Below are 115343 nucleotides of genomic sequence, written 5' to 3'. Positions count from 1 at the left end.
TAAATAATGCAAATAACGAATAAATAAAAGCCTTGTAGTCTCTCCCAAAACTACAAGGCTTAGCGGCTGTAAGTTTCCTCTTTATTCCTTACATTCCTGTAAGTTCGCAGTCTCTCGACTTTAAATTGTTATTATTATGCGATTTTACTCAGCAATCCTTGCTGAACTCTTTATGCGTTCATCATCTCAAAAACTGCACAGAAGCTCTATGCGCTAATATCTCGAATTCATGTAAGCAATTTCGTACAATATTAATATTAGCTTAATAAAGGATTATGGATATTAATTTTCCTTACCAATCCACTCTTTCTAGATGTTGCAACGGTCAATGAATGTGCAAAAGCACCTTGATCGACCAAAAGGCTCACTACAAATTTTGCTCGCGTGATTGCGGTATAAATTAGCTCCTGACTGAGTAATTTTGTTGCAGCTTGATCAAACACCACTGCTGTATGAGTAAATTCTGAACCCTGCGATTTATGAATTGTCAGTGCAAATGCAGTCTGAATGGATTTTGGCAAACGTGTTGCAGCTACCCATTTATCTAGACTTGGGAAAAAAATTTCAAACTGATCTTTTTGCTGCCGATGTTTAAAACACAGTCCAATATCTCCATTGGACAATCCTAGCTGATAATCATTGTAGGTCATCATCACTGGACGTCCCACGTACCAATCACCGACTTTTGCTAAAAAAGGAATCGCTTCAAATATGGCTTTCTCCATTTCTCTGTTAAGACTTTCCAGTCCAAATATCCCATGGTGAATTGCCGTTAAAATCCGATAGTGGTCAAATGCTTGTGTAACCGCTTTAATTTGTTCAGCTGAATGATCACTGTTTAAATAATTTTTTAAGCTTTGATAATAATCCTGAAAACCCCAACTGAGTTTTTGGTAATACTGTGTTCGTTCAGCCTGTGGAATTTGGGCAGGTAAATATTCAAGCTGAATCACATCTTGCATATTTTTTTGCAGCGGAATCATTTTCAATTCTGTTGATGGAGCAACCTGTTGTTCAAATGCTGCTAATAAAGTGGATGAATCCTGTTCTTGCTTTTCTTGCTTCTGTACCTGAATAAACTGTGCCATTTTTCCAATGAGTGCATCATCTTTAAAACGGCGACTGGTCTGCAAATTTACTCGATTCGGCTGTAAAGCCTGAACTTGCTGTAAATCTGCCAATACTGAACCGACATCGACAGAAGCCAACTGATTGGCATCACCGAGCAGAATGAGGCGGCAATGATCAGGTACAGCTTCAAACAATTGTGTCGCCAGACTTAAATCGAGCATGGAGGCTTCATCAATGACAATCACATCGTAAGGCAGTGGTTGTCTTAAATTAAAACGTGGCACTTGTTGTGTACCCAAACCCAGTAAACGATGCAGCGTTACAGGATTTAAAGTATCGGTATTAAGATTAAAAGGCTGTAACTTTGGATCACTCAATGAATTCTGTAAAGCTTCGCCCATTCGCTGTGCAGCCTTGCCCGTCGGTGCTGCCATTGCAATACGAATGTTGGGAATAGACTGATTCAGCACTGCAATAATACGTGCCAATGTGTAGGTTTTTCCTGTCCCTGGCCCACCCGTGATGATATTAAAGGCATTTCCCGCCACCATTTTTAAAGCATCTTTCTGATGAATATCTTCAAGTAAATCTACGAATGGCGTGATATCGACTACTGTAATATTTTGCTGTTTTAGCCGAACCACTTGGGTTGCGAGCCGTTGTTCGAGCTTCCAATAACGGTATAAATACAGTGCCTCATCATCATAAACAAAAGGTGCAACTGTATTTTCCGCGAGCAGATGGTCGATTGCCACTTTACCTAATGCACTGACTTTTTGTGATTTTTCAGCATCATTATTTACATCATCCTCAGCAACATCCTTTAAATCGCTCAAAGTAACACAACTGTCACCCTGCAAAGTCGCAAGTAATACTTGTTGCATCAATTCAAGTGAGTCTTCATGTAATTTTGAAGCTGAATCTGAGCCTGTGGAATACTGCTGTAAAATGTATTTAGACCAGTCCGCAATCCATTGTGGAATATGACTTTCTAATTTCTGTTTATTTTCCACACAGTTATCCTCAGAGTTATCCATAAGGTTTTCAACAGAGTTATCCACATTGTTTTTCACAAGATAACCTGATGTTTTTACGTAACATTCATTCATTTTCAAAAAAATTAAGCAGATTTATCCACCAATGCATCCTCAGAAAAATAACCAAGAATTGCATCTAATCGTAGAATAAATTCCGTCTTAGGACGCCAATAAAAATAGCCCTGTTCCGCCTGACCATTCATGCCACGTAGATATAAATAGCTTGCACCGCCTAAATCGTTTTCAATATCATAGCCCTGCAACGTCACTTTTAAATAACGATGTAAAGCAACAAGATAAAGTGAAGCCTGCAACCAATAACTGGCATGTGACATACTTTCTTTTACAGCATCTGCATGATAGTTTTGCTGATATGCACCAAGGAAATTACTTTTATAATCGGCAATGTGGTACTGCTGACCATCAAAAAACACCAAGTCAATTTCACCTTTTAAATAGCGAGCGGAGTTGGCTTCCTTAAACTCAGGCATGGCAATACCATACTCGGCAAACAATTGGTGAATCCGTTGAATTGCCAATACTCGATCTGACAACGCAAGATAGAATGGAAATTCTGCCAAATGTTCATGCGGCAAAAGTGTACCAAGTTTAAATTGTTGATGAATCGGTGTATTCAACACATCTCGCAACCAATCTGACATCCATGCAATTAAGGTTTCTTCAGGTAACTCATCCATAGGAAAAGCAGTCTGATACTTCTCCAATAATTCTGTTCGAAGCATTGCATAGTCATTTTTAAAGCGACGATGAATTTCCAAATGCCACCATTCAGAATCTTTAAAATCGATATGTTCAAAAATTTCATGCAGGAAATTTCCTGCCACTGTTCCCATTGGAAAGTTGGATTTGATCCACATAATTGGTTCAGATGGAGCATCATCCTCATTTAAAATATGCGTTGCGGATGGTTGCAGTATTGTCTGAATTTCATCTTCTGCACGATCTATATCTTGTTCTGCTACTGCCAAAGCATCCTGAATTTGTTTGCGGCTTAAATGCTGCGCCAAAGCACTAAAACTTGTTTTTCCTCTTGGATAAAACCGCTGCTGAGGAAATTCCTCTGCATTTAAAGGAAATAATTTTTCAGTTCTTTCTACTTCAAAATACATTGGTCTTTCAGTCAATAATGGCTCAATCACACTGCCTACATGTTGAAAAACATTCATCCCATGACCACGCCAGAATGCCAGGCCTGTTGTTGATTTTTCCTTTTCATCGGACAACATGGCATAAACCCGATAACTCGCACGGGTCAGCGCGACATACCAAAGCCGATGATGCTCCGCCAAAGCTCGTTCATCATGCTGATCTATTGCACTTTGTTCGAGAATATTTTTATCATTAACAGCCACCACTCGCTGTGTTTCCATCTGCCCAGTTTGACTATTCATCTGTTCAAGCGTGGAAAAATTTAGGGTTTTATTCATCTCTTTAAAGTCTTTATCTGCCCCCAGTAAAAAGACAAATTTAAACTCTAAACCTTTAGATTGATGAATGGTCATGAATTGCACACCTGCCTCATTCGACAGCTTGCGCTCCATTTCCCACTCACGTTGCATGGGTGAGGTCAGTTGTTTTAAATACCAGTGGAACAGATTCTGTGCACCCTGATAATCTTCACTATGCTGACTGAGCAATTCGGTCAGATGACGTAAATTGACCACCACTCGTTCATTGTCACGGCTCTGTTTATTCACCAGTTTTTTCCATACATCAAACTGTGTCAGCACATATTGCCAAGCGGTCAGGAATCCTTGGTTCAACCATATTTCCCGAATTTGATCGAACTGTTCAATATAGCCACTCAAACCATCGGTATGTTGTTCTAGTTGCATTAACTGTTGTAGGTTAAAACCGAGCATTCGACTGAGCAATGCCCGTTTGATTTTCGCTTCATCATAAGGGTGTAAAATTGCAGTGAGCAATGCGCCAACATCTTTGGCAATCTGACTTTCAAAGACACTTTTTTTCGATGGTCGACTGGTACGAACACCTAAAAATTCGAGTGCTGACTGTACCTTATCTAGTCCATCGTGGTTTTTAGACAGAATGGCAATATCATTTTCATCAATAAAACGAGCGCCAGTTTTTTCTTCAAAATACAAAGTTTTATGGATACCCTGATTAAGCAGATCACGGATTTTCCATGACACTTGTTCCGCTTCGGTATTTTTATCCAAAAGTTGAATCCACCTTAAAGGTTGTGGATTGGTAATGCCTTTATCAATAAGTTGTGGATGTGGGCGATCACCTGCCTGAACAGGGGTATAAATCACCTGTTCTCCAAAATCAGGTTGTCGCTGAAATAGGGCATCAACTACTTCGACCAACGGTTTTACAGAACGATGATTTTGAATGAGATTGTAAGCTTTACCTTCTTGCCCAAACACATCCTGATGCGCCTTTAAGAAGGTCAGCATATCGCCACCACGGAAGCCGTAAATTGCCTGTTTACGGTCACCAACCATGATCATACAGCCCTGTTTGACCCGACATGGATGTCGCCAAATCTGCGCCAACATATCATCCTGATCCTGATTGGTATCCTGAAATTCATCAACCAAAATTAAGGGATAACGAGCATGTACATAGGCTGCAAAACGCTGCCCTTGCTCACCTTGTAAAGCTTCCGCTAGTGTGCGAATTTGCTGTGCAAACGTAGTTTCACCTTTTTGCTGTAAGACTTGTGGTAAACGCTTTTTGACTTCACTCGCCAAATGAAATTGCAAATAACTATCCAAAATATCCAAGTCGATGGTTAGCATTTGCATGGATTCAATAAATTGACGCAAGGACTTGATCAGTGGATGATTTTCAAAGCCTGCCAAAACATCTTCCGCACATTTATTCATGACTTTTTTAGTGCTTAATTCAGTCAGTAGTTTTAATGTCGATGCATGTTGTGAAGCGAATAATGCGTATGCACCTTGTTGCTGCACGGCTTGAATAAATGCTGGCAAAGTTTCTGTGAGCAAGCGTTGCATTTTTCCATCATCACGCCACTTTTTCGCCACAACAGCATTGTATTGACCTTCGGGCAAATAGTATTCTGACAATGTACTAATTTGAGTTAAATCCAACTGTACTAAAGCTTCGATTTCTGTGGAGAATTGTGCAAAATCAATCTCAGGCTGTGGAATGGCTTGAAACTTTGCCGATGCGAAATTTAGGCTATTTTCCACCACGCCGACATAGGCATCCTGCGATTTGAGTTTTTTATTTAGTAATAAATAATCAATAATGTTCTGCGGTTGCTGCTGAATCCATTCACGCAAAACATCGTGAATCAGTTGATAGCTATAACTTTTTGCATCATCGGTAATTTCAGCACGTTCAATTTTACCACTTTCAAAGGCAAATTCACGCAAGAGCTTCTGACTAAAGCTGTCCAAAGTCCCAACAAAAAGTTCATCAAGCTGATCAATCACCAATTTTAAACGCTCACAGGCATAGGCAATTTGTGTCGCAAAGGTTTTTAAAACTTTAGCAAACAAAGGATCGGCTTCTACATCTGCTTTGGCTAAAACTTCCTGCTCGGTCAGACTTCTGCAGCTATCAAAATAACGATGTGTTTCGACCAGTCGCGCACGAATTCGGCTTTTCAGTTCAGCTGATGCTTTGCGAGTAAATGTAGTCGCAATTACCTGATTAGGTAAATATTTTTCTAAAAAAATGCGTACCATCAAACTCGACAGCGTATAGGTTTTTCCTGTACCTGCCGAAGCTTCAATCCAATGTAAACCATGAAACTGCATATCTGCAATCGGTTGAATAGACACCTGTTTTGTAGACGCTGTCGGAAGAGAGATAATAGAATCACCCATAATTATTCCTCCACCGCATATTGATACTGATAAATGGGTTGATACAGTTCATGGGCAAATCTGTCACAGGCATCTTTCAGTAAAGCTTTTGCATCCTGTTCTTGCAAAATAAATTGCCAATCCCGATGATATTTGGTCGCTTCATTCTCTTCCACAGAAAAAGACGACATAAATCGTGCAGAGTCTGCATTCCATTCTTTTAAAACATCTGAAAAATTGGCAATGGTTTTATGTCCAAACTCATCACTTTCCCACTCTAGCGCTTTGCCTTTTTCTGCAAGCTGTAACAACAATGCCGCAGGTAAAACTAAAGGCTGCTGCTGAGCATGCGTATACGCTTTAAACCATGACAATAAATAGTCCTGCGCCTGCGTTGAAGTTACACCCGTACAAAGAATAGTGTGATCACTAAACACTGCAATACGACGCAATTTTACCGATTGCTCATCGTCTAGTTTGCGATAACTCAACCACAGTAAATATTCGAGCCAGACTTTGGCTCTGCGTTTAGCACGTCCACTTGAAGCATCTAGACTGACCCAATCGCTCACTTCATTTTTTGGCACAGTCAGATTCATCGTTAAATCGGGCTGTATGCGCCATTGCTGTTGTGTCGTCCCAGTCACTTCAGGTGCATACAACTTTAAACGGCTCTTTAAATTCTGTTGTTCCGCCAAACTCATTTGCCATGCACTGTGCTGTACTTTGCCGACAGGTAATTGATCCTGCAAAAGTTCTGCATCCAATTCAATTGTAGTCGCACTTAAATCTGTCGATGTCGGTTGATACTGTTTTTGTAAAAAATCACGAATAGCATAACGCCCTAAACCATCTAAAATTAACGGTTCCTCATTGGCAGGAATATCTTCGGCACGTAAATTTTCCACACCTAATGTTTTTAAATAGAGTCGTGCAGGGAAAGTCACATCCTGAATCCATTGTCCAGAATCGAGGATGGTGACAGTATCCTGTTCCCGCTGATAAGGGACATTTGCCCACGCTTCACGCTCAGACTGACCATCTACCTGACGAATCTGCTGTGCAACCTTAAACCACTGATCCTGATAGCGAATAATATTCGTAGATTCAAAACCAATCGGATCAAACGGTTGCAAACTATGCACATAATACAGCGATTGAATTTGTTCAGGGACTTCAATGCCCTGTAACGAAATTAAAGCATCTGCCTCACTTAATGTTGATTCAGAAGCTGTATATGGATGTTCATCTTGTCCATCAATATTTTGAAAATTTGGATGCGTTGTTTTACTGATCAGTGCAATATGCGTTATCAACTCTTGTAACACACTTGAAGGTTCACGAACTTCGCCATCGCTGACATCAAAACCATTATAAAACAGCCACAGATTTTCCTGAGCCAACAATAGCGCATCCAAAAATGCACCCTGATCATCTTCAAGACGGGAACGATCACCCAGTTGTGGACGTAAGAGTTGCATCAGATCAAAAGGCAACGTACCACTCCGATTTGGAAATTTACCACTATCCAAACTCAGCATCACAATCAACTTATACGGCAAAGGACGAATCTGCCCAATCTGACTAAATGTGATCTGCCCTGTTGGCAATGCCGAATCAATCTGACTGTCGAGCGTACCCTGAATTTCATTAAGCAAATAAGGCAACGGCAGACGAATATTACGCAGCATTTTTAAGGTTGGGTCATCTGCATCATCATAGAAATTGGCAAGGGTTAGCATTCGTTCCTGCTTTTTAACAATTTCACGTACGCTTTTTAATGACTCCACACCTGCCTGTTCAAACTCGCCGATGTCTTTGAGTAAGCGATTCAGCCACGTTTCAGCATTCAGATTGTGCTGTTCATTATTGTTCTGAAGATTGTGTCGATTACTGTGTGAATTGTTGACCGAGGATGTTGATTGTTCATGCGCAATCATCCAGTCACGGCGTAAAGCAAAATCCTGATAAATCTGAATTAAAGTGCTGATCAGTTCAAAATCGGCAGGCAAAACCTGTGCATAGCTCAGTGTTCCATCAAACAAGGCATGTTCAGGAATGGCGATCCCTAAAGCCAGTCGATCCAGTGCAAACTTCAGACTAAAACGGTAATCATCATCACCCTGACTTAAACTACGCTGTAAATGTGCTGCATCTAGCCCACGCTTAAAACCTGCCTGAACAAGCAAGAGAATGATGCGTTCCGTACTATTAAAATCCAACCCATAACGAATCTGAGTTGCATTCAAACTCAGCCAATCAGCAAAGTCTTCAACCGTAAAACGCCCTTGTACAAAGTTGATGCGACCAACTACTGCACGCCATGCGTTGGCAGCATCTAACTGCGTCACCCCTGCAATTTTTACAGGCAAATATACGCCATCCTGATTAGGTGCATGTGGAAAAACGCTGCGAATGAGCGGTTCGACTTCGCTTAAACTGGGCACTAAAACCAATACATCACTCGGACGATGCGGATTGTTTGACTTACTTTGCGAAAGCCAATGTATTAACTGCTCTTTAAGCACTTCCAGTTGTCTGAGCGTGGAATGGCAGACATGAACCTGAATAGAATCATCATTCTGATCAATCGGATAAGCATGAACTTCAGGCTCAACCAAATAGAGAATATCAGACTGTAACTTGGTTAATAAATTGCTCGGCTCTTCATCGACAAAAGCATCGACCCATTGTCCTTCTTCACCTGAAGATAAACTGGATAAAATAGAAAAATGATCACGTGCCTGCTTACCAAAGCGAGTTAATAAAGGATGACGAGACTCACGAACTTCTGCATTAAAATTTAAAGTAAAGGCATCAAAAAATCCTTGAATATCGTCATCAGAAGCTTTTGGATTTTTGGCAATAAAGCGCTCTTTCACCCTTAAATCGTATTGTTTTTTCCAGTTTGGATCGACACTGTCTGCCCAATATTCCTGTGATGGATTGTAATGTAAGATCACCACATCCAAATATTGTCCTAAACGTCTTAAAAACTGTAATTGACTAGGTGGCAAGTCGAGCAAAGTAAAAACGATGAGCTTTGACGGTAGTTTTTTTAAAGCTTCTACACGTTTGACATCATCATCCATGATTTGCCAAAAATCATCATCAATACTTTGCATTTCAATAAAATCGGCGTGAAATGTTTCCTGCCACAACCATCTTTGCCATGCCTCCAATTGCTGTGCTTGTGTCAGATTGAATTCTGAAACCTGTTGCCCTGTCTTAAAAAATTGCTGTTCAATATCCAGTTCACGTCCCTGCCCCCATTGACTGAGCCAGTTGCCCTGACACGTACAGTCACCCTCACAACCACGAGTACAATCACCACGATAAAGCATATAGTTACTGAATAATTTCGAGACTTGTTCAGACACCCAATACAACATACTTTGCTTTTTAAGTTGTTTTTCCAGACCATTTTCTAGCTGTGAAGCCGCATCGTAAATACGCTGAATAATCGAATGTAAGGGATGTTCTAGATTTAAATTATTTTCATCTGCTTCGATAAAACCTTTTAAAGTCTGATAAATCCGCCATTTCATAATTAAACGCGGAATATTGGCTTTACGAACTTTATCTTTATTGTCCAAAATTTGTTGATAGGCAAACCATTGAAAACCACGAATCCGATGATGAAATTGGCTGTTGGCACTAATACCCTGTTGCTCAGCAATTTTTTGGGTCAGCCATTCCTGTACCGCAGGACTGGGCACAATAAAATGTTGGGTCTTTAAAACCGCTAGAGGATGGGGGGATGGCTTGATGGTATTTTGTAGTACGCCCTGCACCAGCACATCAATGCGCTGGCTTTGAATCACATGAATCGCCATATTCCCTCTACTCTTTTTTCAGCTTTTGAATTCCGTACTTAGATTCATTTTTTCATATTGTCGGATATACAATTAAATTTTGAAAAAATGCACAAAAACACAAACATTCAGCACTATACATCTTAATCCGAGTGTGGCATTTTTAGATTATACATCAACAAAAACTTTCGAAAAAACAAGCTTTGTCATGCTTTATCTAGAATAAATCCCAAATGCTTGTTATCCGCAACTTTTCAGGTAACTTTTTATGAAAATTGATAAAATTCCAGAGTCGATTGACCCCAATTTAAATTTAGAACAAATTCGTGAAGACTGCCTAGAACTTGTCAAAAAGCGCTCTTATGTTTCGGCAGGTGCGGCAGTGGTTCCAGTGCCTTTTTTTGATGTCGTGATTGACGTGGGCATGTTGTCATTTTTAATTCCTGAAATTAGTGCTCGTTTTGGTTTAGCGCCTGAACAGATTACTGTGTATGACCCTGAAACCAAAAAAATCCATTGGAATGAACTGCGTAAACGTGGTTTTGAGTTTTCAGGCTTAGTGGTTGCCCGTACTGCTGTCAAATCATCTTTAAATAATATTGCAGCCAAAGTCATTACCAAACAAGTCATTAAATTTATCCCACTTGGTGGGTCAATTATTGCTGCAAGTTTAGGCTACATTGTGATGAAAAAAGTCTCAGAAGCGCATGTAGAAGAATGCTATAAACTGGCAAAAAATATTCATCAAAAACAACAAGCAAGTGTGGTCAAATATTCTTAAATTGAATATTTGAGAAAAGCGGATTTTAAATCCGCTTTTTCATGCCCGAACCATAAAGCTATTTCATCAATGACTTTTTGAACACTATTCATTTGAGAATCACCCCGTCCTTTTAACGGATGAGCGATAAAGTTCTGCAAGAGAGAGTTTCTATTGAAACGTCCCCTCGTCCACTTACGAAATATATTTCTCATTCTTGAATCATATTTGGTATAAAAAAAGGGACTTAAAAGCGCAAATTAAATGACTCATGGCATCAATATTTTTAATTCCATCAATCCACTTTTAACTGCTTTAAAATCGCTTTAAGCACTTGAATCCGTGCCGAATATTTATCGTTGGTTGCCACAATATGCCATGGCGCATAATTGGTATTAGTACGTTCAAACATATCTGCGGCAGCATTTAAATATTCATCCCAATGCCCTCGATTGCGCCAATCATCTGCTGTAATTTTAAAACGCTTATGGGGTGTCTGCTCACGCGCTTTAAAACGTGCTTCCTGTTCATCTTTGCTAATCGCAAGCCAGAACTTAATTAATACAGTTTGATTATCAGTTAAGTCTTTTTCAAAACGATTAATTTCATCATAAGCACGTTGCCACTCCAGTGGCTTGGCAAAACCTTCAATTCGTTCCACTAAAACACGCCCATACCAAGTACGGTCAAAAATCGTGATTTCATGTGTTTCGGTGAGTTTTGTCCAAAAACGCCACAAATATGGACGACGTAGTTCAAATTGCTCAGGTGCAGCAATGGTATGAATTTCATACTCACGTGGGTCGAGTTTTTTCACAATACGTTTAATCGCACCGCCCTTACCCGCCGCATCCATTCCTTCAAAAGTGATGATGATATTGCGAGAATCATTACGCAGGGCATCCGAAACTTTTTTAGTCAGTTTTTTTAATTCCGCTTTGTAATCATCTTCGTCCAACACTTCTGTCGATGGATTCAGTAATGCTTCTGGAACCGCTGCCTGTTTCCACTTTGTCCGCACAGCAGTTTTATGTCTTGGCAGTTGCTTCAATGCTTCCAGAATATGTTGTGCAAATTGCTGATCACGCAGCGCTTTATCTTCACAATCAATGACAAACCAATCATCTGTAAAGCGCTGACGTAGTTTTTGTATCGTGTCGTATTGCTTTTTATTGCGCCAATCCAATCCAAAAAGTTTATGCCAACGCTGTTCTAAACCATCAATATCATCCAAACGCTTTTGCAGATTTTTCCACGGTAAATCAAACCAAACTTTAATCACATCAACATGATTATTTTTTAAATCCTGTTCAAACGCGCGCATGTTTTCAATATAAGCATCGAACAAAGTATCATCTAATGGTTTGGACACATGCATCGCTGTCGCCAACAGATCACTATACCAATTACCAAAAAACACCTGAATCTGTCCTTCGGCAGGTATAAACCGTGAATAAGGCTGCCAAAAGGTCTGCTTTTCGGTAAATAAGTGTGCAGGATCAGCTTTAACCCTTAAATAACGTGGATCAACCCATTCACGCAGTTGCTTAACAGCTTCACCTTTGCCAGCTAATTCTATGCCACTGACCAAGATCACCAGACTTTTGCCATTGGTTTTATCCCGGCTATTTTTTAGCGCATACTGTGCTTCAATCAGGTCAACTGAAAGTTCTTCTTCATCTCTTAAAGCGAATTGTAATTCTTGTGTAATCATCTGCTTCACATAGGCTCAGGTTTTCATTGAGTATACGCATTTCAATTTGAGCAACGATATCTTTTCTGTACAAAATGAGTTGGCTTGTTCCATTATTTACAGCCTCCTTGTATTCTTCTTCATAGACATAAAAAAGAAACTTTATGAAAGAAGTTGCTGTTTTTTCACTAAATAAAAAATTAAACTGACCATTATTTATGATTGTTTTTATATTTTTGTCATAGAGATACCGTTAAACTCTCTTTATGCTTTTAAAAAATAGATTTTCCGAGTCTTTATATGTCTAAACTTGCCGCATTAGATCAACTTTTAGAACAATATCAGCAATTAAGCTATCACACAGATCCTGTTTTAAAAAACAAATTGCATGAAGCACAGGACTGGCTAAAAACCCGTATTCAAAAGACCCACGAAGAATCATTTAGCCAAAAAGAAAATGTGCTGATGGCAAAGTATTTCATGAATCGTCTTTATGGTGGGCCAGAGTTTGATGATCTGGCATTGCAAATTGAACGTTTACTGAAGTATGCCCATAAAGCCGAAAAAATCATTCCTGAAAATGCGATTAAAACTGGCTTGAAATCAGTTGGATTGGCTGTTTTAGCCATGCAACTTGATGAACAGGTTGCTGCACAGTTGCTTCAAGACTTCCCCGTGACGCAAAAAATTGATAATGACATAATGTGTCAGACGCTGATCAAGCTTGATCAGCAACAATTACGATTAGAGCAACTGGGACTATTGGATGACTTAGGCGGTGCATTGGATAAATATATGCGTTCATTCATCATGCACACAGCATTTAAAATGTGCAGAGGAACAGCTGCTAAATATCATTTTGAACTGATGTACGACTTTATTGGCGAAGGCTTTGTGGCAATGAAACCTATGAAATCTGCAGCAAAATTTATTCACGAATTTACTGCCAAAGAACGGATAATTGTAGAAAATGTGCATTCAGGAAAAATAAATCCATTTGAAATATGATAATGTCGATAACGTGTTAGCAATCCGCTCATATTATTTTCCGTATATTATTCATTACAATTGCATGATGATGACTGCAAAAATTCGTAGAATCTGTCATCATGCAACGCACTACAAGATTTCTAATTTTTGTGTTCAGGAGTGACTCAAATGTCGAATGAAAACCAACAGCCTACCGCACCTACTGAGTCGGCAACCAATACAGACAAAGTGAGTCCATTCTTAACAGAACCTTTACCTCAGGGCACACCTCAAGGTCAGCAACAATCATTACAACAACCGCAGACCGATACTCCAGTTTCAAGTACAGTGCCAAAATATAATCTGCCACGCGGTGCCAATACAGGTAACGTCGGTGCAACTACACACTTCGGCTATCAAACCATTAGCAGTGATGATAAAGCACAGAAAGTTGCCGAAGTATTCCACTCGGTTGCAAGCAAATACGACATCATGAATGATTTGATGTCCTTTGGTATTCACCGTTTATGGAAACGCTTTGCAATTAACATGTCAGGTGTACGCCGTGGTCAGCATGTGCTTGATATTGCAGGCGGTACAGGTGATTTAGCCAAAGTATTTAGTCGTGAAGTCGGGCCTACAGGTCATGTTGTATTATCCGATATTAATGAATCGATGCTGAACGTCGGTCGTGATCGTTTACTCGATGCGGGCTGTACCAATGTCGATTTCGTCCTTGCAAATGCGGAAACTTTAGAACCATTTGCAGACAACAGTTTTGATCTTTTAACCATCAGCTTTGGTTTACGTAACGTGACTGATAAAGATGCAGCACTGGCGGCAATGTACCGTGTACTTAAGCCGGGTGGTCGTTTACTTATTTTAGAATTTTCAAAACCTATATTTGAACCATTCTCAAAACTCTATGACTTTTATTCATTTACCGCTTTACCTTTCATGGGTAAAATTGTTGCAAATGACTCAGAAAGTTATAAATATTTAGCTGAATCAATTCGTATGCATCCAGATCAGCGTACGCTCAAAGGCATGATGGAAAACGCGGGTTTCCAAAATACGGATTACCACAATTTAACAGGTGGTATTGTTGCAGTTCATCGTGGCTTTAAACTGTAACCCGTGTTTTTAAAATCTAATTTTTCACGACAACAGAGCATATAGGCTGAATTATGTGGTCAATTCTTGCGCTAGGTGCAGTTGAAAAAATCATCCATCATTTCATTAATCTGGATGCGATTACTCGCATTCAGTTCAATGCATTACAAGGCAAAATGCTGCGTGTAGTGATTGATACACCGCAATTGTCGGTTGATGTTTATTTCGATGAAAATAAAGTCCGCTTAGAACCAACGGTCACAGGTAAAAGTGAAACAGCTTCTATTTTTGAACAGCGTCCTTTCGATCAGCAAACAGCAATTTCAGAAGCAACAGCGACATTACACGTAACAAATGTGATTGAGCTGATTAAACTTTTAGTCAGTGATGATATTGGTAATATTCCTTTGCAGGGTGATTATCACCTGTTGCAGGATATTCAACGTATCATCCAACAGACTGAACCTGATTTAGCGTCACAGCTCAGTCCGTGGATTGGACCTACTTTGGCACATGAGATTGCAAAAATTCAACTTGCGCCGAAGCATTTGAAACGTTCATTACAAAGTCATCTATTTTTTGCCGAAGATTTTCTAAAAGAAGATACAGGCTTATTCGCCCCACGTTGGCAAATGGATGATCTGCAACAGGACACCCGTCAATTGAATCAAAATATTGACCGTCTTGAAGCCAAAGTCCAGCAATTACAATCTAAGCTAAACTCTGACAAAAAAAGCTCAGACGTCATCAGCTCCAATTCCCAAGATCAACATCAGGTATAACCATTTATGATTCCGCACATTACCCGTTTATTCGAACTTTGGGGCATTGCCGCTCACTATAGACTCGACACACTGGTTCCTGCGGAAGAGTTACCTGAAAAAGCCCGTCATGCCATGGCTTTGATTCGTCTACACCCGAAAGCATGGTCGAGCAAAGAACGGAAAAACCCACTTAAGCTCAAAGAAGCTTTAGAGGAAATGGGGCCTTTGGCAATTAAGCTCGGTCAGTTGCTTTCAACTCGTCGTGATTTAATTCCACCTGAGCTTTTACAGCAACTTGTACTATTACAAGATCGGGTAAAACCTTTTGATTCAGATGTTGCCAAGACACGTATTGAACAATCGCTGAAAGCCAATATTTCTACATTGTTTGCTCGTTTTGATGATACGCCTTTAGCAGCAGCATCTATTGCACAGGTGCACACGGCTGCTCTGCATGATGGTCGTGAAGTAGTGGTTAAAGTCACTCGTCCAGATATTCGTAGTCAGATTTTGCAGGATTTTGAAATTCTGCAATGGCTTGGGGCGAGTCTTGAAAAACGCCTTGAAGCAGCACGTGCGCTGCATCTGTCTGAAATTATTCAGAGCTACCGTCAAGTCATTTTAAATGAACTGGATCTGACGCTAGAAGCAGACAACACCCGCCGTATGCGCCATTACTTCACAGGCTCAAGCATGATGTACGTGCCTGAAATGTATATGGACAGCAAAGATGTTCTGGTGGCAGAACGCATTACTGGCGTACCCATTTCAGATATTGAGACTTTTGAAAGACTTGGCATGAACCGTCAAGATCTTGCCGAAAAAGGTTTAATCATCTTCTTTACACAAGTGTTCCGTGACAACTTCTTCCATGCAGATATGCACCCTGGAAATGTCTTTGTTGAAACGCTAAATCCGACAAAGCCACGTTATATTGCACTTGACTGCGCCATTATGGGCGAGCTATCTAAGCAAGATCAGATGACCGTTGCTCGTATGTTATTGGCTGTGATGAATAGCGATTTCATGCAACTGATTCAAATTGTGCATCAAGCTAATTGGATTGCACCGGGAACAGATCAAGATGCTTTAGCTCGTGAAATGCGTCGCACAGTTGGGCCAATGGTCTCTAAACCAATGCATGAATTGGACTTTGCAGGGATCTTAATTCAAGTGATGGATATCGCCCGCCGCTTCCATCTCGAAATTCCACCACAATTAATGTTGTTATTAAAAACATTGGTGCATGTAGAAGGTTTAGGAACTGATTTATACCCTGAACTGGATATTTGGAAACTGGCTAAACCGATTCTAAGTGAATGGGTCAAAGCACAGATGAACCCGCAGAAAAACCTAAAAGAACTCGGACAAAAAATTCCAGATTTACTACTCGGTGCGCAGGACTTTCCTACGCTGATGATTGACAGTTTAAATGGTCTGAAAAACCAGTCTACATGGCATGCCAAACAATTACATGAATTACAAATGATGCGTTTAGAAGTTGAACATCAACAAAAACGTAGTTGGATGTTTGGTAGCATTATGGCAATTTTATTGTCAATTGCCATTATTGCACCGTGGTATGTGTCTATTGTACTGATTATATTGGCAAGTATTTTAGCAGTTTGGCGGATTGCCAAATAACGTGAAATTAAATAAAGCTATTAGCGATCTCGACGGTGACAACAATGTCGCCGTGGAGCGTTCTTACTCAGCACAGAGCTTTTAAATTATTAAACTGATGTTACGCAGTAATATCTAAATTTACTTGCTAAACTGACTTAATTTGTTAAATTTACAACAATTAAAAATATCCATTCCAATAAATGAAAAAAAATCATTCACCTCACTTCGCCATTATCGGTGCAGGAACAGCAGGACTCGCAGCCGCAATCCTACTCGCACGACAAAACATCCACGTCACAATATTTGAAAAAGTACACCAACTCGATCCTGTTGGCGCAGGCTTACTCTTACAACCTTCTGGCTTAGCTGTATTTGAACACTTAGGCGTATTAGAAGACGCACTGAAACTCGGTGCAGTCGTCACAGGACTGGAAGGACAACTGCCAAGTGGGCAGCTGCTAGTCAATAGCCACTACCATCAAGCACACCCCGATTTTTACGGTATCGGCATACACCGAGCTACACTGTGCCATGTCCTTGAAAAAAAATGCCGTGAATACCCTGAACATATCACATGGCGAATGCACACGGATATTCAACGACTTGAAGAATCGAGCAATGAAATTCGAGTCTCTGGCACTGAAAATACCCAAAATCATCAACAAGCTTTTGATACTGTTTTGAATGCTTCTTTTGATGATAGTTTTGATGCTGTGATCATTGCCAATGGAGCGCGCAGCACACTTCGACCACCGCAATGGGTTAAGGTAGATAAAGCCTACCCATGGGGTGCAAAATGGACCATTGTTCCCGAATGTCTTGAACTAGAAAGCAAAATTTTGCATCAATTTCATGATCGCTCTAAAATTATGATGGGTATTCTGCCTACAGGTGCTGTACCAACGGCTCCCAACCAAAGACTTTCAAGTGTATTCTGGAGTTTACCAAGTCATCAGCTTGATCATTTTTTACAGGACAATACATCACGTTCAGACTGGCTCAAAGACATTGCAAAACGATGGAAGCCTGCTGCTGACTGGCTTGAACAGGTGATTGCTGAACCTGAAGATAAGCAACAATGGCTGACAGCACATTACCGTGATGTGGTGATGTCGAAATTTGGCGAAGGTCGAATTGGTGTCATTGGAGATGCCGCACATGCCATGAGTCCACAATTGGGGCAAGGCGCAAATATGGCACTATTGGATGCTTGGGCACTCAGTCAGGCGGTTGAATCTGCTCGAAGCTCTCATTTACAAAATAATGAATCGTTGGATTATGCTCAACTTTGGCAGAACTACCATCAGCATCGCCAAAGTTCGACGGCATTTTATCAATTTCTAAGCCGTTTACTCACACCGCTATATCAGTCCGATTTATGGTGGGCAGGTGCTTTTCGTGACCTGACTTTTTCATGGATGTACCGTATTCCCTACTTCCGCAAGGAAATGGCAATTACTGTTTCAGGTTTGAAATCGGGTATGTTTAGTCAAATGGACTATGAAAATATTGCAAAAAATAATAAAAAAACACATCTTTAAATAGCGATTTTCAACGTGGAATTTAAAATAAATATACGATTTAAAATGGATTGATGAACGGATTTTAGGATGGAAAAATGAACTGATAAGAAAATAATAAGCAATAAATACAATGTAACCTTGCCCAAACTTCCTTCAAATCACGTAAACTATAATCCGCGACTATTTCAACGTAGCGCTCTATCAATTAACTACTGTGGTGAAATCCAATGAACAATATGCAATGGCTCGATGAAGTAAAATTTAACGAACAAGGACTTATTCCTGCTATTGCACAACATCATCAAACTGGACGTGTTTTGATGGTGGCCTGGATGAACCGTGAAGCATTACAACTGACTGCTGAAAAAAATCGTGGTGTTTATTTCTCACGTTCACGCAATAAACTATGGTTTAAAGGCGAAGAATCTGGACATTTTCAAACTGTTCATGAAATTCGTTTAGACTGCGATGCAGACGTAATTGTATTGCAAATCGAACAACATGGCGGCATCGCTTGTCACACAGGTCGTGAGTCTTGTTTCTACCGTAAACTCACAGCAAACGGTTGGGAAATTGTCGATGCTCAGCTCAAAAATCCAGATTCGATTTATGCTGATAAATCTGCTGAAAAAGCATCAACCAACCCACATACATTGGCAATGAATGCATCCACGGCCCAATCTGAACAAGTTGAAGTCCTGAATTATTTAGGCAAGATGATGGCGGAGCGTAAAGCGGCAAATCCTGATTCTTCTTATATCGCAAAGCTTTATCACAAAGGCTTAAACAAAATTTTGGAAAAAATTGCTGAAGAAAGTTTTGAAACCGTAATTGCAGCAAAAGACTTTAAAACTGAAGCCAATGCAGAAAATAAGAATGACTTAATCTATGAAGTTGCCGACTTATGGTTTCATACCATTGTTATGCTTGGTTATTTTGATCTAGATGTGCAATTGGTATTGAATGAACTGGCACGCCGTCAAGGGCTTTCAGGCTTAGTAGAAAAAGCCAATCGTGATCATTGATTCAAATAAATAGAACTAAAAAACCATGCATATGCATGGTTTTTTAACGATAGCACTGAAATAATCAGCCTGAAAATTATTTTTTCTCAATTGATGGTGCAATCGGGTCAGCCGTAATATAACCGACTGCTGCTGCAAATTTATTGTTGTAGTTGGTATTAATCGCTTTATCAAGATCTGCAAGTAAACTGGTACTTAAACCACTACGTGAGCCATCTGCATTATCTTTATAGAAACGATTCCATTCATCACCAGGGTGTTGGAAGTTGCTCATAATATACGTCCAGCCATTCACTTCATCGACAGCATGTAAGCCAGTAGATTCCGCACCTGCTGGAGCAGATAAAACTCGCTCTAACTTCTTGGTGTCTACATTATAAGCCCATAAATAGTTATTCAAATGGTTGCCCGAATCTTCACCAATAAACAATGAGCGCAGTTTTTCAGAATACTTTAAATTATCAGGACTGGCGATTTTAGTCGGATCAGCCGTATTTCCGAAACTGTCAAAACTAATATCGACACCTTTTAACAGTAAGCTTGATTCACTTGGAACCCAGTCACTGTTCATTGCAACATTTGTACTATCTTTCTGACCGCCTGTTAATTTATGTTCTAAAATACCGCCTGCAGTAATTTTAGGAAATTTGACATTATGTTCAGCCAAATAACCACTACCGCCTTCAACCATAGAATCGACAATGTTTGCCAATGCAGAATATGCTTTTTTATCTGCAATATTAACGGTCGTTCCTTCATTCTTGGTCAACGCCATTGATGCACCCACAAATGCTGCATAACGGTGTGTTTCAAGGAATGCAGCAGCAAGTTTTGTCTTATCGCTGTTGTCTTTTAACTTAAGATAAACACCTATTTTGCTTAGATACGTAAATTTGAAACCTTGCGCTTCTAAATCTGCTTTTTGTGCCGCTTGCTGAGTTTTCAAACGTGCTTTTGCAGCATCAGCTAAGGTTTTTTGTTCAGTTGTTGGACTCGTCGCATCAATCGCTTGCTTCTCATTTGCAATTGCATCCGTTGGGTATTTACTGATTTGTAATATTGAGTTGAAAATATCAGTGCCTTTAATCCCACTTTTAATTAAATTCTCAATTTCCGCACTGGTTGCATGACCCAAATAGATCCAAGAAATTTTACCAGCTGTGGTATCGGTTAATTGCGTTGTAAATTTAGCAACGTACAAAGTACCTGCGGATAAATCCTTTTCTTTATCTGCAATGAACATGAATAAACCACCATTGGTATAGTCATCGCCCATCAAAACCGTGCGATTGTCTGGGAAAACTTGTACCAATTCATGTGAAATACGACCTAAACAATAGTGCTTTTTAACCGAACCAGTACCATCGGCTTTGACTGTAATTTCAGGTAAATGTCCGTAATTATATGGGTTTGCTGAAGTTTCATCACCATAAATATTTTTACTAAATGCTTTCAGTGTTGCAGCTGTTTGACCTAGTTTTTGGTCAAATGCATCTGGCTCATATTCTTCACTGGAAAGATGCGTTCCCCACGGTGAAAGACTTGCACCACAAGTAATCCAAAGTCCATGTGCGCTTGAAGTATCTACATTATGATATTTGATTAATGTTAAATGACCTGTTTTAGGATCTTGATCTAAAGTCAGTACCGCAATTGGTGATGATAATTTACCGTAAGTATCACCGCCTGCTTGGTCTTTAGAAAGATACTCAAACTGCACCACATGGAAAACTGGATTACCTGTTACACCCAATGCTTTCTTATCAGCATCGGTAAAATCTTTTCCTGTAGCTTGTTTAAAACTAATTAAAGAGCTGCCGTCTGGGCAATCTGAGAAAAATTGACGTTCTTTACCTGCAACTGATCGATCTATAATCGGTTTATTATTAATATCATAGTAACCACCCGCAATAATTTTTCCGCCTTTGCCATCTGGAACATCCGTTCCTGTTAGAAAGAATGACTTATAACCCAATTGGTAATCTGTTTTACTACCATCATCCCAATTGATTGATAACTTAGAAGTACATGCTGTAGTCGCCATTAAGGCAACCGTTGTTGGCGCATCCATAGAGGTAAATGTTGCAGATTTTAATTTGATAGGATTTATAGGTGGCTGAACAACCGTATCATTATTACTATCATTACAACCTGCTAATGTTGCTGAAGTTGCCATTGCCCCAAGTGGCAGAAAAGGAATGCTGGCTAACCATTTAATAACTTCACGGCGTGTGTGTTGGTTGGCTGAATTTGTCATGTAGATTTTCCAATTTAATTTTAGAATTTTTCCCTACACGAGTTTAAAAACATGCCATGACAATTAGATTTCACTTTTAAGTCATTTTAAAGTCAAAAACTTAAAAAATTCATATGATGATAAAAATTATACAGATACCCCATCGCTTATTCTCATATTCATGTTTCAAACAATAACGAGTCAGATTTCACCCTAGCACTGAACAAATGTTGCTATACTCAGCGTCATATTAAATTTTCAACTTATAAGATTTCATAACGCTGTGCCTTATTCTTTTACACCGACCATAGAACAAAGTTTTGCAATTGCAGAAGCAGAAAAAGGGCAATCTTTTAAAGTGATTGCCTATGCTGGCACAGGTAAAACCACAACTTTACAGTTGATTAGCGATGCAATGCCGAATCGCCGTGGGATGTATTTGGCTTTTAATAAGGCAATTGCTACTGAAGCACAGAATAAATTTCATCAAAATGTAGACTGTCGCACCTTCCACTCGCTGGCATTTCGCAGCGTTCAAAGAGGTGTGACCGATAAATTACGCTTACCTCGTTTAAGCCCAAGTTTTATTGCCAAAGAGTATCGATTAGAACCGATTACGCTCAGACGATTAATGGGTGGTCGTTATGAAAAATATCTGCTCATGCCAAGCCGTTTGGCGAGTTTAGTAGCAAATGCGGTCAGTTATTTTTGTTCTACCAGCTCACAATACCCTGCTCCACGTCATATTCAAGCACCGAGTTGGTTGCATCCAGACGATGTTGATTCATTACAAAAACACCTTTACCCTGCGGTAGAAAGACGCTGGTTAGAATCAATTGATCAGAATCATCAAGCAGGTATTGGACATGATATTTACCTGAAACTCTGGGCATTATCGGAGCCTCACATTCCTGCGGATTATGTGCTTTTTGATGAGGCGCAAGATGCTGACCCATTAATGTTAGGAATTTTATTACGTCAACGCAGCACCCAAGTGATCTATGTGGGTGATGCACATCAACAAATTTACGCATGGCGTGGTGCGGTAAATGCCATGCAACAAATGCCTTTACCAGAATCTCGCCTAACGACTTCATTCCGTTTTGGTGATGCAATTGCAGATGTCGCCAATCATCTACTCGGTGCACTAGACGAAACCGTTCCACTATTGGGCAATCCAGACATGAAGTCCAGCGTGGTAAATAAACCTCATACTAAAATGCGTGATGCGATTTTATGTCGTACCAATGCTCGAGCGATGGAACTCCTACTCTCTGGATTGGTTCAAGGTGATAAAGTGAGTTTGCAAGCCGATCATGTCAAACTCAACCGCTTTGTCGATGCAGCAAGTTTACTCAAACAGGGCAAACGTGTGGTCGATGTACCTGAATTAGCATGGTTTAATTCATGGCATGATGTACATGAATATTGTGAAACCAATGATGGTAGTGACATCAAACCCTTAGTAAAATTGGTCGATGATCACGGTACAGAACCACTGAAAAGAGCACTCGCTAAAATCACCCCGATAGAACAAGCGGATTATGTTATTTCCACAGCCCATAAAGCCAAAGGTTTAGAGTGGAATCGTGTCCATATAGAAGATGATTATCAATTTAAAATTAATGGTTTAGAACATAAAATAAGTGATGAAGAATTAAGACTTTTATATGTTGCATGTACTCGTGCTAAAATGAGCTTAAATATCCACCATATCTATGATTTGGTACAACAACTTAAACTAAAAACGCCATTTAAAAATAAAGCGACTGCATAACACTGTAGTTTTCTTTGCAGGTGTCCTATGAAACTACAATCCATCCATTTTCGCCATACTTACCATTTTGCCGATTTAAAAATTAACTTTGATGAAAAAAAGCCAATCACCCTATTTATTGGTGATCAAGCATCTGGCAAGACTGCGATTATTAAAAATATTTACCAAGCTTTAACTTGGTTTCCAGCACGTCTAAAAGATTTACGCACGCCTGGTGTGGTCATGCTTGATCAAGATATTATGATCGACCGTGTTCAATCCAAAATTGATGTTCAGGTAACTATTCCTATCGATATTGGCAGATTACCTGAAAGTGCTGCACCCGCTGAAACAGATCTACAAAGTTGTAGTTGGCAATTATTTAAAACTTTAAATGCAAGCGGTGTGGGCATTAGCAAAATTGAATTACAACAATTAGAACAATTAACCACGCTATATAATCAAGTTCTTAAAAATGATCCGATGCAAGGTCTACCCTTACTTGCTTACTACCCAGCTGAACGTTTTGTTAATGACATCAACATTCTCAGTAAAAATAATCCTTTAGTTTTACAAGCGCATAATGCTTATGAATTGGCAACAATTTCCTACACCACTTTTACACGTTTTTTTGAATGGTTGAGAGAAATTTGCGATATTGAAAATGCCCAAACAGCACAACTTTTTCAGAAAATTTTACAGCATAAAGATCTCGCTAATCGAACTGCACCCGACCTACAAAGTATATTTTCCCAAGCACATTCACAATTACATGCACCCAGTTTACAGGCGTTAAAAACTACGCTTAAAATCGTTATTCCCGAAGTTTCTGATCTTTATTTAGAATATCAACCTCGGCTACAACTGATGGTGACTTATAAAAACCAAACACTGAGCTATCAGCAACTGTCCAATACACTAAAAAATTGGATTGGGTTAGTCGGTGATATTGTCCGGCGTATGTGTCTACTTAACCCGATGAGTTTATATCCATGTACAGAGGGCGATGGAATTTTGCTGATTGATCAAATTGATGCAGGTTTAGACCAACACTCCATTCTGATGATATTAGACCGTATGCGAACGGCATTTCCTCGCTTACAAATTATTGCATCGAGTAGCCACACAGAACTACTTGAACAAGCCGATGAATATCAATGTTTTCAGTTAGAAAATAAACAATTACATGAAATTAAAATCAATTCTGCTTGGCAAGAATATCAACATATTTACGAAAATTTATTGAAAAATTTACCTGAGACAACTGAACAAGAGTTACTTGAACCCAACATTCAGCAAAACAATGCACAGCAAATGTTTCAGCAATTTCAACACTTGACCGAAGAACAACAAATGGAATTAAAACGCTTAATTCAATCGGGTGATGATTTATCATCCCATGAACCGCTATTGTAAAGATCTCAACAGATCAAATGAGTAAAATAGATAGCAGCGATACAAGTGTTTTTTATAAATGATCTATGAAGCGATTCTTAGAATTTGCCTACTTTTCGCTGACAAGTAATTGAATATTTATTTTTAAGCAGACCTCTTTATAGCGGTCTTTTTATTTACTTACATTTGCCGTCTGATCGCTCACTCAACATTAGAAAAACATTACATTTCTTACATGAAGATAAATTAGAAAATTGGAACAATAATATGAATAAACGATTCCACTACACTATTTAACCCAAGTGGTAGTCATCCTATTTATGTCATATACATAATGTATAACTTTCAAACGCCCCAATGGGTAAATGCAGCGTATAATCTTGGAAAAGTTGCGTTATTTAGCAAAAAACGTTGATGTTATTCTGATCATGTAATAAGATGAAAAAACTGGTTTTGATTCGATTTTATCAATCCAAATTGATTTTTTGATCGTTTTCTCAAGTTGCGCAACACAACTTATTCTTTTTTAAAAATTTAATTCGGCTTTCAAGATTTAACTCATTGGATGTCTCTTTGCTATCCTCAGATCCTTGAAAGAAAAACTCACCGATAGGTTGCTATAACCTATTCAAGACAATGGATACACGTGTGCTTCCGATTATTGTATTACTACCATTAATACTTGGCACAACCCTTGTCCTGTGGCTGAAGAAATTCTCGCGCGGGGTAACAGCTTTAGGGGCGATTGGGGTCAGTTTAAGCAGCTTTATTTTGTTACTGACTCAAGCTAAAACAGTATTTAATGATCAATCCGTCTTAGAACAATGGCAATGGCTACCACAGGTAGGCATTGATTTTAGCTTCCGTTTAGATGCGCTCAGCCTTATATTCTCATTGCTCATTACTGGGATTGGTACATTAATTTATATCTATGCCTATTATTATTTAAATCCAAAAAATTCTCTCAGTAAGTTATATGCCCTGCTCATGTTGTTCATGACAGCCATGTTAGGTATTTCATTATCCAATAACTTGATTATTTTATTGGTTTTCTGGGAACTTACCAGTATTTCCTCTTTTCTTTTAGTGGGTTACTGGAGCAATTACGACGCAGCACAACGTGGTTCACGTATGGCACTCACTATCACAGGGATGGGTGGGCTAGCGATGCTGGGTGGATTCATTCTATTAGGTCAAATTGCAGGAACCTATCAAATTGACCAATTAACAGGAATGGCACAGCAAATCCAAAGCAGCAGCTTATTCGTACCTGCATTATTATTAATATTATTGGGTGCATTCACCAAAAGTGCGCAATTCCCTTTCCACTTTTGGTTGCCAAATGCCATGGCTGCGCCAACGCCTGTGTCTGCATATCTACATTCTGCAACCATGGTAAAAGCTGGAATTTTCTTAGTTGCACGTTTATTACCTATCTTTGTGGGTTCTGCACTGTTCCATAATCTTGTGACAACCATTGGTTTATTCACATTGTGTATGGCAGCATTCTTTGCCATCTTCAAAGAAGATTTAAAAGGTTTATTGGCCTATTCAACCATTAGTCATCTTGGCTTAATCATGTGTTTATTGGGGATCGGTTCTCCTCTCGCTGTTGCTGCGGCAATGTTCCACATTATTAACCATGCAACATTCAAAGCTGCATTGTTTATGATTGCGGGAATCATTGACCATGAATCTGGCACTCGTGATTTAAGAAAACTCAGCGGACTTTGGCAACTTCTCCCTTTCACAGCAACATTAACCATGATTACAGCTGCTGCAATGGCAGGCGTACCTTTCACCAATGGTTTCTTGTCTAAAGAAATGTTCTTTACCGAGCTATTGGCGAATTTATCTGGTGGGTATGTTGTCCTTGCTGCATGTGTTGCGACTCTGGCAGGTTTATTTGCGGTTGCCTATTCGGTACGCTTAGTTCATGGCGTATTTTTTGACGGTGCTATTGGCAAAGATGTTCCAAATAAAAATGCACATGAACCACACATTGGTATGCGCGCACCTGCAATTCTATTAGCAATATTATGTATTTTAGTCGGTTTAATTCCTGCACTTTTGGTTGAAAATATTGTCAATGCAGGTACACGTGCCAGTACTCAAGTCAATTCATTTGAAGGCGTTCATTTAGCCATTTGGCATGGATTTAATTTACCATTATTAATGAGTGCTATTGCACTGATTGGTGGGGTCACCTTCTACTTCGCACTTGCCAAAGGCAGAAAAATTCGCAAGATTGATTTAGACCTAATCTTAGGTCGCTTACAAGGCAAATTACTGTTTGAAGATTTCTTAAAAAATTTACTGAAAATTTCACGAAAAATTAAGCGCAAAACTGAAACAGGTTCATTACAGAATTATCTACTTTTAATTGTCGTTTTTAGCATCGTTGTTGTGGCTGTACCTTTGTTAGGACAGAATATTACCACTGGAACACGTGAATTAACCTATGCACCATTTACTGCAATTGTGCTGTGGCTACTCCTATTCTCTGCGTGTTGGATGATGCTATGGTTCCATCATGAGCGGATTAAGGCAGTATTGATCAGCGGAGCTATCGGCTTAGTCGTCACCATGGTTTTTATCACCATGTCTGCACCCGATTTAGCTTTGACTCAAATTTCAGTCGATGTGGTGACCACCGTATTATTGTTAATGAGTTTATCGCTCCTACCGCAACTCACTCCCTATGAATCGAGTCGTACTCGTCGTTGGCGTGATGCCATCGTCGCTATTGGCGGTGGATTAGGCATTGGTTGGATAGCATGGCTCATTCTAACCCGTGACCACAGTTCAATTTCGTGGTTCTTTATACAACAATCCTTACCTTTAGGTGGTGGTTCAAACGTCGTCAATGTCATCTTGGTAGATTTCCGTGGTTTCGATACCTTTGGGGAAATTACTGTACTTGGCATCGCTGCCATTGGTGCACTGTGTATGATGGATGGTATGCGCGCGCATGGAGCATCAATCACTCAAGGGCTTACCTATCGCTTTAATCCTTCTCCATTGATGTTTCGTATGACAGCATCATGGGTTTTACCTATCGCACTTGTAGTGAGCTTATACATTTTCCTACGTGGACATAACTATCCTGGGGGTGGCTTCATTGCAGGTCTAATCACGTCAATGGCATTGGTCATTCAGTATATTGCTTTAGGGCAGGATCAAGCAGAACACATGTTAAAAGCCAAATCTGGACGTTTATATGAAGTTTGGATCGGTTTAGGTTTACTTATTGCAGGTTTAACGGGTGTCGCAGCATGGTTCTGGAATCGTCCATTCCTCACCAGTGCGCATGTTTATGTAGAATCTGACATTTTTGACACGTTCCATTTTGCTTCCGCAGCAGGGTTTGATTTAGGGGTTTATGCCACAGTCGTTGGCGCAACCATGTTATTAATTTCAGTGCTTGGTGACTCACGACATTCAAATATGTCGGGTCCAGTGTCTCGGGGGGAATGATGATCAGTTTAGAATTTTTACTTGCTTCTGCGATTGGATTACTCACCGCAACAGGCATTTACCTCATCCTCCGTGCGCGTACATTTCCAGTAGTTTTAGGTCTGGCAATGATTGGCTATGCAGTGAATTTATTCCTGTTTGCAATGGGACGCATACAAATTAGCTCACCTGCAATTTTAACTGAAGCAAGTAATGTAACCGACCCATTGCCACAAGCTTTAGTGCTAACAGCCATTGTCATTGGTTTTGCAACCACCGCTTTTATTATTCAACTCGCTTTGCGTAGTCGTTATGAAACGGGTACAGATCATGTCGATTCAAAAGAAGATCCTGATAGTTTCGATCCACGTGAGGATCAACCATGATCAGTCTTTTCGATTTTTGGCACATACATACGCCTATTTTAAGTATTCTAATCCCTGCTTTTACCGCTTTTATATTGGTGCTATTAGGTAATCCTGGATCTAGCGAATTAGCACAAGATTGGCGTCAACCATGGCGTCGTAGCATCAGCTTAATTTCAGTTGTACTCGGTTTAATCACGGCGATTTCCTATCTGATCCAAGCGCATACTGGAAAAATATTTATTTACCAACTGGGTGAATGGGCTGCACCTTTCGGTATCGTATTGGTACTCGATCGTTTATCTGCATTAATGCTCGTTTTGACCTATGGTCTTGCAACACCATTGTTGTGGTTTGCCAGTAAAGAATGGGATGAGCGTGGACGATATTTTCACACCATGTTCCATTTTTTATTGATGGGATTAAGCGGTGCATTCCTCACAGGAGACTTATTTAACCTCTTTGTCTTCTTTGAAATTCTGCTCATGGCATCTTATGTTTTACTGCTACATGGGCAAGGTAAAGTTCGTTTCCAACTCGGCATTCACTATGTCACCATTAACCTCGCAGCTTCTGCACTTTTCCTGATTGGATTAGGCATGATTTATGGCAGTGTGGGTAGTTTGAATATGGTCGATGTCGCACGCTTATTACCAACATTAGAACATGATCAACATCGTCTTGCCATTGCAGGCGGATTACTGTTATTTGTCGTATTCGGTATTAAAGCTGCGATGTTACCCGTAGGATTTTGGCTACCCAAAACCTATGCGGTTGCCACAACGCCCGTTGCTGCGATCTTTACCATCATGACCAAAGTGGGTATTTATGCAATTTTAAGGGTCAATGGTACTGTTTTTAATGACGAACTCGGTCGAGAGTTACTGCAAAATTGGTTATTACCGATTGGGCTTATCACATCATTATATGGCGTGATTGGTGCATTAGGCGCAGATCGCTTACGCCGTTTTGTCGGCTTTATGATTTTATCTTCAATCGGTACAATTTTAATTGCGATTTCATTATTCAATACAGCAGCATGGTCAGCAGCTTTATATTACTTAGTCCATAGTACTGTGGTTGCAGCTTCATTTTATTTACTTTGTGGATGGATCACCTCACAACGTGGTGAATTTAAAGATCACCTTAAAGTCGCACCGAAAATGAAGCAAGAAAAAGCGATTGCGGCAAGTTTCTTTATTATTGCTTTAATCATGGCAGGCTTACCACCATTTAGTGGCTTCTTAGGTAAAGTTTTACTGTTACAAGCGACCGCGCACCAAGCATATCAAGGTTGGATTATTGCAATCGTATTGATCGTGAGTTTACTCAGTATTATTGCATTTACCCGTGTTGGCTTTATTCTATTTTGGCGTGCAACTGTGCCAGAACAAGATCAGAAAGAAGAAGCTTTTACGACATATCAAGCATTGCCAAATCATGCCCCTGCACGTAATGATAAAACGATTTATCTGATGCTTCTTGCATTAATTCTTTATGTCATTTGTGCAAAGCCAATTTTGCAATATGTTGAACAAACTGCACAGCAAATCAGTGATGCTGCTTTATATCAGCAAGCGGTTTTAAAAACAGATACTGAAAATAATGTCATTAGTGTTGAACCTTTTGATTCTAAATATATTCCAGAAACCAAATATGGTGGCGAGTCAGAAGATTCCAATGCACTCTATATTCCGTATGTAATTTCGGAAAATACACTGAAAGGTGGGCACATTTCGGAATATAAACAACGTCAAATTCAGCAACAAGTCGAACAGCAAAATCATGTGCCAGATGATGCTCAGCTTAAACCGATGGAGCAATAAATGAAGATATCTTCTTTACTTGATCGTTGCTTACCTCACCCATTTGTTTCGGTGCTGGTCGCTTTAAGTTGGCTGATGCTTGGCCATAGTGCTGAACTTTTTGATATTGTTGTGGCGATTATTCTAGGCTTAATTATTCCTAAATTGATTCAGCCTTTTATAGTCAGAACACCTAATATTCATTGGATTTTGGCCATTAAATTATTCTTCGTCATATTATGGGACATCGTTGTTTCAAATATTCGCGTTGCAAAACAAGTGCTCGGGCCAACAAAAAATTTACACCCAAAATGGTACCGCGTACCTTTAGATACCGACCATGAGCATGTCAATACCTTATTGGCGATGATCATTACCACAACCCCAGGTACAGTCAGTGCAGGAATAGACCAAGAGCGTGGTGATATTTTAGTTCATGCGCTCAATTCTGATGATCCAGATGCAGAAATTTTAGAGATTAAAGAACGCTATGAAGCCCCTTTAATGGCAATTTTTAATGTCAAACAAGGAGAAAGTGAATGACCATTTTGCCTTATGCGCTTGGAATTTGTTTACTTGGCGTGACTATTTCAATGTTGCTATGTTTAGTGCGTTTAGTCATAGGTCCTTCTATTGTAGATCGCCTTTTAGCTTTAGACACCTTATTTTTAAATGCGACGTGCCTCATTGTCGTCCTTGGCATTTATTGGGCAAGTACTTCGATGTTTGAAGGTGCATTATTGGTTGCCATGCTCGGTTTTGTATCAACGGCTGCTTTAGCACGATACTTTACAACAGGTCATGTGGTGGATTAGGAGAAAATGATGGAAAATAATATGCAATTATTGATGGAAATCATTGTTTCATTCTTTCTAATTGTCGGTGCTTTTTTTACATTAGTCGGTGGGATTGGTATGGTCAAATTACCTGACTTATTCATGCGCCTACACGCACCCACCAAATCAAGCACATTGGGTTTAGGTAGTTTTCTAATTGCCGCGATGATCTACGCAGCTTTTCATAGCCGTTTAGGTTTTTCCGAATTACTTATTTCTTTACTCGCATTTATCACAGCACCTGTATCTGCAAATTTAATTGCACAAGCTGCAATTCATTTACGTTTACGCTCTACATCGGGAGATGTTCCAGAAGCCTTGGAGCGACCTCTACCGTGGCAACGCCAACGCGAAGTTAAGCAATTTAAAGATAAAATATGATGCTAAATTGAACCTAATATCATCATTAGGTTCAATTCTGCTATTCCATTTAAAGACATTAGCCATACCCCATACATTTACGTAAAAAAGCCAATGATAACATTGGCTTTTTTAATCTTGTAAGAATTAGCTATAGAGTTGTGGCAAATCTTCTTCACGGAAGCTTTCCATACCATACTCATCTGCCAACTTGTCTTTCCAATGCGCAACAATTTTGCTGTAATCAATTTCAGAAGGATGAAAGTCCGCTTTGAAATATGATAAGTATTCGGGAATTAATGAAATCAACATTTTAGAAATCATATACACACCATAAGCATTCTGAGTCACCTTTGGCACACTCTTACGCCAGTCTTGCATAAATAAACGTGTTGCAGAGTAGAATGTTAAACTTGCAAAACCAGTGGTTACATTACGCATGACAATACGACGCGTACGATCATCTTTGTAAACAGCTTGATATACATCAAAAGCCACCGCACGATGTTCAATTTCCTCTATCGCATGCCATGCCCACAGTTTAATCGCATCTTCATCCAGTGTGCTCAAAACTTCAGGATGACGCAGAACATATCCGCCAAGCAATGCGGTGAAATGTTCAAAAGCACAAGTCACGGCAAGCTGAAATTTAGGATGTACACTTTTAATAAATGCATCACGGCGACCTAACCATGCTTGGAAACCGTCTAAATTGTAATCATCACGGCGCCATGCATCATTAAATTCTGCATGTGCCTTAGAGTGCATCGCTTCTTGACCAATAAATGCAGCGATTTGAGCTTGTAGTTTTTCATCTTGCACTTTGTCACGTACATTACGCACACTGTGTACAAAAAACTGTTCACCAATTGGGAATGTTGATGACAATGCCGTCAATAAATGCGACATCACAGGAGAGTTTGCAAAAAAATGCCTACGAATTTTACTTGGGTTAAAGCTAAGTTTACGGACTTTAATACCAATAGCTTTAGGGCGATTCAAATACGTTTTTTCTGTTGTCACTTGAACTGTTGACATAGGTGCAATCCGACATTTGTCTGTATTTATCTATATTGGCATAATCTCATTTTTTGTATATTGCGAAATAAATCACAGAATGGCAGAAATGCTCACATTGTCAAAAAAGCCAAATGCTAATTTTTAATTACATCATCATTAACATTATTTAATGATTATTTATTAATACCTTAATGTTATTTCTGAGATTTTAATTGAATTTATATTTTGTCACAAAAACCAATATTAATCAGATAAAACAAAACCCGCATTGTGCGGGTTTTGAATATTTCACTGATATTCAGTTTATGACTTAGATATCAAGATAATCTAAAATACCTGCCGCTGCTTCACGACCTTCCCAAATTGCAGTCACAACAAGATCAGAACCGCGAACCATATCACCACCTGCAAAGATTTTCGGATTTGATGTTTGGAACTTATACTCTTGTTTCTCAGCTGCAATTACACGACCAGAACCATCTAAACCAATATTTACACCTGCAAACCAATCTGCTGGAGAGGTACGGAAACCAAAAGCAAGTAATACTGCATCTGCTGGCAATACTTCTTCAGAACCTGGAATTGGCTCAGGGCTTCGGCGACCACGAATATCAGGCTGACTCAATTGAGTCGTAATAAACTTAACACCTGTGACTTTTCCATTTTCGCCAACAATTTCGATCGGTTGACGATTGAATTGAAAGTCCACACCTTCTTCACGTGCATTTTTAACTTCACGACGTGAACCAGGCATATTTTCTTCATCACGGCGATATGCACAAACAACAGACTCTGCACCTTGACGAATTGAAGTACGGTTACAGTCCATTGCGGTATCACCACCACCAAGGACAATCACTTTTTTGCCTTCAACACTAATGTATTCAGCAGGATCTTTTTCCCAACCTTGCGTACGATTCACATTGGCAATCAGGAAATCAAGCGCATCAACAACACCATCAAGCTCTTCGCCTACGAAGCCACCTTTCATGTAGGTATATGTTCCCATACCCATAAACACTGCATCGTAGTCTGCAAGAAGCTGATCAATCGTTACATCTGTACCAATTTCAATATTTAAGCGGAACTCAACACCCATACCTGTGAAAATTTCACGGCGGCGCTTCATCACGTCTTTTTCCATCTTAAATTCTGGAATACCAAAAGTCAGTAATCCACCAATTTCAGGACGTTTATCAAATACAACGGGTTTAACACCATTACGCACAAGGATATCTGCACAGCCTAAACCTGCAGGGCCTGCACCAATGATAGCAACTTTTTTGTCTGTCCATTTTACAGAAGACATATCTGGACGCCAGCCAAGAGCAAAGGCTGTATCGTTAATATATTTTTCTGCATTACCAATCGTGACCGCACCAAAACCATCATTGAGGGTACAAGCCCCTTCACATAAACGGTCTTGTGGACACACTCGACCACACACTTCAGGGAGTGTATTGGTCTGATGGCAAAGTTCTGCCGCTTGGAAAATACGACCTTCCGCAATCAGTTTTAACCAGTTTGGAATATAGTTATGTACTGGACATTTCCATTCACAATACGGGTTACCACACCCTAAACAACGGTGGGTCTGGTTCGCAGCCACTTCCGCAGTAAAAGGTTTATAAATTTCCACAAACTCTGCTTTGCGGACATTAATATCTTTTTTTTCTGGATCTTGGCGTGCTACATCCAGAAACTGAAAGTCATTATTTAGGCGCTCTGCCATGTCTCTCTCCGTGGGTCAGAGTGAATAACTTCGTTCTCTTGTGTATATCTTCGAAGTTATCCACACCTACCTAAAATTTGAGTAGTGGAATTATTGTGGATCTGCTTGAGTTGTTTTCAAAAGCGTTTGCAAATTAGCCGCTTTTGGTTTCACAAGCCAGAATTTACGACTATAGAAATCAAACTCATTGCGGATTTTATACGCCCAAGCACTACCTGTTTCAGCAATATGCTCATCTAAGATACGAAGTAAGAATTCTTTGTGTTCTTCCATCGCTTCTGTAGAAATACGGTTTAATTCAATCAATTCATGATTATAGTAATCGACAAAATCATTATCTAAGTCAAGTACATAAGCAAAACCACCAGTCATGCCTGCACCGAAGTTGTGTCCAACTTTACCAAGTACAGTCACAATACCGCCAGTCATATATTCACAACAATGGTCGCCTGCACCCTCAATGACGGCAAATGCGCCAGAGTTACGAACAGCAAAACGTTCACCCGCTGTACCCGCTGCGTATAATCTGCCACCAGTTGCGCCATACAAACAGGTATTACCAATGATTGCAGTTTCTTGCGTTTGGAATGGCGAACCTTTTGGTGGGAAGATCGATACACGACCGCCTGCCATACCTTTACCAACATAATCGTTGGCGTCACCCTCAAGGCTAATATGTAAACCGCCTGCATTCCAAACACCGAGTGATTGACCCGCTGTACCTGTTAAATTCATTTTAACAGGGTGCGCTTCCATACTGAGGTTACCATAGCGTTTCGCAATTTCACCTGACAAACGAGCACCAATTGATCGGTCACAGTTACCCACTGCAAAATGGAACTCACCACCTGTATTTGCTTCAATTGCAGGTAACATTTCAGCCACCATTTTTTCTGCAAGTACACCTTTATCAAAAGGCTCATTTCCTTGTACTTGGCAATACTGCGCCTTACCTTCAGCAGAAGGATGTGACTCTAACAATGCACTTAAATCAATGTTTGCGTGCTTATCTGTTTCACCAGGTAACATTTCAAGTAAATCTGTACGGCCAATCAAATCTTTAAGACTTGATACACCTAGTGCTGCTAACCATTCACGTGTTTCTTCTGCAATAAAGTGGAAGAAGTTAATCAGCATCTCTGGCTCGCCAATATAATGCTCTTGACGTAAATGATCTTGTTGAGTCGCAACACCTGTTGCACAGTTATTTAAGTGACAAATACGTAAGTATTTACAACCCAATGCAATCATTGGTGTGGAACCAAAACCAAAACTTTCCGCACCAAGAATGGCTGCTTTAACCACATCTAGACCTGTTTTCAAACCACCATCAGTTTGTACACGAACCTTTCCACGAAGGTCATTTACACGAAGTGCCTGATGTGCTTCTGAAAGACCCAATTCCCAAGGCGAACCTGCATGGTGAATTGAAGAAAGTGGTGAAGCTGCTGTACCACCGTCATAACCTGAAATGGTAATGAAGTCGGCATAAGCTTTCGCTACGCCCGCAGCAATTGTCCCTACACCTGGTTCAGATACAAGTTTCACAGAAACCATGGCTTTTGGATTGACTTGTTTCAAGTCAAAGATCAATTGTGATAAATCTTCAATTGAATAAATATCATGATGTGGTGGCGGTGAAATCAAAGTCACACCCGGGACTGAATAACGTAAACGAGCAATTAAGCCATTCACTTTACCACCAGGTAGCTGACCACCCTCACCCGGTTTTGCACCTTGTGCAACTTTGATTTGTAGAACTTCCGCAGACATTAAGTACGCAGGCGTTACACCAAAACGACCCGATGCAATTTGTTTGATTTTCGAGTTACGGATTGTGCCATAGCGTGCAGGGTCTTCGCCGCCCTCACCAGAGTTTGAACGACCACCAATGGTATTCATGGCAATTGCAATTGCTTCATGCGCTTCTGGTGATAATGCACCTAAAGACATTCCTGCCGAATCAAAGCGTGGCAAGATGTCTGCAACTGATTCAACTGCCTCTAAAGCAATAGGATGATCAGTTTTCAGTTTCAGTAAATCACGAATTGTCGCAATTGGGCGTGTATTTACAAGTTCTGCATATTCTTTAAAGTCAGCATAATTCCCTGAACGTACCGATTTATGCAAAGCATTAATTACGTCTGGGTTAAATGCATGATATTCCTTATCGAATACGAATTTCAGCAAACCGCCTTGCTCGATTGGTTTACGTGCTTTCCACGCAAGATCTGCTAATTTTTTCAAATCATTTTCAAGGTCTACAAAGGTTGCACCCTTGATACGACTTGGCACACCTACGAAGCATTTACCCACAACTTCTTCAGATAAACCAACCGCTTCAAATAACTGTCCACCACGATAAGATGCGACTGTAGAGATACCCATTTTCGAAAGAACTTTGAGCAAACCTTTATCGATACCTTTGCGGAAGTTCGCTTGTGCATGAATTGGATCACCCAATAATTCACCTTTTGCAATCAAATCATTGATCACATCATAAGCAAGATATGGATAAATCGCTGTCGCACCGAAACCTAAAAGTACTGCAAACTGATGTGCATCACGTGCTAAAGCAGTTTCGACAATGATGTTTGCATCGGTACGTAAACCAACATTCATTAAATAATGATGGATCGCACCTGTAACCATTGCTGCATTGGCAGGTAAGAAACCTTGGCGAATTTTACGATCTGAAATGACCAGTAAAGTTTTACCATCACGAATCGCTTGTGCAGCTTCTTCACAAATACGTGAAATTGCCGCTTCAAGACCTTCTGTTTCAGCATAGTTCAAATCGATATCTGCAATTTCGTAACCTTTACGACCACTGGTACGAATTTGATGCATTTTAGAATTTGAAAGCACTGGGCTTGATATAATTAAACGATCTGCATGCTCTGGGCTTTGCTCAAAAACATTTTGCTCACGACCAAAACACGTTTCCAAAGACATTACGATTGATTCACGTAATGGGTCGATTGGTGGATTAGTCACTTGGGCAAATTGTTGACGGAAATAATCACTCACATGGCGTACTTGGCGAGACAATACTGCCATTGGCGTATCATCACCCATTGAACCTACCGCTTCTTGACCGCTTTCAGCGATTGGACGAAGCAGTTGATCACGCTCTTCAAATGTCACCATAAACATTTTTTGAGAAGCTTTGAGGTCATCACCTTTTAAGCCTTGATCACACAAATATTCTTCAAGTTCTGGGCTACCTTGAACACGTACAGAATTTGCACGTAACCATTCACGGTATGGACGCATTTTTTTCAGGTGATTGCTGACATCTTTAGTATCGAGCATCTTACCTGTGAATGTATCAATCACAAGAATTTGACCTGGACCCACACGCCCTTTCGATATGACATCTTCAGGCTTATAGCCCCACACACCAATTTCTGATGCAAGTGTGATGTAACCATTTTTCGTGATCACCCAACGTGCAGGACGTAAACCATTACGGTCAAGCATACAAATTGCATGGCGACCATCTTGAATCACTAAACCTGCTGGGCCATCCCAAGCTTCCATATGCTTAGAGTTAAACTCATAGAATGCACGTAAGTCTGCATCTAAAGTCTCTACATTCTGCCAAGCCGGCGGAACAAGCATGCGTAATGCACGGAATAAGTCCATTCCACCACCAACCAGAATTTCAAGCATATTATCCATACTTGAAGAGTCCGAACCAGTGCGGTTTACAATTGGATTGAGCTCTGTTAAACCAGGTAATAATGGGTTTTCAAATTTAGGCGCGCGTGCAACAGCCCAGTTACGATTTGCTGTAATGGTGTTAATTTCACCATTATGAGCAAGATAACGGAATGGTTGTGCCAAAGGCCAGCGTGGTAATGTATTGGTAGAAAAACGTTGATGGAATACCACAATATGTGATGCTAAACGCTCATCTGCAAGGTCTGTATAGAAGTCTGCAATATAAGCAGGCATCATCAAACCTTTATAAGTGATCACTGTAGAGCACAGTGTGGTCACATAAAAGTATGCATCATTGGTAATTTTTTGTTCTGCACGACGACGCGCCATAAATAATTTACGGTTGAATTCAACCTCTGTCACACCCATTGGGCAATTGACAAAAATTTGCTCAAATGCAGGTAAAGACTGCATGGCGATAGAGCCTAAAGCATCGTTATTGGTTGGAACAACACGCCAACCAATGACACGACATCCTTCTTCTTCAATTTCTTTGGTCAATATCTGTTTTGCATGAGCAGCAAGCGCAGGATCTAAGTTTAAAAATACGGTTCCGACAGCAAAAACTTCGCTCAGGGTAATATCACTAATTTTTTTTGCTTCTTCACGGAAAAAAGCTTTAGGCATAGCCAATAACAATCCGCAACCATCACCGGTCTTACCATCTGCAGCAATACCACCACGGTGCGTCATGCAACTTAGACTATGAATTGCGGTCTTGACTAAGTCGTGACTTTGATCACCTTGCATATGGGCGATCAAACCGAAACCACAGTTATCTTTAAACTCGTCAGGTTGGTATAAACCTTGAGCGGGAGCTACAGTATTAGGCGATGGCATGTGCATAGCGTACCCTTCTTCTACATAGGCCCATATGGGCGAAAAACCTTCAAACTCTAAATTTCGACTTTCAAGTTCAATCCTATCCTCAAGTAAAGCACTGAGTCACGATTTAACTCCAGTCCGTTCTCACTTTAATTGCAAAAATTTTTTACAGCTTTCGCACTGAATTAAAGCATCAACTTAAACCTAGATCGCACACTAATTGAATTGTTTCGCGCTAAAACAGTGACAATTAACTCAACTAGCTCGACAATAAAGCAAAAAATATGCCAATTAATATTTCCATTCACCAAACAACTCAAATATATTGAAATAAAAGCCTTATTAAAAATTTAGACAAATTTATCACTTAAAATATCGCACTAATATTGTGCGAATTATTATTTTTATACACTAAACCGCTCTATTTTAGAACCACTTTAATTAAAGGGATCACTGACTTGATGTTCAACTGCTTTTTTATCTGTAGAACCTGCAGATGATTCTTTATTTTTGCTCGAAGATTGTGCAACCGAGGATTGTGATTTTTCAACATCAACAACATTACCCGATTCATCACGACGAGTAATGGTTGTTTTCGTTGTTGCTGCCGACCCTGTTACCGCAGCAAGTACAGATTTGGCTTGAGCCAATAATGTTTCATCAATCACAGGCAGTGGTGCAGATTTTAATTTGACTTCGTACAGTTTGTTACCGCCAGCCATTTCATCGGATCCCAAATCATTCACAGCATCCATATATTTTTCAAATTGGACAGCTTGAGGATGAATTGTATTGGGTAATTTTATATTTAATTGTTTGAGTTGAGTTTTCGCTTGATCATCCGTTTTAAACACACCATAAGCTAAAACATATTGTTCAGCCTGATCTTCACCACTTAAACGGAAATAAATAAAATTTTTACGATCAATTTGTTTTTTTAGAAAACTTCGAATGATATCTTCATCTGTCACTTTAAAAAGCTCAATTGTCCAAGCTTTCTTGTTTTCTTGAAAAAATTTAGTACCTCGAAATTCTGGATCGTGACTACCTAGTGTCGCCGTCACACGAGTCGTCATTTCTATAGGACGAACTTCATCCATTAAGCTCCCCAGATGTGTAGAGGCAGCAACCTTTTCAGGTTGAATTTGAACTTGAGTTTCTTCTATAGGATTAGTCACTGTGACTAAATCCTTGTTATCCGTCACTATCCAAAAAATAAAGGCAGCAATAAGGCACAACACTCCACCAATTAACCAAATATATTGTCGAATATTTTGCCAATTTGAACGAATTGTTGCCATGTGAAACTAACCTTTTCTATATCTGATTCGCTAAGATCGCTTGTTTCATCAACTCTACGTCAAAGTCTTTAGTAATGACTGCTTGACCGAGTTGCTTGATCAGTATTAAACGAAGTTGTCCGTTTAATACTTTTTTGTCGTGCGACATATAAGCTAAAAATTCATCAAGTGGAATTTTAGGACATGCTACAGGTAATTGAGCACGTTGTATGATTTTTTTTGTACGTTCAAGATCATTCTGTGAAATCCATCCCATTCTCTGTGAGAGATCTGCTGCCATCACCATACCTGTTGCAACAGCTTCACCGTGTAGCCAAACACCATAACCTAAGTAAGATTCAATAGCATGACCAAAGGTGTGCCCCAGATTTAGTAAAGCTCTTTCACCTTGTTCTTTTTCATCATTAGCAACAATGCGGGCTTTATGCGCACATGAACGATAAACAGCTTCAGCTAATAATTCTGGATCTTGCGCAATTAATCCTTCCATATTCACTTCTAGCCAAGTGAGAAACTCCTCATCACAAAGTAGCGCATATTTAATCACTTCGGCTAATCCTGCTGAAAGCTCTCGTGCAGATAATGTCTTCAATTGAGCCATGTCAGCCAAAACCACTTGGGGCTGTTGGAATGCACCAATCATGTTTTTACCGAGTGGATGATTAATACCTGTTTTCCCACCGACACTTGAATCAACTTGAGACAATAAAGTTGTTGGCACTTGAATAAAATAAACCCCACGTTGGAAACAAGCAGAGGCAAAACCTGCCATATCCCCAATAACACCACCGCCTAGAGCCAATACGGTACAATCGCGATTAAAACCAGCCCCAAGCAGTGCATCAAAAATTAGATTTAAATGTTCTATATTTTTATATTTTTCACCATCAGGCAATATACAGGTCGCAACTTGCTTACCCAATTGCGTAATCGCTTCAGCGTAATGCGAGAGGTATAAAGGTTGAACCGTTGTATTGGTCACGATCATCACTTGACGACCATCAATATAAGGTTCAAGTAATTCTTGCGGATTTAAATGACTACCAATAAAAATTGGATAACGACGTTCGCCCAGTTCTACATGTAAAGTTTGCATGACTCTGCCAAATAACAATTAACTATAATTGATTAATGAATTTCTTGCGAAACAATAAGCTGCAATATTTTATGCGCTAAATCTCGTGCCGCACCTTGGTTGGTTTCAATAATATAATGCGCAACATCACGATAAAGTGGATCCCGTATTTTGAGTAAATCTCTTAACTTTTGTTCAGGATGTTCTACTTGTAATAAAGGACGATTTTTATCTCGATGTGTACGTAATAATTGAATTTCAACAGGCGTATATAAATAAATCACAATTCCACGACGCTTAAGATACTCACGATTCATTGCTTGGGTCACTGCGCCGCCGCCAGTTGCAACCACCAAATCTTTCATTAAGGTCAAATCATCGATCACGAGCGTTTCTCTTGTACGGAAACCTTGCTCACCTTCTTTTTCAAAAATCCAAGGAATTGAAGCCCCTGTTTTTCTTTCTATTTCATGATCGCTGTCTAAAAACTCTCGACCCAACAATTCCGCCAAATGCCGACCAACTGTTGTCTTCCCTGCTCCCATGGGCCCTACCAAATAAATATTTGGCAGGGTTTCAAACTCTTTGCTTGGCAAGGAGTCACCTATCGAATTGCTTTCATTGAAAGTATATTAATGATTTCTAGTACGGCTGTCATTAACAATTCTTGGCGTTACAAAGATTAGCAATTCACGTTTGTTTTCCGTTTTTGCATCTTTACGAAATAATCGCCCTAAATAAGGTATATCCCCGAAGAAAGGTACTTTAGTTTGAGTATTCGACGTTTCTTGTTCGAAAATCCCACCTAAAACAACAGTTTCCCCATTATCCACCAACACATTGGTATTGATTTCATTTTTATTCAGGATAACTTCACCATTCGGTGCAACCCCACCACGTGAGTCACTGGTAATATTCAACTGCATTTGCACCTTACCATCAGGTGTAATACTTGGTGTCACATCTAAACTGAGTAAAGCATCTTTAAATTCAGTTGTTGCAGTCGATGCTCCACCTGCTGTTGATGTTGTTTGATAAGGAATTTGTTGTCCTGAAGAAACTTTGGCTTTTTGCTTATCCGCTGTCAAAACTTTTGGTGTTGAAATCACCTCACCATAACCATCGGCTTGTAGTGCAGATAACTCTAAATCCAACATAAAATCAGACAGGCTGATTAATCCAAATGCTATTTTACTTGCGCCAGCAGTCGTTACGCCAAGATCTACGTTAAGATTATCTGGTCGATTAATGGTGTATTTCCCATCATCATCCGGATCTCTTAAATCCCATAACGTTTGATCACTACCACCAACAAGCAAGTCGTTATTGCGTGTAACTCCCTGAGAGAGAATTCCCCACTTAACACCCATTTCTTTGGTAAAATCTGTTGTTGCACGTACAATGCGCGCTTCAACCATTACTTGTTTAACTGAAACGTCCAATAAATCAATCATTTTACGAATTTGATCAATTTTTTGTGAAGTATCATTAATAATTAAAGTATTAGTCCGAGGATCCGTCGAAATTGTTCCACGAGGACTCAGTAAAGAACCAACACTATCACCTAATGTATCTACACCACCGCTCGCAGACCCACCAGAAGATGTATTACTATTCTTACCTTGTACAATAAGTTTTTCAATATCTGTCGCTTTTGCATAATTCAACTGAACGTATTCTGTTTGCAAAGGTGACAATTTCACACTTTGTGCTAAAGCCTTTGCTTCATCTTCTTCAGATTTAATCAACTCTGTAACGGGTGCAATCCAAATAACACTACCATTACGACGTTTATCTAAATTCTTCGTTTTCAAGATAATATCTAAAGCTTGATCCCAAGGAACATCTTTTAAACGTAAAGTGATATTTCCTTGTACCGTGTCTGCCGCCACCATATTGATGCCAGTAAAATCTGCAAGCAATTGCAATACACGACGCACTTCAATATCTTGGAAATCTAAGGAGATTTTTTTACCTGTATATGATTGACTTGCTCCAGGGCGTACAAGTTTATTTTCTGCAGGACGCTTTAAACTGACAGTCAATTTATTTTCTGCTTGATACGCCATATACTCATAGCTCCCTGCAGACTGAATGGTAATCACACCGTTACTTCCATCATTATAAGCATCAACAGATGAAACAGGTGTTGCGAAATCATTCACATTTAAACGACGAATCAAATGTGTAGGAATTTTATTTCCTAACGTACGAATAACAACTTTACTACCTTGCTGCTGCACATCTACAGGCGTATTTGCACCAGTTAAACTTACAAATACTTGCCCTTCTCCTGCATTTCCACGCTGAAAACCAATATCAGCAATTCCCTGAGATTGTTTTGACGTATTTGAAGTGCTTAAGTTTGGTAATGCCGCAGCTTGACTGGCATTATTGATTTTTAAAATAAATGTATTGCCTTCAACACGTGTTGTAAAAGCACCACTATCCTTCAAATTCACAGTTACACGTGAACGTTGATTATCCGCAGCGACCTCGACTGTTGATGCTTCATCACTTGCTACAGGAATACTGGTTTGGCTTAAATTCTGTTTAGCATTATCAAAATCTAAAATTAATCGTGATGGATTTTCTAATTGATAAGCCTGCGGTTGTGGTGGCAAACCATTAAACATCACACGAATTTCTGTACCTTGCCCTGGAATTTTCATTGGGACAATATTCGTCATTGTTGTTTGTGCTACAGCGACTTGCATGATCGCAATAGAAACAGCCGCCATAGTAAATTGACGAAGGTGACTATTCATAAACTTACCATCCCCACTAAAGATACATTTCAAACTATTTTTCATTTTTATTCCTTAATTTAGTTTCAATCCACTGGACCTACTAGAACTAAACTCCGTGGTCTTTCTATATAACCGTCACGACCATCTGGAACGATTTCCAATAAATCTATACGAGTCGGTGTAATCTCAACAATTCGTCCCTGATTCATCCCCATATAATTACCTTGCTGAACACGTTCAATTTCACCATCAGGTGTTTGAATCAATCCAACAATTTGCCCCGCATTCCCCTTCATACTGCCTTTCAGTGTCAACGACTCTAAAGGATAGCTTTCTAGCGGTTGCGTCTGTCTTGAAAAATTAGGATAAACGCGTTTACCTGACATTATTTTTAATTCATTGGCCAACGAGTTTGGTAAAAAAGGACTCCGCAATTGTTGTGCGGAATAACTAAAACTCGGAACAGGCGTAAATACAGGTGCTGGCTCAATCGGCAATGGCTGCTCATTTCGAATATTTGCCATTTGTTGATTGACAGCATCTATACGAGAATCACATCCGACCAAAAGCATCGCAAATGAGACTCCACAAATCATGTGACTTAGTTTTTTCATTGTGGCTTCCCTCCTTGCGGCGCTGTTGCTGTACCTGAAGCGGTAGCTGATTTCTCTGCATTTTGCTCATCAGCACCGATATAACGATAGGTTTTTGCTTTAATTGTATAATCTACAATAGGTACATCTGATTTTTTATCTTGGCTTGGCGTACCTGTAATAGTGAAGTCATGTAGCGTTACTATTCGAGGTAAGACAGCAATACTACTCACAAAACTACCAAATGAATGATAATCACCTGTCGCATCAATCGAAATTGGCTGTTCGATAAAAAATTCTTGTCTTACTTCAGGTTCTAATTTGATATTTTTAAATTTCAAACCAGAGCTGACCCCAGTGACGTTAATATCTTCAACCAAACTTGGAATTTCAGTTTCTTTTGGAAGCTGCTCTAACTGTTGATTAAAATTCATTTCCATTTGCTGCAATTGAGCTTGATATTGCTGCAAATTTCTTAATTTTGAATCTTTTTCTTTAAACTCATTCAGCAAATTTTGCTCAACAGTCCGCGCTTGATCAATCGCATCTAATTTAGGTTTAATTGCTAAAAAATAACCAATTGCACACACTACAAAGAATAAAAATAACCAACACGTTAGTTTGACTGATAATGGCCAACTACCATAATTATTCATATCTAAGGTATTGAACTGTTGGAAAAACTTATCAACAGACATTTTGTTTTTCTTTGGTGCATCTTTTATGGATGAATCAATTTTCTCGAAATCTTCACGACTCATTTTGCACCCCCAGCAGCTGGAACTTGTACAGCTTTTTTAGCAGCATTTTCATCTGGTACAGCAGATGCAATTTCTCCAATATCTACAGTGACTACAAAACTTCCATAAGACTCTTCTACGCGAGGAATTATAGAACTTTGCCCTTTATTTTTATTTTCTTCCGCAGCCAAGAATGAATTCATAAATGCATTACGATACCATTCGGAAGCCTCTAAACCACGTAGTAATTCAGCCACAGTATTTGGGCTTTCAGCCTTGCCTTCGATGGTAAATTTATCACCAACTCGGCTAAATTTCGTAATATACATTTGAGTTGGCGTTACACGTACAAGCTCATCAACTAAACGTACAATAACAGGACGCTGACCCTGTAAACCTTGGATCAACTTCATACGTTCAATAATCGCATTACGACGCTCTTGCAAGCCATCTAATGTTTTCAATTGAGTATCTAGATTTTGATTGGTACTGGTCACCAATTGATTGGCTTGCTCTTGGTCTTCCAATTGCTGGTTAAAGAAAAACCATGTGAGTAGTACCGTTAATAAACCAATCAGTGCAACACCAACACATATTGCAACGAATTGTTTTTTTCGCTGTTCTCTTAGCTCATCGCGCCAAGGGAGTAGGTTAATCTTTGCCATTAATCAAAACTCCTCAAAGCTAAGCCACACGCAACCATCAGTGACGGTGCATCATTCTCTATTTTTTTCAAGTCAATTTGTGGTGAGAACCCCATTTGCAAGAAAGGATTTGCAATAGTGACGCGATAGCCCAGTTTTTGTTGTAATAATTTTGCCAAACCAGGGATATTCGCATTTCCCCCAGCCAATAAAATATGATCGATTTCATTAAATTGAGAAGATGAAAAGAAGAATTGTAGTGAACGTGCCGCCTGTTGAACAACAGCTTCAAGAAATGGCATCAATACTTCTGTTTCAAAATCATCAGGTAATGTACGATCTTTTTTTGCACGACCTGCTTCTTCATAAGACAGACCATATCTATTTTGTACATCTTGAGTCAGCTGCTTTCCGCCAAAGACTTGTTCACGCGTATAGATAATTTTGCCTTTCTGTACAACAGATAGCGTCGTCATCGTATGACCGATGTCTAAAACACCAACCATATTTACGCCAATCGGTAAAGTATCAGAAAATACGTCAAAAGCACGCTCTAGCGCATAACTTTCAACATCAGCGATTTTGGGTGATAACCCTGCGATTTCTAAGACTTCAACACGAGATTCAATGTTTTCAAAACGCGTAGCAACCAATAAAACATTGACACGATTTGCCATTGCCAACTTATCATTAAGCACTTCAAAATCTAAACTGACTTCATCAAGTGGAAAAGGAATATATTGTTCCGCATCCATTCGAATCTGAACTTCCCGCTCTTCCTCAGTCATATCAGCATCCATCTCGATGACTTTGTGGATCACCATAGATGTTGGTACTGCAACAGCAACGTTTTGCGATTGGGGATTAGCAATATTCACTGCTCTTTCCAACGCATCTGCAACTGCTTCTGGATTCAGAATGTTTTTTTCTACAACACTCCCCTCAAGCAAAGGACTTAATCCATAGCTTTCAACCCAGTAACGACCGTTTTTAACAGAGAGTTCTAAAATTTTTACAGAAGTAGAACTAATATCTACTCCTATCAACCCCTTATTTGGCTTACGATATAGTCTAAGCACGATGATTTCCTATTATTTTTTTATCCCCAAGTAATAACACAAACCGACTGCTATTGGTCTTAATTTTTAACAGATACAATATCGCATCTAACAATCTGTTAAATGAAAAGTTATACTGACCAACAATTAGTTTGCCATTAGCTATTATTAAAACTTACTTGTTATGAAAAAGCTATCTTGTTCCGGTTATATTCATCCCTTTTTTTTGCTGATTATTATTGTCTTAGTCGCAATTCCGATGGGCTTTTATGGCATGTATCTATATATTGCCCCATCCCTACCAGAAATGAGCTCTTTAAAAAAGGCGCCATTGCTTAAACCGTTGCAAGTTTACACTGCTGATAATCAGTTAATTGCAGAGTATGGTGGTAAACTTTCTGTTCCAGTTGAATACGAGCAGATCCCACCACATCTTATTCATGCATTTCTAGCAGCAGAAGACTCTTCGTTTTTTGAGCACAGTGGTGTCAGCTTTAAAGGCTTAGGTCGTGCTGTCAGTGAAACCGTGACAGGTGGTGCGCAAACAGGTGGTTCAACCATCACCATGCAAGTCGCGAAAAACTACTATTTATCACCTGAACGCACATTAAAGCGCAAACTTACAGAAGTTTTCTTAGCACGTAAAATAGAACAAAGCTTATCAAAAGAAGACATTTTATCTTTATATGTGAATAAAATATTTTTAGGTAAAAATGCTTACGGTATTGCTGCTGCTGCAAAGATTTATTATGACAAAAGTTTAGATCAGCTCAGTATTGCTCAAATGGCAATGATTGCAGGCTTACCTAAAGCACCCTCTAAATACAATCCTGTGGTCAATCCAGAACGTGCTTTAGAACGCCGTAATTGGATTTTAGGTCGTATGCTGCAATTAGGTTATCTAAATCAAGCTGAATACCAAAAAGGCGTTGCTGAACCCATCAATTTAAGTATGCCTGACCGAGGAATTAATAATAAATTTCCCTATGTAGGTGAAATGGTTCGTTCTGAACTGGTCGAAAAATTTGGTGAGCAAGCGACAGATTCTGGTTATAAAGTTTATACGACGGTGGATAGTAAACGTCAGCAATATGCAGAAGAAGCAGTACAAAAAGGCTTAGAAGATTATGATCGTCGTCATGGTTGGCGAGGTGCAGAAGCGCATGATAAGCCTTTAAAAGATTTCATTCCGTATGCAAATACCTATCCTGCTGAAGTAATTAAAGTGAGTAATAATAGCTTTGATGCCAAGATGCAAGATGGCTCGACCGTCACCGTTCCATGGTCAGGCATGTCTTGGGCAAGAAAATATATTAATGCCAATGCCGTGGGTGGTGCACCAAGTCGTGCTTCTCAAATTGTCACAGTCAAAGATATTATTCGTTTAAGACCCAATGAAAATAAAACAGCTTGGTCACTGGTACAAACCCCAAAAGCACAAGGTCAATTGATTGCGATTAATCCGAATGATGGTGCAATTGAAGCCGTTGTCGGTGGTTATAATTTTTATCAATCTAAATTTAACCGTGCAACTCAAGGTTGGCGTCAACCGGGTTCAACCATTAAACCGTTTATATATGCTTTGGCGCTTGAACGAGGCATGACCCCCTACTCTATGGTGAATGATAGTCCAATCACTATAGGGCGATGGTCACCAAGAAACTCAGACGGTCGTTATTTGGGAATGATTCCTTTACGCCGTGCATTATACTTATCTCGAAATACTGTGTCGGTGCGTTTATTACAGAGTGTTGGCATTGAACGAGCGCGTCAATTATTGATGGATTTTGGCTTACAAGACGACCAAATACCACGTAACTTCACCATTGCATTGGGTACGCCACAAGTGTTACCTGTTCAAATGGCAACAGGTTATGCGACTATCGCCAATGGTGGTTATCGTGTTCAACCGCACTTCATCACTCGTATTGAAGATGCCTACGGTAAAGTCATTTACGAAGCCAATCCTGAGTATGCATGTATTCCATGTATTAATCAAAAAGACACCCCTGCTGATACTGCATCGATCACTCCTGATGATGAAGTGATTGATGGCGCAACACTTAACACGATTGAACCTCAAATAGCACTCAGCAAAGAAGAGCAAAGTAAATACAAACAAGCACAGCGTATTTTAAAATCGCAATCTGCTTTTGATATGGCCAATATTCTTCGCGATGTAATCCTACACGGTACAGGTCGTGCAGCATTGAAAATTGGTCGTGATGATATCGGTGGTAAAACAGGAACAACCAATGATGCAAAAGATGCTTGGTTTGCTGGTTTTAATGGCAAATTAGTGACGATTGCTTGGGTCGGTTTTGACCAACCATCTACATTAGGTCGTCGTGAATATGGTGGTATTGCCGCACTTCCAGTGTGGACAAGTTTCATGGATCAAGCCTTAAAAGGTACACCATCGGCTTGGGTTCATTTTGATAAAGATGCCAAAGCACCTGTTTCCCGTGAACAACGTAGCCTAGACCCTGAACAAAACAATGAGGATTATCGCAGCTCACCACCGCTAGCACGTCCGATTTATAGACCTGCGCCAACATCACCAACACGCAACTCTTCAAATGACTTTGAAGATCTGCCTGATGATAATCCGGAACAGACTCTTAAACCCAATACATCAACGCCACCGACAATGAATCATGCGACGACGCCAAAACGTGAAAATGACTCAATGGAAAAACTCATTAATGAGGTGCAGTAATTTAAAGTCTAATTTTTAGATTTAAAAGCTGCTTCTCAAATAAAAAACAAAACGCCATCAATTTGATGGCGTTTTGTTTTCAATGACTCAGGAGTTGAGAGAATCACTTTTTCTGAAAAAGATAAATTTGGAATGCAGCCTTTAATTGTGTACTTCCCTGCTCTTCCAAAGCCTGCCTTTTCTCAGGTTTCGCCTTATAAGCATACGGTGTCATCGCAATCAGGTTCTTTAATTGTTGTTGATCTAAAGTAAATTCTGACTCAACGATGGGCTGTTCGATCAGCTCAAATGCATCTTGTAATTGTTCAACGAATTTATGCGGATCATGCTCATTCACTTCATCAAATAAAGCTTCACGCATTGCAAATAAATGTGCAGGTGCAGGGGTTACTACAATCAAATAAGCCTGTGGCTTTAACACTCGAAGAATTTCTTCTTTCGGGATTGGACTAAACAAGCTTGTACATAAATCAATAGAATGATCTAAAACAGGAAGCGTTGCCCCTGTTCCCACCACCCAAGTAATATTTTTATTTAATTTTGCTGCTACTTGCACCGCATTTTTGGCAATATCCACCCCCATACATTGCATCACTTCCGCTTGCATTGCATCTGTGTAATAACCCTCACCACAGCCAATATCCAATAAATTTTCTATCCGCAATTCACGAATTTTTTCGACAAGAGCGTGCTGTAAAGGTGCATAAAACCCTGCACTTAAAAATGCACGGCGTGCTTGTACTGACTCAGATGTATCCCCTGGGTTTTTACTATGTTTATGCTGCACCACGTGTAAATTAACATAGCCTTGTTTTGCCACATCATAGCTATGATTGTTTAAACAGCGCCATGTGCGATCGGTTAAGCTGAGTGCTTCACGACATACTGGACACATCAACAAATTCATAACATTCTCCAAACTCATTTTAAAGCCATAAAAAAAGTCGACAGATGCCGACTTTCTCAAACAACTTTTGCTTAACGCAATTTTAAAGTCATTAGACCTAAAACTACCAGCATAATTGTAATAATCCAAAAACGAATGACGACTTGAGTTTCACGCCAGCCTTTTTTCTCATAATGATGATGCAACGGCGCCATGAGGAAGACACGTTTATTCCGCATACGCAGTGAACCAATTTGTAAGAATACTGATATCGCCTCTATTACAAATACGCCGCCCATAATAGCAAATACGATTTCTTGGCGAACCATTACCGCAATTGTACCGAGCATCGCACCCAACGATAATGCACCCACATCACCCATAAAAATTTGTGCAGGATGTGCGTTATACCAAAGGAAAGCCAAGCCTGCACCAATCATTGCTGCGCAGACAATCACCAATTCAGAGGTATATTTTACATAAGGAATATGTAGATAGTTGGCAAAACGAATATCACCCGCTAAATAAGCAAATACACCCAAACCTGCAGCAACCAAGACGATTGGCATGATTGCCAAACCATCTAAACCATCGGTTAAATTCACAGCATTTGAGCCACCATTAATCACCAAATAAGTGAAAATAATGAAGCCAATACCCAAAGGAATAGATGACAATGGAATGCTGAGATTTTTAAAGACAGGAATCAACAGATCCAACATATTCGCTGTATGTACAGGGTTTTCTTGTTGTGTTGCAATAACATACAACGCAATACCGGCACCTAATGAGCCAATAGACGTCCAGAAAAATTTCTTCTTGGCAGGTAAACCAGCATTGTCTTTATAACGAACTTTAATCCAGTCATCCGCCCAACCTACAGCACCAAAGATCACCATAACAGCTAAGACAATCCATACATATGGGTTAGATAAATCTGCCCACAACAAGGTACTGATACCAATCGAGAGTAAGATTAAAATCCCACCCATAGTTGGTGTACCCATTTTTTTTGCATGGTTTTCTGGCGCAAATGAGCTGACCGCTTGCCCATATTTTAAAGCTTGCAGCTTACGAATCATCACAGGCCCTAAAGCCCAACCAATCGCAAGTGAGGTCAGTACACTGAGCAATGCTCGTAACGATAAGTATCGAACAACTTGGAATGAGTTCTCGTAACCTGCCAAGTGTTGAAATAACCAAAACAGCATTAAACTTTCTCCATCAAATCAGCCATCAACGTTTCCATATGGGTATAACGAGAACCTTTGAACAGGAAACTCATGGACTGTGGTTGATGTGTCTCAATTAAACTTAACAATAAAGGTAAAGCTTGTTCTTGGCTAAGAAAAGCTTGTAATTTTTTACCGTACTGAGTGCTTCGAGCACCTTCTTGCGTTGCAGGTGAAAATTCACCAACTGCAACAACAAAGTTAATTCCTTTAACAGAAACTAAATCACGCCCTAACATATAATGTTGTTGGGCTGCGGTATTTCCTAATTCACCAATATCACCAATCACCATGACGTTAATGCTTTCTTGCTGCGCTAAAACCTCAGCAGCGGCACGCATGGAAGTCGGATTGGCGTTATAGGTATCATCAATAAATAAATAATGGTTTTTTTGAATGAAATTCAAGCGACCTTTCGCACCTTGTGCTGTTTCCAGGCCTGCAACAATATCATCCAAATGAACGCCAATTGCCAAAGCAAATGCTGTTGCAGCTTCTGCATTATGCACATTATGCTCACCTGCAAAAGGCAAATGCACAACACGACTGCCTTGTGGTGTATTGATGGTGAATGTTGCAGATTGCGCTTGTAGCTCTATTTCAGTTGCGAAAACATCACCACCATTGCCAAAACTTAAAACATTTTTAGTCTGTACAGCTTGACGAATGGCGTCAGTAAAATCATCTTGCGCAGGGATAATCGACGTTCCTGATTTATTAATATGCGCATAAATTTCAGATTTGGCACGACAAATACCATCACGCCCACCAAACTCACCTAAATGCGCAGTCCCAATATTAAGAATACCTGCTACATGAGGCTGCACCAAGTTGGACGTATAGTCAATTTCACCTTGATGGCTTGCACCCAACTCCATCACTGCATATTGATGCTCAGCTCGAAGCTCCAATAACATCATAGGTACACCAAGATCATTGTTCAAATTACCACGTGTAATCAGAGTCGGTGCTAAATGTGAAAGGATGCTGCCTAACATTTCTTTAGTGGTGGTTTTACCACTACTTCCTGTCAAAGCAATCACTTTAAGCTGTGAATGCTTTGCACGGCGATACGCACCTAAATACCCCAACGCTAAACGTGTATCTGCAACAACAAGTTGGCAAATATCTGCGTCTACAGGATGGCTCACAATCGCAATCTGACAACCACTTTCTGCAACTGGTGCAATAAAATCATGTGCATCAAAGCGCTCACCTTTGAGTGCTAAGAATGCATCACCAGATTCAGCATGGCGTGAATCTGTCAAAATACGCTTAATATCACCCTGCGGCGCTTTATCTAAATACCAATAACCTTGAGTCGCTTCAGCAAGTTGCTCTGCTGACCATGGCTCCAAAGGCACAGTACTGGTGGTAGATGTATGCATCTATTATTCCTACTGAGCTGGATAAGCTGAATTTGGTTTATGGTGCTGTGCATCAATCGCAGATTGCACTTCCACCACATCATCAAACCAATGGCGTACACCATCAATTTCCTGATAGTTTTCATGCCCCTTACCTGCAATCACCACAATATCTCCAGACTGGGCATTTTTTACCGCATATTTAATCGCTTCACGACGATCATGAATTTCATGTACATCATGCTGACTAAAATTAACGTCACGCTTCATATCTGCAAAAATTTGTTGCGAATCTTCAGTCCGAGGATTATCTGACGTAATCACAATTGGATTGGCTTGTTCTAAAGCTGCTTTAGTCATAAGAGGACGCTTACCGCGATCACGGTCACCACCACAACCAAACACTGCCCAAAGCTGATGTTCGACATGACGTTTTAAGGTTTTTAATACCTGCGTCAGCGCATCTGGCGTATGTGCATAATCGACGACAAATAAGCGATCTTCATCTCGAATCACTTGCATGCGCCCAGGCGCACCTTGCAATTGCGGTACAACAGCAATCAATTGTCTTAAATCAAAGCCTGCTTGTTCTGCCACAATCAAACTCGCCACTAGATTTTCAATATTAAAATGTCCCAAGAGTGGGCTTTGAACCGTAAACTCACCTTGTTCTGTTTTAAGATGGAATGTCGCACCATTCAAACTGTATTGAATCCCAAATACTTGGTAATCAGCGGCTTTAGACGTTGAATAGGTCAATACTTTAGGATGCGCTTGATTACTACTCGCAGCATCCAACATGATATTGGCATGTGCATCATCAATATTGATCACTGCAACTTTTAATGTTGGGAATTTAAATAAACGTGATTTTGCTTCTGCATAAGCTTCAAGTGTGCCGTGGTAATCCAAATGATCACGACTCAAATTACTATATGCAGCAATTTCAATATCACAACCATTTAAACGGCCTTGCTCTAAACCATGTGAACTGGCTTCCAAAGAAACAAATTCTGCACCTTGCTGAGCAAAGTCATGCAGTAAATTCTGCAAATGCAAAGCATCTAATGTCGTATGTGAAGAAGATTCAAGGTTGGGTAAAATACCATTCCCAGTCGTTCCCATCACCGCACATTTTTTGCCTTGTAACATTAACAATTCAGCCACTAAGCGTGAAATTGTAGTTTTACCATTGGTACCCGTCACTGCAAGTATTCGAGCAGCGTTGATAGGATTAGTTGCTTGTAAATATTGTTTTTGCCATGTACCCATCAAATGACGTACATCTGTGCAAACTAAAGCAGATTCCAAACCTAGATCAGTTTCACTAATGATTGCCAATGCACCTTTGTCTAATGCTGATTGTGCAAACTGAACGGTTTTTTCAGGCTGTGAATAACTGTTCAATGCAATAAAAATTTGACCAGATTGCACATAACGGCTATCTAGACTAAACCCTTGAAAAGGCTCAGCCATCCAAGGTTGTTTGGTTTCGACATCAAAAACATCTTGAAAACGAAGGGTCATGTTTCACCTATTTAGAAGCTTTTGCTGTTTCGAGTGGTTTGTCTAAAGGAACATTCATTAAACGTAACGATTCTTGCATAATACGTGCAAATACTGGCGCTGCAACAAGACCACCATAATATTGACCACGTGGGTTTTCCACCACAACAATAATCGCTAAACGTGGATCACTGATCGGTGCAACACCTGCAAATAAGGCACGATATTCGGTATTGGAATAACCACGATGATCTGGACGAAGCTTATGTGCTGTACCCGTTTTACCGCCAACACGATAACCTGGAATATTGGCTTGTTTAGCAGTACCACCTGGCATAGTGACCTGCTCTAACATCAATAACACCTCATCGGCTATTTTAGGTTCTAAAACCTGTTTGCCTTTGGGCTTATCATCCAACTTATACAGACTTAAAGGATATTCGACACCATGATTTGCCAACATGGCATAACCTTGAGCCAATTGTAAAATTGTCGCATTCAAGCCATAACCATAGGCCATAGTACCAATTTGCGATGAATTTAATTTTTCTGGTGAAACCACTAAACCGCCACTTTCGCCAGGGAACTTCACTGCTGAACGCTGACCAAAGCCTACCTTTCGAAAGAAACTCGGCAAAGTCTCTTTCGGAAGCGACAACGCAATTTTTGCTGAACCCACGTTGGATGATTTCACAATCACCCCAGTCACGGTTAACGAGCCATAGTTATGCGTATCTCGGATCGTGTGTGAGCCTAAAAGCATAGAACCAGGACTGGTATTAACCACTGAATTTGGTGTGTATTTCCCACTTTCCAGACCAGCAGCAATGGTGAATGGCTTCATGGTTGAACCTGGTTCAAACATATCAATTGCACCACGGTTACGCATTGCATCTTTATTATTTAAGCCATCCTTATCATTTGGATTATAAGAAGGCCAACTCGCCATTGCTAAAATTTCACCTGTTTTCACATCTACAGTGATTGCAGATGCAGATCGCGCATTATTGGCAACACCGACAGCTGTTAATTCGCGATACATAATATATTGCAGGCGAGAATCGATACTAAGTGTAATGTTTTCACCCGTCTTCACTTCTTTAACAACTTCAGGCGTGCTAATACGATTACCATGCTTATCACGAGAAATTTTTTGCTCACCATCTTCACCCGCAAGACGAGTATTGAGCTGCATTTCTAACCCCTCAATCCCCGAGCCTTCACTATTGGTTAAGCCAATAATCTGTGCATTGGGTTGAGGCTGCGGGTAATAACGCTTATAGGTTTTTTCTGCATACACTCCTGCAAATTTACGCTGTGTAATTAAATCTGCTTGAGGAGGCGGTACTTCTTTTTTGAGCACCAAATAACGAGAACGTGGACGATCCAATAATTTCTTTTTTAAATCAGAACGGTCAATACCCACAGCATCAGCCAACTCATCTAAATTTAAATTTTCATCGGGCAATTGACGCTTTAATTTACGACTATTCGGTGTTTTCTTTAATTCTGCAGTAATATTTTCAAATTGTTCTTTGGTTTCAAAATATTCACGCGGATCAATCACTACTTTCATAATCGGAGAGCTGATCGCTAAAGGTACGCCATGACGATCACCAATGACACCACGCATTGCCTTTAATTTTTCAGAACGCAAAATATTGGCATTGGCTTTATTCTGTAAAAAGTCTTTATTAATCACCTGCACATAGAATGCCCGACCAACCAGTCCAACAAAGCACAGCAGAACCACACCCCACATTAAATAAAAACGCCACATATCGACAGATACGGTGTTCTTCACTGTAATTGACGGTTGTTTTTTACGTGGTTGACGTGTTGGTTTATTTTGCTTATCGACCATACAGATGCCTTACTTTTTTTGCTCTGGTTCAGGTGGTAATGAAATGACAACTGTTTGTGCAGCTGGCGGCGAATACATTCTCAGTTGTGTCACTGCACGCGTACCAATTTGTGCGGTTGCTCCAAAGGTTTGTTGCTCAATCAGCAAACGCCCCCATTCCGCATTAATATCTTCACGCTCACGCATATAAGAATTTAAATCGCGAAAATCATGGCGATATGTAAATACTTGCAATACCACCATAAAAGCACTGGTCATGACAGCAACAACCAACACACCGTAGACAATCGCTTTTTTTATTGCCAACTTATTGCTTGATTCTTCTACAATGTTTTCTTTCATTGTTCGCCTTTTTGTTCTAAGCGTTCTGCAACCCGGAGCCAAGCACTGCGTGAACGATAATTTTCTTTAATCTCCGCCTCACTTGCACGAATTCGATCAATTTTTTTCAGTTTACGCGTATCTTTAACTTTATGCGGTAAGCCCCAACCATCATCTTCTGCTAATGTTGATTCTTTTTGAATAAATTGTTTAATAATTCGATCTTCAAGTGAATGAAAACTAATTACCGCCAAACGTGCATTAGATTTTAACAAATTTACAGCTTGAGGCAAAAAAGTATGCACATCTTCTAATTCTTTATTAATTTCAATACGAATTGCTTGGAACGTACGTGTTGCAGCATGTTTATTTTTTTCCCATTTTGGATGGGCAACTTTAATAATTTCTGCCAATTTTGCAGTGGTCTCAATATAACCTGCATTTTTAATGGCTTTGGCAATACGACGACTATAACGCTCCTCTCCATACTGGAAAATAACATTAGCAAGATCAACCTCATCCACGGCAACCAACCAATCTGCGGCAGTTAAACCTTGCGAATTATCCATTCGCATATCCAAAGGGCCATCTTTCATAAAACTAAAACCACGATCTGCCTGATCCAACTGCGGTGATGACACGCCTAAATCCGCCATAACTCCATCAACTTGATAAATATCAAGTTTATTCATTTCCCGCTGTAAATCAGCAAAACTGGCATGAATAATTTTAAAACGTGGATCTTCTTTTTCTAATTGATACGCAACCTCTAAAGCTTGAGGGTCTTTATCAAATGCATAAACACGTGCATTTTCATCTAATTTTGAAAGCAATAAACGAGTATGCCCACCACGACCAAAAGTCCCATCGATGTAAATTCCTGTATTGCGATCTGCAAGTAAAGCATCGACAGTTTCATGTAGTAATACAGAAATATGAGACATAAGTATAGTTTCAGTTCAATCAAAAAAGTAACTGCACATTATTACCTTGTTTTGTCAAAGCTCCAAACGACTTTTTGTAGGGAAATATTAATTTTTATAGGGAAAACCATTTTCGGTACGATCTCTGATTCAATTTAACCACTATTTATAAAATATTGACTCCAATAAAACACTTGAACACATTCAAAAAGGAGCAATAGCTAAACTCATATTATGCAAACCGCCTTTTTTCCATTCTGACATCACCATGCACCACATCGCCTACTTGCTGCCAACCTTGACGTTGATAAAAAGTAAATGCTCTGCTGCTTTTTGCCGTTTCCAACCAAATAACTGAATGCTTTTTAAATAAAATACTTTCTACACGCTGCATCAATGCCTGACCCAGTCCCTGTCCCATGCATTCATCACGGACAAATGCTGCAAATACACAGGCTTCTTGTAAATCTACCATTGCAAAACCTTCAACCTGATTCGCAATTTCTACAACCCAGACAGCATCACTCTGTTCGATCAACATACTCACTGCTTGAGGTGTAATTCCTAACTCCTCAAGTTGTATCATCGATAAATGATTCTCTTTCACTCCAGTCCGAATTTCAAAAATTCGAGTAAGATCTTTAATTGTGGCAGCCCTAATTTTCATTCATTTCCCAAATCAACAATCTACAGATCCAAATATAAACAAAACCCGTCTTACGACAGGCTTCTTTTTATAGCACAAATTTAAAAATTAACGTTTTGAATTATACATTTGATCAAACACACCGCCATTTACAAAGTGAGTTTGTTGCGCTTTTGCCCAACCACCAAAGACTTCATCAATGGTAAATGTTTTTAAAGGCGGGAATTGTTTTGAATACTTCGCTAACACTTTTTCACTACGTGGACGATAGAAATGACGTGCTGCCATATCCTGACCCAACGGAGAGTATAAATAGTTAATATAGCCAGTTGCTAACCATTTATTACCGTTTTTCTCTACCGTTTTATCTACAATTGCCACAGATGGCTCAGTCAAAATAGACATAGATGGATAAACAATATCGAACTTATCGCCTAAAGTTTTCTTACTAATCATGGCTTCATTTTCCCATGTCAGCAATACATCACCAATACCACGTTCGGCAAAAGTAGTCATAGAAGCACGTGCAGCAGGATCCATCACTTTAACATTGTGATACATTTTAGACACGAATTCACGTGCTTTGGCATCATTACCAGCAGGCTGTTTAAGCGCATAACCCCATGCAGATAAATAAATCCAACGTGGTAAACCACCTGTTTTCGGGTTTGGAGTAATAATTTCAACACCAGGCTTGGTTAAATCCGTCCAATCTTTAATCCCTTTCGGATTCCCTTTACGTACCATAAATACAATCGTTGATGTATAAGGGGCTGAGTTATGTGGAAATTCTTTTTCCCAACCTGGATTAATCTGTCCTGATTTTACAATTTCATTAATATCGTTTGCCAAAGCCAAAGTGACCACATCACCTTTCAAACCATCTACAACAGCACGAGCTTGCTTACCCGAACCGCCGTGTGATTGTTTAAAATTGACAGTTTTACCCGTACGCTTTAACCAATATGCACCAAATGATTTGTTAAATTCGTCATAGAACTCACGAGTTGCATCATAAGAAACGTTCAAAAATTCACGATCAGCTGCATGTGAAGTAGTTGTCGTTGCAAAATTTAATCCAGTTGCAACCAGTAGCGCACTCAATAAAGCTTTAAAATTGGTTTGCATAACCATATCAATCTTTCATCTATAATTATGCTAAATATATGAAATTAGCAGATAAACTGCAATTATATAAATCATGAGTGTTCAGTTCTATCTAAATTACATATCTATTAAAATATTGTTTTAACTCATGAAAATATGAGGAAAATCGCTTATTCAGTTTTTATATATTTTTATTCTTTTCTTATTCACTATATTCATAAGAATACGTGTTCTATTTAAGAATTCTTGAAGTATCACTAGAAAATATTTAAAAGAATAACAACATCTTTTTGACTCAAAATCTAACCACCTAGTGTCTTCAAGAATTTTTCATACAATAAATCCAACGCTATTTTTCAGCAGTAAACTGATCATAAATCGCACCATTGGCAAAATGCGTTTTTTGCGCATTTGCCCAACCACCAAAAACCTGATCAATGGTAAATAACTTAATCTTTGGAAATTTATCTGCATATTTTGCAGCAGCTTTAGCATTCCGTGGGCGGAAATTATATTTCGCCGCAAGATCTTGCCCCAAAGGAGAATAGAGATAATTCAAATAGCCTTTGGCTAAATTACGATTACCATCTTTATCGACATTTTTATCCACGATCGCCACAGATGGTTCGGCTAAAATTGAAATAGATGGATAAATGATTTGATACTTATCTTTATCTGGACCTGAAGTCGCTAATAAAGCTTCATTTTCCCAAGACAACAACACATCACCAATACCACGTTCAGCAAAAGTAGTCAGAGAACCACGTGCGCCTGAATCTAAAACTTTAACATTTTTATAAAGTTGCTTAACCAATGCTCTTGCTTTTGTATCATTACCACCTGGTTGTTTTAACGCATAACCCCATGCAGATAAATAAATCCAACGTGGCGCACCACCCGTTTTAGGATTTGGCGTGATAATTTCTACACCCGCTTTAGTTAAATCATTCCAGTCTTTAATGCCTTTAGGATTTCCTTTACGCACTAGAAATACAATTGTTGATGTATAAGGTGCAGAATTATTTGGAAATTCTTTCTGCCATCCTTTCTCAATCAAACCAGCATTAACAATTTCATCAATATCATTTGCCAAAGCCAATGTCACAACATCGGCTTGTAAGCCATCAATCACCGAGCGTGCCTGCTTTCCTGATCCACCATGTGATTGTTTAAAATCAACCTCTTGTCCAGTTTTAGACTTCCAAAACTGACCAAAGCTTTTATTATATTCTTGGTAAAATTCACGTGTAGGATCATATGAAACATTAAGGAATTCTTTTGCAGCAAAAGCCTGCCCGACACCCAGTAAACTCAAAGCACTTACTAAAAGTATTTTTTTCATTTAATTTCTCAATTCAATTTCAGTTGTTTAGTCATTAAATAAACTATATTTATAAAAATTTTATTTAACAATCATATAGTTATAATTTATACAACTATGGAATGCACAATTCCAGATATCTAATTTTGTGCATAATATATACTTTTATTTTTGAGCAATTATTAAGCTAAAGCCGTTATATTTATTTTCTTCACGATTCTTCCATAATCATATGTTACTAATTAAATGATTACATTTCGTTTCAATGATTGTTTTTTAAACATTTTTTGTATAGTATTATAAAAAAATGTGACACAGTTATATATTTTAGTAGTGTAATTGACTAAAATTGGCTTGAAAAAACAATAATCAGTATTCTAGGGGAGTAAATGGAGTGCATAAAATAATTCATATATTGGGGCTAACTCTCAGTATGACTTTATTGGCACAAGTCAGCCATGCCGCTGCCATTAAAGACACAAAGCAACCTTTTCAATCTGCGATTGTTGCTGACAAGCTAACACCAATCGAAAAGGCATTGAGCCAGCAAAAACGTGGTGACAATAAATTGGTTTCCGACAAAGATCAGATCAAAGTATTAACATCATTTAAAGCAGCACCTTCACAGAATTTTTTAGCTGAACAACATCAAAAATTTTCACGTTTTGTTCAAGCTTTATTTCAACCACATAACTCTTAATATTTTGATTTATTTTAATTAAATTCTTTCCCCCTAAAAGAATTAATCAGCCCAATCGTTTATTGGTGAATTAACCCTTAAGCGATTGGGCTTTTTCGTTATAATGGATTCAATTTACATTTTGAATAATATTTGGCTATGACCGTCCGTACTCGTATTGCACCCTCTCCAACTGGTTTCCCTCATGTAGGGACTGCATATATTGCTTTATTTAACTTATGTTTTGCGAAACAACATGGTGGTGAATTTATTCTTCGTATTGAAGATACTGACCAATTACGTTCTACACCTGAATCTGAAAAAATGATTTTAGATTCATTGCGTTGGTTAGGTTTAAATTGGTCAGAAGGTCCAGATGTCGGGGGGCCACATGCACCATATCGTCAATCTGAACGCATGGGTATTTACAAGCAATATGCGCTTGAACTCGTTGAAAAAGGTCATGCTTTCTACTGCTTTGCAACAACTGAAGAGCTTGATCAGATGCGTGCAGACCAACAAGCACGTGGCGAATCACCAAAATATGATGGTCGTGGCTTAAAAATTTCAAAAGAAGAAGTGGAACAGCGTTTAGCTGCAGGCGAAGCGCATGTCATTCGTATGAAAGTTCCTGAAGAAGGGATCTGTAAATTTGATGACTTATTACGTGGCGAAGTAGAAATTCCATGGGCTCAAGTAGATATGCAAATTCTACTCAAAACTGATGGTTTACCCACTTACCATTTAGCCAATGTAGTTGATGATCATTTGATGGAAATTTCTCATGTGATTCGTGGTGAAGAATGGATTCCTTCTGCGCCAAAACATCAATTACTTTACCAATATTTTGGTTGGGATATGCCTGTACTATGTCATATGCCGTTATTGCGTAATCCTGATAAATCTAAATTATCTAAACGTAAAAACCCTACATCGATTAACTACTATAAAGACATTGGTGTATTGCCAGAAGCATTGTTGAACTACTTGGGTCGCATGGGTTGGTCAATGCCTGATGAAAGTGAAAAATTCACTTTGGCCGCAATGATTGAACATTTCGACATTAAACGTGTTTCACTCGGTGGCCCAATTTTTGATGTAGAAAAGTTAAATTGGCTGAATGGTCAATGGATTAAAGCACTCACTCCTGCTGAATTGTTAAATACATTATTGGCTTGGAAATCTGACCGTAAAACACTGGAAGATATTGCAGCAGCAATTCAACCACGTATCAATTTATTGTCAGAAGCGGTTAATTGGGCAGGTTTCTATTTCAACCAATTCCCAACATTGTCAAAAGAACAGTTTGAAAGTAAAAAACTGAGTGAAGAACAAGTTCGTCAAAGCTTACAATTTGCGATTTGGCGCTTAGAAAGCTTATTCACATGGAATAATGACACGGTAAGCCAGACACTGATGGATTTAGCGGCTCAGATGGACATTAAACTACGTGATTTCATGCCAGCATTCTTTATTGCCATTGCGGGTTCAACATCTTCGACTCCAGTTATGCAGTCTATGGTGACTATTGGAGCTGACTTAACCTTTGCTCGTTTACGCCATGCGCTTGAAATTGTTGGCGGGCCGAGCAAAAAAGAAGCAAAAGTCTGGGAAAAACTGAATGAAAGCATTAAATTGCCGAAAAATGACGCAGTTAATGAAGCTTAATTAAATTTTCTGTTGACGTGTGAGCACAATATCCCTAATATGGCGCTCACACAGACTGGGGTTATAGCTCAGTTGGTAGAGCGCTACAATGGCATTGTAGAGGTCAGGAGTTCAATCCTCCTTGACTCCACCAAGTTATTTAGCTTTTACTCGTGTTGCCTCAATTGTCCCTATCGTCTAGAGGCCTAGGACATCGCCCTTTCACGGCGGTAACCGGGGTTCGAATCCCCGTAGGGACGCCATATTCAAGATGGCGACATCTTAGTAAAAAACCCAAGCATTATGACTTGGGTTTTTTATTGCCTAAATTTTCTTTTTTGAATATCTATCCAGTCTTTTTTGCATTATGAAATATAACGATTAGAATATCGCTTAGATTATAAATGTGGAACCGCTATGCAATACCAATGTCCTAAATGCCAAAGCCGAAAAATTTTACCTGTTACAAGTGGTAATACCGTTGCGGTACGTCCAGTTGTGCCTAAAAGTTTGGTCTTTTTAATTCCATTACTCTTTGTTTTGCTTTTATTGGTGGTCATTAGTATTTTCATGTGGATTTTCAGCAATGGTGCTGGACAGACCATACAAATTGCAACTGTCGTCGTATTCATTGCTGCTGTGATTGCAGGGATCTTATTTTGGCGTGATCTTCCTGATTTTAAAATTTCCATGCAGGCTTTCATGAATACCAATAAAGAATGGAAATGCCGTGATTGTGATCACCAATGGAAAATTTGATTTTCACTCATTCGATTTTAATGATCTGACTGAATAATCTTATTCAAAATAAACGACTTAAAACCGCACTCAAATTGGGTAACGCAAACCCCCTCCTTTTCAAAGCAGGGTGTTTGCGTTTTTAGAAACTATTACGGATTGGCAATACTCATATCAGGGCTATTTTTCTTTATCTGTATGCTGATGAGATGATTGCTCTGAATCGTGATCGTGATCGTGATCGTGATCGTGATCGTGATCGTGATCGTGATCGTGATCGTGATCGTGATCGTGATCGTGATCGTGATCGTGATCGTGATGATCATTCTCCGCTTCAGTATGTAAATGTGCCATGCATGCATCATCTTCAATCTGTAGCGTTATTTCGGTAATACCATGTTGGTGACTCAATATTTCCTTCGCATCTAGATACAACTGCTGACGATCTGCTTTTGGTGCAAGTAGATGGACTGTCAAATGCACATTTTTAGAGGTAATTGCCCAGACTTTTAATTGATGAATACCCTCTACATCTTTTAATGCCAATAAATCATGACGTAATTTTTCAATATCAATTTCTTCGGGGACACCCTCCAATAGAATATTGATGCTTTGTTTAAGCAAGACCCATGTTCTTGGCAATATCCAAAAACCAATCAAAACTGCAATAAGGGTATCAACCCACATCCAACCTGTGAAATAAATAATCGCAGCGCCAATAATCACACCGACTGAGCCAACAGCATCACTTAATACTTCCAGATATGCACCCTTCACATTCAGACTTTCTGCTGAACTTGAGAATAAGATCTTCATGGAAATCAAGTTAATGATTAAGCCAATCACTGCCACGATCATCATGCCCATACTTTGAATTTCAGGTGGATGACTAAAACGTTGGTACGCTTCATATAAAATATAAATTGCAACGACAAACAACATACTTGCATTAAACAACGCCGCCAGAATTTCAAAACGTTGATAACCGAAAGTACGTTTATTATCGGCAGGGAGTTGGCCAATTTTAATAGCGACCAATGCAATGGCGAGTGCCGCAGCATCGGTAAACATGTGTGCAGCATCAGATAAGAGCGCGAGACTTTGTGTCATAAAGCCTGCAATCACCTCAACAATTAAAAAGGTTGCGGTCAGTGCTAATGCAAAAGTTAGTTTTTTTACATTACCCTCTGTCACCACTGCATGACTGTGGTCATGCCCTGCATGTTCACCCATCTTACACCTCTATTTTTTCATTCATTATTTTATAAAAGTTGTTTTAACTTAATTTTTATCAATGGTAATGAAAATCATTATCAATAATAAAAATTCATCTATATACTCTATCGCACATCAATATTTTACATTTAATTCATATTGTTCAGGATCATTCATAATGAAAAAATATCTTTGCCTTGCTCTATTGTATTGCAGCTATAGCCATGCCCATGAACCTTATGTCGCACCGCTTAGCTATATGACTGAGAATACTCAAATTCCTGTCATTGCATCTTATGCAGAACAAGCATTTAACGCAGAACATGCACTGAAGCAAGTTGATTTAACTGTTATTCAACCCGATCAAAGCACGATTACCCTACAAAATCAAAGCAGTTTAAAATCTGCATCCGCCTATGACTTGTCTTTACCTCAATCAGGTACTTATCGTCTTTTTGCAAAAACCTCTTTCCCTTTAAAATATGTTGAACACAATAAAACATGGAAAATGCTATTTGATATGCCTGCGGATAAAGCCAAACCTATGGCTGAACGTGACTATGCAATTCCATCTGACTTTAAAAAAGCACCTGCTCCTATAGAAATTAGCCGTGAATGGACGATTCAAAGTTATATATCTAAGGACAAAACCTCAGATGTCCGTACAATTTCAGAAGCTCCGCTGCAAGTCGCATTTAAAACACATCCTAACAACATTGTTGCGCAACAAGCGGTAGACATTGCCATCAGCAAATCCAATAAAGCATTAAACACAGCTGAGGTCGTAGTACGTGCTCAGGGTCAAATGGACAAAGATGCACAACATGTAACTGTTCAAACTGACGGCACAGCGACATTAAACTTTCCACATGCAGGACAATTCCTCATTGAAGTGAGTGAAAAGTCCGATCCAAAAGCAAAACCGATGAATCAGTATTACAGCATTATTAGCGTGAATGTTTTACCTGTAAAAGCACCATAAGCCATTTGATTATTCGATATATCTTCCTCACCCTGCATCACGTATGACACAGAGCGAGGAAGAGTATTTAAATCACTTTAAACATCAATATGATCATTTTTTCTGAAGTTCATTCATCCAACGGTACATCACAGGTAAAATCAACAAGGTTAATAATGTGGATGAAATAATCCCACCGATCACTACTGTTGCTAACGGACGCTGAACTTCTGCACCTGTTCCTGTTGCCAGAGCCATTGGAATAAAACCCAACGATGCGACACAAGCGGTCATTAATACCGGTCTTAAACGCAGAATTGCACCCTGCCACGTTGCATAATAAACATCAAATTGCTGTCGCAACTCTTTGATAAATGTCAGCATCACCAGACCATTCAACACTGCTACACCTGACAGCGCAATAAAGCCAATTCCTGCCGACATCGACAAAGGAATATCACGTAACCACAGCGCAATTAAACCACCACACAACGCAAATGGTACGCCACTGAACACCAACAGACTTTCTTTGACGTTGTGAAAAACTGCCATCAGTAAAATAAATATGGTGATGAGTGCCAATGGAACAACCAATTGCATACGCGCTTTAGCAGAGTTCAGATTTTCAAACTGTCCACCGTAATCCAACCAATAACCCGCAGGCAGTTGTTGTTTTGCCAACGTGCTTTGTAGCTCTGTCACGAATGAGCCCAAATCTCGCCCTTCTACATTCGCAGTCACCACCACACGGCGTTTACCATTTTCACGACTGACCTGATTGATGCCGAGGATATTTTCAACTTTAGCAACATCCTGCAACTGAATTAAACCACCGTTCGGAATTTGTATCGGTAATGTCGCGAGATATTCAGGTGTACGCTGTGCATCATCCAAACGAATAACAAAGTCAAAACGACGATCACCTTGTAAAATCTGCCCAACACTTTGCCCACCAACACTTGCAGCAACCAAATCTTGAATGGATTTCACCGACAACCCATATTGCGCTGCCTGTGCTTTATTGACTTCCACATTCAGTAATGGCAATCCATTGGTTTGCTCTACATTCACTGCGGTTGCACCTGATATCGCTTTAACCTGCGCTGCAATTTGATTCGCTTGCTGATTTAAAACTTCCATATCATCGCCGAAAATTTTCACGCCTACATCACTACGCACTCCTGAAATCAATTCATTAAAACGCAACTCTATCGGTTGAGAAAATTCACTATTATTCCCCGGCAATGTTGCAAGGAATGTAATCATGCGTTGACGTAATTCATCAATACTTTCTTTAGGATTTTTCCATTCCGCACGTGGCTTCAGTAAAACCGTTGCATCAGAAATATTCGGTGGCATCACATCTGTTGCCACTTCTGCTGTTCCTGTCCGTGCAAAGATGGCTTTAATTTCAGGAAATTGCTTGAGTAACAGTTTTTCGGTATTTTCCTGCATCCGTAAAGATTGTTCCAACCCTGTACTCGGAGAACGCATTTGCTGAACTGCAAAATCACCTTCACTGAGTTGTGGAGAAAATTCACTACCAATTTGTGTGGCTAAGATACCTGTTAAAACTAAAATACAGACAGCAATAGCCAAAACAAAAACCTTAAATTGGTAAGCCCAATCTAGAATCTGCTGATATTTATTTTTTAGCCATAACATCCAACGACTTTCAGTTTCTTTAACTTCACCTGTGACAAATAAAGCCACTGCCGCAGGAACAAAAGTCACAGACAGGATGATTGCACCTACCAGTGCCAAAACCACGGTCATCGCCATTGGATGGAATAATTTAGCTTCCACGCCTGAAAGCGCAAAGATAGGCAGATACACCACAAGAATGATCAATTGCCCGAAAATTAAAGGTCTACGTGCCTGTCTTGCTGCTAAAAAGACTTCTTTGAAACGTTCCGACTTCGTCAGTAAACGTCCTTTGGCATGCTGTGCTTCGGCGAGTCGTCGAATACAGTTTTCTACAATCACCACTGCACCATCGACAATAATACCGAAATCGAGCGCCCCTAAACTCATTAAATTAGCACTGATACGTTGTTCTGCCATACCTGCCAATGTAAACAACATGGACAATGGAATCACACAGGCAGTAATTAAAGCAGCTCTGAAATTGCCTAAAAATAGGAACAGAATAATGATGACCAGAATCGCTCCTTCGACAAGGTTCTTCTGTACCGTAGAAATTGCACGCTCGACCAAATCGGTACGATCGTAAACCGTTTCAATGACCACACCTTTAGGTAAAGACTGCTGAATCGCTTTCACTTTAGCATCAACTGCTTTGGCAACGGTTCGGCTATTCTCACCCATCATCATCATCGCAATACCCAGTACTGCTTCTTCGCCATTATAAGTTGCACCACCTGTACGCAAATCATGCCCAATGGATACCGTTGCGACATCTGCGACACGAATGGGGAAACCATTTTTATTGGCAAGGCTGATATTCTGAATATCTTCAATACTGTTTAATGTGCCAGGCACTCGCACCGTCATTTGCTGACCATTACTTTCAATAAAGCCTGCACCACGGTTTTCGTTATTTTCAGTCAATGCCGTTTGTAAATCTGACAATGGAATTTGTAGCTGTTGCAGTCTGTTCAGATCAGGTGTCACCACATAGGTTTTGTTATAACCACCAATTGAATTGACCTCTGCCACACCTGTCACACGCTGCAATTGAGGACGTACAATCCAATCCTGAATTTCACGTAAATCCATAGCGGTATACGCTGTGCCATCGGGCTTTTTTGCATTCGGCTCAGCTTTAATAACCCATTGATAAATTTCTCCAAGCCCCGTCGAAATAGGGGACATCGTCGGTGCAATATCATTCGGTAGTTCTGCCTGAGCTTCTTGTAAACGCTGATTAATCAGCTGTCTCGCCCAATAAATATCCGTACCATCTTTAAAAATAATCGTGACTTGCGATAAGCCATAGCGAGAAATAGAACGAGTCTGCTCAAGCTTAGGCATGCCTGCCATGGCATTTTCAATTGGATAAGTAATTCGTTGCTCCACTTCAAGCGCAGTGAAACCCGTTGCTTGTGTATTAATTTGAACCTGTGTATTGGTGATATCAGGCACTGCATCAATCGGTAGTTTCTGGTAGCCATAAATACCCACACCAATCCACGCTACAATAAACAGCATGACCCAAATAGCATTGTGAATGGAGAACTGTATTAATCGATCAAATAGTCCCTCGGGTTTAGGCATCTGCGCATCTAAAGCTGTTGATGAATCAAGTGACTGTGATGATGGCTTTGAAGGCGGCGGTGTAGATGAATCAATGCTCATGACTCGCCTCTCCTTTCTCCACTTCAGACTTCAGTAAGAAGCTGCCCTGTGCTGCATATTGCTGCCCCTGTGTGAGTCCAGACTGAATTTCAACCCACTGACCATCACTTGAAACTTGCCCAAGAACCACAGGCTGAGCAATGAATTCAATTTTTTTGTCATGTTCATGTGCGACAAAAACTGCATTTTTACCCTCGATACTTTGAATAGCACTTTTGAGTACTCGCAATGCCTGTGTTGAACCATTTTGCTGTAACTGTACATTGACCATTAAATTCGGACGTAGTTCCACAGCATCGGATAATACTTTGGCACGTACCTGTAAACGGCCAGTCTGTGCATCAGCTTCACTATTCAGACTTTGAATCTGTGCTTTAAACATATTCCCTGTTTGTAAGGATTTAAATTCAATCTGTTGATTTGGTGCAATCGAAGCAAAATCTGCACTTGGTGCAATAAATTCAAGCCATAACTGATCTAACTGATCAATGATAAACAACTGATCGGCAAGCTGAACATTTTCACCCACCACCAAATCTTTTTTACTGATAATGCCTGAAATAGGTGCAGTTAATACAAAGCGCCCATTAGAACCCGACTCTGCACCCAATGCAGACAAGCGGGTTTTACTTGCTTGTACCTGAATCTGCGCCTGCTTATAGGCATTGTAAGCACGTTGATAATCCTGCTTTGCAGAAATTCCCTGTGACCACAATTGGCGTTCACGCTCATAGTCTTGACGTGCCAGCTCCAGATTTGCGTTCTGCATTTGTAAATTGGCTTGCTGATCGACTAAATCAGGCACCAATAACGTTGCCAAAGTCTGTCCTTTGCGTACCTGTTGTCCCAATTCCACATTCACAGCAATCACTTGCCCGCCAAATGCAGGGGAAACATGCGCCTGACGGTCTGTATTCACAGTCAGTTTTGCAGGATAAGAAGCCGATTTAGTCACTATCCCCATATCCACCTTTGCAAGCTGTACACCTTGCTCCGCCATTTGCTGTGCGGTCAGGCTAATCGCTTCGGCATGTTCTGCTTCACTTCCCTCTTTTTCACCATGACCACCCTCATGCCCTGCTTCATCTTTACCATGTGCATGACCATCTTCTTCAGCAGCACCTTCTGCATGACCATGCTCATCGGTTTTTGCAGGCTTATTTTTGCCTGATAGATACAAACCAACAGCCAACAAAGCAGTCACAATGACAGCAATTATGATCATCAGGCGTTGAGAAATTTTGCCATGTTGATTTTTCTGCATCTGATTCAATTTTTTGCTCAACTTCAACATGTTATTTTCCTCCACCCACAACAGGCAATGCCTGTGTGTCCTGCCATACATTCTGATTCATCTGTGCAATCGCATCTTTCGCCATCACCTGACTCGGTTCTAGTCCCAGACTTAAACTTTCCGCCTCAATTGCACGTTGCCATGCATCTTTCAGCAATTGCACTTTCCGCATGCGTATTTCCTGCAATTGCAACGTGGCCTGCTGTACATCGGTCACAGCAAATTTTCCTGCGCTAAATCCAAGTAAAGTTTTTTTCTGAACCTGCGTCGCTAAAGGAATCTGAGACTGTTCCAGTGTTTTGAATTGCACTTCAAGCCCTTGTAATTCAGTCAATAAAGTACCGACCTGCAAGGCATTCTGTTTTAAATAAAATTCCTGCTGCTTGGACAATAAATCTTGCTTGGCTTGCGCAATCTGCATGCCATATTGCTGACGATCAAAAATATTTAAAGGAATAGATACACCCACCACCAAAGCAGTATCTGTAGATGCCTCAGATGATTGGCTTGACGGTTTTGTCCGATTAACACCGAAATTTAAAGTTGGATTAGGACGTGCGGCGGCTTTGAGCTGATCCATAGAGGCTTTGGCTTCAAGCACCTGTAACTGTCGTGATTTTTCTGCAAAATTTGAATTGAGATTTTGTTGCACTTGCTGATGTGCAGACATTGGCCACAAAGCCTGTGGAGTTAAACCCACCTGTATGTTTTTATCTGACTCACCCCAGACATGCGAAAGCTGTCGTGTGGCAAGCTGCACTTGTAAATCTGCTTGGTGGAATAAACGGACATTTTCAGCATGGCTCAAACGTGCTCGATCTACATCGACCTGTGCCAGACTACCTGCCTGATAACGCTTTTGAATGGCGTTAAAATTATCTTGACTCACCTGCAACTGTTCACGCATTAAATTACGTTCAAGCTCAAAAATCGCCAGTTGAGACCAGAGATATTTCACCGACAACTCGAGTTGAGCTTGATATATTTTCTGCTTTAAATCACTTTGAGATTGTGACAAACGAGCCAATTGTTGACTGGCTTTACGCTGTCCAAAAACATCTAATGGTTGAGAAATTCCAATTTCCAATTCCCGATCTTGATCAGAATTGAAACCATTTTGCGTTATGGACAACTCAGGATTTATCCACAGCTTTGATTGTTTTATATTCGCATCGTTAATATTCTGCTGTGTTTTCCACACATCAGTCGATTGCTGATATTGCTCAGTTTTGGCAATCGCTTGCGCCAAAGTAAGCGATATCGTAGTCGATTCAGCCCATGTTGATGTTGCCATCAATCCCATTAACAATGCCATTACAGCACTGCCAAGATATGGCTGCTTAAAATTGAAAGAAGATGTTCTTTCCATACCCACTATTTTTGACATGTTTTTATACATGATCGTGCCCCACTAAATTAAACGATTAGCGGTGGGCTGATGTTTTGGCTACCCCACCTTATAGCGGGGAATATACGGGCGGTGGGTTTTTTAGAGATAAATGCGGTGACTGATATAAATTTTTCCAGTCAATAAAAGATGATTCAGGATAGGCTATTAATTTTGGCTGTGCCGTCTTTTGCTGTGCATCTACAATCATAAAAGATGCAAATGACGGTAAATGATCACTGTGATCATCATCAAGATGATTCAGAAAATCATTCGCTGCAAAATGTTGTTCAGCACTATTTTCTATTGTAACGTGTTGATGCTGTTTCTGATCTTGCTCACAATGTAACGCAACATGGTGACCAAAATGCGGACGGTTCTGACTCTGTATAGAAATCACGGTACTTTCATGGTCGCAAAAAGCCGCCGCCACGTTCCATAAACTCTGAAACATGAACAGACTCAGTAAGACTGTAATGAAAATACCCGAACGCTTCACACGTTTAGCCCAAATTTAAAATCGACATCAATATAGCAAATAAAACGATGTAATAAAATTACATGATTAGCTCTCAATCTAGGCCATCACATCAAAATGAAAGAAAGATGACAAATATATTTATTCATATAAAAAAGCATACACAATACATTTGACAAATTACATTTCACGCTTTGAAAAGTTAAAAAAATCAGCTAAATTAATTATATCTAATCCATTTTTGACGATTAGCAATCCTTTTACTTTGTTAATGGATGAGCAAGGAGGTTTATATGTTGTTACATATTTTTAACCGCTTTTTAGGTGATTCTACATCTCGTCGAGCCTATGAAAAGAATGCTGTTGAAGCAACCTTGGAGAAATCTCAAGCTTATAATTTTGAAAATGAAGTTGAATTTCAAAATATGAGTGCTGATGCCCTAAAGAGCCGCAATGCAATGTGGTGTTATCTGCGTGCTGCTTTACGTGGCGATCAAGAAGCTCAATATAAAATGGGGCTAAGTTATCTGAACGGTCAACTTGGTTTAGATCGTAGTTATCTTCATGCAGAAAAGTGGCTAGAACAAGCAGCTCACCAAGGTTACCTCCCTGCAAAAGAAGAATTGAAAAAAGCCTATAACGAATTGGCTTTTTCATAAAAAGCACAAAAATTAATTTATTTTCAAAAAAGTAGAGTTTTAAACACTCTACTTTTTATATTTTATAGACTATTTTATTAAGTTCAGTTGATGATTATTTCAGCTTAAATATTGATATCACACTTTTAATTTTGTCTTCAACATGGTAAAAATCACTCAATAAACGGAAAAATAGTAGAGTATTTACTCTAAAAATATTTTGTAAATTCATAAACTTAACGCTAGTATTTTTATTTTTTTTGTATATTATTGCCCGCAATAAAGATGATCATCTTTTATACAATTCAATGATCGCCCCGAAACAACAAATACAGCTCCTATATTCATTTCAGTAAAATCAGGGAAACAGCTATGAATCAAAAATTAGAGCAACTTTTTCAACAAAAAGTTAAAGGTAAAATTGCATTAATTACAGGTGCATCAAGCGGGATTGGCTTAACGGTCGCAAAAAGACTCGCATCTGCAGGCGCACATGTCCTTTTAGTTTCACGTACAGAAGAAACATTAAAACAAGTTCAAGCTGAAATTCAGGCTGAAGGTGGAACAGCGGATATTTTCCCATGTGATTTAAATGATATGAATGCGATTGATGAAGTATCAAAACATATCATTGCTTCGGTCGATCATATTGATATTTTAATTAATAACGCAGGTCGCTCGATTCGTCGTGCAGTACATGAATCTGTAGATCGTTTCCATGATTTTGAACGTACGATGCAATTGAATTATTTCGGTGCTGTACGTTTGGTTTTAAATATTTTGCCGCAAATGATGGTCCGTAAAGACGGTCATATCATCAATATCAGTTCGATTGGTGTTTTAGCAAATGCAACTCGCTTCTCTGCTTATGTTGCATCGAAAGCCGCTTTAGATGCGTTCAGCCGTTGTTTATCTGCAGAAGTTCATTCGCATAAAATTGCAATTACTTCGGTCTATATGCCTTTAGTCCGTACGCCAATGATTGCACCGACTAAAATTTATAAATATGTCCCTACACTTTCTCCTGATCAGGCAGCAGATTTGATTGCTTATGCAATTGTGAAACGTCCGAAAAAAGTTGCAACCAATTTAGGACGCTTAGCTTCGATTACCTATTCAATTGCACCAGGTATCAATAATAAACTCATGTCGATTGGCTTTAATTTATTCCCAAGCTCAAGCGCATCTGTAGGCGAGCCACAGAAATTAAATTTAGTACAAAGAGCTTATGCACGCTTATTCCCTGGTGAGCATTGGTAAAATTAAGAAACAACGGAAAGTTTACGTTTAAGTAAGCTTTCCAACCAATCAATAAAGAATTGAAAATATACAGATCTATATTTTCTTTCCAAAAAAAGAAAATTGATTGGTATTTCTAAACATGGCTCTTGATCAAATATTCTGGTTAATCTTTTTGTATCTATAAAAGGCATTGCATCAAAAGCAGGAATTTGAATAATCCCCAAACCTTGCAAACCTGCATGTAAATAACTTTCGGTGTCCTCAACTGAAAGCCTATAGGGAAGTTTAATCTGTGTATTTTTAAATACTAAGTTTCCGGAAGCTGAATCCATGTTTTTCATTTGATAACCAATCATATAATGAAGATTTAAGTGATCTGTTTCTAGAATATGATCCAATTTATTCAAATATTCTGGAGAAACAACAGTATATAAATCAATATTGGTAATAGGTCTTACAATTAAATTCTCATCGTTCACCGCACCCACTCGAATCACACAATCTAAGCGCTGTTCAATTAGATCTGAGTAGTGATCATGGCTATAAATTGAAACTTTAATATCTGGGTATTGATTATAAAATTCATCTAGATAAGGAATCAAATATTGCGTTGCCATGCGTAACGGTAAACCAATTTTAATTTGTCCTATATTATCCCGATTTTGTGATTTGAATTTATTTAACAGTTCTGACTGAACAATAAGTTGTTGAGCATCTTGAAAAAATTGAGCACCATCATTGGTTAAATTCACCTTTCGAGTCGTTCGATTAAACAATAAAACTTGATACTCTTTTTCTAAAGCCTGTATCGCATAGGTAATCGTAGAGCGTGGCAAATCCAAATGCTTCGCAACTTGAGCAAATGAATGTTTTTCAGCAACCAGACAAAAAATCTTTAACCTTTCAATTTTATCCATTTATTATTCAATTTTTTCAAACAATCTATTCAACTTTAAGTACTATTTAGCACAAAAAATAGCAACTAGAATATTGTGATCATTTACTTAAACTGGACAATAAAAATGACACAACACAGCTTAAAAGACAAAACCGTAATCATCGCAGGTGGTGCAAAAAATCTAGGTGGATTGATTGCACGTAAATTTGCTGAACAGGGTGCAAATTTAGTTATTCATTACAATAGCTTAGAAACTCAAAAAGATGCCGAAGAAACCCTTCAAGCTGTTGAAAAGCTTGGCGTAAAAGCAATTTTAATACAAGCAGATTTATCAAACATTCAAAATATTGAAAAACTATTCACCCAAGCTAAAAAAACTTTTGGTGGTGTTGATATTGCAATTAATACTGTTGGTCGTGTACTGAAAAAGCCATTTGTTGAAACAACTGAACAAGAGTTCGATTCAATGAATGATATTAATAATAAAATTGCTTATTTCTTCATTCAATCTGCAGGTAAACACCTAAATAAAAATGGGAAAATTTGTTCAATCGTAACCAGTTTATTGGCAGCTTACACAGGTTTATATTCAACATATGAAGGCTTAAAAGCACCCGTTGAACATTATACTCGAGCAGCATCTAAAGAGTTTGGTGAACGTGGAATTTCCGTCACAGCAGTAGCACCAGGTCCAATGGATACACCATTTTTCTATGGGCAAGAAGCGCCTGAAGCTGTGGCATATCATAAGTCGGCATCTGCACTTGGCGGTTTAACCAAAATTGAAGATATTGAACCGTTAATTCGTTTCCTTGTTACAGATGGCTGGTGGATTACAGGTCAGACTATTTTTGCTAATGGCGGATATACGACACGATAAGCCATTCTTCCAAGCAATAAAAAACCGCCTTACGGCGGTTTTTATATGCAAAATCAAAGCTTATTTAGAGCCTTTGACACCTGCTTGTAACAACAAAGCGCCAAAACCACCAATTTTATTTTCTTGTGGTTTCGCTGCTTGAGGCTTATTGCCTTGACGAGGCGCTTTATCTTTATTGTCATGATTTTTATCATGACTTGGACGAGCACCTTGCGGGCGTTTAGCTTGAGGTTTACGTTCACCACGTTGTTCGTTATTTGCTTGATTCGCATTGTCACGACGTGGTTGACGAGTTGCTTTAGCAGGCGCTTCTGAACCCTCAGGGCGCATAGACAAATTCACACGATTACGCTCAGTATCAACTGTTAATACACGAACTTGTACAATTTGACCTGGTTTCACCACTTTATGCGGATCAGATACAAATTCATTCGCCAATTCAGAAATATGAACTAAACCGTCTTGGTGTACACCAACATCTACGAATGCACCGAAGTTAGTGACATTGGTAATCACACCTTCAAGCTGCAGACCTTCAGTCAATTGGTTGACATCTTTAATATCTTCACGGAACTTCACAGTACGAAATTCAGGACGTGGGTCACGACCTGGTTTTTCAAGTTCGCTTAAAACATCTTTAATGGTTGGAAGACCAAACTTGTCATCTGCAAATTCTTCTGCACTCACTTGGCGAATAATTTCAGTATTACCAATAATGTCTTTTACAGTCGTTGATTTTGCTTCAACAATTTTATTCACCAAACCATACGATTCAGGGTGAACTGAAGACATATCTAAAGGCTCAGTACCGTCTTGAATACGCAAGAAACCTGCTGCTTGCTCAAAAGTACGCTCGCCTAAACGTGGTACATTTTTCAAAGCTTGGCGGTTATCAAAACGACCATTTTCTTTACGGTAATCGACAATTTGCTGTGCGATGGCTTTGTTCAAACCTGCGATATAACCGAGAATTGCAGGAGATGCAGTATTTACATCCACACCAACTGCATTCACACAATCCTCAACTACTGCAACCAATGTTTTCGCTAAATTACTTTGGTTCACATCATGTTGATATTGACCTACACCAATCGACTTAGGATCAATTTTCACAAGTTCGGCCAATGGATCTTGTAAACGACGTGCGATCGAAACTGCACCACGAATAGTCACATCCAATTCAGGAAGTTCCGCAGAAGCCAATTCAGATGCAGAATAGACCGATGCACCTGCTTCTGATACAGAAACACGTGTCAATTTAAGATCTGGGTTTGCAGTCATCATTTCTGCAACAACCGCTTCTGTTTCACGGCTTGCAGTTCCATTACCAATTGCAATAAGCTCTACATTGAACTCACGGCACAGACGAGCAAGTTCTGCAATTGAACCTGCTTTATCTTCTTTTGGTGCAAATGGATAAATCGCGCTATGCGCCAATACATCACCTGAATTTGACACGACTGCCAATTTCACACCTGTACGAATACCAGGATCTACACCAAGCGTAGTACGTGCGCCAGCAGGAGCAGAAAGCAATAAATGACGTAAGTTTTCTGCAAATACATCCATTGCTTCAGTTTCAGCAGCAAGACGCTTTTCTGTCAACAATGAATGCTCAATTGCAGGACGCGTTTTGCCTAACCAAAATAATTTTGCAGTTTGCTTTAAGAAATCTTGACGTGCTTGTGGTTGTGCAGTTTCAAGATCATATTCAGTTTCAATACGAGCCAACGGTGCGTTATCTTCACCTTCAACTTTTAAACCCAATACGTTTTCTTGACGACCACGTAACATTGCCAATAAACGATGTGACGGCACTTTATTTAAATTTTCAGAGAAATCGAAATAGTCACGGAATTTCTTACCAACTTCTTTTTTCTCATCCGAAGCCACTAAGCTTTTTAGAGTCGCAGTTTTGGCAAAAGTCGCTTTCAATTCTGTGGTTAACGCAATATTTTGTGCCCAATCATCAATGATGATGTGCTGAATCGCATCCAATTGGCTTTCCAAGTCTGGATATTCTTCATGACTAAAGCCAGCCAACGCATCTGCAGGTTCAACATTTTCAGTCAAAACTTTTTCTGCAATTGGGCCTAGACCCGCTTCTCTCGCTTTAAATGATTTACTGGTACGTTTTGGACGGTACGGTGCGTAAAGTTCTTCTAATGAGTTTTTAGTATCCGCCGCATTCACACGAGCAAGTAAATCATCAGATAATTTATTTTGTTCTTTCAGTGATTCAATTACTTTACCACGGCGTTCAAATAAATCACGTAAATACGTTAAGCGCGTATCGAGTTGACGTAATTGCGTATCGTCTAAGCCCTGCGTTACTTCTTTACGGTAACGTGCAATAAATGGAACACTAGCACCATCATCAATCAGCTTAATGGCAGCTTCTACTTGGTTTGGACGTACGGCAAGTTCACTTGCCAACTGCTGAACTAAGTCAGTCATCGTGTTTAATTCCACAAGGATAAGGACTAAAAGTTAGTGATTATAAAGACCGAGACCATAAAATCCACAATTGTTTTGCAATTTACCAATGAAAAAATTGATAAAAGATCATTTTTCTTGTGTTTTTATCGTGCAATCCTTTATTTCGCTCGATATTTTAGCAGTTAAATTTGTATTTAAGATGACTTGACCCACTTTCCATTGTACACCTTTTTGCTACCCACCACTAAAACGGCTCTAAAATTGTAAATAACAAGATTGATCGCCTTGTTTCATTACAACGTCCTGATTAAATATCGGCAGTGCTTCTATAGACATGATTGCTTTCGGCCAAAAAGCGTAATAACGCTGTTCTTGCAATTTCTAATAACCCAGCTCATCCGTCTTGGTTTCTCCAACCTAAACTTGAGCAATGGAATGTCTAAATGATCAATGACTAATCTCGTCATTTCAGGGCAAAATAAACGACTAATACATACAGTTAAACAAAAACTTAATGCAAAAATTCATAAAAGTTTTATTTACAAATGGTGCCGTGTTTTATTTATAAACATAGAATCATCTTAAATATCATTTGATGTTGTTTTTTGGTTTCAAAACAGCCTTTAAATTGTAATTTTGAGCAATTTGATACATAGTCTTAACAAGAACTTAGGCATTATACTGAGACTAACGAATATTTATAATTTACAACATTGAGGGAGTGCATCATGAGTTTGGTTGTACCTGCTGAAAAAACAGACGTTGTACACAATGAAACTGACCGTGTCGAACGCATTTTAGTCGTCGATGATGATGTGCGTTTACGTACCCTTTTACAACGTTTCTTGGAAGATAAAGGCTTCGTGGTCAAAACTGCCCATGATGCAACGCAAATGGATCGCCTATTGCAACGTGAACTATTCTCACTGATTGTTTTAGACTTCATGCTTCCAGTAGAAGATGGTCTAAGCATTTGTAGACGTTTGCGCCAATCTAATATTGATACCCCCATCATCATGTTAACTGCCCGTGGTAGCGATTCTGACCGTATTGCAGGTCTAGAAGCAGGCGCAGATGATTATTTGCCAAAACCATTCAATCCGAATGAACTTTTAGCACGTATTCGTGCTGTATTACGTCGCCAAGTGCGTGAAATTCCAGGTGCACCAAGTCAAAATATTGAAGTAGTTTCATTTGGCCCATGGTCTTTGGATTTATCGACACGTACTTTGACACGTGAAGGTCAGGTCGTGACGTTAACCACTGGTGAATTTGCCGTATTGAAAGCATTGGTTCAACATCCGCGTGAACCATTGACTCGTGATAAATTGATGAATTTGGCACGTGGTCGTGAATGGGGTGCAATGGAGCGTTCAATTGACGTTCAAGTATCTCGTTTACGTCGTTTGATCGAAGAAAATCCTGCACGCGCACGTTATATCCAAACCGTTTGGGGCGTGGGTTATGTATTCGTTCCAGATGGTGCTGAATAATAATTGAAACGATTCATGAAAATGAATCTATCTACAAAAATACTGGGGTTATTCTCGATCTTGAATATTTCCAGTATTTTTTTAATTGTAATTGCTCAAAACAATAACCCTTTTGGTTTTGCAATTGATCTTTATTTCCTTGTATTTTCAGCTCTCTTGTTCCTACTTAGTTTTCTAAGTTTATTTAAAAAACTAATTTTCTTAATTTATTGGCCATTTTTCTAAGCTTGGCACTTCATCATTTTAATATCGTGATTCACTACCATAAATGGATTGAACGTGAACAACCTAACATTTTTGATGTTGATATAAATATTGCATCCATTAAACTGAAATGATTAAAAATATTACACAGAATCGGAATTAACTTGTGAAATTAGACCCGATAGATCCACAAGCATTTACAGACTTTGAAACCTACCAAGAAAGAAAACGTACATCTTGGGAACGATTTTTAGACAAAATTAAACCGCGTTCTGCTGCCATGCGAACTACGGTATTGGTTGTATTTGTCGTGTTCTTCAGTCTTTTTATGTCGTTATGGTTCTTTTGGAAAACACTCTATTTACCAGAAATTCAACAACATGCCCGCTTTTTAGCAGTCGAACTAGAAATGGTCAACAATCCACGTCTACAGATTTATCATGATGACGTACAGCTAGATATCGATGAATGGCTCAAAAAACGTGTTGGGGTCGAATATGTGACAGATCCTAAAGAATACCCAAATGTCAAAGATAAGATTATTGCTGACTTCTTTACCAATCGTATTGAGAATCAACTTGCTGAAGAACTAAAAATCAAAGATGTGACTGTTTATTTTCAATTTAAACCTAGTCCGCGCATTTGGGTACAAACCCCAGAAATGAATGGTAACTGGGTACGTGAACCGTTAAATACTTATGCCAATTATAGCCCTGAGTTGATTCTAGGCTGGTTATTGGGTATTCCCTTATTCGCAGCAGGGATTATTTTAACACTGGTTAGACAGCTCAATCGTCCATTGCGACGCTTACAACACGCGGCCAACACTTATAGTAAAACTGGAAAAGCGCCGTACTTGGAGACCAATCATGGTCCACAAGAAATTCGTGAAGTAAACCAAGCTTTTAACCACATGGTCTATTCGCTTGAACAAACTGAACGTGATCGCCAAATCATGCTCGCAGGGATCTCTCACGATTTAAGAACACCGCTGACTCGAATTCGTTTAAGTGCAGAAATGATGTCTGATGATGATTTCTTGAAAGAAGGTGTGATTTACGATGTTGATGATATGGATGCCATTCTCAGTCAATTTATTTCCTATATGCGTGATGGCTCAGATGAAGAATTGCAAGAAACCAATATTAATGTCTTATTGCAAGAACTAATCATCCAATTTAAGCCACTCGATATTCGCTTTACGCCACAAGAATTACCACTGATTACGGCTCGATCATTATCGCTAAAACGTCTGATTGGTAATTTAATTAACAACTCCAAACGCTATGGGGCAGAACCGATTGAACTGAGTGCTTTTGTTGAAGATAATCATTTGAAAATTTGTGTTGCAGATCATGGTGAAGGCATCCCTGAAGATCAAATTGATGACTTGATGCAACCTTTTGTCCGAGGAAATGCTGCAAGAACGGTCCAAGGCAGCGGATTAGGGCTCGCCATTGTTAAACGAATTGTCGATATTCATCAAGGTCAGTTATCTATTTCGAATCGTCCTGAGGGGGGGTTAGAAGCGATTATTTCTTTGCCATTAGCAACCGAAAAACCTGAAGAAAATGTTTCGATTAATCCAATTCAGAAAATTAAGCAAACATTGAGTGATCGTTTTTAACTATTGCTCAATTATACAACACTCAACTTTGCTCACTTTCCAAACACCAACTATTATTTCCTTAAAAAATAATAGCTTAAAACCCATCACCCGAATTTATACCCACATTTATTGAAAAAATTAGACCTTAGCATTAGAGGCATGCACAATTTAGTTTAGGGGCGGTACAATCCGTCTAGTTTTGAACAAGAATTGAGCGCAAACCATGTCTTTAGATCGTATTCGTTTAGCATCTCTCCATGACAAAGTCATGAGCGCAGAACAAGCTGCAACTTTTATCCAAGATGGTATGACTGTCGGGATGAGTGGTTTTACTCGTGCAGGTGAAGCGAAAGCTGTGCCTTTAGCATTGGTAAAACAAGCCAAAGTTAATCCGCTAAAGATTACCTTGATCACAGGTGCAAGTTTAGGTAATGACTTAGACAAACAATTGACTGAAGCTGGTGTTCTTGCTCGTCGTCTACCATTCCAAGTAGACAACACTTTACGTAAAGCTATCAACAAAGGCGAAGTGATGTTCATCGATCAGCATTTGTCTGAAACTGTTGAACAAATGCGTAATCTTCAGCTTAAAAAACCTGATGTTGCAATCATTGAAGCTGTTGCGATTACAGAAGATGGCGGCATCATTCCGACAACTTCTGTAGGTAACTCTGCAAGCTTTGCAATTTTTGCTGAAAAAGTAATTATTGAAATCAATACAAATTTAAGCCCTGCTTTTGAAGGCTTACATGACATTTATATCCCTACATATCGTCCAACACGTCAAGCTATTCCATTGACTCAAGTCGATGAGCGTATTGGTACGACAGCAATTAATATTGACCCTTCAAAAATTGTGGGTATCGTTATTAACAGTGAATACCATGACTCTCCATCAACTGTGACTGAACCAGATGATGAAACTCAAGGTATTGCAAATCACTTAATCGCTTTCTTAGAAAAAGAAGTAGCTGAAGAGCGCTTACCACCAAATTTAGGTCCTTTACAAGCAGGGATTGGCTCTATTGCCAATGCTGTTTTAACAGGTCTTAAAGATTCAAACTTTGAAGACTTGGTCATGTATTCAGAAGTACTCCAAGACTGTACTTTTGAATTAATTGATGCAGGAAAAATGAAGTTTGCTTCTGGTAGCTCAATTACACTTTCTGAGAAATATGGCGAAAAAGTATTTAACAATCTTGAAGCTTACAAAGACAAACTTGTACTTCGTCCACAAGAAATTTCAAACCATCCTGAATTGGTACGCCGTTTAGGAATTATTGGTATCAACACAGCACTTGAGTTTGATATTTACGGAAACGTAAACTCGACTCACGTTTGCGGTACTAAAATGATGAATGGTATTGGTGGTTCAGGCGACTTCGCGCGTAATGCACACTTGGCTATTTTTGTGACTAAAGCAATTGCGAAAGGTGGAGATATTTCTTCTATCGTTCCTATGGCTTCTCACGTAGATCATTCTGAACATGATGTTGATATTCTTGTAACTGAACAAGGTTTAGCAGACTTACGTGGTTTAGCACCACGTGAACGTGCTCGTGCAATCATCGATAACTGTGCTCACCCAATGTACCGTGATGCATTGAATGATTACTTCGATCGTTCATGTGCTAAAGGTGGTCATACTCCACATCTTCTACGTGAAGCGCTTTCTTGGCATGCAAATTTTGAAGAAACAGGTCATATGTTGAAGACTCAAATTCAAGAGAAAAAATCTGCTTAAGATTTTTATACTCAAGAAAAAAGCGTCCTTAAGGGCGCTTTTTTTATCACTTATTTATAATCGTCCTCATTCTACTTTTCCACAAAAAGAACTTCGACTATTTTTAATTTATGATCGTTCTGTTCTTCTCAAAGTGCAGTTAGTGGGGATTTAATACATCCTAAGGGTTTTTCCTTTATTTAAACCACCGCACTCGCCTTCTGTTTTTTCTCAATGAACGCTACAGCGGCCTGATCCTGACGAATCATATCAACAGCTTTTTCAGCAATCATAATGGCGGGGGCATTGGTATTGCCATTCACGACTTTTGGCATAATAGACGCATCCACCACACGTAAATTTTGCACGCCATAAACACGCAAACGAGCGTCTACCACCGCCATATCATCCACACCCATCTTACAGCTTCCTACAGGATGGTAGACCGTATCAGAGCGTTCTCTGAGAATATTACGAATATCTTCATCACTTTGAATATTTGCTGTAAACAAATCTTTTTTAACAATTTCTTTAAATGGTCGGGATTCCATCAATGCCTTGGTCAATTTAAAACCTTTGACCATTTCCTCCAAATCAGACTCATCATCATAGAAATTTGGATCGATTAATAAAGGATCATCAATACTTGCACCACTCAATTTAATCGTGCCACGGCTTTTCGGATTGAGTAAACACACATGACAAGAAATACCATGTCCTGTGTGCAGGGTACGAGCATGGTTATCGACCAAGGCAACAACAAAATGTAATTGTAGATTCGGTAAATTCTGCTCAACAGAACTCTTAATAAAACCACCACATTCAGCAAAATTAGTGGTAATTAAACCTCGACGTTCCTTACGATAGCGTTTAATTTGTTGCCATAAATCCACAGAACCTTTCAAAGAAATCCCAAATGTGCCTGGAATAGGATCAACTTTATAACCAAAAATAAAATCTGGGTGGTCGTGGAAATTTTTTCCAACACCTGGTAAATGATGCTTAATCTGGATGCCATGTTCAGCCAATTCGTGTTGATCACCCACACCTGACAGCATTAAAATTTGTGGTGACTGCATTGCCCCTGCACTGAGTAAAACTTCACGTCGTGCATAAATTTGTTTTATTTGCCCACCCTGCTCATATTCAACACCAACGGCAACACCCTTTTCAATGATGATTCGATGTGTAACAGCATGAATTTCCACTGTTAAATTTTTTCGCTCTAAATGTGGAAATAAATAAGCACGCGCCGCACTGCAACGCTCACCATTTATATGCGTGACTTGATAAACTCCAAGTCCCTCTTGCTCCGCACTATTAAAATCATCAAGAATTGGATAACCCAATTCTTTTGCAGCCTCCAAATAACGTGCTTGTAAAGGATTATCACTGCGTAAATCTATGACGGATAATGGTCCATCATTACCATGATATTGATTTTTAATTCGTTCATTTTTTTCAGATTTTATAAAATAAGGCAATACTTCTTGATATGACCAACCCTCATTGCCCTGCGCTGACCAATCATCGTAGTCTTGTGCATTACCACGAATATAAATCATCGCATTAATTGCCGATGAACCGCCTAAACATTTGCCACGTGGTTGATAACCTTTGCGACCATTCAAACCCTTTTGAGGAACAGTTTCAAATGCCCAATTATTAATTTTGGTTGGGATACTAATCACAGCAGCACAAGGCACTTCTACTTTCCAATCTGCACCACCACCGCCTGCTTCCAGCACACAGACCGTCACATGTGGATCTTCAGATAAACGCCCTGCCAAAACACAGCCCGCACTTCCCCCACCAATCACAATGTAATCAAATTCCTGTTTATTCACTTAAAATTCCTTTTTTTGTTTTAACTTATCTTTGAATTTATTATGCACACTTTTCATAAATAAAAAATCACTATCATCAAGATACTGAGTATTTGTGCTGTTAAAAACATCATCTAAAAAATTTACGAATTGTCTAAAAAATAGGCTTATCTCTGACTATTTTTTATATTAATCTATTGTAAACATTGTTTAAAAACAAAAGAGAAAAGCAAAGCCATGTTTATTATTCGCCAATTTCTAGAAACAGATTTAGAAGATGTGATTGCACTCTGGGAAGTGTGCGATCTGACTCGCCCATGGAATAATCCTGAAATCGATATTTTTCGTAAAGTGGCTCAAAAAGATGGATTATTTTTATTGGCAGTAAAAGATGAACAACTGATAGCTACAGTTATGGGTGGTTATGACGGTCATCGTGGTTGGGTGAATTATCTGGCTGTACATCCACATGAACAACGTAATGGCGTTGCAACAGCGCTTATCCAGCAGCTTGAAAAGCGACTAATTGCATTAGGCTGTCCCAAACTACAACTACTGATTCGTAAAGATAATATGGACGTACAAAACTTCTATGAACAATTAGGCTTTGAAGAAATTGAAGTGATTTGCTTAGGAAAAAGGCTTATTCAAGACTGAAAATAAAGTCAGCATTCTACTGACCATATTTTCATAAAAATTATGGATACAACGCTTTAGAATTTATATCCATAGGACAAGCCTAGAATATCCTGACTCATCTTAAGCTTTGCTTCACCACCACCAAATGCAGGCGAAATTTGACCTTTCACTTCATCCTCTAAAGCATGTGTATATGCAACACTCAGTTCTTGATGTTGATCGACATGCCACGTTGCACCAACACTGACATGGTCTTGAACCACACCTGGAGCAAGAATATTTAAAAAGACTTCACTGTCTGGAATTGGTTGATTATTATGACTATAACCGGCTCTTAGTATGAGCTTTGGATGTGCTTGATAAGTCACACCAACTTTATAAATATTAATATCATCCCAGCCAAAACCGGGGCCTTTTTGTGTACCGAAAACATGACCTTGCTGTAATTGTGTAACATCAAAAGAATTTCCTACCGATTTCACATCCGAATAGTTAATTCGTTGTACATCCGCAGCCACTGTCAATTGAGGTGTGATTTTGACAGCAGCGCCAACACCATAACTTTCAGGCACATCAAAATCACCTTTTTGAGCGAATAAACCTTGGTACTTATCAAAAGGATCTGCATTAATTTTAGAAGAATAATTTGCACCCAAGGTTAAATGCTCATCAAAAAAAGTCCCCGCCCAGCCAATACGTGCACCGATTCCTGTTGAGGAGTCTTTACCACGGTTACTTAAATTCGCTCCATCCGCAGATAACCCAGCAAAACTACTTAATCCACGTGCTTCAAAACGTTGGTAGAGAATATTGGTTGCAACACCAATCGATTGATTCTTTGCATATTTCCAAGACACGGCAGGAGAAATAAAAGCTTGAGTTAAATCCACGCCTGCCGTGCCTGTATTGCCGAAAGCAGCATACGGATTCTGCTTATAGCCTGTATTCATTCCACCATTGCCATAAATAGCTAAACCCAAAGCCACTTGATCATTCACTTGATGATTCAGTGCAATTTCTGGGATCACAAAATATTTGCGACCATTGCCATCATATTGGCCATTGGCATGTGCAGCATTACCACCAATTTCTGCCGAACGATCAGGGGCAAAAACAGTTACACCAATATCCACACGGTCGCCAATCCAACTCAACCCTGCAGGGTTATTGGCAATGGTTAAAGCATCCTGAAATTGTGCAATTGCAGTTCCTGCATTACCTTGCGCTTTCACGCCATAGCCATGCATAAAATATCCTGTGGTTGCAAAGGATGCTGAACTGAATGATAACGCAAATAAAGCGAAAGGCAGTGTTTGAAATATCGTTTTCATGATTTATCTTATTTAAAAATAATATATTGGTTAATATATTGTTAAAACTATTTCTTGTAATCTAAGATAAATCCAAATAATTATTCTATTTTTTCATAAAGCATTTTTTCTTTAGCAATGGAAGCTTGCCTATTCTTAGAAAAATGGGGAATTCAATGTGTAATAACTGCTCGTCACACTTTAAATATTCCGCCAACTCTAATAATGGTTCATCTTCATTCTGTGCTTGATAATGTTTAATCGCAGACCATGTCGATAAATATTTTAAAAGCTGCGAAGGTGTCCACTGATACTGCATTTTAAACTCAGCAACAGCCACTTCATCAAATGGAAAAGGAATGGTTTGATACCCCTCATCTATATATTTGCGCTCAGCATCCCAATAGCCTTTTAATTTTTCCCCATATAACTTTTGAATTAATACATTGATTTGCTCATGTTCCACGTGAATCAAACCGTAACCGATGACTGCAAATATGCCATCAGGCTTTAAAGTTCTTCGGACTTCTTTGTAAAAATTTTCAAAATCAAACCAGTGAATTGCCTGTGCCACACAAATCAAATCAAAACTATGATCTGCAAAATTAGTGTGTTCTGCTGCTTGAACCTGATAACTGACATTTTCAAAATAAGGTGCATGCTGTAACTGGGTTTCACTTAAATCGGTTGCCACTACATGGTCAAAATATGGTGCTAACAGTTGGGTAAATTGCCCCGAACCTGCGCCACAATCCCAAGCAAAATGAGGCTCAGGAACATGTTGTAAAATTTCCTGAATAATTTGAATCGGATAACTGGGTCTTGCTTGCTGATAAAGCTGGCTACCCGATGAAAATAAATCTTTCATTTTTTTTATAGCAATCTGTTTTTTTACATCAAAATTTATCTTACGATATTTCACAACTTCAATTGCACATTTTGTAAGACAATCAGATGAATTCATAACCGACTAAAAATTAAAGACCGAATAAGCCAATTTTATTAGACAAAAAAAACCCCAAACAATGTTTGGGGTTTTCGAATATGGTGGCGAGACCCAGGTTCGAACTGGGGACACACGGATTTTCAATCCGTTGCTCTACCGACTGAGCTATCACGCCGTTGCGGTGTATTAAGCCGTATCTCTAATCAATAGTCAATATAAATCATGACTTTTTTATTCAACCGAATATTTTTTACCCAAAAAAAATCCCTGATGGGATCAGGGATTGAAATCTTAAAAGATTTTTGAATATGGTGGCGAGACCCAGGTTCGAACTGGGGACACACGGATTTTCAATCCGTTGCTCTACCGACTGAGCTATCACGCCGTTGGGGCGTATTAAACAATTTAATAGTTACAGCGTCAAGCACAGAATGTGAAATTCAATTCAATAGTTTATTTTTACAGCAATATACATCATTCATTATTCTACAATAAAAACAAAACCGCCGATTGGCGGTTGTGTTTTCAAGATTCTATTTAGTCTGAATCAGATCTTTAGATTTTGCCTAAATGCGCTAAACAACGATGAATTGCACCGCAACCAGGTTCAAAAACTTTAACACCCTTTTCTTCTTCCATACGGCAGACTTCTTCAACCAAACGTTCTGCCACACCGCGCCCACGGTTGGAAGGATGTACTACTATATTTTCTAAAGTCTTACTTTCACCTTGTCCCGTACACCACATTGCACCAATAATCTTAGTATTAAATTCTGCGGTATAAAGTAAGGTATAATGATTCATACTTAGAGTAAGTTGTTCTAGGGCATCCTTCCCATCACCAAACTCTGGACTTGTATCATACAGTCGTTCGAGTTGTTCGCGAACTTCGTCATTTTCTAGTGAAGTTTTAGCATGTACGGTAATAGGCATTGATAAACCCTCCTGAGCAATCTAATATGCGGTGACTTTCGCCACTGCGAAAAAACATTTTTGACATCAAGCATTTTGACGTTTTTGAGGAACGTGTCTATGACGCAACGTATCAGTGAAGTGGTAAGAAATACCAACGAAACAAAAATTCGAGTTCGTGTGAATCTTGATGGTACGGGTCAAGGCACCCTCAATACGGGTATTCCATTTTTAGACCATATGGTTGATCAAATCAAGCGTCATGGCTTATTTGATATCGACATTCATTGTGATGGCGACTTAGATATTGACGATCATCATACCGTAGAAGACTGTGGTATCACGCTTGGGCAAGCTTTTGCACAAGCTCTAGGTGATAAAAAAGGACTTAAACGTTATGGTCATTTTTATGCACCGTTAGACGAATCTTTGAGCCGTGTCGTTGTGGATTTATCGGGTCGTCCAGGATTATGGATGGATATTCCATTCACTCGCGCCCGTATTGGTACTTTTGATGTAGATTTATTTTCTGAATTTTTCCAAGGTTTCGTCAATCACGCTTTAATGACATTGCATATTGATAATTTGAAAGGCAAAAATAGCCATCACCAAATTGAAAGTGTATTTAAAGCATTCGCTCGTGCATTACGCATGGCGTGTGAAATTGATCCTCGTGCAGAAAATACTGTTGCTTCTACCAAAGGTACATTGTAATGACCCGTATTGCCCTTCTCGATTATGGCATGGGAAACCTTCATTCAGCTGCGAAAGCACTTGAGCATGTCGGTGCAACGGTTGATGTAACCAATGATCCAAAGCTTATTGCACAAGCAGATAAAATTGTATTCCCTGGTGTAGGCGCAATGCGTGACTGTATTCAAGGCATGCGAGAAGCAGGTATTGATGAAGTGATTCGCAATGCTGCTTTTAATAAACCTGTACTGGCAATTTGTGTAGGCATGCAGGCTTTAATGCAATCATCAGAAGAAAACGCTGGTTCTGAAGCTTTAGGTATTTTTGAAGGCGTGGTAAAACATTTCCCCAATATTGATGGACTAAAAGTGCCACATATGGGTTGGAATCAGGTACACCAAGCTGATCCTAATCATCCAATGTGGAAAGATATTGAACAGGATGCACGTTTCTATTTCGTTCACAGTTATTATGTCGAACCGAAAGATTCAAGCCTAATTGCTGCAAGCTGTGATTATGGTCTGCAATTCTGTACTGCTATTCATAAAGAGAATTTGTTTGCGACACAATTCCATCCAGAAAAAAGTCATACCGCAGGTTTGCAGTTGCTAAAAAACTTTGTGGAATGGGATATTTAAGCCACATAGGATCAGTCCAATCTAGCCCTTTAAAGATCAAGCCCATGTAAATCGGCTTGATTTTATATTGCTGTTTTTCTTTCTTTTTTACCATCGCTTGATTATGATTCGAATAATTTGAATAAAAAAACCTGCAATTCATTTTAATAATTGATCTAAAAATATTTATTTATATAGGAAAATAAAATGTCTAATTTTCACAATAATGATTCTCCATTCAGTGCAAATGGTCGTTTTGGACGGCTTTCTTACTTAGGATGGAATATGTTGCTCGGTCTATCCGTGCTTCCAATAGCCATTATCGCAGCATTTTTAACCCCTATGCTTACAGATAACACTTCAAACATCATGCTTTATATCGTTGCCGTTATTGGATTATTTTTTTATGTTGGTCTGATTTATTTAACTTTTATTTTTACAATTCGTCGTCTGCATGACAAAAATCAAAGTGGATGGTTATCTCTCATCGCCCTAGTGCCACTTATTAACATCTTTTTTATGTTGTATTTAATTTTTGCACCTGGAACTCAAGGAGCAAATAATTATGGTCAACCACGCGACACAAAAACTTGGGAAAAAGTTTTAGCTTGGATGTATATTCTTATTTTTCCACTTGGAATTTTAGCTGCAATTGCCATCCCAGCTTACCAAGATTACACCAATCGTGCTCAACAACAGCAATATCAGCAACAAATCAATCAATCTGAATAATGGCTTAGATTTGGTTCAATAACCTTTCATTCTCTTGAGCGGTTATTTTTACTTAAGGCAATGTAAAAATAAGTTTAAATCATTAAGAAACTAAAGTGATGAATCATTTTCCATTTTAGGTCTTGCACTTTTAAAGACACTACGTCCATGATTTGCCCATTTTTACATGCATTTTTTATTTATCGAATTCGTCACGAGTAACAAAACCACCTTCAATTGGATGCACCGTAATTTTAATCTCTGCTTTTAAATTTAAAGCTGCATAACGATCTTTAATTTCACCCATTAACTGTTCCATCGTTGCTTGGCTTAAATCCACTTCAGCATCGATATAAGCTTTATTCACCAAATCTGCTTGCTCTTGCTTATCTTGTTGTTTAGACTCACTATTCCAACGCTCGGTCATTCCAACTAAACGTGCCAACTCAAGTAAACTTTGTGCACTTGTAGGAGTAGAGCTTTGTAGCCATTTACTCATTGTACCTTTCGATGTTTCCAATATATTGACGATATCACTGGCTTTAATATTTTTATCTTGAATCAATTGTTTTATACGTTTTGCCCCTTCTATTAAAAGGTCATCATCTTTTTCAGCCATGGCATCTGCTCCATCATTTTCATGCGACAAAACTATCACCTTTTATCGATGTTTGTTATAACAATAAGATTAATTTTTAGAATGCTGAAAACTTGTGGATCATCCAACTCAATTCGTTCCAAGTAAAGAACTCATCCAAACCTTCCCTCGTTTTCAAAATTTGCCCCATAAAAACATTATGGTGATTAATTCATTGCAACAATGCCGAGAGATTGAAAATGAGTTAAAAAAATCAGTATTACTGGGCTTTGATACCGAATCTAAACCAACTTTTACCAAAGGTGAAGTACAAACAGGCCCTCATTTGATCCAACTTGCCACGGCTGAAAAAGCTTATTTATTCCAAGTTTCAGCCGATATTTTGAGTTTTTTAAAACCTATATTTGAAAATAATCAGCAAATTAAAGTCGGATTTGGTTTAAAAAATGATGCGCATTTATTCCGGAAAAAAGGCATTGAACTGAATAATATTGTTGAGCTTTCGAAATATTTCAGTATTTTTGGGCTGACCAATACTGTCGGTATTAAAAATGCGATGGCTTTATTATTTAAAATTAATTTCCCTAAAAGTAAGTCGATTAGCACCTCCAATTGGGCACGTAAAGAACTGACTTTACAGCAAATGGAATACGCAACTGCAGATGCTTATGCACCTGTTTTAATCTTTGAAGAATTACTGCGCTTAGGCTTACTTCCTGAAAATATTGTCAATACTGCTTTAAAATAAGGGATTCATCTAAATAAAAGCGTAAACAGACACTTAGAAAGTGATCAATATTTTGCTAAGATGAGCCACAATAAATTCTCATGAGATTAGGCAAGGAGCGAAAGTATGTTAATCATCCCTGCAATTGACCTGAAAGATGGTAAATGTGTTCGTTTAAAACAAGGTCGTATGGAAGACGATACTGTATTTTCTGACGACCCTGTTGCAACTGCGCAGCATTGGGTAAATGAAGGCGCTCGTCGCTTACATTTGGTTGATTTAAATGGTGCTTTCGCAGGTACGCCTATTCACAAACCTATCGTAGAAGCCATTGCGAAAGCGCAACCTGACCTACCAATTCAAATTGGTGGTGGTATTCGTTCATTAGAAACCATTGAGCATTATTTAGATGCAGGCGTGTCATTCGTTATTATTGGTACGAAAGCAGTTCAAGAGCCTGAATTTGTTGAAGAAGCATGTAAGAAATTTGCAGGTCGAATCATTGTTGGTATCGATGCAATTAATGGCATGGTCGCAACTGATGGTTGGGCGAATGTGACTGATGTTAAAGCAATGGATCTCGCTAAACGCTTTGCAGATGCAGGTGTTTCAAGTATTGTTTATACCGATATCGCGCGTGATGGTATGATGCAAGGTGTCAATATTGAACAAACTGTTCTTCTTGCACAATACTCAGGTTTACCTGTGATTGCTTCTGGTGGCGTAACCAATCTGGATGATGTACGCAACTTAAAAGGTCAGCATGGTATTTTAGGTGCGATTACAGGTCGTGCTATTTATGAAGGTACGTTGAACCTTCGTGAAGCTCAATTATTATTGGATGAACAAGCGCTTTAAGCACTGGTTTTATCACGGCAAAAGAAAAGAGAACATTATGTTCTCTTTTTATTTTCTTCGGGCAATAAATTAAACCAATGTATTTTCATAATGCTGCATTTCAACTTTAGCCGCCAGGAATGGCTTCATCGCTAAAAACCACTGCTTAAATGCCTCAGTCTTCATAAAAATATCGGTATGGGTTTCTAAATTGATCCAATGAATTTGTAAAATATAATTTTGCTTATTTTCGATTCCACGAATCAATTTAAATTTTTCACAACCGTCTGCATTTCTAAATGTATCTGATAATTCATAAAATTTCTTTTCAAAAAACATCTCTTGACCATCAATGATATGAAATAAAGCTTGTTCAACAATCATAGTTAATCTCCTTTTATTCTGTATTGCACCATAAAAGTATGACGAGAAAAGGACAACATCAATTTTATAAAGTATTTTAACATGCCGCCTAAAAAACACTCTATTAAATTATTCCAGTTATAATAACGGCTTCTTTTTAATTAACATACAGGGTTGATAATATTCAACTTCTGGGATTGGATCATAAAATGGATGTAATAATGCTTTCCATTGTAAATATGCCGCAGACTTTCTAAAACCTTCTGTATGATCTTCCAATGTATCCCAAAAAATTAATAAAACATAACGATGTGGGTCATCAATATTCTTAATCAATTGAACAGCATTCAGTCCATCTGCAGGGTAAATAATCTCTTTAGCTTGTTGGAAAGCCAATTCAAAATCTTGGCTCATATCTGCTTTTATATGTAAATGCACATGCTCAATCATCATTTGCAATTTCCCTTAAATCGGTACAGATTGGTTATCATTTAAAGCAATAATGCCTCGAATCGCGCGATAAACAATCCAAATCCAAGAAACAAATAACACAGCAATACAAAAAACTAATCCACCGATAGCAACACCTGTAAATGCATTCACATTATCTATGGTGAAAAATAAAAATAGAAATGGGACAAATGCAATGAGTGTCCAAATTAAGTACCACCAAAAAGTTCGGATTTGCCATCTAAAATGACTTTCAAAAATGGTGCCACGCACTGAATCTAATTTTACATAGTTAATAATCAAAGCAACGACTGCAAGTATTCCAGCTGAGAAAATTGCCACAATATAAAGAATATATAAAATAAAAGTCAGTGATTTACTGTTATTCGGATCGATATAATTATTCATGAATTTTCCTCAAAAATGGCGAAAACACTTTAAAATTTAAAAACATTTAATGGAGAAATTAGCCATAAAATCAATAAAGTATTAAACAAGATAGTACAGAAATAAATCTTTCTAAAAGGTTGTTTTTGTGTTTTATGTCGTAAGCGTTGTTGTGCAAGCCAAGCCGTTGGCCATCCACCTAATAATGATAAAATATGTAGCGTATTTTCAGGCACACGACGATCACCATTTTGAGCTGCTTCTTTATCTTGAGAATAGAACCAATACGTCATCACATTGATAATACTGATAAATAATAAAACCATTCCGCTCAAGTAACCTATAGCAGTTAATATTGCCAAAGCGACTATATAAACCACACTCAGAATTTGTATCGGTTGTAATTTAGATACTAGCTGACTTTTTGGCTGATTTGAAATTTGTGAAGACTTTTGTACCTGTGATGCTTTTAAATAACTGACTTGCTTGGCTTTATAACGTCCTTGACCATCGAGTTGCACCACATATTCAAGCGCACAACCCACAATCGGACGTGGCCCTTGTTTGGCAAAATCCTTAATATGTAAAAATACGCGATCTTTCGCTTGATCATTTGGCTGGATGAAGCCATAGCCTTTATCATCAAACCATTCAACTAATCGACCTTGATCGCGCATTTCTATTTCCTAATTTTATTCAACAAGAATGTTTTAGAGCTATTTGCCAAGTAAAGCTGATTTTTTAAGCTGTGACAAATTTTAATCGCTCAATCAACATATTACGCATTTCTAGCGGATTTTTTTGCAAAATATCATCTCCTGTACGTCCTTCAGTCGCATTAATTTGTGCCACTTGTAAACGCATCATCCAGAAACGCCCTGCCGCCATTGCAAGATAGAGCTCCAAACAAGATTTCTCATCTTCAGTCATCGGACGAATTGAATCATATGCATGTAAATATGCGGTCGCTTTGGCTTCATTTAAATGAACATCAGGATATTCCGTACAAAAGTCATTCATTGTGATCGCAATATCGAATAGCAGTTCATCTCTATTCATTTCGTAAAAATCGAGAATGCCTTTGAGTTGATTAGCCTCAAATAAAGTGTTGTCACGGAACAGATCAGAATGAATCAAGCCTTTAGGACGGTTTGAATACATCGCTGTGAGGACTTCATACAAGCCCAAAAGGTTATTTAAAAGTGCTGTATCGGCAACATTCAGCGTGGGTTTGATTTGTCGTGCAACATTGCGCCAATAACGATGGTCACGTGCTTCGTTACGATGGAGCGGGAAATTTTGTAATGCCATATGCAACTTCGCTTGGGCAAGCGCAATTTGCTCAACTTGCTCAACGGTCGATGGCATAGGATGTTTACCTGACATTCTAGGTGCAATTTGTGCAGGCTTATCCTTCAAGGTTTGAATAGATTTTCCATGACACTTTAAAGGTACAGGAACTGGTAAACCCTGCTGTCCTAAATGCTCCAATACTGGAACTAACTCAGCTGCACCTTGCTCATCCATATTTTCAAACAACGTTAAAACAAATTGTGAATTATCTGCACACACCATAAAATAGTTGGTATTTTGAATACCCCCTTGAATGGGAATCAGGTCAATCACCTCTAATCCATAAGGTGCTGCAAAATCCTGAACTTCCTTTAAACTCAAAGTGGTATAAACCGACATAGAAAACCTGCGAAAAAACTTACATAAGTTTGATAGAATACCCTCTCTGACTTGCGAGGTGTAGCTCCTGCATCGTTTTGTTTGATAATTGGCTGTTATTTTTGGAAAAATTTTATGCTCGCTAAACGTATTATCCCTTGCCTAGACGTAGATAATGGTCGTGTGGTGAAAGGTGTGCAATTTCTTGACATCCGTGATGCAGGCGATCCAGTAGAAGTAGCTCGCCGTTATAATGAACAAGGTGCAGATGAAATTACCTTTTTAGACATTACTGCCACTTCAAATGGTCGTGATACGACTTATCGTACCGTTGAACGTATGGCAGAAACGGTTTTCGTTCCACTGACAGTTGGTGGTGGTGTGCGTAAAGTTGAAGATATTCGCCTATTACTCAATGCAGGCGCAGATAAAGTCAGCATTAACTCTGCTGCCGTATTTAATCCTGAATTTGTTCAAGAAGCATCACAACGCTTTGGCGCACAATGTATTGTTGTCGCAATTGATGCAAAAAAGACTGGCGATAATAAGTGGGAAATTTTTACCCACGGTGGCCGTAAAACCACAGGTATAGATGCCATTGAATGGGCTGTGAAAATGGCCGATTTCGGCGCAGGTGAATTACTCATCACTTCGATGGATGCCGATGGTACTCGAGCAGGTTATGACCTTAAATTAATGCGTCAGATTAATAATCGTGTCACCATTCCAACCATTGCCTCAGGTGGTGTGGGATGTTTACAGCATTTAGCTGATGGTATTTTACAAGGTGGCGCAGATGCCGTATTAGCTGCATCTATTTTCCATTTTGGTCAGCACACCATTCCAGAAGCGAAACAATATCTTGCAGCGCAAGGGATTGAAATGCGTCTTTGATTGATTATTTTAACCCAGTTTTTTAATCATATTGTCTAAAAGAGTGTTGATATAACACTCTTTTTTTATTGGTGTTTTTCCTCTCAAACTTATTTTTTATATTGAATAGATGTTCAAAACGATCCTAAAAATACATAGTTATTGATTAACTAACCTGTGGTTCAAATAACTTAAATCTCTATTCCATCGGATGCTCTTTTGGATAAAATACTTTCATAGCTCATCTTAAAATCATTCATGATATTAAAGTAGCTTATTTAATAAAAATAAATTACTTAATTTTATTAAAATCATTATTTAGTTAATATTATATTTATACAATTATCGCTGTAATAAAATTTCAAAAATACCCAACCCTATTCACAACTCAAACAAAGTAAAATATTTTATTTAATTAAATAACTTTTTACAAATGATGTAATAATTAAAATAAATAGAACAGCTCTCTAAATTTAGTATTTATTCATAATCTTCCACATTTTTGATTAATAAAATTAAAAACTTATAATTTTTTGTTAATTAATTCTCAATAATTTTATATTCCGAATTTGATTTCACACATTCAAGAAACTATTTTTATAAATCACTAGATCTGGGTATTTATTATTCTATTTTTTTACATTACTCTTACCAATAGAAGCTTTATTTTTTAAATAAAGTGAGTTATGGAATATCGTGTTAATAAAAATAATTCAGTTGATATGGAAATCAAAAATGTACTCACATACTTCAAATCATAACATCAATAAAAATGTTTTTATGATGTCTGAAACGCTACATACCTATCATCGTGCTACAGCGTATGAGCATTTGGCAATTAACCAGAAATATAGCTTGGAGAAAATTCACGCTTTAAACCTTCAAATTGACCATTATCAACGTAATGCGATTTGGTTTTTCCTACATTCAGCACTTAAAGGTTACAGCAGCGCACAATATAAATTGGGTATGTTGTATTTGCATGGTCATTTGGGCTTAGACACCAATACCCTAAAAGCTCAAAAATGGTTAATTCTTGCTGCCAATCAAGGGCATCTTGATGCACAACTCCAACTCAGCACCCTACAATATCAATAAAAAAACCAGCTCGAAAGCTGGTTTTTTTATACGCGATATTTAATTAGAAAATGGGCGGTTAGCCACCAATTTTTTTGTATTTAGAACGTTTTTGAACACTACTATCACCTAAGCGTGATTGGCGGTATGCTTCATATTCAGCATAGTTACCTGCATAGAATTCTGGTTGTTCATTTTCAAATGACAAAATATGTGTCGCAATACGGTCTAAGAACCAACGGTCATGCGATACCACCATTACCGTACCAGGGAATACAAGAATTGCATCCTCAAGCGCACGTAAGGTTTCGATATCCAAGTCATTTGATGGCTCATCCAGTAAGATAACGTTTGCGCCCATTTGTAAAATTTTCGCAAGTTGTAAACGGTTACGCTCACCACCTGACAATTCACCAACACGCTTTTGCTGATCTTGACCTTTGAAGTTAAAACGACCGATATAGGCACGCGATGCAATTTCGTAATCACCAATACGTAAGATATCTAAACCGCCAGAAATTTCTTCCCAAACTGTTTTCTTATCATCTAAAGTGTCACGCAACTGACCGACGTAAGCCACTTTAACCGACTCACCTAGTGTCACAGTACCTGTATCTGGTTGCTGTTCGCCTGTCATCATACGGAATAGTGTCGTTTTACCTGCACCATTCGGACCGACAATACCGACAATCGCAGTTGGCGGTACCGAGAACGTTAAGTTCTCATACAATAGGCGACCATCAAACGATTTACTGATACCTTCAACATCTACAACCTTGTTCCCTAAACGTGGGCCAGGTGGAATGTAGATTTCAGAAGTTTCATTACGTTGTTGGAATTCTTTAGAGTTAAGCTCTTCAAAACGTTCCATACGTGCTTTGTTTTTCTTTTGCTGACCTTTGGCATTAGAACGAACCCATTCAAGTTCTTTCTTTAATGCTTTAGCAAAAGACTCTTCTTGTTTATTTTCTTGCTCTAAACGGGCATTTTTCTGTTCCAACCAATTGGTATAGTTACCTTGGTAAGGAATACCCATTCCACGGTCAAGCTCTAAAATCCACTCGGCCACGTTATCTAAGAAATAACGGTCATGCGTAATTGCCACAATCGTACCAGCAAAGTCTTTCAAGAAACGTTCTAACCAAGTCACAGACTCTGCGTCTAAATGGTTCGTCGGTTCGTCTAGAAGCAACATATCTGGTTTAGATAAAAGCAAGCGACACAATGCAACACGACGACGCTCACCACCTGAAAGCAGATTTACATCTGCATCCCAAGCTGGAAGGTTCAATGCTGCTGCTGCTTGATCCATTTGGTTGCTTAAGTTATGTGCATCCCAAGAATGGATAATCGCTTCAAGCTTTTCTTGCTCTTTTGCTAGTGCATCGAAGTCTGCATCTTCTGCTGCATATTCTGCAAAAACTTCATCCAAACGCGCTAAAGCATCTAATGGTTCACGTAAACCATCTTCAACGTTACCACGAACATCTTTATTTGGATCTAATGGCGGTTCTTGTTCTAAATAACCGATTTTAATACCTGGTTGCGCACGAGCTTCACCAGAGAAATCTTTATCTACGCCAGCCATAATACGAAGCAAGGTAGATTTACCTGCACCGTTTAAACCAAGTACACCAATTTTTGCACCTGGAAAGAATGATAAAGAGATGTCTTTTAAGATTTCGCGTTTAGGCGGAACCATTTTCGACACACGGTTCATCGTGTAAATATATTGGGCCACGTAGGACTCCTCTATAATGAGTAGAAATTCGCAAAATGCGAACAAATAAATGCTATAAATTATACGCTGAAATTGTCAGCTTTTGTTCAGAATCAGTGAATTTGAATGAGATATTTAAAATATAATATATGTTGATTATTACCATGGGGGTGATTCTAAATTTTTAAATGGATTCAGCTTCAGTATTAAAAATACAAAGTGATTTTTTTGATTAAAATAATCCGCTCAATACCGCCAGTAGTAATTAAGCAAAACATTAATAAATAACAATTAATTTACACTTATTACCAACAGAAATTCGATTAATATGAATAAAATTGTGTTTTGTTTTGCACCAAACTTGATTCATTATAATTTGACAATGATTTCAGTGCTAGAAAACCAATCACTACCTGTCTCACTTTTCTAAGTTCACTCTAAAATCGTAAAGCCACCAACTTGTGACAAAGCCTGATGATCATTCGCAGCATAGGTTATTTGAATAAGGAGTATCTGAAAGGTGATTTACGATAAATTATCTTCAAGTCTAATTTTTGCGCCTGATGTTATATTGATTCATTCATTTTATTTTTGATCAATAATGGATATCAAACTTTCTGACTGTGAATGTGTTCTATATCATTTTTTATGATTTTAAAATATTTAAACCCTTATTTACTTCATATCATTCTTTGCTACACTCATTTGATATTTAATAAAAAATGGATAAAACATGAGTTATAAAGACGAAACCCTTGCCATACATGCAGGCTATTCACCAGAAGCAACCACGAAAGCGGTTGCCGTACCTATTTATCAAACGACTTCTTATGCTTTTGATAATACCCAGCATGGTGCAGACTTATTTGATTTAAAAGTTCAAGGGAATATTTACACCCGAATCATGAATCCAACCACAGCAGTATTAGAACAACGACTGGCTGCGCTTGAGGGTGGAATTGGCGCATTGGCTTTAGCTTCAGGCATGTCTGCAATTACCTATTCAATTCAAACCATTGCAGAAGCAGGTGATAATATTGCATCTGTATCAACACTTTATGGCGGTACATACAACTTATTTGCACATACGCTGCCTAAACAAGGGATTGAAGTTCGTTTCTTTGATTATCAAAATCCTGAAGCACTACGTAGTTTAATTGATGAAAAAACCAAATTAGTTTTTGTTGAATCCATTGGTAATCCACTGGGTAATATTATTGATTTAGAAGCCATTTCCAAAATTGCTCATGAATATGGCATACCCGTCATTGTCGATAATACTGTGGCAACACCTGCCTTACTCAAACCGTTTGAACATGGTGCAGATATCGTGGTGCATTCATTAACCAAATACATTGGTGGTCATGGCAACTCTATTGGCGGTGCAATTGTTGATAGTGGTAAATTCCCTTGGGGTAAATATCCTGAACGCTTCAAAGTTTTAAATACGCCTGATCCAAGTTATCACGGCGTAAATTATGTCGAAGCTTTAGGCGAAGCTGCATATATCGCACGAGCACGTGTTGTACCTCTACGAAATACAGGTGCAGCAATCAGTCCACTCAGCGTATTTTTGATCCTACAAGGCTTGGAAACATTAAGCTTACGTATGGAGCGACATACTGAAAATGCGCAAAAAGTTGCTGAATACTTGAAGGCACATTCAAAAGTAAAATGGGTCAATTACGCAGGTTTAAAAGATCATCCACAACATGCTTTGGCACAGAAATATGTAAAAGGTAAACCTTCTGCAATTCTGTCATTTGGTGTACAAGATGGTCTTGAAGGCGGAACACGCTTTATCGATGCCTTACAATTATTTACTCGTTTAGTGAATATTGGTGATGCAAAGAGCTTGGCATGTCACCCTGCAACCACGACACATCGTCAACTGAATGAAGAAGAATTAAAGTCTGCGGGGGTCAGTATTGATATGGTTCGCCTATCGGTTGGAATCGAACATATCGATGATTTAATTGCGGATTTAGAACAAGCACTCGCTCAGGTTTAAGCAATTTTTAAAAGTTAAAAGCCAGTCATTCTGGCTTTTAACTTCGTAGTTATTTCAATACTTTGAATTTAATGTTGATAAAAATAATGTCACAACTCAAACCAATGAATGTTATCCGTTTGACCCATTAAAATATTTTCTGAATGTGGCTCTATACAAATTTGAAAATGGATGGCGTTTGCATCAATTTCTTCTTCTAAGTCTTGTTCTTTTTCAAATAGATTGCTTACCGTCATCAAATAAGGACCGTTTGCAAGTTCAACACATAACTGCTGATTATCCTTGCTGGGTATGCACTCATCGGTAAATTGAGCAGCCATTGTTAAATCGGTGTAATTACTAAAATATAGTTTTTGGTTTGTAACCTGAATGAATTGTTTAAATTGATGCTGACCTTTTAATAAGTTCGAATCGCGAATAACTTCAATATTCCAAACACCACCGCCCCATTCATTTGTTTGCCAAAGTACTAAATTTAGCTGTTTTATTTGGATTTTAAAATGTGCAATCAGTTGCTCAAATTGCCAATCTTTATCTACAAAAGATTGGTATTGGTCAGCATTTACAATTGCCAAAAAACCATCTTCATCCAAAATAGTAAATTTCATGTTTTAGGTATCCAACTTGTTTTGTTTATTCCTTTTTTTTATTTTTATCACAATTTTAAATAACAATGTAGACCCTCAACACATAAGATTTAAAAAAACTATACAATAGCGAATTTTTATGACTTTTTGTGATTCAAAACTTAAATTTTCAGCATAAAAAAGACCTGTAAACTTAGGTCTTTTTAGCTTCATTTAAACCAAATATTATTTACCTTGAACTTTTTGCTCAATTTCTTCCACACTAGTGTGACGAACATCAAAGCCTTTTGCCATATAAATGACTTGTTCTGAAATATTACGTGCATGATCGCCTATACGCTCTAAAGAACGAAGTACCCACATCACGTTAATGACACGACTAATATGGCGAGGATCTTCAATCATATAAGTCATTAGCGTACGTGTCGCCGTTTGGTATTCACGATCAATATCTGCATCAGCCAATAACACTTTTAATGCTTGTTCAGCATCAACACGGGCAAAAGCATCTAAAGCATCATGGATCATCACACGAACTTGATTACCAATATGACGTGTTTCCATATAACCACGTGGCGACTCACCTTCTTCACACAAATTTTGTGCAATGCGAGCAATTTTCGCGGCTTCATCGCCAATACGTTCTAAATCGGTATTGGCTTTACTCATTGCAATCACCATACGCAAATCAATTGCCGCAGGGTGACGACGAGCTAAAATCAGTGTTAAAGCTTCATCAATCTCACATTCATAACGATTGACCGTATTGTCTTGAAATTGAACGTCAATCGCCATATTGGCATTGGTGTCTAATAAGGCATGCACAGCATTGGCAACTTGTTGCTCAACCAAACCACCCATGGTCATAAATTTGGTATTTACATCCTGCAAATCCTCATTAAATTGTGAGGAAATGTGATGGCTTAATACAGGATTACTAGGGCTCAAATTCTGTTACTCCACATGCAACAAAAGCATTTCTTATAGGCTAATATTAAACCATACCAATTATGAATCTTTTATGACAGTACTTTTGTTTCAGATGAATTTTCAATAAATAAAAAAGCAACTTTGGATACCGTTTTCATCCTATTTACAATATGCTGTGAATTTCAAATACTTAATTAAAAATAAACAATACATTTTAATTTTTAAATACATAAATCTTAATTTTTAAGATTCCTTGTAAAATAAGGTTCAAATTTACAAATTCACTAACGTTTTATGATCATAAAACCACAAAACATTTCATTTATTTAGCTCAGTTTAAGTAACAATACTTAGGAACAAAGTTGGTTTGTATTTATTCAATATAACGGTCTAAAAAATTGCGCAGCGAAATCATTCATCTTTCTATCTGTAGTGTAACCATTGTGCTTAGTTGCCTGCTTACAGCGTGTCAAAGACCCGCTGCAGATATCGTACATGAAACAAAAGAAGCGCCAAAAAGTGAGAAAACCACGCCAGATTTGACCCAAATTTGTCAAAATTTAAAACAAGAAATGCGCGATATGAATGCTCAAAGAACCACTTTAGCAATCGAACAAGTGAATCAAGATATTCGCTTATGTTTACCGCTAATGAAATTTTCTGAACAAAAAGAGTTGATGAATCTTTCCCAAAAAATGTATCAAAATTTTTTACATTTAGACCGTACTAGTATACAACAGCAAGCTTTTGAAAATTACGTATTAGATCAAGCTGCTTATCCAACGATTCAACAAAGTCAGTTTGAACAACTCAATATTCGTGACCAATATTTATTGCGCCACAAAGGGCAAGCATATATTGAATTAATTGAACAAGATGGCGATCAAATCGCTTATCGACGCAGCCCACAATATTTAGCAAAAGTGTTTGCACCTTATTTACCTGAACCTGAAAAAGTATTTATTGAAAATCTTGCAGAACAAAACACCCAAGCTTTGTTAAAAAATAACAGCATAAACCTATCTCCTGATGAAATTGCCAAAAGAGCTATATTTTGGCAAAAATATATTCAAGATTATCCAAAAAGTGCTTACTTATCGGATGCAAAAATTTTAAAAAATACTTATAGCAATTTATTATTCCAAGGTATTGAGAGCGCACCTATCTCAGTTCACTTTGAAAGCCAAAGTGATATCGATATTGCCAGTTGGATTGCAATTAAGCGCTTAGCCAAATCTAATGATGGAGAACTGTCTAAGCAAGCTGAAAAGTTTCAACAATTTATCAATATGACGACAGAGCAACGTAAACAAAAAATTCAACTCAGTGCGAAAGAGCAGAATAAGTTAGAAAACAAGCCTCAATTATTACTACTTTCACAGCTCAATCAATATTTGAACTTGTATCCAATGGATATCAAACGTGCGAAAAGAGATTGTTTTAGTGATGCCATTTGTTCCTCATCATAGCTATCCTATGCTTTATTTCTTATTATTCTAGCTACATTCAATATTCGCACATTCTTAATATGCGATAATTTGAGATTCGAAACATCTATAACTTAATAAAACTGACTTCGACATACATTATGAAAATATTAAAAATTGGTACAGTGATTTCTATTATTCTCGCTTTGAGTCTGCTGACTGCATGTCAAAAGCCTGAAACAGCTACAAAAGATGAAAAAATAAAAACATCTACTCCTGAAAAAAAATCTGATACTGTTGAAATCCCTGCATTTCCAGAGAATTGCGGTGCTGTAGATACTGCGATTAAAAATTTAGAAAAAAGCTATTCACCAGAAGACTTAAATCGACTCAATCAATTATTTAAAAAATGTGTGGCTTCTGTTCCTTTGGAAACACGTTATGAGTGGATCGATCAATCTGACAAAATCTATGAATACCAAATCAGTAAATTACCTAAAAATGTTCAAAATTACATTACCCAATTGTCTGATGATGTTAGTAGTTCAGATAAAAAGGCGCTTGCACAACTTTATAAAAAAATGACTCATCAAGAGCAATATATCGCTAAAAATCATAAAGTATTATATTTATATCAGTACAATTTAGGCGAAGGTGATTATTCTGTTGCTCAGGATCCACGTTACAAACTAGAGATTTTTGCAGCTTCATTACCAGAAGCCGATCAAATTTATTTAAAAGAAATTGTTAAGCAAGTCAATGCCATTGATGGTTCAATTGACAAAGATGCAGGGTTGTCTGCATCATTTACAGAACTGGGTAACTGGATCATATTTTGGGAAAATTACTTAACTCAATATCCAAATAGCCATTTTAATAAACAAGTTAAGAATACTATAAAATTTTATCAGGGATATTTGTTTAGAGGGCTTGAAAATACTCCAGTTTTTGAAATTGGGGACTACACTGTAAAACTAGATTCTGATGCAGACAAAGCAATCCATTCTCTCGCCAAGACAACATCACCGTCTGGAGAAAAAGCCAAAAAGTTTTTAAATTATTTTAATCACTATCCGTTTTCAAAAACGCCTTATGATGAAAAAACAGGATCGCAAGCAGATTATAATTTATTTATAAATGAAACCCTTGAAGGAGTAAAAAGGTTTAAAGAAAATAACTGGAATGATCTAAACAAATTACTCGATTTAGACCATCTATAGCCCAAAGACAAATCATATAAATTGCAAATTTAATTTAGAAAGAGTGTGTTAATATCCACCACATAGCTTGACGGAGCGCGAGTAATACCTCGCTGAGATTAGGGCAGTTCGTTTTTGAATGAACTTAAACCTAAGTACCGTTGAACCTGATCAGGTTAAGACCTGCGTAGGAATCAAGCATCTAAAAACTTACGGCCTTCAATTTATCTATTTCAGTAGAAATACACGGCTATTCTCCATTTATAAAGTGAGAATACTCAATGTGAAATAGACTAAATTTGCCATCGTTTTTGGTCGTGCTTGATTCGTTGATGTCATTCATAAGGATCATTGCAATGAACCAATTAACGAATCTCTCTTCAAATGATCAACTTGCTCAACACGAGCAAGATGCCAAAGATCTGACTCGTATTTTACCTGCTTCATCTAAAGTTTATATTCAAGGCTCGCGCCCAGATATTCAAGTCCCCGTGCGTGCAATTGCGCTAACCGACACCCCAACAGGTTTAGGCGGTGAACAAAACCCCGATATTTTGGTCTATGACACTTCAGGCGTATATACCGACCCAAATGTTGCTATCGACCTAAACAAAGGTTTACCCAATGTTCGTGAAACATGGATTGCAGAGCGTGAAGATACTGAATGTTTATCGACACTCAGCTCTTCTTTTGGTCAAGAACGTCTGAAAGATATTCGCACTGCCGAAATTCGTTTTGCCCACATTCAAAAGCCACGTCGTGCGCTGAATGGCAAAAACGTAACGCAAATGCATTATGCACGCCAGGGTATGATTACGCCTGAAATGGAATATATCGCGATTCGTGAAAATCAGCGCCAACGTGATGGTGTAGATATGCGCCAACATGCAGGACAAAACTTCGGCGCACGTAATTTAATGGAAATTACGCCTGAATTTGTACGTAAAGAAGTCGCTGAAGGTCGCGCGATTATTCCTGCCAATATTAACCATCCTGAAATTGAACCTATGATTATTGGTCGTAACTTTCTAGTGAAAATCAATGCCAATATTGGTAACTCAGCACTTGGTTCATCGATTGATGAAGAAGTAGCGAAAATGACTTGGGCGACACGTTGGGGCGCAGACACCATCATGGATTTATCGACAGGTAAAAATATTCATGAGACACGTGAATGGATTATCCGTAACTCTCCTGTTCCAATTGGTACCGTCCCAATTTACCAAGCTTTGGAAAAAGTCGATGGTGTTGCAGAAGACTTAACATGGGAAATATTTAAAGACACGCTAATAGAACAAGCGGAACAAGGCGTAGATTACTTCACCATTCATGCAGGTGTGTTACTACGTTATGTGCCAATGACAGCCGACCGTCTTACAGGAATCGTTTCCCGTGGTGGTTCAATCATGGCGCAATGGTGTTTGGCACACCATACCGAAAACTTCCTCTATACGCATTTTGATGAAATCTGCGAAATCATGAAAGCTTATGATGTTTCGTTTAGTTTAGGCGATGGTTTACGTCCAGGCTGTATTCAAGATGCCAATGATGAAGCTCAATTTTCAGAATTACGTACTTTGGGTGAATTAACACACCGTGCATGGAAACATGATGTCCAAGTGATGATTGAAGGACCTGGGCATGTACCAATGCATATGGTGAAAGAAAATATGGATTTGCAACTTGAAGTTTGTCAAGAAGCACCCTTCTATACCCTTGGTCCACTCACCACAGATATTGCACCAGGTTATGATCATATTACCTCTGCAATTGGCGCCGCGATGATTGGTTGGTACGGTACAGCAATGCTCTGTTATGTCACTCCTAAAGAACATTTGGGTTTGCCGAATAAGAAAGATGTGAAAGATGGCATCATTACTTATAAAATTGCAGCACATGCAGCGGACTTAGCCAAAGGACATCCGGGCGCACAAGTCCGTGACAATGCTTTATCTAAGGCTCGTTTTGAATTCCGTTGGGAGGATCAGTTTAATTTGAGCTTAGATCCAGATACAGCAAGATCTATGCATGATGAAACCATGCCCAAAGAAGCACATAAATCTGCACATTTTTGTTCGATGTGTGGGCCAAAGTTTTGCTCTATGAAAATCACCCAGAACGTGCGAGATTATGCACAAAATCAACAAAATGCAGCACATTCTATCAATAGTAAAACAGTTATAGAAGATGGTCTCAAAACCATGAAATCCGTTTATCAGGAACAAGGACAAAAGTTGTACCATAAAGTGTAAAGTTTAAAAAAAACTTTTATCTTTGGTTATTTCTCAGTTAGGATGAACTGAATATGTTTCATCCTAACTGTGCACATGAACATCATTCAGCAAGCAACGTATTCTCATAAAAATGTGGAAATTCAATCCCGCGAATACGCCTATAAAGGTTTTATCCAAGTCGAAAAAGTAAGCTTGCGTCACCGTTTGTTTAATCAAAATGAATATACTGCTGTTATCCATCGTGAATTGATTCATCGTCATGAAGCCGCTGGTGTACTGATCTATAATGATCAACAACAGAAGTTTGCTTTAATTGAACAATTTCGAATTGGCGCAGTCAGTGATCCAGTTTCACCTTGGCAACTGGAAATTATTGCTGGTGTTCTCGATGGAGATGAATCTCCAGAAAACTGTATTCGTAGAGAAAGTATCGAAGAGTCTGGTTGTGAATTAAACCAAATCGAGCTGCTATTTAGTTTTTATCCTTCCGCAGGTGCTTGCGATGAAATTTTTCATCTTTATGTCGCACAGGCAGAGTTGCCAGAAGAAGGTGGAATTTTAGGGATGCCAGATGAAGGTGAAAATATCAAACTGCATATTATTGAATATTCAGCACTCAAATTTTTACTACAAAGTACACGCTTAAGAAATGCGCCTGTGATCATGGCTTTACAATGGTTGCAACAACACTGTAGCAAATTAGAAAATGTCTAGGGGACGGACATGACACCAATATTCAACATACCGCCAAATCAAACTGAAAAAGTGATTATTCAAATCACAGATACTCATTTGATGGATCAAGCTGATGCTGAATTTGTCGGGATTAATCCAGAAGATAGCTTTCATGCGATTATGCAAGATATTCAACGACGTTATGACCATATCGATTTGATTTTACATACAGGTGATTTAGCCCAAGCGGCATTTCCTGAAACGTATGATCGTTATTTAAAATATATGCAACAATTTGGCGTAGATTTCTATCATATTCCAGGAAATCACGACAATCTGAGTTTCTTTCCGTTTCACACTCCTGAACCAGTTCCCACTGTGATTGAACTCGGTCAATGGGTTTTCGTTTTGCTCAATAGTGCGGTTCAAGGTCAAACAGATGGTTGGATTCAGACTGAACAATTACAACATTTACAACAGATTCTTTTAGAACATTCTGACAAGCATGTTGTGATTGCATGTCATCATCATCCTTTTGAAATGAAATCAAAATGGTTAGACCAACATATTCTAAAAAATGCTGACGAATTTAAAGCAGTCTTGGCGCCTTTTAATCATATTAAAGCGGTGGTTCATGGGCATGTTCATCAAGAATCACTCAATGTATGGAATAATATTCAATTTATTTCTACACCTGCGACCTGTGTTCAATTTAAACCACTCAGCCAAGAATTTTCTTTTGATAAAATTGCACCTGGTTACCGTTGCTTACATTTAAAAGAAAATGGTGATTTTGAAACATTTGTACACCGTTTAGATCATTTCAAAGTTACAATAAATGAAGAAATTTCAGGTTACTAGCTTTTCATTTATGCATTTTTCTATTAAGTTATTCGACCAACGAGATATGCAGAAAGTCAAATTAAAGATGAGAGGCTTTCATCTTTGTAAAAAGATCTATATGATGATGCCCCCGATGGATTCATTCTATCGGCAGTGATAAAAATACTTGCATATCACCATGATTTTTGCGTATAGATATGCGCATATAATGAGGAATGCCCTTTATGGCGAATGACAACCAAAACCCAGTCTTGGACGAACAAGCTGAGCTTGCAGATGACAAATCTGTAAAGCGAGTGCGTAAGACCAAGCCAAAGACTACTGAAAACAGTTCTACAGCGAGTCTATTTGGCATTGAGCCTTATCAGCCTAAGAAAAATGAAGAATACATGTCTGAGGGGCAGCTCGAACATTTCCGTAAAATTTTGCTGGCGTGGAAAGCAGAGTTGATGTCGGAAGTAGACCGCACCTTGAGCACGATGCAAGACGAATCTTCTTCTTTGCCTGATGTAAATGACCGTGCAACTCAAGAAGAAGAGTTTGCGATTGAATTACGTACCCGTGACCGTGAACGTAAACTGATTCGTAAAATCGAACAGTCGACTGAAGCGATTAAGAACGATGACTATGGTTTCTGTGAAACTTGTGGTATCGAAATTGGTTTACGTCGTCTAGAAGCACGTCCAACAGCAACTTTATGTATCGACTGCAAAACCCTTGCAGAGATCAAAGAGAAGCAAAATAACGGGTAATTTTGACCGTTGTTGAAGAATCTTAATCCTCCCCTGACCCCTCATTTAAAAAAAGAGGGGGAATCTCGGGTGGCTTATAAGGGCCGGTTTGCGCCATCGCCAACCGGCCCTTTGCATTTTGGTTCACTCATTACCGCTGTCGCCAGTTATTGCGATGCCAAAGCGCAACATGGACAATGGATCGTTCGTATTGAAGATACAGATATTCCTCGTATCTATCCCAATAGTGAACAACATATTCTGCAATGTTTAGATGCATTTGAATTTGAATCTGACGTTGAAATAATCTATCAAAGAAATCGTTTAGACATTTACGATGCAGTGATTGAACAGCTCAAACAAAAAAAATTGGTTTACGCATGTGAATGTACCCGCAAAATGTTAGGGTCAAATCATATCTATGTAGGCACTTGTCGTAAAAAAAATTTAGATTTTCAAGATCAAGCCATTCGGGTCAAAGTTTCAGATCAAGCACTTTGTTTTGATGATCGTTTACAAGGTCAACATTGTTCTAATCTAAGTACGGACTTGGGCGATTTTGTATTGAAACGTCGTGATGGCATCATCAATTACCAACTTGCTGTCGTTGTTGATGATTATCTGCAAGGAATGACCCATGTGGTTCGTGGTGCGGATCTGTTGGATAATACTGAACGTCAAATTTGGCTTGGGCAATTACTGGGCTATCCACAACTTGAATACATGCACCTACCGCTCGCAATGAATGATCAAGGGCAAAAATTATCTAAACAAAATCTTGCCCATGCACTCGACATTCACAATGCACCTCAATTACTTGCACAAGCGATTACAGCACTTGGGCAGCATGCTGTAGACTTAGATCAACCACATAAAATGTTAGCTCAAGCTGTCTCTCAATGGGACATTCAGAAAATTCCCAAAGGGACAGAGATTCACGGAATTTTTGAATAACATCAGCAATTGAAGCAGTGTTTAGTCAAGCTAAATTATGCAATTCAAATATGTAAAAAAGGGTTGCAACTGAACGATGCAACCCTTTTTTAGGATTAAAGCTTAGACATAATTTATGCTAAAAACTTGATACTTCACGGCTCGGATTAGCATGCTTTGTAGATGCATCAATCTTAAGAATTAAACTGATCATCACCGCACACATAATGAGAGATGAACCACCATAACTAATAAATGGAAGTGTTAGACCCTTGGTTGGCAACATTCCCATATTCATTCCAGCATTCACTAAAATTTGTAATAGGAAAATAATACTGATCCCATAAGCCAAATAACCTGCACGCAAATACTGATGATTTAGAGCGCGTTGACCAATACGAATACAACACGTCAGCATCACAAACGATAGAATCAACACGGTCGAAATACCAAAGAAACCGAACTCTTCACCTAAGATTGCCAACATGAAATCTGTATGTGCTTCAGGTAGATAAGACATTTTTTGGATACTGTGACCTAAGCCCACGCCAAACCATTCTCCACGACCAAATGCCATCAATGCATTAGACAATTGGTAGCCTGAGCCTAAAGGATCTGCCCAAGGATTTGAGAACGACATTAGGCGCTCATAACGATAAGGTTCAAACACAATTAATGATACAAATGCCACTAAGATTGCACCAAATGCAAAGCCGAACTGGATCATTGGTGCGCCAGCCAAGAAGAATACACCGAGCATCGACACAGCAATAACCACAGTTGCCCCAAGATCAGGCTCCGCAATAATTAACCCGACAGTCAGCAACATGACCACGCCAAGACGCACCAAGCCCTTGATATTATTACGAACTTCTTCAGCACGTCGAACGACATAATCAGCAGTAAAGATTGCCATCATCACCTTAGCAACTTCTGTGGCTTGCAATGTGAAACCACCTACACGAATCCAACGGGTAGAACCATTGACCTCTGTTCCGACCACCAATACAGCCAATAATAAGCCAATGGTAATGAGCCACAACGGAAAGGTATTGTTAAACCAAATATTCAACGATATTCGATAGGTGATCGCTGCTGCAACCATCGCGACAACAATCGAAATTGCATGACGAATCACATAGTGAAATTCATTCTCATGCATACGCTCTGCATAAGGCATAGACGCCGAAGCGACCATAACAGTGCCAATACAAAGCAGTGAAATAACGCAAAATATGAGTACATTACGAGGTGTAATTTCCGCAGGGAACTTAGGTAACCAACGTTCATAGACCTGATTAATTTTACTTATAGACGTCTGAGCTAACCCAGCCATACTTTTATCCTTATGATTCTTTTAGTTCAACTTATTTACATATTCTACAAAGCGATGACCACGCTCTGGATAACCTGTAAACATATCAAAACTTGCACATGCTGGCGATAATAACACCACATCATGTACATGCGTATTTTGTTGACACAAAGCCACTGCTTCTTGCAATGACTCTGCATGAAGCAAAGTCGTTGTGCCCTCAATTGCTTTTTCAATGACTGGACGGTCTTCACCAATCAGAACAGCAATTTTGGCGTATTTCCGTAATGAGTTTCGTAGTGCGGTAAAATCTTGTCCTTTGCCCTGCCCGCCCAAGATAATCGCAACTTTACCACCTTGTACTTCAATCGCTGCGCCTAAACCATCGAGCGCAGCCAATGTTGCGCCAATGTTTGTTCCTTTAGAGTCATTATAATAACGGACATGTTGAACTTCTTTTACAAACTCACAACGGTGTTCTAAACCTTTAAATGTTTTTAAAGTTTCTAGCATTTTGTCTAAAGGTAAGCCTATTGCCTCACCCAAAGCCAAACATGCCAAAGCATTGGCAACATTATGTGTTCCTTGAATATACATTTCTGAGCTTTTTAATAAACGCTCACGACCACGTGCAAGCCAAATCGTGCCATCATCCTCACGTAAAATACCATACTGATTTAAATCAGGTGCATTCAGCCCAAAGCTCTGCATTGGTGTTACATCTGGAACCAATGGACGCGTCAATGAATCATCACGGTTATAAACCACTTTTTTCACACCTTGGAAAATACGATGTTTTGCTGTGTGATAACCAAACATATCGCCATGACGGTCTAAATGATCTTCGCTCACATTTAAAACCACAGCCACTGCTGCATTTAAATGTGACGTCGTTTCAAGTTGGAAGCTAGATAGTTCTAAAATATAAACATCTGGATCATCATGGGTTAAATCGAGTGCAGGACGCCCTAAATTACCGCCTACAGCGACTTTAACCCCTGCTTGTTGTGCCATTAAGCCAATCAGTGTTGTTACCGTACTTTTCGCATTAGAGCCTGTAATGGCCACAATTGGTTTATCTGTCGCACGACGTAAAATTTGAATTTCACTAATCACAGGAATACCTTTGGCAATCGCTGCTTGAATCTCAGGTAATTTAGGATCTAACCCTGGACTGATAATAATTTCTTCAGCTTGTAATAATAATTCTTGGTCAAACTGCCCAAAACGGGTCTGTACTTCAGTTGGAATTTTGTCATGCCCTGGTGGAACGTCACGTGAATCTGTGACTGCAACTCGGTAGCCTTGCTCATGTAAGAAATTAACTGCTGAAACACCCGAAATACCAAGCCCAGCAACGACTTTTAAGCCACCACGTTGAATTAACATTATTGCCCCACTCAGAGTAAAATTTGAAACTTGCAAAATGTTAGCACTTTGCCGATTTGAAAGCTTTTTCTGTTTTGGCTTTCTTGATAATTTTTTGTGTCAGTGCGTAAAAAAACCGTCATAATTTTAAGATTCAGATCAAATTCATCTATTCTAAAAACAACAATCACTTTTCCATTATGAAAAACTTAACGCCAAAAAAAGCCACTCTATTTAGAATGGCTCTTAAAATTTCACATTTTAGAAAATACGGCGATGTACTATTTCCATTTTACCGCTTGAATTTCAACTTTCTTCGGTGCATCTGCATCACTACTTGCACAACCACAGCCACCACCACAACCTGCGGCCATTGCTGGTTGTAACCCGTTCGCTAAACGATCCCAACCTTTCGCACGACAAAATTGAGACAGCTTCAAAAACACAGAATAGGCTGTCTTTGGAAAAATCTTCTTAAAAACAAAGATTGCACTCCAAATGACCAACGCTGTAATAATCAATAATTCAACCATCTCAATCTCCTCGATTTCTAGAGCAAAATATTTATCGGTTTAAACATTCACAAACTTTTTATACACCAAAATAACGTGATGCAATTTGATAGGTTAGGAATGACATCAAATATGCCAAACCAAATAAATAGGCTGTCATACCTGCAACTGTTTTCCATGAACCTGTTTCACGTTTAACGGTTGCCAAAGTCGCTAAACAATGTGGTGCGTAAATGAACCAGACCAATAAAGACAAACCTGTTGCCAATGACCACTTCAAATCTCCTGTCGTAATCAGGGCTTCTAAGCCTTTAGATATCGCATCATCATCTGTTGCAGATAACGCATATACCACACCCAATGAAGCAACTAATACTTCACGTGCTGCCATTGCAGGAATCAAAGCAATACAAATTTGCCAATTAAAACCAAGTGGTGCAAAGATCGGTTGCATGACATGCCCGAGCATCCCAGCAAATGAATAATCAATTGGAGGAAGCGCACCTCCTTCTGGAGCTTGTGGGAAAGTACACAAGAACCAAAGCAAAATTGACAATGCAAAAATGATCCCACCAACACGCTTTAAGAAAATC

At 38.8% G+C, this 115343-nt stretch carries 92 protein-coding genes, 4 tRNA genes and 1 riboswitch (1 of these 97 only partly in view); of the genes, 44 read left to right on the top strand and 52 right to left on the bottom strand.

Features of this window, described 5'->3' with window-relative positions; translation table 11 throughout:
* Nucleotides 1-257: 257 nt before the first annotated feature.
* The 3 genes from recD to ACG94X_RS00960 form a co-directional block, all read right to left on the bottom strand.
* Entirely contained in the window at nucleotides 258-2084 is a 1827-nt protein-coding gene (gene recD, locus ACG94X_RS00970) for an exodeoxyribonuclease V subunit alpha (protein ID WP_419381999.1), read from the bottom strand.
* A 107-nt stretch (nucleotides 2085-2191) separates the two neighbouring features.
* Nucleotides 2192-5953: a UvrD-helicase domain-containing protein gene (locus tag ACG94X_RS00965; RefSeq protein WP_419381870.1), complete on the bottom strand. Its 3762-nt coding sequence runs from the start codon at nucleotides 5951-5953 to the stop codon at nucleotides 2192-2194.
* A 2-nt stretch (nucleotides 5954-5955) separates the two neighbouring features.
* Nucleotides 5956-9768, bottom strand: a complete 3813-nt coding sequence (locus tag ACG94X_RS00960) for an exodeoxyribonuclease V subunit gamma (RefSeq protein ID WP_419381869.1) — start codon at nucleotides 9766-9768, stop codon at nucleotides 5956-5958.
* 247 nt (nucleotides 9769-10015) lie between these two features.
* On the opposite strand from ACG94X_RS00960, the gene ACG94X_RS00955 reads away from it, so the two are divergent.
* Complete coding sequence (locus ACG94X_RS00955; RefSeq protein WP_419381868.1) at nucleotides 10016-10528, top strand: hypothetical protein; 513 nt, start codon at nucleotides 10016-10018, stop codon at nucleotides 10526-10528.
* Nucleotides 10529-10802: 274 nt separating this feature from the next.
* Here the strand turns inward: ACG94X_RS00955 and pap are convergent, their stop codons facing one another.
* A complete protein-coding gene (gene pap / locus ACG94X_RS00950) occupies nucleotides 10803-12221 on the bottom strand; it encodes a polyphosphate:AMP phosphotransferase (protein WP_419381867.1) in 1419 nt (472 codons plus the stop codon).
* Nucleotides 12222-12500: 279 nt separating this feature from the next.
* On the opposite strand from pap, the gene ACG94X_RS00945 reads away from it, so the two are divergent.
* From ACG94X_RS00945 to hisIE, 6 genes are all read left to right on the top strand, one after another.
* Nucleotides 12501-13208: a DUF8198 family protein gene (locus ACG94X_RS00945; RefSeq protein WP_419381866.1), complete on the top strand. Its 708-nt coding sequence runs from the start codon at nucleotides 12501-12503 to the stop codon at nucleotides 13206-13208.
* 150 nt (nucleotides 13209-13358) lie between these two features.
* Nucleotides 13359-14303, top strand: a complete 945-nt coding sequence (gene ubiE / locus ACG94X_RS00940; RefSeq protein ID WP_419381865.1) for a bifunctional demethylmenaquinone methyltransferase/2-methoxy-6-polyprenyl-1,4-benzoquinol methylase UbiE — start codon at nucleotides 13359-13361, stop codon at nucleotides 14301-14303.
* A gap of 53 nt (nucleotides 14304-14356) precedes the next feature.
* Nucleotides 14357-15064, top strand: coding sequence for a ubiquinone biosynthesis accessory factor UbiJ (locus tag ACG94X_RS00935; protein WP_419381864.1), 708 nt, complete (start codon nucleotides 14357-14359; stop codon nucleotides 15062-15064).
* 6 nt (nucleotides 15065-15070) lie between these two features.
* Nucleotides 15071-16690 (top strand): ABC1 kinase family protein, encoded by a 1620-nt coding sequence (locus ACG94X_RS00930; protein ID WP_419381863.1) that lies wholly within the window; start codon nucleotides 15071-15073, stop codon nucleotides 16688-16690.
* 182 nt (nucleotides 16691-16872) lie between these two features.
* A complete protein-coding gene (locus ACG94X_RS00925; RefSeq protein ID WP_419381862.1) occupies nucleotides 16873-18213 on the top strand; it encodes an FAD-dependent oxidoreductase in 1341 nt (446 codons plus the stop codon).
* Between the two features lie 209 nt (nucleotides 18214-18422).
* Nucleotides 18423-19220 (top strand): bifunctional phosphoribosyl-AMP cyclohydrolase/phosphoribosyl-ATP diphosphatase HisIE, encoded by a 798-nt coding sequence (gene hisIE / locus ACG94X_RS00920; protein ID WP_419381861.1) that lies wholly within the window; start codon nucleotides 18423-18425, stop codon nucleotides 19218-19220.
* Between the two features lie 76 nt (nucleotides 19221-19296).
* On the opposite strand, the gene ACG94X_RS00915 is transcribed toward hisIE, so the two are convergent.
* Nucleotides 19297-21477 carry a PhoX family protein gene (locus ACG94X_RS00915; protein ID WP_419381860.1) on the bottom strand — a complete coding sequence of 727 codons (2181 nt, stop codon included), beginning with the start codon at nucleotides 21475-21477 and terminating at the stop codon, nucleotides 19297-19299.
* Between the two features lie 262 nt (nucleotides 21478-21739).
* Between ACG94X_RS00915 and ACG94X_RS00910 the strand changes: the two genes are divergently transcribed.
* From ACG94X_RS00910 to ACG94X_RS00875, 8 genes are all read left to right on the top strand, one after another.
* Nucleotides 21740-23233, top strand: coding sequence for a UvrD-helicase domain-containing protein (locus ACG94X_RS00910; RefSeq protein WP_419381859.1), 1494 nt, complete (start codon nucleotides 21740-21742; stop codon nucleotides 23231-23233).
* Between the two features lie 27 nt (nucleotides 23234-23260).
* A complete protein-coding gene (locus tag ACG94X_RS00905; protein WP_419381858.1) occupies nucleotides 23261-24628 on the top strand; it encodes an ATP-binding protein in 1368 nt (455 codons plus the stop codon).
* 615 nt (nucleotides 24629-25243) lie between these two features.
* The gene (locus ACG94X_RS00900; RefSeq protein ID WP_419381857.1) at nucleotides 25244-28084 is read left to right on the top strand and encodes a monovalent cation/H+ antiporter subunit A; all 2841 of its coding nucleotides are present in this window, start codon (nucleotides 25244-25246) and stop codon (nucleotides 28082-28084) included.
* Entirely contained in the window at nucleotides 28084-28449 is a 366-nt protein-coding gene (locus tag ACG94X_RS00895) for a Na+/H+ antiporter subunit C (RefSeq protein ID WP_419381856.1), read from the top strand. The genes ACG94X_RS00900 and ACG94X_RS00895 overlap by 1 nt, the downstream gene beginning before the upstream one ends.
* Entirely contained in the window at nucleotides 28446-30254 is a 1809-nt protein-coding gene (locus ACG94X_RS00890) for a monovalent cation/H+ antiporter subunit D (protein ID WP_419381855.1), read from the top strand. Before ACG94X_RS00895 ends, ACG94X_RS00890 begins: the two co-directional genes overlap by 4 nt.
* Nucleotides 30255-30776 carry a Na+/H+ antiporter subunit E gene (locus ACG94X_RS00885; RefSeq protein ID WP_419381854.1) on the top strand — a complete coding sequence of 174 codons (522 nt, stop codon included), beginning with the start codon at nucleotides 30255-30257 and terminating at the stop codon, nucleotides 30774-30776.
* Nucleotides 30773-31048 (top strand): monovalent cation/H+ antiporter subunit F, encoded by a 276-nt coding sequence (locus tag ACG94X_RS00880; RefSeq protein WP_419381853.1) that lies wholly within the window; start codon nucleotides 30773-30775, stop codon nucleotides 31046-31048. The genes ACG94X_RS00885 and ACG94X_RS00880 overlap by 4 nt, the downstream gene beginning before the upstream one ends.
* Nucleotides 31049-31069: 21 nt before the next feature.
* Nucleotides 31070-31450 carry a Na+/H+ antiporter subunit G gene (locus tag ACG94X_RS00875; RefSeq protein WP_419381998.1) on the top strand — a complete coding sequence of 127 codons (381 nt, stop codon included), beginning with the start codon at nucleotides 31070-31072 and terminating at the stop codon, nucleotides 31448-31450.
* A 126-nt stretch (nucleotides 31451-31576) separates the two neighbouring features.
* Here ACG94X_RS00875 and ACG94X_RS00870 read toward each other — a convergent pair whose 3' ends face one another.
* The 11 genes from ACG94X_RS00870 to ACG94X_RS00820 form a co-directional block, all read right to left on the bottom strand.
* Nucleotides 31577-32467, bottom strand: coding sequence for a metal-dependent hydrolase (locus tag ACG94X_RS00870; protein WP_419381852.1), 891 nt, complete (start codon nucleotides 32465-32467; stop codon nucleotides 31577-31579).
* Nucleotides 32468-32759: 292 nt separating this feature from the next.
* The gene (locus ACG94X_RS00865) at nucleotides 32760-34181 is read right to left on the bottom strand and encodes a glutamate synthase small subunit GltD family protein (protein ID WP_419381851.1); all 1422 of its coding nucleotides are present in this window, start codon (nucleotides 34179-34181) and stop codon (nucleotides 32760-32762) included.
* A gap of 90 nt (nucleotides 34182-34271) precedes the next feature.
* Entirely contained in the window at nucleotides 34272-38747 is a 4476-nt protein-coding gene (gene gltB / locus ACG94X_RS00860; RefSeq protein WP_419381850.1) for a glutamate synthase large subunit, read from the bottom strand.
* Nucleotides 38748-39169: 422 nt separating this feature from the next.
* Nucleotides 39170-40033 carry a hypothetical protein gene (locus tag ACG94X_RS00855; protein ID WP_419381849.1) on the bottom strand — a complete coding sequence of 288 codons (864 nt, stop codon included), beginning with the start codon at nucleotides 40031-40033 and terminating at the stop codon, nucleotides 39170-39172.
* 16 nt (nucleotides 40034-40049) lie between these two features.
* Entirely contained in the window at nucleotides 40050-41129 is a 1080-nt protein-coding gene (aroB, locus tag ACG94X_RS00850) for a 3-dehydroquinate synthase (RefSeq protein WP_419381848.1), read from the bottom strand.
* 32 nt (nucleotides 41130-41161) lie between these two features.
* Nucleotides 41162-41704, bottom strand: a complete 543-nt coding sequence (gene aroK / locus ACG94X_RS00845) for a shikimate kinase AroK (protein ID WP_419381847.1) — start codon at nucleotides 41702-41704, stop codon at nucleotides 41162-41164.
* A gap of 36 nt (nucleotides 41705-41740) precedes the next feature.
* Nucleotides 41741-43876, bottom strand: coding sequence for a type IV pilus secretin PilQ (locus ACG94X_RS00840; protein WP_419381997.1), 2136 nt, complete (start codon nucleotides 43874-43876; stop codon nucleotides 41741-41743).
* Between the two features lie 65 nt (nucleotides 43877-43941).
* A complete protein-coding gene (locus ACG94X_RS00835) occupies nucleotides 43942-44454 on the bottom strand; it encodes a pilus assembly protein PilP (protein ID WP_419381996.1) in 513 nt (170 codons plus the stop codon).
* 14 nt (nucleotides 44455-44468) lie between these two features.
* Nucleotides 44469-45212 (bottom strand): type IV pilus inner membrane component PilO, encoded by a 744-nt coding sequence (locus tag ACG94X_RS00830; protein ID WP_419381846.1) that lies wholly within the window; start codon nucleotides 45210-45212, stop codon nucleotides 44469-44471.
* Nucleotides 45209-45856, bottom strand: coding sequence for a PilN domain-containing protein (locus ACG94X_RS00825; RefSeq protein WP_419381845.1), 648 nt, complete (start codon nucleotides 45854-45856; stop codon nucleotides 45209-45211). The genes ACG94X_RS00830 and ACG94X_RS00825 overlap by 4 nt, the downstream gene beginning before the upstream one ends.
* A complete protein-coding gene (locus ACG94X_RS00820) occupies nucleotides 45856-46914 on the bottom strand; it encodes a pilus assembly protein PilM (protein ID WP_419381844.1) in 1059 nt (352 codons plus the stop codon). The genes ACG94X_RS00825 and ACG94X_RS00820 overlap by 1 nt, the downstream gene beginning before the upstream one ends.
* A gap of 163 nt (nucleotides 46915-47077) precedes the next feature.
* Here ACG94X_RS00820 and ponA point away from each other — a divergent pair, with 163 nt between their 5' ends.
* Entirely contained in the window at nucleotides 47078-49612 is a 2535-nt protein-coding gene (gene ponA / locus ACG94X_RS00815) for a penicillin-binding protein PBP1a (protein ID WP_419381843.1), read from the top strand.
* A gap of 103 nt (nucleotides 49613-49715) precedes the next feature.
* Here the strand turns inward: ponA and ACG94X_RS00810 are convergent, their stop codons facing one another.
* The 10 genes from ACG94X_RS00810 to ACG94X_RS00765 all read right to left on the bottom strand — a co-directional run bounded on the left by ACG94X_RS00810 (nucleotide 49716) and on the right by ACG94X_RS00765 (nucleotide 60806).
* On the bottom strand, nucleotides 49716-50519 hold the full coding sequence (locus tag ACG94X_RS00810; RefSeq protein WP_419381842.1) for a putative RNA methyltransferase: 804 nt from the start codon (nucleotides 50517-50519) through the stop codon (nucleotides 49716-49718).
* A 71-nt stretch (nucleotides 50520-50590) separates the two neighbouring features.
* Nucleotides 50591-51709 carry a phospho-N-acetylmuramoyl-pentapeptide-transferase gene (mraY, locus tag ACG94X_RS00805; protein WP_419381841.1) on the bottom strand — a complete coding sequence of 373 codons (1119 nt, stop codon included), beginning with the start codon at nucleotides 51707-51709 and terminating at the stop codon, nucleotides 50591-50593.
* A complete protein-coding gene (locus tag ACG94X_RS00800) occupies nucleotides 51709-53118 on the bottom strand; it encodes a UDP-N-acetylmuramoyl-tripeptide--D-alanyl-D-alanine ligase (RefSeq protein ID WP_419381840.1) in 1410 nt (469 codons plus the stop codon). The genes mraY and ACG94X_RS00800 overlap by 1 nt, the downstream gene beginning before the upstream one ends.
* Before the next feature lie 9 nt (nucleotides 53119-53127).
* Entirely contained in the window at nucleotides 53128-54624 is a 1497-nt protein-coding gene (locus tag ACG94X_RS00795) for a UDP-N-acetylmuramoyl-L-alanyl-D-glutamate--2,6-diaminopimelate ligase (protein ID WP_419381839.1), read from the bottom strand.
* Between the two features lie 7 nt (nucleotides 54625-54631).
* Nucleotides 54632-56467 carry a penicillin-binding protein PBP3 gene (ftsI, locus tag ACG94X_RS00790; RefSeq protein WP_419381838.1) on the bottom strand — a complete coding sequence of 612 codons (1836 nt, stop codon included), beginning with the start codon at nucleotides 56465-56467 and terminating at the stop codon, nucleotides 54632-54634.
* 9 nt (nucleotides 56468-56476) lie between these two features.
* Nucleotides 56477-56809: a cell division protein FtsL gene (ftsL, locus tag ACG94X_RS00785; RefSeq protein ID WP_419381837.1), complete on the bottom strand. Its 333-nt coding sequence runs from the start codon at nucleotides 56807-56809 to the stop codon at nucleotides 56477-56479.
* Nucleotides 56806-57732 (bottom strand): 16S rRNA (cytosine(1402)-N(4))-methyltransferase RsmH, encoded by a 927-nt coding sequence (rsmH, locus tag ACG94X_RS00780; RefSeq protein WP_419381836.1) that lies wholly within the window; start codon nucleotides 57730-57732, stop codon nucleotides 56806-56808. The genes ftsL and rsmH overlap by 4 nt, the downstream gene beginning before the upstream one ends.
* A 211-nt stretch (nucleotides 57733-57943) precedes the next feature.
* Nucleotides 57944-58378 carry a GNAT family N-acetyltransferase gene (locus ACG94X_RS00775; RefSeq protein ID WP_419381835.1) on the bottom strand — a complete coding sequence of 145 codons (435 nt, stop codon included), beginning with the start codon at nucleotides 58376-58378 and terminating at the stop codon, nucleotides 57944-57946.
* Between the two features lie 87 nt (nucleotides 58379-58465).
* A complete protein-coding gene (locus ACG94X_RS00770) occupies nucleotides 58466-59485 on the bottom strand; it encodes a sulfate ABC transporter substrate-binding protein (protein WP_419381834.1) in 1020 nt (339 codons plus the stop codon).
* Between the two features lie 328 nt (nucleotides 59486-59813).
* A complete protein-coding gene (locus tag ACG94X_RS00765) occupies nucleotides 59814-60806 on the bottom strand; it encodes a sulfate ABC transporter substrate-binding protein (protein WP_419381833.1) in 993 nt (330 codons plus the stop codon).
* 412 nt (nucleotides 60807-61218) lie between these two features.
* Between ACG94X_RS00765 and ACG94X_RS00760 the strand changes: the two genes are divergently transcribed.
* From ACG94X_RS00760 to ACG94X_RS00740, 5 genes are all read left to right on the top strand, one after another.
* Nucleotides 61219-61485: a DUF4179 domain-containing protein gene (locus ACG94X_RS00760; protein WP_419381995.1), complete on the top strand. Its 267-nt coding sequence runs from the start codon at nucleotides 61219-61221 to the stop codon at nucleotides 61483-61485.
* A gap of 138 nt (nucleotides 61486-61623) precedes the next feature.
* Nucleotides 61624-63132, top strand: a complete 1509-nt coding sequence (gltX, locus tag ACG94X_RS00755) for a glutamate--tRNA ligase (RefSeq protein ID WP_419381994.1) — start codon at nucleotides 61624-61626, stop codon at nucleotides 63130-63132.
* Between the two features lie 57 nt (nucleotides 63133-63189).
* Nucleotides 63190-63265, top strand: a tRNA-Ala gene (locus ACG94X_RS00750).
* 33 nt (nucleotides 63266-63298) lie between these two features.
* Nucleotides 63299-63374, top strand: a tRNA-Glu gene (locus tag ACG94X_RS00745).
* Between the two features lie 154 nt (nucleotides 63375-63528).
* Complete coding sequence (locus ACG94X_RS00740) at nucleotides 63529-63870, top strand: hypothetical protein (RefSeq protein WP_419381832.1); 342 nt, start codon at nucleotides 63529-63531, stop codon at nucleotides 63868-63870.
* A 159-nt stretch (nucleotides 63871-64029) separates the two neighbouring features.
* Here the strand turns inward: ACG94X_RS00740 and ACG94X_RS00735 are convergent, their stop codons facing one another.
* A complete protein-coding gene (locus tag ACG94X_RS00735) occupies nucleotides 64030-65082 on the bottom strand; it encodes a cation diffusion facilitator family transporter (RefSeq protein WP_419381831.1) in 1053 nt (350 codons plus the stop codon).
* 160 nt (nucleotides 65083-65242) lie between these two features.
* On the opposite strand from ACG94X_RS00735, the gene ACG94X_RS00730 reads away from it, so the two are divergent.
* Nucleotides 65243-66046, top strand: a complete 804-nt coding sequence (locus ACG94X_RS00730) for a DUF4198 domain-containing protein (protein ID WP_419381830.1) — start codon at nucleotides 65243-65245, stop codon at nucleotides 66044-66046.
* 93 nt (nucleotides 66047-66139) lie between these two features.
* On the opposite strand, the gene ACG94X_RS00725 is transcribed toward ACG94X_RS00730, so the two are convergent.
* The 4 genes from ACG94X_RS00725 to ACG94X_RS00710 all read right to left on the bottom strand — a co-directional run bounded on the left by ACG94X_RS00725 (nucleotide 66140) and on the right by ACG94X_RS00710 (nucleotide 72523).
* Complete coding sequence (locus ACG94X_RS00725) at nucleotides 66140-69262, bottom strand: efflux RND transporter permease subunit (protein ID WP_419381993.1); 3123 nt, start codon at nucleotides 69260-69262, stop codon at nucleotides 66140-66142.
* Nucleotides 69263-69332: 70 nt separating this feature from the next.
* Nucleotides 69333-70637, bottom strand: a complete 1305-nt coding sequence (locus ACG94X_RS00720; RefSeq protein ID WP_419381829.1) for an efflux RND transporter periplasmic adaptor subunit — start codon at nucleotides 70635-70637, stop codon at nucleotides 69333-69335.
* A gap of 1 nt (nucleotide 70638) precedes the next feature.
* Nucleotides 70639-72024, bottom strand: coding sequence for a TolC family protein (locus ACG94X_RS00715; protein WP_419381828.1), 1386 nt, complete (start codon nucleotides 72022-72024; stop codon nucleotides 70639-70641).
* A 70-nt stretch (nucleotides 72025-72094) separates the two neighbouring features.
* Nucleotides 72095-72523, bottom strand: a complete 429-nt coding sequence (locus ACG94X_RS00710; protein WP_419381827.1) for a cation efflux protein, CzcI-like — start codon at nucleotides 72521-72523, stop codon at nucleotides 72095-72097.
* Nucleotides 72524-72795: 272 nt separating this feature from the next.
* On the opposite strand from ACG94X_RS00710, the gene ACG94X_RS00705 reads away from it, so the two are divergent.
* Nucleotides 72796-73161 (top strand): SEL1-like repeat protein, encoded by a 366-nt coding sequence (locus tag ACG94X_RS00705; protein WP_419381826.1) that lies wholly within the window; start codon nucleotides 72796-72798, stop codon nucleotides 73159-73161.
* 351 nt (nucleotides 73162-73512) lie between these two features.
* A complete protein-coding gene (locus tag ACG94X_RS00700) occupies nucleotides 73513-74400 on the top strand; it encodes an SDR family NAD(P)-dependent oxidoreductase (protein WP_419381825.1) in 888 nt (295 codons plus the stop codon).
* Nucleotides 74401-74402: 2 nt separating this feature from the next.
* On the opposite strand, the gene ACG94X_RS00695 is transcribed toward ACG94X_RS00700, so the two are convergent.
* Complete coding sequence (locus tag ACG94X_RS00695) at nucleotides 74403-75299, bottom strand: LysR substrate-binding domain-containing protein (RefSeq protein WP_419381824.1); 897 nt, start codon at nucleotides 75297-75299, stop codon at nucleotides 74403-74405.
* A gap of 105 nt (nucleotides 75300-75404) precedes the next feature.
* Here ACG94X_RS00695 and ACG94X_RS00690 point away from each other — a divergent pair, with 105 nt between their 5' ends.
* Nucleotides 75405-76160: an SDR family oxidoreductase gene (locus ACG94X_RS00690; RefSeq protein ID WP_419381823.1), complete on the top strand. Its 756-nt coding sequence runs from the start codon at nucleotides 75405-75407 to the stop codon at nucleotides 76158-76160.
* 60 nt (nucleotides 76161-76220) lie between these two features.
* Here the strand turns inward: ACG94X_RS00690 and ACG94X_RS00685 are convergent, their stop codons facing one another.
* A complete protein-coding gene (locus ACG94X_RS00685) occupies nucleotides 76221-78617 on the bottom strand; it encodes a Tex family protein (RefSeq protein ID WP_419381822.1) in 2397 nt (798 codons plus the stop codon).
* A gap of 710 nt (nucleotides 78618-79327) precedes the next feature.
* On the opposite strand from ACG94X_RS00685, the gene ompR reads away from it, so the two are divergent.
* The 3 genes from ompR to scpC all read left to right on the top strand — a co-directional run bounded on the left by ompR (nucleotide 79328) and on the right by scpC (nucleotide 83649).
* Nucleotides 79328-80092: an osmolarity response regulator transcription factor OmpR gene (gene ompR, locus ACG94X_RS00680; protein WP_419381821.1), complete on the top strand. Its 765-nt coding sequence runs from the start codon at nucleotides 79328-79330 to the stop codon at nucleotides 80090-80092.
* 370 nt (nucleotides 80093-80462) lie between these two features.
* Entirely contained in the window at nucleotides 80463-81923 is a 1461-nt protein-coding gene (locus ACG94X_RS00675) for an ATP-binding protein (protein ID WP_419381820.1), read from the top strand.
* A 205-nt stretch (nucleotides 81924-82128) separates the two neighbouring features.
* Entirely contained in the window at nucleotides 82129-83649 is a 1521-nt protein-coding gene (gene scpC / locus ACG94X_RS00670; RefSeq protein ID WP_419381819.1) for a succinyl-CoA:acetate CoA-transferase ScpC, read from the top strand.
* 179 nt (nucleotides 83650-83828) lie between these two features.
* Here the strand turns inward: scpC and ACG94X_RS00665 are convergent, their stop codons facing one another.
* Nucleotides 83829-85475 (bottom strand): GMC family oxidoreductase, encoded by a 1647-nt coding sequence (locus ACG94X_RS00665; protein WP_419381818.1) that lies wholly within the window; start codon nucleotides 85473-85475, stop codon nucleotides 83829-83831.
* A 216-nt stretch (nucleotides 85476-85691) separates the two neighbouring features.
* Here ACG94X_RS00665 and ACG94X_RS00660 point away from each other — a divergent pair, with 216 nt between their 5' ends.
* Nucleotides 85692-86111, top strand: a complete 420-nt coding sequence (locus ACG94X_RS00660) for a GNAT family acetyltransferase (RefSeq protein ID WP_419381817.1) — start codon at nucleotides 85692-85694, stop codon at nucleotides 86109-86111.
* A gap of 56 nt (nucleotides 86112-86167) precedes the next feature.
* On the opposite strand, the gene ACG94X_RS00655 is transcribed toward ACG94X_RS00660, so the two are convergent.
* From ACG94X_RS00655 to ACG94X_RS00635, 5 genes are all read right to left on the bottom strand, one after another.
* Entirely contained in the window at nucleotides 86168-87424 is a 1257-nt protein-coding gene (locus ACG94X_RS00655) for an OmpP1/FadL family transporter (RefSeq protein ID WP_419381816.1), read from the bottom strand.
* Nucleotides 87425-87509: 85 nt separating this feature from the next.
* A complete protein-coding gene (locus ACG94X_RS00650) occupies nucleotides 87510-88271 on the bottom strand; it encodes a class I SAM-dependent methyltransferase (RefSeq protein WP_419381815.1) in 762 nt (253 codons plus the stop codon).
* Between the two features lie 177 nt (nucleotides 88272-88448).
* Nucleotides 88449-88524 (bottom strand) — tRNA-Phe (locus tag ACG94X_RS00645).
* Between the two features lie 134 nt (nucleotides 88525-88658).
* Nucleotides 88659-88734 (bottom strand) — tRNA-Phe (locus ACG94X_RS00640).
* Between the two features lie 170 nt (nucleotides 88735-88904).
* Nucleotides 88905-89282 (bottom strand): GNAT family N-acetyltransferase, encoded by a 378-nt coding sequence (locus tag ACG94X_RS00635; protein WP_419381814.1) that lies wholly within the window; start codon nucleotides 89280-89282, stop codon nucleotides 88905-88907.
* Nucleotides 89283-89381: 99 nt separating this feature from the next.
* On the opposite strand from ACG94X_RS00635, the gene hisB reads away from it, so the two are divergent.
* The 3 genes from hisB to ACG94X_RS00620 all read left to right on the top strand — a co-directional run bounded on the left by hisB (nucleotide 89382) and on the right by ACG94X_RS00620 (nucleotide 91303).
* A complete protein-coding gene (gene hisB, locus ACG94X_RS00630; RefSeq protein WP_419381813.1) occupies nucleotides 89382-89975 on the top strand; it encodes an imidazoleglycerol-phosphate dehydratase HisB in 594 nt (197 codons plus the stop codon).
* Nucleotides 89975-90592, top strand: coding sequence for an imidazole glycerol phosphate synthase subunit HisH (gene hisH / locus ACG94X_RS00625; RefSeq protein ID WP_419381812.1), 618 nt, complete (start codon nucleotides 89975-89977; stop codon nucleotides 90590-90592). The genes hisB and hisH overlap by 1 nt, the downstream gene beginning before the upstream one ends.
* A 186-nt stretch (nucleotides 90593-90778) precedes the next feature.
* Nucleotides 90779-91303 carry a DUF805 domain-containing protein gene (locus tag ACG94X_RS00620; protein ID WP_419381811.1) on the top strand — a complete coding sequence of 175 codons (525 nt, stop codon included), beginning with the start codon at nucleotides 90779-90781 and terminating at the stop codon, nucleotides 91301-91303.
* 175 nt (nucleotides 91304-91478) lie between these two features.
* On the opposite strand, the gene ACG94X_RS00615 is transcribed toward ACG94X_RS00620, so the two are convergent.
* Entirely contained in the window at nucleotides 91479-91931 is a 453-nt protein-coding gene (locus tag ACG94X_RS00615) for a transcriptional regulator (protein ID WP_419381810.1), read from the bottom strand.
* A gap of 64 nt (nucleotides 91932-91995) precedes the next feature.
* On the opposite strand from ACG94X_RS00615, the gene ACG94X_RS00610 reads away from it, so the two are divergent.
* Together ACG94X_RS00610 and hisA are read left to right on the top strand one after the other, a co-directional pair.
* A complete protein-coding gene (locus ACG94X_RS00610; protein ID WP_419381809.1) occupies nucleotides 91996-92628 on the top strand; it encodes a 3'-5' exonuclease in 633 nt (210 codons plus the stop codon).
* Between the two features lie 105 nt (nucleotides 92629-92733).
* Nucleotides 92734-93465, top strand: a complete 732-nt coding sequence (gene hisA / locus ACG94X_RS00605) for a 1-(5-phosphoribosyl)-5-[(5-phosphoribosylamino)methylideneamino]imidazole-4-carboxamide isomerase (RefSeq protein WP_419381808.1) — start codon at nucleotides 92734-92736, stop codon at nucleotides 93463-93465.
* Between the two features lie 69 nt (nucleotides 93466-93534).
* Here the strand turns inward: hisA and ACG94X_RS00600 are convergent, their stop codons facing one another.
* The 5 genes from ACG94X_RS00600 to ACG94X_RS00580 form a co-directional block, all read right to left on the bottom strand.
* Nucleotides 93535-93828 carry a putative quinol monooxygenase gene (locus tag ACG94X_RS00600; protein ID WP_419381807.1) on the bottom strand — a complete coding sequence of 98 codons (294 nt, stop codon included), beginning with the start codon at nucleotides 93826-93828 and terminating at the stop codon, nucleotides 93535-93537.
* Between the two features lie 117 nt (nucleotides 93829-93945).
* Nucleotides 93946-94260 (bottom strand): antibiotic biosynthesis monooxygenase family protein, encoded by a 315-nt coding sequence (locus tag ACG94X_RS00595; RefSeq protein WP_419381806.1) that lies wholly within the window; start codon nucleotides 94258-94260, stop codon nucleotides 93946-93948.
* A gap of 12 nt (nucleotides 94261-94272) precedes the next feature.
* On the bottom strand, nucleotides 94273-94665 hold the full coding sequence (locus tag ACG94X_RS00590) for a DUF4870 family protein (RefSeq protein WP_419381805.1): 393 nt from the start codon (nucleotides 94663-94665) through the stop codon (nucleotides 94273-94275).
* A gap of 29 nt (nucleotides 94666-94694) precedes the next feature.
* The gene (locus ACG94X_RS00585; protein ID WP_419381804.1) at nucleotides 94695-95321 is read right to left on the bottom strand and encodes a DUF1294 domain-containing protein; all 627 of its coding nucleotides are present in this window, start codon (nucleotides 95319-95321) and stop codon (nucleotides 94695-94697) included.
* Between the two features lie 64 nt (nucleotides 95322-95385).
* Nucleotides 95386-96336, bottom strand: a complete 951-nt coding sequence (locus tag ACG94X_RS00580) for a homoserine kinase (RefSeq protein WP_419381803.1) — start codon at nucleotides 96334-96336, stop codon at nucleotides 95386-95388.
* A gap of 114 nt (nucleotides 96337-96450) precedes the next feature.
* On the opposite strand from ACG94X_RS00580, the gene hisF reads away from it, so the two are divergent.
* The gene (hisF, locus tag ACG94X_RS00575) at nucleotides 96451-97209 is read left to right on the top strand and encodes an imidazole glycerol phosphate synthase subunit HisF (protein ID WP_419381802.1); all 759 of its coding nucleotides are present in this window, start codon (nucleotides 96451-96453) and stop codon (nucleotides 97207-97209) included.
* Nucleotides 97210-97923: 714 nt separating this feature from the next.
* Entirely contained in the window at nucleotides 97924-98286 is a 363-nt protein-coding gene (locus ACG94X_RS00570) for an SEL1-like repeat protein (RefSeq protein WP_419381801.1), read from the top strand.
* A 58-nt stretch (nucleotides 98287-98344) separates the two neighbouring features.
* Here the strand turns inward: ACG94X_RS00570 and ettA are convergent, their stop codons facing one another.
* A complete protein-coding gene (gene ettA / locus ACG94X_RS00565; RefSeq protein ID WP_419381800.1) occupies nucleotides 98345-100006 on the bottom strand; it encodes an energy-dependent translational throttle protein EttA in 1662 nt (553 codons plus the stop codon).
* A gap of 712 nt (nucleotides 100007-100718) precedes the next feature.
* Here ettA and ACG94X_RS00560 point away from each other — a divergent pair.
* Nucleotides 100719-101996 (top strand): O-acetylhomoserine aminocarboxypropyltransferase/cysteine synthase family protein, encoded by a 1278-nt coding sequence (locus ACG94X_RS00560; protein WP_419381799.1) that lies wholly within the window; start codon nucleotides 100719-100721, stop codon nucleotides 101994-101996.
* Nucleotides 101997-102085: 89 nt separating this feature from the next.
* Here ACG94X_RS00560 and ACG94X_RS00555 read toward each other — a convergent pair whose 3' ends face one another.
* Complete coding sequence (locus ACG94X_RS00555; RefSeq protein ID WP_419381798.1) at nucleotides 102086-102604, bottom strand: hypothetical protein; 519 nt, start codon at nucleotides 102602-102604, stop codon at nucleotides 102086-102088.
* A gap of 204 nt (nucleotides 102605-102808) precedes the next feature.
* Nucleotides 102809-103531 (bottom strand): phosphate signaling complex protein PhoU, encoded by a 723-nt coding sequence (gene phoU, locus ACG94X_RS00550; RefSeq protein ID WP_419381797.1) that lies wholly within the window; start codon nucleotides 103529-103531, stop codon nucleotides 102809-102811.
* Nucleotides 103532-103911: 380 nt separating this feature from the next.
* Here phoU and ACG94X_RS00545 point away from each other — a divergent pair, with 380 nt between their 5' ends.
* From ACG94X_RS00545 to gluQRS, 7 genes are all read left to right on the top strand, one after another.
* The gene (locus ACG94X_RS00545) at nucleotides 103912-104982 is read left to right on the top strand and encodes a hypothetical protein (RefSeq protein ID WP_419381796.1); all 1071 of its coding nucleotides are present in this window, start codon (nucleotides 103912-103914) and stop codon (nucleotides 104980-104982) included.
* A gap of 119 nt (nucleotides 104983-105101) precedes the next feature.
* Complete coding sequence (locus ACG94X_RS00540; protein ID WP_419381795.1) at nucleotides 105102-106160, top strand: hypothetical protein; 1059 nt, start codon at nucleotides 105102-105104, stop codon at nucleotides 106158-106160.
* A 61-nt stretch (nucleotides 106161-106221) separates the two neighbouring features.
* A riboswitch (TPP riboswitch) is annotated at nucleotides 106222-106350 on the top strand.
* A 145-nt stretch (nucleotides 106351-106495) separates the two neighbouring features.
* Nucleotides 106496-108391: a phosphomethylpyrimidine synthase ThiC gene (gene thiC / locus ACG94X_RS00535; RefSeq protein WP_419381794.1), complete on the top strand. Its 1896-nt coding sequence runs from the start codon at nucleotides 106496-106498 to the stop codon at nucleotides 108389-108391.
* Nucleotides 108392-108466: 75 nt separating this feature from the next.
* Entirely contained in the window at nucleotides 108467-109087 is a 621-nt protein-coding gene (locus ACG94X_RS00530; protein WP_419381793.1) for an NUDIX domain-containing protein, read from the top strand.
* A 9-nt stretch (nucleotides 109088-109096) separates the two neighbouring features.
* Entirely contained in the window at nucleotides 109097-109909 is an 813-nt protein-coding gene (gene cpdA, locus ACG94X_RS00525; RefSeq protein ID WP_419381792.1) for a 3',5'-cyclic-AMP phosphodiesterase, read from the top strand.
* A 206-nt stretch (nucleotides 109910-110115) separates the two neighbouring features.
* The gene (dksA, locus tag ACG94X_RS00520) at nucleotides 110116-110643 is read left to right on the top strand and encodes an RNA polymerase-binding protein DksA (protein WP_419381791.1); all 528 of its coding nucleotides are present in this window, start codon (nucleotides 110116-110118) and stop codon (nucleotides 110641-110643) included.
* 12 nt (nucleotides 110644-110655) lie between these two features.
* Entirely contained in the window at nucleotides 110656-111576 is a 921-nt protein-coding gene (gene gluQRS / locus ACG94X_RS00515) for a tRNA glutamyl-Q(34) synthetase GluQRS (RefSeq protein WP_419381992.1), read from the top strand.
* A 118-nt stretch (nucleotides 111577-111694) separates the two neighbouring features.
* On the opposite strand, the gene ftsW is transcribed toward gluQRS, so the two are convergent.
* From ftsW to feoB, 4 genes are all read right to left on the bottom strand, one after another.
* A complete protein-coding gene (ftsW, locus tag ACG94X_RS00510) occupies nucleotides 111695-112891 on the bottom strand; it encodes a putative lipid II flippase FtsW (RefSeq protein WP_419381790.1) in 1197 nt (398 codons plus the stop codon).
* Nucleotides 112892-112912: 21 nt separating this feature from the next.
* Entirely contained in the window at nucleotides 112913-114259 is a 1347-nt protein-coding gene (gene murD, locus ACG94X_RS00505; RefSeq protein WP_419381789.1) for a UDP-N-acetylmuramoyl-L-alanine--D-glutamate ligase, read from the bottom strand.
* Between the two features lie 260 nt (nucleotides 114260-114519).
* Entirely contained in the window at nucleotides 114520-114771 is a 252-nt protein-coding gene (locus tag ACG94X_RS00500) for a DUF6587 family protein (protein WP_419381788.1), read from the bottom strand.
* A gap of 58 nt (nucleotides 114772-114829) precedes the next feature.
* Nucleotides 114830-115343: the end of a ferrous iron transporter B gene (feoB, locus tag ACG94X_RS00495; RefSeq protein ID WP_419381787.1), read on the bottom strand. The gene runs 1349 nt beyond the window's last position; the window shows 514 of its 1863 coding nt (coding positions 1350-1863); its start codon lies off the right edge, out of view; its stop codon occupies nucleotides 114830-114832.

The sequence above is a fragment of the Acinetobacter psychrotolerans genome, assembly GCF_048552595.1.
GTDB lineage: Bacteria > Pseudomonadota > Gammaproteobacteria > Pseudomonadales > Moraxellaceae > Acinetobacter.
The sequence above is the reverse complement of the archived record's forward strand: the minus strand, read 5'-3'. Positions and strand labels throughout refer to the sequence as shown.

Bases quoted from the DNA above. Each gene is read 5' to 3' on its own strand.
- ACG94X_RS00965 (WP_419381870.1), bottom strand. From the start codon at position 5,953: ATGGGTGATTCTATTATCTCTCTTCCGACAGCGTCTACAAAACAGGTG.
- ACG94X_RS00960 (WP_419381869.1), bottom strand. From the start codon at position 9,768: ATGGCGATTCATGTGATTCAAAGCCAGCGCATTGATGTGCTGGTGCAG.
- ACG94X_RS00955 (WP_419381868.1), top strand. From the start codon at position 10,016: ATGAAAATTGATAAAATTCCAGAGTCGATTGACCCCAATTTAAATTTA.
- pap (WP_419381867.1), bottom strand. From the start codon at position 12,221: ATGATTACACAAGAATTACAATTCGCTTTAAGAGATGAAGAAGAACTT.
- ACG94X_RS00945 (WP_419381866.1), top strand. From the start codon at position 12,501: ATGTCTAAACTTGCCGCATTAGATCAACTTTTAGAACAATATCAGCAA.
- ubiE (WP_419381865.1), top strand. From the start codon at position 13,359: ATGTCGAATGAAAACCAACAGCCTACCGCACCTACTGAGTCGGCAACC.
- ACG94X_RS00935 (WP_419381864.1), top strand. From the start codon at position 14,357: ATGTGGTCAATTCTTGCGCTAGGTGCAGTTGAAAAAATCATCCATCAT.
- ACG94X_RS00930 (WP_419381863.1), top strand. From the start codon at position 15,071: ATGATTCCGCACATTACCCGTTTATTCGAACTTTGGGGCATTGCCGCT.
- ACG94X_RS00925 (WP_419381862.1), top strand. From the start codon at position 16,873: ATGAAAAAAAATCATTCACCTCACTTCGCCATTATCGGTGCAGGAACA.
- hisIE (WP_419381861.1), top strand. From the start codon at position 18,423: ATGAACAATATGCAATGGCTCGATGAAGTAAAATTTAACGAACAAGGA.
- ACG94X_RS00915 (WP_419381860.1), bottom strand. From the start codon at position 21,477: ATGACAAATTCAGCCAACCAACACACACGCCGTGAAGTTATTAAATGG.
- ACG94X_RS00905 (WP_419381858.1), top strand. From the start codon at position 23,261: ATGAAACTACAATCCATCCATTTTCGCCATACTTACCATTTTGCCGAT.
- ACG94X_RS00900 (WP_419381857.1), top strand. From the start codon at position 25,244: ATGGATACACGTGTGCTTCCGATTATTGTATTACTACCATTAATACTT.
- ACG94X_RS00895 (WP_419381856.1), top strand. From the start codon at position 28,084: ATGATCAGTTTAGAATTTTTACTTGCTTCTGCGATTGGATTACTCACC.
- ACG94X_RS00890 (WP_419381855.1), top strand. From the start codon at position 28,446: ATGATCAGTCTTTTCGATTTTTGGCACATACATACGCCTATTTTAAGT.
- ACG94X_RS00885 (WP_419381854.1), top strand. From the start codon at position 30,255: ATGAAGATATCTTCTTTACTTGATCGTTGCTTACCTCACCCATTTGTT.
- ACG94X_RS00880 (WP_419381853.1), top strand. From the start codon at position 30,773: ATGACCATTTTGCCTTATGCGCTTGGAATTTGTTTACTTGGCGTGACT.
- ACG94X_RS00875 (WP_419381998.1), top strand. From the start codon at position 31,070: ATGCAATTATTGATGGAAATCATTGTTTCATTCTTTCTAATTGTCGGT.
- ACG94X_RS00870 (WP_419381852.1), bottom strand. From the start codon at position 32,467: ATGTCAACAGTTCAAGTGACAACAGAAAAAACGTATTTGAATCGCCCT.
- ACG94X_RS00865 (WP_419381851.1), bottom strand. From the start codon at position 34,181: ATGGCAGAGCGCCTAAATAATGACTTTCAGTTTCTGGATGTAGCACGC.
- gltB (WP_419381850.1), bottom strand. From the start codon at position 38,747: ATGCCATCGCCTAATACTGTAGCTCCCGCTCAAGGTTTATACCAACCT.
- ACG94X_RS00855 (WP_419381849.1), bottom strand. From the start codon at position 40,033: ATGGCAACAATTCGTTCAAATTGGCAAAATATTCGACAATATATTTGG.
- aroB (WP_419381848.1), bottom strand. From the start codon at position 41,129: ATGCAAACTTTACATGTAGAACTGGGCGAACGTCGTTATCCAATTTTT.
- ACG94X_RS00840 (WP_419381997.1), bottom strand. From the start codon at position 43,876: ATGAATAGTCACCTTCGTCAATTTACTATGGCGGCTGTTTCTATTGCG.
- ACG94X_RS00835 (WP_419381996.1), bottom strand. From the start codon at position 44,454: ATGATTTGTGGAGTCTCATTTGCGATGCTTTTGGTCGGATGTGATTCT.
- ACG94X_RS00830 (WP_419381846.1), bottom strand. From the start codon at position 45,212: ATGAGTCGTGAAGATTTCGAGAAAATTGATTCATCCATAAAAGATGCA.
- ACG94X_RS00825 (WP_419381845.1), bottom strand. From the start codon at position 45,856: ATGGCAAAGATTAACCTACTCCCTTGGCGCGATGAGCTAAGAGAACAG.
- ponA (WP_419381843.1), top strand. From the start codon at position 47,078: ATGAAAAAGCTATCTTGTTCCGGTTATATTCATCCCTTTTTTTTGCTG.
- ACG94X_RS00810 (WP_419381842.1), bottom strand. From the start codon at position 50,519: ATGAATTTGTTGATGTGTCCAGTATGTCGTGAAGCACTCAGCTTAACC.
- mraY (WP_419381841.1), bottom strand. From the start codon at position 51,709: ATGCTGTTTTGGTTATTTCAACACTTGGCAGGTTACGAGAACTCATTC.
- ACG94X_RS00800 (WP_419381840.1), bottom strand. From the start codon at position 53,118: ATGCATACATCTACCACCAGTACTGTGCCTTTGGAGCCATGGTCAGCA.
- ACG94X_RS00795 (WP_419381839.1), bottom strand. From the start codon at position 54,624: ATGACCCTTCGTTTTCAAGATGTTTTTGATGTCGAAACCAAACAACCT.
- ftsI (WP_419381838.1), bottom strand. From the start codon at position 56,467: ATGGTCGATAAGCAAAATAAACCAACACGTCAACCACGTAAAAAACAA.
- ftsL (WP_419381837.1), bottom strand. From the start codon at position 56,809: ATGAAAGAAAACATTGTAGAAGAATCAAGCAATAAGTTGGCAATAAAA.
- rsmH (WP_419381836.1), bottom strand. From the start codon at position 57,732: ATGTCTCATATTTCTGTATTACTACATGAAACTGTCGATGCTTTACTT.
- ACG94X_RS00775 (WP_419381835.1), bottom strand. From the start codon at position 58,378: ATGAAAATTAGGGCTGCCACAATTAAAGATCTTACTCGAATTTTTGAA.
- ACG94X_RS00770 (WP_419381834.1), bottom strand. From the start codon at position 59,485: ATGCAAACCAATTTTAAAGCTTTATTGAGTGCGCTACTGGTTGCAACT.
- ACG94X_RS00765 (WP_419381833.1), bottom strand. From the start codon at position 60,806: ATGAAAAAAATACTTTTAGTAAGTGCTTTGAGTTTACTGGGTGTCGGG.
- ACG94X_RS00760 (WP_419381995.1), top strand. From the start codon at position 61,219: ATGACTTTATTGGCACAAGTCAGCCATGCCGCTGCCATTAAAGACACA.
- gltX (WP_419381994.1), top strand. From the start codon at position 61,624: ATGACCGTCCGTACTCGTATTGCACCCTCTCCAACTGGTTTCCCTCAT.
- ACG94X_RS00740 (WP_419381832.1), top strand. From the start codon at position 63,529: ATGCAATACCAATGTCCTAAATGCCAAAGCCGAAAAATTTTACCTGTT.
- ACG94X_RS00735 (WP_419381831.1), bottom strand. From the start codon at position 65,082: ATGGGTGAACATGCAGGGCATGACCACAGTCATGCAGTGGTGACAGAG.
- ACG94X_RS00730 (WP_419381830.1), top strand. From the start codon at position 65,243: ATGAAAAAATATCTTTGCCTTGCTCTATTGTATTGCAGCTATAGCCAT.
- ACG94X_RS00725 (WP_419381993.1), bottom strand. From the start codon at position 69,262: ATGCCTAAACCCGAGGGACTATTTGATCGATTAATACAGTTCTCCATT.
- ACG94X_RS00720 (WP_419381829.1), bottom strand. From the start codon at position 70,637: ATGTTGAAGTTGAGCAAAAAATTGAATCAGATGCAGAAAAATCAACAT.
- ACG94X_RS00715 (WP_419381828.1), bottom strand. From the start codon at position 72,024: ATGTCAAAAATAGTGGGTATGGAAAGAACATCTTCTTTCAATTTTAAG.
- ACG94X_RS00705 (WP_419381826.1), top strand. From the start codon at position 72,796: ATGTTGTTACATATTTTTAACCGCTTTTTAGGTGATTCTACATCTCGT.
- ACG94X_RS00700 (WP_419381825.1), top strand. From the start codon at position 73,513: ATGAATCAAAAATTAGAGCAACTTTTTCAACAAAAAGTTAAAGGTAAA.
- ACG94X_RS00695 (WP_419381824.1), bottom strand. From the start codon at position 75,299: ATGGATAAAATTGAAAGGTTAAAGATTTTTTGTCTGGTTGCTGAAAAA.
- ACG94X_RS00690 (WP_419381823.1), top strand. From the start codon at position 75,405: ATGACACAACACAGCTTAAAAGACAAAACCGTAATCATCGCAGGTGGT.
- ACG94X_RS00685 (WP_419381822.1), bottom strand. From the start codon at position 78,617: ATGACTGACTTAGTTCAGCAGTTGGCAAGTGAACTTGCCGTACGTCCA.
- ompR (WP_419381821.1), top strand. From the start codon at position 79,328: ATGAGTTTGGTTGTACCTGCTGAAAAAACAGACGTTGTACACAATGAA.
- scpC (WP_419381819.1), top strand. From the start codon at position 82,129: ATGTCTTTAGATCGTATTCGTTTAGCATCTCTCCATGACAAAGTCATG.
- ACG94X_RS00660 (WP_419381817.1), top strand. From the start codon at position 85,692: ATGTTTATTATTCGCCAATTTCTAGAAACAGATTTAGAAGATGTGATT.
- ACG94X_RS00655 (WP_419381816.1), bottom strand. From the start codon at position 87,424: ATGAAAACGATATTTCAAACACTGCCTTTCGCTTTATTTGCGTTATCA.
- ACG94X_RS00650 (WP_419381815.1), bottom strand. From the start codon at position 88,271: ATGAAAGATTTATTTTCATCGGGTAGCCAGCTTTATCAGCAAGCAAGA.
- ACG94X_RS00635 (WP_419381814.1), bottom strand. From the start codon at position 89,282: ATGCCTATTACCGTACATGCTAAAACTTCACTAGAAAATGACGAAGTT.
- hisB (WP_419381813.1), top strand. From the start codon at position 89,382: ATGACGCAACGTATCAGTGAAGTGGTAAGAAATACCAACGAAACAAAA.
- hisH (WP_419381812.1), top strand. From the start codon at position 89,975: ATGACCCGTATTGCCCTTCTCGATTATGGCATGGGAAACCTTCATTCA.
- ACG94X_RS00620 (WP_419381811.1), top strand. From the start codon at position 90,779: ATGTCTAATTTTCACAATAATGATTCTCCATTCAGTGCAAATGGTCGT.
- hisA (WP_419381808.1), top strand. From the start codon at position 92,734: ATGTTAATCATCCCTGCAATTGACCTGAAAGATGGTAAATGTGTTCGT.
- ACG94X_RS00600 (WP_419381807.1), bottom strand. From the start codon at position 93,828: ATGATTGTTGAACAAGCTTTATTTCATATCATTGATGGTCAAGAGATG.
- ACG94X_RS00595 (WP_419381806.1), bottom strand. From the start codon at position 94,260: ATGATGATTGAGCATGTGCATTTACATATAAAAGCAGATATGAGCCAA.
- ACG94X_RS00590 (WP_419381805.1), bottom strand. From the start codon at position 94,665: ATGAATAATTATATCGATCCGAATAACAGTAAATCACTGACTTTTATT.
- ACG94X_RS00585 (WP_419381804.1), bottom strand. From the start codon at position 95,321: ATGCGCGATCAAGGTCGATTAGTTGAATGGTTTGATGATAAAGGCTAT.
- ACG94X_RS00580 (WP_419381803.1), bottom strand. From the start codon at position 96,336: ATGTCGGTTTATACCACTTTGAGTTTAAAGGAAGTTCAGGATTTTGCA.
- hisF (WP_419381802.1), top strand. From the start codon at position 96,451: ATGCTCGCTAAACGTATTATCCCTTGCCTAGACGTAGATAATGGTCGT.
- ACG94X_RS00570 (WP_419381801.1), top strand. From the start codon at position 97,924: ATGTACTCACATACTTCAAATCATAACATCAATAAAAATGTTTTTATG.
- ACG94X_RS00560 (WP_419381799.1), top strand. From the start codon at position 100,719: ATGAGTTATAAAGACGAAACCCTTGCCATACATGCAGGCTATTCACCA.
- ACG94X_RS00555 (WP_419381798.1), bottom strand. From the start codon at position 102,604: ATGAAATTTACTATTTTGGATGAAGATGGTTTTTTGGCAATTGTAAAT.
- ACG94X_RS00540 (WP_419381795.1), top strand. From the start codon at position 105,102: ATGAAAATATTAAAAATTGGTACAGTGATTTCTATTATTCTCGCTTTG.
- thiC (WP_419381794.1), top strand. From the start codon at position 106,496: ATGAACCAATTAACGAATCTCTCTTCAAATGATCAACTTGCTCAACAC.
- ACG94X_RS00530 (WP_419381793.1), top strand. From the start codon at position 108,467: ATGAACATCATTCAGCAAGCAACGTATTCTCATAAAAATGTGGAAATT.
- cpdA (WP_419381792.1), top strand. From the start codon at position 109,097: ATGACACCAATATTCAACATACCGCCAAATCAAACTGAAAAAGTGATT.
- dksA (WP_419381791.1), top strand. From the start codon at position 110,116: ATGGCGAATGACAACCAAAACCCAGTCTTGGACGAACAAGCTGAGCTT.
- ftsW (WP_419381790.1), bottom strand. From the start codon at position 112,891: ATGGCTGGGTTAGCTCAGACGTCTATAAGTAAAATTAATCAGGTCTAT.
- murD (WP_419381789.1), bottom strand. From the start codon at position 114,259: ATGTTAATTCAACGTGGTGGCTTAAAAGTCGTTGCTGGGCTTGGTATT.
- ACG94X_RS00500 (WP_419381788.1), bottom strand. From the start codon at position 114,771: ATGGTTGAATTATTGATTATTACAGCGTTGGTCATTTGGAGTGCAATC.